This window comes from Pseudomonas sp. HMSC065H01 (assembly GCF_001815235.1).
GTDB classification, from domain to species: domain Bacteria; phylum Pseudomonadota; class Gammaproteobacteria; order Pseudomonadales; family Pseudomonadaceae; genus Pseudomonas; species Pseudomonas aeruginosa.
Map to the genome: position 1 here is coordinate 1 of NZ_KV819906.1, position 92,884 is coordinate 92,884.

Here is a 92,884-nt window from a genome sequence, read left to right on the forward strand (position 1 = left end):
TGCTTTTGCGCGCGGAAAAAGGCGTGCTTCCTGTTCACCTTGCCGAACCCCTCCTGGCATGTCCTCTTTCGCGTCTAGCGTAGCGAGAGTCCGGGCGGATCCGCATGACGCTGGCGCTCTTGCGTTCGCCGTACCGATCCCGATCCGCGAGTTAGAGCCTCGCTTCGAGGAGAAAGACAAAAGATGGCTTCCGGTGAAGGGAATCGCTTGATTTACTGTATGAATAAACAGTGTCTTGAGCGCTCCCCCCTTCGTGGCCATCCCTGTTGGCCATCCCAAGGCAGCTCGTCTCTCGAGCTGCCTTTTTCTTTGGCTCAATGGAAATCCCGGCTGCGGACGTCCAGGCCGGTGAGTAGAGGGGTCAGGTCATGCAGGCGCCCGGCGATGACGTGGCGCACCTCGCCGGAGGACTCCAGGATGCCCTCCACCTGCAGCAGCCGGGACTCGAGGAATGGCCGCCTCTGCCGTTCGGCAAGGTCGTGCCGGACCACCACGTTGAGCATGCCGAACTCGTCCTCCAGGGTGATGAAGGTGATGCCGCTGGCGGTCTGTGGGCGCTGCCGGCCGACCACCAGGCCGGCGACCCGTATCGGTCGTCCATGTCCCAGTTTCGCCAGTTCGCGGGAGTCGCGGCAGCGGCGGGCCTTGAGCTGTCCACGCAAGAGTTTCAGCGGATGCGGGCCGAGGGTGGTGCCGAGGAGAGCGTAATCGCTCAGCAGTTCCTCGCCGCGCGAAGGCAGTGGCAGGCTGACCGTGCTCTCTTCGATGACGGTCCCTTCGGCGAACAGCGGCAATTGCGGCTCGACGCTGGCGACGGCCCAGCGCGCCTTGTGCCGGTGTCCGGCGAGACCGCGCAGGGCGCCGGCATCGGCCAGCAACTCCAGGGCCCGGGCGTCGAGCCTGGCGCGTCGGCCAAGATCGTGCACGTCGAGGAACGGCTGGGCCTCCCGGACCTGCTCGATACGCCTGGCATCCTCCTCGCGAAAGCCTCGGATCATCCGCAGGCCAAGGCGTATGGCCGGTTGCGCCTGGCCGAACGGCTCCAGGCTGCAATCCCAACCGCTGTGGCGGACATCCACCGGGCGTGTCTGCAGGGCGTGGCGGCGGGCGTCCTGGAGCAACTGGTCGGGGCTGTAGAAGCCCATCGGCCAACTGTTTATCAAGGCGCAGGCGAAGGCCGCCGGCTCGTGACGTTTCAGCCAACTGCTGGCGTAGGTGAGCAGGGCGAAGCTGGCGGCGTGGGATTCAGGGAAACCGTAGCTGCCGAAGCCTTTGATCTGCTCGAAGATGCGCGCTGCGAAGTCGGCCTCGTAGCCGTTGGCGAGCATGCCCCGGGTCAGCCGCTCGCGGTGGTGTTCCAGGCCGCCATGACGCTTCCAGGCGGCCATCGAACGACGCAGTTCGTCCGCCTCGCCCGGCGTGTAGTCGGCGGCGACGATCGCCAGTTCCATGACCTGTTCCTGGAACAACGGGACGCCCAGGGTTCGTTCGAAGACTTCCTCCAGTTCGGCGGACGGATAGGCCACCGGCTCTTCACCGTTTCGCCGGCGCAGGTAAGGATGCACCATGTCGCCCTGGATCGGCCCCGGCCGGACGATGGCGACCTGGATCACCAGGTCGTAGAACTTCTGCGGGCGCAGGCGTGGCAGCATGGCCATCTGTGCGCGCGATTCGATCTGGAACACACCGATGGTATCGGCGCGGCTGATCATTTCGTAGGTGGCCGGGTCTTCGCTCGGGATACTGGCGATGCTCAACCGCTTGCCGCCGCGCAGCGCGTGGATCAGGTCGAAGCTGCGGCGCAGGGCGCTGAGCATGCCCAGGGCGAGGACGTCGACCTTGAGCAGGCCGACCGCGTCGAGATCGTCCTTGTCCCACTGGATCACCGTGCGTTCGGCCATGCTGGCATTCTCCACCGGGACCAGGGTGTCCAATGGCTGCTCGGAGATGACGAAGCCGCCGGGGTGCTGCGAGAGGTGGCGCGGAAAACCGATCAACTCGCCGGTCAGGGCCAGCACCCGGCGCAGGATCGGACTCTGCGGATCGAAGCCGGCCTCTTCCAGGCGTTCGGCGCTGGGGGCCTGGTCGCTCCAGCGGCCGCAGCAGTTGGCCAGGACGTCGACCTGCTCGGGCGGCAGACCCAGGGCCTTGGCTACGTCGCGCACCGCGCCGGCGCCGTGGTAGGTGCTGACCACCGCGGTCAGCGCCGCGCGCTGGCGTCCGTAGCGTGTGAAAACGTACTGGATGACCTCCTCGCGGCGCTCGTGTTCGAAATCCACGTCGATGTCCGGTGGTTCGTTGCGCTCGCGGGAAAGGAAGCGCTCGAACAGCAGGTTGGTCCGGTCCGGGTCCAACTCAGTGATGCCGAGGGCGAAGCACACTGCTGAATTGGCCGCCGAGCCGCGGCCCTGGCAAAGGATTTCCCGGCCCCGGGCGAAGGCGACGATGTCCTGCACGGTGAGGAAATAGCTTTCATAGCCCAGTTCGGCGATCAGCTCGAGTTCTCTCTCGATCTGCTTGCGGACCTTGGCGCTCGCGCCGTTCGGCCAGCGCCTGGCGATGCCCTGTTCGGTGAGATGGCGGAGCCATGACGCCGGGTCGTATCCGGCCGGTACCAATTCGCGTGGATACTGGTATTTCAGCTGTTCCAGATCGAACCGGCAGCGTTCGGCGATCTTCAGGGTTTCCGCCAGCAGGGCTTGCGGGTAGATACCCTGCAGGGCCTCCAGGGTACGCAGGTGGCGTTCCCCGTTGGGGAAGAGATAGGCGCCGGCCTCGCTGACCGGCAGATGGTTGCGGATCGCTGTCATGCAGTCCTGCAGGGCTCGCCTGCCGCGGGCGTGCATGTGGACGTCGCCGCAGGCCACGGGCGGTAGCCGGAGATGCGAGGCGAGCGCGAGCAGTTTGTCCAGGCGGGCATCGTCATCGGCGCCGCGATGCAACTCGACGCCCAGCCAAAGGCGCTGGGGGAAGCGTTCGCGGAGCCAGGCAGCCTGCACGTCCTCATGGTCGTTCGGCAACCAGATCGCCAACAGGCCGGCGAGCGGCTGTTGCAGGTCTTCGCGCAGCAGCCGGTAGTGGCCCTTGTCGGCTTGTCGCCGGCCGCGGGTGATGAGGCGACAGAGGTTCTGGTAGCCCTCCAGGTCCTCCGCCAGGAGGACCAGCTTGGGCCCCTGTTCGAGGCGGATTTCGCTGCCGACGATCAGTTGTACCTGATGCTCCCGCGCCGCCTGCCAGGCCCGCACGATACCGGCCAGGCTGCATTCGTCGGTGATCGCCAGGGCCCGATAGCCCAGGCGCGCTGCACGGGCGAAGAGTTCCGCGGCGCTGGAGGCGCCGCGCTGGAAACTGAAGTTGGACAGGCAATGCAGTTCGGCGTAGGCGCTCATGCGAACCAGCCATGCAGCCACAGCGGCCCTTCGCTGCCGACCTCGCGATAGACCCAGGCACGTTGTCCGCTGCGGGTTTCCACCAGGTAATAGTCGCGGCGGATGTCTTCGCCATCCCACCAGCCCGACTCGATCCGCTCCGGGCCGGCCAGCACGGTGGGCAAGGCCTCGCCGAGGGGGCGTGGCTCCGCCAGCAGCCAGCCGGGGCGGAGGCCGCAGGCTGCCGGCGATTGCGCCCTGTCGCAGCTGTGCGGCCGCCAGCTTCGCTCCGGACGGTGTTCGGCGACGGCGCTCAGGCCCTGTACCGCCTCGTCGCCCAGCCGCGCGCGCAGGCGTTCCCGCAACTGTTCCCAGCCGAGATACTGCTGTGGGCGCTCGTCGAACAGTTCGCGGTGCTGCGGCGTGAAAGGAGGCAGCTCGCGGGCCTCCAGGCGCACGGCATGCACGGGGGCGGGCAGTTGCAGCTGTTCGAGACGGCCGCGGGTCAGTTCGAAGAGCATGGCCGCCTCGCGTTCGGCGCTGAGCAGGCCGACCGTGACCTGGCTGTCGGCGCGCCCGTGATGTTCCAGGTGCAGGGTGAAGCGCTGCACGCCGCTGTCGCGTCCGGCGAGAAAGGCGGCGAGATCGGCGCTCAGCCGTCGCAGGGGGAAGAGCAGGGCCTGGTGCGATTCCACGTCGAAATTGAGTTCGATGCGCAGGTCGAAGGTGTCCGGCGGCCGGTAGTGCTCCAGCGCCAGTGGGCTGCGGCCGCAGAGGCGGTCGATGTGCAACAGCAGTTCGGCCGGGAAGCGACGGGCCAGGGCGGCGCGCGGCAACTCGAGGACCTGGCGCAGATAGCGCAGTCCCATGCGTCCGAGGGCGACAGCCAGCTCCCGCGAGAGTCCCAGGCGGTCCAGCGGAAGGGCGGACAACTGGCGTTGCAGCGCTGTCTCGTCCTCGATGGCCAGGCCGTCGTGGCTGTTCGCCAGGACCCTCGCCGCCACCGGGTTCGGCGCCAGGCACAGGCGATGGCGGAAGCCCAGCGCCGTGAGTTCCTTGCGCAAGCGGGCCTCGAAGCGTGGCCAGGGGCCGAACAGGGCAAGGCTGGACTGCACTTCCAGCAGCAGCGCACGCGGATAGTGCAGGCTGACCTGCGAGCTGAAACCGTAGGCCCAGGCGGCGAGGAAGGCCTGCCAGCGCTCCACGGCGGCGAGGTCGTATTCCGCCGTGGCGAAGTCCCGGCTCAGGGCCTGGGCGGCGATCAGCGATTGACCGGGCCTCAGGCCGAGCGCGCGTGCCGCTGGGTTGACCGCCTGCAACTGCCGGCGCTGCGCTGGGCCGCCGAGCAGCGCCAGCGGTGCGTCGGGATTGCTCCGTTGACGCAGCGCGCTGTCCATGGCCAGTTGCGGCAGGAGAATGCAAGCCCAGAGCATGGCCGCCTCATTGCCAGGCGCTGGCTGGCAGGGCGGTCGCCGGCGCGAGGCCGCCCCGGCACTTGAGGATGCGCAGGCGTGGGGGGCGGGTTTCGATGCACAGGCGTAGCGCTGCCGGCGAAGGGTTGACCGCTTCGCGCAGGGGGCGATAGGCGAAACCCAGGGCCTGACCGCTTTCGGCGGCGACCTGGAGGCGGCGCAGGGCGCGGTCGTCGGCCTGCTGCGGCCAGCACAGCACTGCGGCGCAACTGCCCGAGCGCAGGCACTGTTCGGCAGCCCACAAGGCGTCGCGTCCGCTGGCCTGCAACAGGACCAGGTGGCGCAGGTCGACCGCGGCGGCCAGCCAGGCCTGCGGATAAGGTACGTAGGGGGCGCCGACCAGGACGACACGACGTTGCGCCTGGGTCAGGCGAGCGAGGGTCGGCATCAGTAGTTGCAGTTCGCCGACACCGTCGCGGGCATGGAGGATTTCGCTCAGGGCATGCTCCGGCCAACCGCCGCCGGGCAGCAGTGCGTCCAGGCGCGCATGCCCGGTGGGCAGGGAAGCGCCGGCCGGTACGGCGGACTGGCCTTTCCAGATCCTACGCGCGTCGAGCAGCGCACTCAGCGCTATGCCATTGCCTCGTCCGGCGACGGCTGCGGGTGGGGAGATGTCGGCTACGGATGAAAGGGAGGCCAAGGAAATAACTCGAATGCTGTATGTAAATACAGTATTTGCTGTAGTCCTTTTCTGGTCAATGGCAGTCGGTCGGCATCCTTTCATGTGACACTGAGATTCAATAACGAATATAATTGAGAATCGTTATTGATCCTGGGCGCGCTATGTCGGCCCAGTGCGTTCCGTCCCTCGAAAGGAATTCCCCTATGGATACCCTGGCCCCTGAATCCACTCGGCAAAACCTGCGTTCGCAACGCCTCAACCTGCTGACCAACGAGCCGCACCAGCGCCTGGAGAGCCTGGTGAAAAGCAAGGAACCCTTCGCCAGCCGGGACAATTTCGCCCGCTTCGTCGCCGCCCAGTACCTCTTCCAGCATGACCTGGAGCCGCTTTATCGCAACGAAGCGCTGGCCCGCCTGTTCCCCGGCCTGGCTTCCCGCGCCCGCGACGACGCCGCTCGTGCAGACCTGGCGGACCTCGGCCATCCGGTACCGGAGGGCGACCAGAGCGTGCGCGAGGCCGACCTGAGCCTGGCCGAGGCACTGGGCTGGCTGTTCGTTTCCGAAGGTTCGAAGCTGGGCGCTGCGTTCCTGTTCAAGAAAGCCGCCGCGCTCGAACTCGACGAGAACTTCGGCGCCCGCCATCTGGCCGAGCCGGAAGGCGGCCGCGCGCAAGGCTGGAAGAGCTTCGTGGCGATCCTCGACGGCATCGAGCTGAACGAGGAGGAAGAGCGCCTGGCCGCCAAGGGCGCCAGCGATGCCTTCAATCGTTTCGGCGACCTGCTGGAGCGTACCTTCGCCTGAGGGGCGTTCCTTGTCCTTTGATCGGCGGCCAACCTCGCCGACGACGATTGCCCCGGCCTGGTTGCCGGGGTTTTTTGTCTTGCGCCGCCGGCCAGGAACGCGGACCTGCGGAAGCCCTTAGCGAGGCGGCCGCTGCGCTTCCACTGAGTTGCCGAACGAGGTGCCCAGGCGAATGCGCGTCGCCGATTGGTTGTACAGGCCGAGCTGGTTTGGCGGACGCCGGACGATGGCGGCGGAATCCAGCTCCTGTTCGCGGCGGGCCCTGGCCGCGCTGTCAGGATCGGCCATCTGCTGGCTCAGGCATTCATAGGACAAAGCCTGGTAGCCGTTGACCTCGGTGTTGATGCAGTTCGCCGGCGGCGTCGGCTCGTCGGCCAGGGTGGCGTTCATGGCCAGGCCCAGGATCAGGGCCGGCAGAACCTGCGATGAACGGTGCATGGCGATTCTCCCGCGCTGGGATGGTGGTTTCCCGCTTATACGGCAATCGGTGAAAACATGTCACCGCAGGTACCGTCACACCACAGTCACACAGTGCCATCAGGATGTCCCTCCTGGGTGATGGCCATCTGGCCTGAACCGGGTAGTTCGGACTGGAATCCGTTGATGTCGATCCTCGGGGTGGCAAGGTCGTGCGCAGTGTCGTTGCTCGGTCTCGGCATGCTGCTGCCGGCGTCCGGCGCCGTGCCGGGCGATGGCGGCAGGCCGCCGTTGCGCCTGGCGGTGCACGCGTTCGATATTCCTCCGCAGAGCCTGGCATCGGCGCTGGTGACCTACAGCGGGGTGACGGGAATGGCGGTTCTGGTGGATGGCGAACTGGCCCGTGGACGGCGCTCGGCCCGCTTGCAGGGGCGCTTCACCGCCAGCGACGCCCTGACCCGACTGCTCGGCGGAACCGGCCTGATGGCGCGCTACACCAGCCAGGAAGCGTTCACCCTGCTGCCGGCGCAGGCCGTCAGGAACGCTGCGCCGCTGCCGGCAGAGATGCCGAAGGTCGAGCAGCCGCTGGATCGGCGCTACGCGGGAGCGGTCCAGGCGGCGCTGGAAGAACAGTTGTGCCGCTCGCCGCGCACTCGTCCGGGTACCTATCGCGCGGTGCTGCAACTCTGGATCGGTCGCTTCGGCGAGGTTCGCCACAGTCGCCTGCTCGGCTCGACCGGCGACCCGCAGCGGGACAGCGCCCTGGTGGAAAGCCTGCGCGGCGTGCGGGTGATGCAGGCGACGCCCGCTACGCTGGCCCAGCCGCTGACCATCCTGTTGCTGCCGAAGACGACGGGCAAGGCCATGGAATGCAAGCTGACGGAGGGAGTGGGAGGGTCATGAGCGATTCGCGGCAAAGCGCGATGGTGAAGCTGTTCCTCGCCTCCTACGACGACTTCAAGGCGCGCCTGAAACGGCGCCTGGGCTCCGAGGACCTGGCGTGCGACGTGCTGCACGAAACCTACCTGAGAGTCGACCGGCTGGATGATGCCCTGGAGGTCAAGAAGCCCCAGGCCTACCTGTTCCGTATTGCCCTGAACATTGCCGCCGACCGCCGCGAGGGCGACGCCCGCCTGCTCACCGGGGAGGAGGTGGCGGAACTGTTGCAGGTGGCCGACGAAGGCCTCGACCCGGAGCGCATCGTCGGCGGTCACGCCGAGATCCGTCGCCTGCTGGAGGCGCTCTGCGAACTGCCGGCGCGGCGTCGGCAGATTCTCATCGCCTCGCGCCTGGAAGAGACGCCGCATGCGGAAATCTCCCGTCGCTTCGGCATTTCCACCCGCACCGTGGAGAAGGAACTCAAGGCCGCCCTGTGGTTCTGCGCGGAGCGCCTGGAAAGAAAAGTCATCCAGAGGTTCGGTCCCGGGGCCGGAAAACCGTCATAAGCATAAGCAGGTGGAAAACCGCCGCCATATCCCTCCCATGAGCCATTCCGGTGTCCGTACAGCACAGTCATGACAGCCTCAGACTCCGCCGCCGATGAAACCGGCGACCTTCGCCACGAAGCGCACGCCTGGGTGATCAGCCTGACCTCCGGACGCGTCACCCAGGGCGAGGCGCGGGCCTTCCGCCAGTGGTGTGCGCGCAGCCCGCAACACCTGCGAGCGTTCGTCGAGGCGCGCGATCTCTGGCAGGTACTCGGCAGTGCCGCCGCTCTGCCGCTGGAGCTGCCGGCCGTGGCGCAGATCGCGCCGAGGCGTTTCGGTCGTCGCTGGTTCGTCGGCGGTGCGCTGGCCGCCTCGGTGGCGTTGTTCGTCTTGCGCCCGTCGCTGCTCGACCATGGCCTGGGCGGCGCCGACTACGTCACGGCGGTCGGCGAGCAACGCCAGGTGCAGGTGAGCGGCGAGACGCGGATCGAGATGAACACCCGCACCCGCCTGAACGTGCGGCGCAATCAAGAGCAGCAGGAAACCATCGAACTGCTCGGCGGCGAGGCCGAGATCATCGCCAGCCACCCGCCGCAGAGCAGCCTGCGGGTGATGGCCGGGAGCGCTTGGCTGAGCGCCAGCCGGGCCCGCTTCAATGTGCGCAGCAGCGGTGACGTTTGCGTGGTGACCTGCCTGGAGGGCAGCGTGCGGCTCGAACACCTCGGCCAGCGCCTGGACCTCCAGGCCGGCCAGCAGCTGACCTTCGACGAGCGACGCAACGGTCCGCCGGTGCCTTTCGACGTTGCCGAGGTGATGGCCTGGCGCGAGCGCATGCTGGTGTTCAACGACGTACCGTTGGCCACGGTGATCGACGAAATCAACCGCTACCGTCCCGGCATGCTCCTGCTGCTGGACAAGGCCCTTGGCCGACGCCGGGTCCAGGCCCGTTTCAGCCTCGATCAACTGGCCGACGTCGCGACCCTGATCCGCGATGCCTATGGCATCGAGGTCACCCGCCTGCCGGGCGGGGTGGTGCTGCTCGGCTGAGCCACCGCTTCATTGCAGGGCCACCACCCGTCGATAGCGCTCCACGCCGTTGCGGGTGACCCGCGCCAGGCTGATCTCCAGTCCGCTGGCGCGGACTTTGCTGCGTGCTGGCAGGCGCGTCCAGCCCTTTCCCGGCACCCAGGCACGGATCTCGAACCGACTCACGTCGTCCAGCACAGCCACCCGCTCCGCCAGCGGCGGCAACGGCAGGCGGTCGCCGCTGGGCGAGGCGGCGCGGTAGAGGACCTTGCCCTGTCGCCACCAGCGCACGCGCTGCAGCGGCGCGCCTGGCTCGGTACTGGCGCGGACGATGTCCAGGCGCAATGGGATCTCGCTCAGGCGCTTCAGTGCGAGTCCGGGCGGCAGGCTGTCGCCGGCCCGGATCGGCTCGTCGCCGCTGGGCAGGCCGGTCTCCTCCCGGATGGCGCTGTGCAGGGCGATGTCGCGCTCCAGTTGGTTCAGCGCGCGCAGTAGCGCGGCGCCCTGCTCGGTGCTGTCCTCCAGGTGCGCGCTGGCCCGGGCGATGCTGTCCAGGCCGCGCCAGGCCATCAGGCTGACGATGGCCATGAGCATGATCGCGACCATCACCTCGATCAGGGTGAAGCCGGCTTGCCGGCGCCGCGTCGTCGCGCGTTCAGCGTACCCGGACATGGCCGTTCGCCTCGCGCAGCACGGTGACGCTGTGTTGGCCGTCGGAGAGCGTTATCCGCAACGGCGCGCCGATCCATTCGGCGTCCAGCAACACCGGTCGCGGCGGGCGCACGCTGACCCGCAGCGGCGCGGCCTGCCAGTCGCGCGCGCGCAATTCGGTGTCGGCGGCGAAGGCGTCGGTCTTGCCGCGATAGGCCTGCGGGCTGAAGCGATAGCCCTTGGCGCTGGGCTGCCAGAGGATCGGCGTACCGCGTACCCGCGCTTCGCCCTGGGCTATTTCCAGCAACCGCGCCAGGCGCGCGGCATCCTGGCGCAGCAGGCCCGTCGGGTCGGGGCGGGCGCTCAGGCTGATGGCCGCCGTGGCGATGCCGACGATTACCAGCACCACCATCAGTTCGATCAGGGTGAAACCGCCTTGCCGGGGTCGCCTCACCGGATGCCGCTCCGCGAAGAGAGAGGTTTCCAGAGTGCCCGACGAAGATGATCGGCGTGTGAAACATAACGGAGAGAATTCCGCGCTAGGCTGGTGCCGGGGCGCCGTTCGTGGCGCCCGTCGCCCATACGCCAGGAGAGCCCGCCATGCCGGCCATGCCCCGTATCGATCCGCCCCGCCTGGTCCAGTTCGCCGCCGTGCTGGCGATCCTCGCCGGCCTGCTGTTCTGGGGCTATCTGTTGCTGGCGCCGATTCCCGGCGTGGTCCAGGCCGATGTCGCCGACGTTCCGCCGCCCAGCGGCGAGGACGCCGCTCAACGCTGGTTCGCGACGCCTTCCAGTGAGGTCGAGGTGCAACTGGCGGGATTGATCAGCGGTGGTCCCGCGGCGATCGCCATCCTCTCGGTGAACGGCGCGCCGGCCCAGGCCTATCGCGAGGGCGAGGTCCTGGCACGTGCGGCGAAGGTGCGGCGGATCGAGGCCGACGCGGTGCTCATCGAGCAGAACGGCGAGGTTCGCCGGGTGGCCATGCAGCGGCTCGCCGAACCGCCGCCGCTGGCTACCCTCAAGCGCGGTTGAGATCACCGGGAGCGGCTCAGCAGGGTGTTCAGGCGCGCCAGCGGCACCGCCTGTTCGCGCTGCGTGCGCACACGGATTTCCACCCACAGTAGCGCGGGGTCGTCGGTGGCCTCGACGCGTTGTTCGCAGTACAACCGCAGGCGGCCCTGGGAGCATTCGAAATCGCTGTTTCCCGGAGCCGCGCCGACGCCCAGGCGTAGCTCGGCGAGCCGGCTCTCCGCTGCCAGCAGGGCCAGCGACTTGTCGCGCAACAGACCATTGCCGTCGGTCATCAGGCCCACCGCGCGGATCGCCGCGGCCAGGGCGATGGCGACGATGGCCAGCGCGACCAGCACTTCGATCAGGGTGAAACCGCGGGAAGACAGGCGCGTGGACATCGCGGAAAGGTCGGCGAAAGGGGACTTCCAGGCTAGCCGGGAAATCTGACCGATCCCTGACAAAAGCTCGGGAGGGCGCCCCCGCGAGCCATCCCCGGCGCCTGCCGGAAAGCCCGGCTCCAGGGCCTTGCGGGCGCCTCCGGAAGAGCGGCGCACCCGAGGATTTTCAATATCGTTGACATATCTTCCTGAAACAATCCGCGGCGAATCGAACCATGCCGAGGAGTGTCGAGATGGATGTCGTGCAGTTCAGCTCCAGCCCGAAAGGACATCGGGGACAGCGGGGCTTCACCCTGATCGAGATCATGGTGGTGGTGGTGATCCTCGGCATCCTCGCCGCGATGGTGGTGCCCAAGGTGCTCGACCGTCCCGACCAGGCCCGCGCCACCGCGGCGCGCCAGGACATCTCCGGGCTGATGCAGGCGCTCAAGCTCTACCGCCTCGACCAGGGCCGCTATCCGAGCCAGGCGCAGGGCTTGAAGGTGCTCGCGGAGCGCCCTGCCGATGCCTCGGCGAGCAACTGGCGCTCGTACCTGGAGCGCCTGCCCAACGATCCCTGGGGCAAGCCCTACCAGTACCTGAATCCCGGCGTGAACGGCGAGATCGACGTGTTCTCCCTCGGCGCCGACGGGCAGCCGGGCGGCGAGGGCATCAACGCCGACATCGGCTCCTGGCAGCTCTGAGCGCGCCATGAACGGTCATCGCCAGCGCGGCATGGCGATCATCAGCGCGCTGCTGATCGTCACCGTGGTTGCGGTCATAGCCGCCGGCCTGATCGCCCGCCAGAGCGCATTCATCCGCGCCCTGGAAAGCGAGCAGCTACGCATCCAGGCCGGCTGGATGCTGCGCGGCGGCCTGGAATGGAGCCGCCAGTTGCTGCTCGAGGACAGCCGCCGCGACCCGCTGACCCGCCTCGACCAGCGCTGGGCGCAACCGATGCGTGGCTTGCGTCTGAGCAGCGCCGAATTGCCGTTCAACGGCCAACTGGAAGACGAGCAGGGCAAGTTCAACCTGCGCAACCTGTTGGTCGACCAGCGCCCCGATCTCCAGGAGCGAGCGAACTTCGAACGCCTCGCCGGTCTGCTCGGCGTGCGCCCGAAGGAGACGCGGCTGATCGTCGAGCGGGTCCTCGCCTCCTATGCACGGCTGCCCGCCGAAGCGCCGCCGGCCGAGACGCAACCCGCAGGCTTCGACAGCGGCCGCGAGACTTCGCCGGGCGCCGTGTTGCGTGCGCTTCCGGCGCGCATGCCGGCGCTCAGGCGTCTCGACGACCTGGCCCGGCTGGGCATTCCGCCGGCGACCCTGGAACGCCTGCGACCCTACGTCACCATCCTGCCCGAAACCACCTGGATCAACGGCAACACCGCGCGCGCCGAAGTGCTCGCCGCCTGTGTCCCCGGCCTCGGGCTGGACCAGGCGCGGCGGGTGCTCGGCGAGCGCGACCGGGGCCGCTGGTTCCTCAATCGCGGCGACTTCGTCAACCGCCTGAACATGCCGCAATTGCAGGCGCAGTCGGTGAAGGTCGGGATCACCAGCGACTGGTTCCTGCTCACCGCCTATGCTCGGCGCGACCGGCAAGAGGTGCGCCTGCAAGCCCTGGTGCAGCGCAAGGCCGGTGAAAGCACGGCGGTCAACTGGATGAGGGTGGGCTCATGAAGGCCGCCTGGCGTTGCCTGCTGCCGCCGCTGAGCGAGTTCGCCGAGGCGGCGCCGCTGCATTGTTTGCGCCTGGATGCGCGCGGCGCGGTGCAGGAACGAATCGAGGTCTCGCTCGCGGAACTGGCGCGGCGGCGCCAGGGGTTGCCGGTGGCGCTGTTCCTGCATCCGCGCGATTGCCGCCTGGTCAGTCTCGAACTGCCGGCGCTGCCTGCGGCGAAGCTTGCCGCCGCGGTGAACTGCGCGGCCGAGGCGCTGGTCCTCGGCGATCCGGCGCAGCTACGCCTGGCCCACGGCCCGCGCGGCGCCGACGGGCGCCTGACCTTGGAGTGGCTGGAGGCGTCGGCGCTGGCCTCGCTGGAGCAGGCCGTACAGCGGCTGCGGCTCGACGTGCGGGAGGTGCAGGCCGCGCCGTTCCTCCTGCCGTTGCGCGATGACGCTTGGGTGGCCGGCGAGTGGGACGGTCATCTGCTGTTGCGCCGCTCGCTGAGCGACGCTGTGGTCCATCCCTTGCCGGAGCAGGGCCTCGCTGAGGTCCCGCAGGAGTTGCGGCTGTTCTGGCTGGGCGAGCGACCGGCGTGGCGCTCCGCAGCCCTGGAGCGGGCCGAGGCGCTGGACGAAGCGCTGCGCTGGAGCGGGCCCGCCAGTCCGTGGGGATTGGCGCTGAAAGCGCCGGCGACGAGCGCCGGCAACGGCACCTGGAAGATGCCCCTGTTCTGCGCTGCCCTGGCCTTGCTGGTGTGGGTCGCCGGTCTGAACCTGTACGCCGGGCAACTGGCCGGGCAGGGCCAGTCCTTGCAACGGCAGAGCAGTCAACGCGTGCAGCAGGCCTTCCCGGAACTGCCGGTGGTGCTCGATCCGCTGCGCCAGGCTCGCGAGCGACGCGACGCCTATCTGGCCGGCAAGGCCGATGGCGATGCCGTACCGGGGCTGGCCGCGCTGCTGCATGGCGCCGGCGAGGCGATGCCGTTCCTCGCCGGACGCCTGCAACGACTGGACTACCACGCCGGCGAACTGGACCTGGAGCTGCTGCCGGGACCGCCAGGCGGCGATGCCGCTGCCTGGCAGGGCGAGTTGGGCAAGCACGGGTTGCAGGCCGATGCCTCCGACAAGGGCTGGCAGGTGCGCGCCATGGAAGCGCCGCCAGCGCCGGCCGCTGGCGCGGCAGACAGTGGCACTGCCGAGGCGGCTGCCGATGAAGATGAATAAGCGCCTGGCGGGCCTGCTGAATACCCCGGCGCAGCGCTGGAGTCCCCTGCTGCTGCGGTTGCAGGCCTACTGGCGGCAACTGGCGCCGCGCGAGCGCAAGATTCTCGCCGGCGGTGGCCTGGCGCTATGCCTGGCGCTGACCTGGCAAGTGTTCGTCGATCCGCCGCTGGCGCGGATCGAGCATTGGCAAGCCGAGCTGCCGCGCCTGCGTGCGCAGGCCGCGGCGGTGGACGGCGTGTTGCGTGAGGTCGAGGCGTTGCGCGGTCCGACCCTGAGCGGTACGGCGGACGCCGAGGCGATCCGTCGCAGCCTGCGCGATCAGGGACTCGACGGTTTCCAACTGGACGCCCCGCAACCGGGCCAATGGCAACTGGACTTCGCCAGCGTGTCCGGCGAGGCCTTGCTGCGCTGGCTGGCGCGCAGCCCGGCAGCGTTGCGCCTGAGCGTCAGCGAGGCGCAGGTGACGCGTCTCGACGCTCCTTCCGAGGAGCGCTCCGGCTCTTCGAACGAGCCGTCCGGCGGGCTGGTGTCCGCCTCGATCCATTTGCAGTCGACTTCCGCTCCCAAGGATTCCCCATGAGGCAATCAGCTTTCCACCATGCCCGGCGTCGTTGGCCTGTACTGGGCGTGGCGCTGGGCGCGCTGCTGGTCGCGGCGTGTAGCGAGACGCCGAAGGTCCCCGGCGTGCCCCCGGCCGACGAGGAAGTCGGCCGGCCGCTGAGCAGTGTCCGCTCCGGTGCGCCGTTGCGCAGCGCCGACGTCCGCGAGCGGCCCCAGGCCGAGCAGGCCCGCCGCGCGCTGAGTGCCGGACGCGGCGTGGCGCGCTCCGGTGGCGTGGCTCCGGTCTCAGCGACAGCGGCCGAACTCGGCGAGCAGCCGGTCAGCCTGAATTTCGTCGATACCGAGGTGGAAGCGGTGGTGCGCGCGCTGTCGCGCGCCACCGGCCGGCAGTTCCTGGTCGACCCGCGGGTGAAGGGCAAGCTGACCCTGGTTTCCGAAGGCCAGGTGCCGGCGCGCACCGCCTACCGCATGCTCACCAGCGCCCTGCGCATGCAGGGCTTCAGCGTGGTCGACGTCGACGGGGTCAGCCAGGTGGTGCCGGAGGCCGACGCCAAGCTGCTCGGCGGGCCGGTCTACGGCGCCGACCGGCCGGCGGCCAACGGCATGGTCACGCGGACCTTCCGCCTGCGCTACGAGAACGCGGTGAACCTGATCCCGGTGCTGCGCCCGATCGTCGCGCAGAACAACCCGATCAATGCCTATCCGGGGAACAACACCGTGGTGGTCACCGACTACGCGGAAAACCTCGACCGGGTCGCCGGGATCATCGCCAGCATCGACATCCCCAGCGCCAGCGACACCGACGTGGTGCCGATCCAGAACGGTATCGCGGTGGACATCGCCAGCACCGTCTCCGAACTGCTCGACAGCCAGGGCAGCGGCGGCGCCGAGCAGGGCCAGAAGACCGTGGTGCTCGCCGACCCACGCTCCAACAGCATCGTGATCCGCTCGCCGAGCCCCGAGCGCACGCAATTGGCGCGCGACCTGATCGGCAAGCTGGACAGCGTGCAAAGCAATCCCGGCAACCTCCATGTGGTCTACTTGCGCAACGCCCAGGCGACCCGCCTGGCCCAGGCCCTGCGCGGGCTGATCACCGGCGACAGCGGCGGCGAGGGAAGCGAGGGCGACCAGCAGCGCGCGCGCCTGAGCGGCGGCGGCATGCTCGGTGGCGGCAACAGCGGTACTGGTAGCCAGGGCCTGGGAACCAGCGGCAATACCACGGGCAGCGGTTCCAGCGGGTTGGGCGGCAGCAACCGCAGCGGCGGCGCCTATGGTGCGATGGGCAGCGGCCAGGGCGGCGCCGGACCCGGTGCGATGGGCGAGGAGAACTCGGCGTTCTCCGCCGGCGGGGTCACCGTACAGGCCGACGCCACCACCAACACCCTGCTGATTTCCGCACCCGAGCCGTTGTACCGCAACCTCCGCGAAGTCATCGACCTGCTCGACCAGCGCCGCGCCCAGGTGGTGATCGAAAGCCTGATCGTCGAGGTCAGCGAAGACGACTCCAGCGAGTTCGGCATCCAGTGGCAGGCCGGCAACCTCGGCGGCAACGGCGTGTTCGGCGGGGTCAACTTCGGCCAGTCGGCGCTGAACACGGCCGGCAAGAACACCATCGACGTGTTGCCCAAGGGGCTCAACATCGGCCTGGTGGATGGCACCGTGGACATCCCCGGGATCGGCAAGATCCTCGACCTCAAGGTGCTCGCCCGGGCGCTGAAGAGCCGCGGCGGCACCAACGTCCTGTCGACCCCGAACCTGCTGACCCTGGACAACGAGTCGGCGAGCATCATGGTCGGCCAGACCATACCCTTCGTCAGCGGCCAGTACGTCACCGACGGCGGCGGTACCAGCAACAACCCGTTCCAGACCATCCAGCGCGAGGACGTCGGCCTGAAGCTGAACATCCGTCCGCAGATCTCCGAGGGCGGCACGGTCAAGCTCGACGTCTACCAGGAGGTCAGCAGCGTCGACGAGCGCGCCAGCACCGCCGCCGGGGTGGTCACCAACAAGCGCGCGATCGATACCAGCATCCTCCTCGACGACGGCCAGATCATGGTCCTCGGCGGCCTGTTGCAAGACAACGTGCAGGACAACACCGACGGTGTTCCCGGACTCTCCAGCCTCCCCGGCGTCGGTTCGCTGTTCCGCTACCAGAAGCGCTCGCGGACCAAGACCAACCTGATGGTCTTCCTGCGTCCCTACATCGTCCGCGACGCCGCCGCCGGCCGCAGCATCACCCTCAACCGCTACGACTTCATCCGCCGCGCCCAGCAGCGCGTGCAGCCGCGCCACGACTGGAGCGTCGGCGACATGCAGGCTCCGGTGCTGCCGCCGACGCAGCAGGGCATCCCGCAGGCCGCCTACGACTTGCGCCCGAGCCCGCGGCCGCTGCGCGCGGTACCGCTGGGCGAGGCGGCGCCGCTATGAGCCTGCTGCCCTACGCCTGGGCCAAGGCGCAGCGCGCCTTGCTGCGGCCGGGCGAGCATGGCGCGACCCTGCTGGTCAGCCCGCGCACGCCCGGCTGGGCGATCAGCGAGGTGCGCCAGCGGCATGCGCCGGCCAGCCTGGAGAGCGTCCGCGACGACGAGCTCGACACCCTGCTGGCCAGCGCCTACTCCGATACCGGCAGCGCCGCGGCGGTGGTCGGCGCGGCGGAGAGCGAGGTCGACCTCGACCGCCTGATGGACGATATCCCCGAGGTTACCGACCTGCTCGACACCCAGGATGGCGCGCCAGTGATCCGCATGATCAACGCGCTGCTGACCCAGGCCGCGCGCGATGAGGCCAGCGACATCCACATCGAGCCCTTCGAGACCCATTCGGTGGTGCGCTACCGCGTCGACGGCGCCCTGCGCGACGTGGTCGCGCCGCGCAAGGCGCTGCACGCGGCGCTGGTGTCGCGGATCAAGATCATGGCGCAGCTGGATATCGCCGAGAAACGCCTGCCCCAGGATGGCCGCATCGCCTTGCGGGTAGCCGGGCGGCCGATCGACATTCGCGTCTCCACCGTGCCCACCGGCCACGGCGAACGGGTGGTGATGCGCCTGCTGGACAAGCAGGCCGGACGCCTGAGGCTGGAGACTCTGGGCATGGCCCCGGGCGTGCTGGCGCCGCTGGACAACCTGATCCGCCAGCCGCACGGCATCGTGCTGGTCACCGGGCCCACCGGCAGCGGCAAGACCACCACCCTCTACGCCGCCCTGGCGCGGCTCGACGCCAGCACCAGCAACATCCTCACCGTCGAGGACCCGGTGGAGTACGACCTGCCGGGGATCAGCCAGATCCAGGTCAACGCGCGCATCGACATGACCTTCGCCGTAGCCCTGCGGGCGATCCTCCGGCAGGACCCGGACATCATCATGATCGGCGAGATCCGCGACCTGGAAACCGCGCAGATCGCCGTGCAGGCCTCGCTCACCGGGCACCTGGTGCTGGCCACGCTGCACACCAACGACGCGGTGTCGGCGGTGACCCGGCTGGTGGACATGGGTGTCGAGCCGTTCCTGCTCGCCTCGTCGATGCTTGGCGTACTCGCCCAGCGCCTGGTGCGGCGCCTGTGCACGCATTGCCGGGTCGAAGAGGACGGCGGCTGGCGCGCGGTTGGCTGCCCTGCCTGCAACCAGACCGGTTACAGCGGGCGCACCGGCATCCACGAGCTGTTCGTGATCGACGACGAGATCCGCCGCCTGGTCCACCAGGGCCGCGCCGAGCAGGATCTCCGCGAAGCCGCCCGCGCCGCCGGCATGCGCAGCATGCGCGAGGACGGCGAGCGCTGGATCGCCAGCGGCTCCACCACCCTGGAGGAAATCCTCCGCGTGACCCGGGACGCCTGATGCAGACCTTCCGCTACGAAGCCGCCGACGCCCAGGGCCGGATCGAGACCGGCACCCTGGAGGCGGACAGCCAGCGTGGCGCCCTCGGCCAACTGCGCGCCCGCGGCCTGACTCCGCTGGAGGTCCGCGAGCAGGCCGGCGGCGGGGCCGGGCAAGGGGCGGGCGCGCTGTTCGCCCCGCGCCTGTCCGACGGCGACCTGGCCTGGGCCACCCGCCAGCTGGCCAGCCTGCTGGCCGCCAGCCTGCCGCTGGAGGCGGCGCTGAGCGCCACCCTCGACCAGGCCGAGCGCAAGCACATCGCCCAGACCCTGAGCGCCGTGCGCAGCGACGTGCGCGGCGGCATGCGCCTGGCCGACGCCCTTGCCGCACGGCCGCGGGACTTCCCGGAAATCTACCGGGCGCTGGTGGCGGCGGGCGAGGAGTCCGGCGACCTGGCCCAGGTGATGGAGCGCCTGGCCGACTACATCGAGGAACGCAACGCCCTGCGCGGCAAGATCCTCACCGCGTTCATCTACCCGGCGGTGGTCGGCGTGGTCTCCATCGGCATCGTCATCTTCCTCCTCGGCTACGTGGTGCCGCAGGTGGTCAGCGCCTTCTCCCAGGCGCGCCAGGACCTGCCGGCGCTGACCCGGGCGATGCTCCAGGCCAGCGACTTCGTGCGCGCCTGGGGCTGGCTCTGCGCCGGCGCCATCGGTGGCGCTTACTGGGGCTGGCGCTTGTACCTGCGCGACCCGCAGGCGCGGCTCGGCTGGCACCGGCGAGTGCTGCGCCTGCCTCTGCTCGGACGCTTCGTGCTCGGGGTGAATACCGCGCGCTTCGCCTCCACCCTGGCGATCCTCGGCAGCGCCGGCGTACCGCTGCTGCGCGCGCTCGATGCGGCGCGCCAGACGCTGGCCAACGACTGCCTCGCGCAGGCGGTGGAGGAGGCCACCGCGCAGGTTCGCGAAGGTGTCTCGCTGGCCTCGGCGCTGCGCACGCGGCAGGTGTTCCCGCCGATCCTCACCCACCTGATCGCCAGCGGCGAGAAGACCGGTGCGCTGCCGCCGATGCTCGACCGCGCGGCGCAGACCTTGTCGCGCGACATCGAGCGCCGCGCCATGGGCATGACCGCGTTGCTCGAGCCGCTGATGATCGTGGTCATGGGCGGGGTGGTGCTGACCATCGTGATGGCGGTGCTGATGCCGATCATCGAGATGAACCAACTGGTCCAGTAGTTCGTACCTGAACAAGCCCTTCCCGTGCTGGGCGGTTAACCGCTCGCGGCTATCCGCCGTGGGGATGGGGCGTCTCAGCAGTCTTCCGAAGAGAGGTATCGGCGGATAACGCCGCTGGCGTAATCCGCCCTACGGGAGGGGCCTGTGCAAGCAGGCCTTCCTCTCGCTGTCATCAACCCGTGTGGCCTCTCGCCAGGGCTCGGGTGCATGTTTCAGCGAGGTTGCCCCGAGGGCGCGCCATGGCCGTCGCGGGCCGGCCGCCGGGAGGCGCTCGCGGAACCTCGCAGGTCCCGCGAAAAGGCCCGGCGCAGAGCCTGCGAACACCCGAGGAAAGGCTGCGAAAACAATTCGATGCTCCCGAGATTTTTTCCCCGATCTGTCACCGGAACTTGCGAGTTTTATCCCCAGCGGCCCCTTCGACCGGCTAGGGATGCAAAGCCCGGCAAGCACGGCGCCGCCTCATGCAAGACGACTTCCTCAACGTACCAACACCACGATGAAAGGAGATTCTTCATGTTCAAGCGCTCTCTGATCGCTGCCTCGCTGAGCGTGGCCGCCCTCGTATCCGCCCAAGCCATGGCCGTCACCGGCGGTGGCGCTTCCCTGCCGGCCGAGCTGTACAAAGGCTCCGCCGACAGCATCCTGCCGGCCAACTTCAGCTATGCCGTGACCGGCAGCGGCACCGGCAAGAACGCTTTCCTGACCAACAACTCCTCGCTGTTCGGCACCACCGGTACCGTTCACTATGCCGGTAGCGACTCGGTCCTCAGCGGTAGCGAACTGACCACCTACAACAGCAACTACAACGGCACCTACGGTCCGCTGATCCAGATCCCGTCGGTAGCCACCTCGGTCACCGTGCCCTATCGCAAGGACGGCAACACCACGCTCAACCTGACCAGCGCCCAACTCTGCGACGCCTTCTCCGGCGCCAAGACCACCTGGGGTCAACTGCTGGGCACCACCGACAGCACGCCGATCCGCATCGTCTATCGCACCGGTAGCAGCGGCACCACCGAACTGTTCACCCGCCACCTGAACTCGATCTGCCCGACTCGCTTCGCCACCAACTCGACCTTTACCAACGCCCGTCTGCCGGCCGGCGGTACGTTGCCGAGCAACTGGGTTGGCGTCGCCGCCACTTCCACCGTGGTGTCGACCGTCAAGGCAACCAACGGCTCCCTCGGCTATGTCAGCCCGGATGCGGTGAACATCAACAGCAACGCCGAGGTTTCCCGTGTGAACGGCAACCTGCCGACCCAGGCTAACGTTTCCACTGCCCTGGGCAGCGTGGCTCCGCCGGCCAACGCCGCCGACCGTGCGGACCCCAGCAAGTGGGTTCCGGTGTTCACCAATCCGAGCGCCGGCTACTCCATCGTCGGTTACACCAACTTCGTCTTCGGCCAGTGCTACAAGGACGCCAGCGTTTCCACCGACGTCCGCGCCTTCATCAACAAGCACTACGGTGGCACTACCACCAACGCCGCAGTTGCCGCCCATGGCTTCATCCCGCTGACTCCGGCCTGGAAGAGCGCCATCGTGAGCGCCTTCTACACCGGCACCAGCGAAAACCTGGCCATCGGCAACACCAACGTCTGCAACACCAAAGGCCGCCCGTAAGCGCTTCGCCTAGGCGAGTCGATACGAGGACCGGCAGCCCTATGGCTGCCGGTCTTTTTTCTTGTGGGGAACCCAGGAGGTTTTCATGCTCAAGCCAATGTTTGGCGTCGTTGCTCTGACGCTCTTGACCAGTCATACAACGCTGGGCGCTACGGTGACCGGCGGTGGTGCTTCCATGCCGGCCAAGTTGTACAAAGGTTCTGCCGACAGCATCCTGCCAATCAACTTCAGCTATGCCGCAAGCGGCAGCGGCATTGGCAAGACCGCTTTCCTGATGAATAACCCCATGCTGCTTGGCGCTACTACCGGCACCGTCCACTACATTGGTAGTGACTCGATCTTGAGTAGCAGCGAACTGAGCGCCTATTCAACCAACTATAGAGGCGCATATGGTCCACTGATCCAGATTCCATTGGCGGGTACCGCAGTAACCATTCCTTACAAGAAGCCCGATATTACCGACCTGAACCTGACCAGTGCCCAGCTCTGCGATGCCTTTTCCGGCGCCAAGGTCACTTGGGGGCAACTATTGGGGAACCCCGCCGACCGTACGCCGATTCGTATCGTCTACCAGCGGGGCGGCAGTGGAGCCACCGAGTTGCTGACCCGCCACCTGAACTCGGTCTGCCCGACTCGCTTCGCCACCAACTCGATCTTCACGAACGCCCGTCTGCCGGCCGGCGGTGCGCTGCCGAGCAACTGGGTGGCAGTACAGCCTTATGAAAGTGTCAGGAATGCCGTCGACAATGTGTCAGGCTCGATCGGCTATGAGGGGCCTGATGGTGTGGACCTGAGCGACAATTCAAAGATCGCGCGAGTGAATGGCTTGCTCCCTACTCTAGCCAATCGCGTGATCGCTGTTCGTAGCGTGGCTCCGCCGGGTGTCGCTGCAGATCGCGCCGATCCGAGCAAGTGGATACCGGTCTTCGTCAACCCGAACGCAGGCTACTCCATCGTCGGCTATACCAACTTTGTCTTTGGCCAGTGCTACAAGGATGCCACTGTTGCCGCCGACCTGCGTGCCTTCCTTACCCAGCATTATGGCGGCACCACTACAAATAGAGCGGTAGCTGACCACCGTTTCGTACCCCTGGTCGCTTCCTGGAAGAGCGCCATCATGAGCGCCTTCATCACTGGTACCAGCGAAAACCTCGCGATCAACAATCCCTCCGTCTGCAACGGCAAAGGGCGTCCATGAGTGACCTGTCATGACGGTGGCTGAAATCCGGCTGCCGTCGTGTTTCCGTTCGCCCAGGCTCCTCGCTCCGCTCCATGAACTTTCCATGACAAGTCTTCGGCCCACCCTCCGCCAGGCCGTCTACCTGTAACGGGCGTCGTTGCGGGCGCCCGACCGACTTCATGCTCAAGGACCCCTTCGCCATGCCGTCCCGTTCGCCGTCGTCCGCCCGTTCCTCCCGCGCGCTTTACGCGCCGCGCCTGAAGCCGCTGGCCCAGGCCATCGCCCTGCTGCTGGTCGCAGGGGGCGCCCAGGCCGCCGGGCAGCCGTTCAGCGCCGCCTGGTTCGCCGCCAAGGGCGCGGCTCAGGGCGGCGCTGCCGGGGCGCCGCGACCGGGAGCGCAGTTGCCGGGGGCGCCGCCGCCGCTGGCGCAGCAGCAGCGGGTCAACCAGCAGTTGCAGCGTTCGATGGCCAACCTGAACAACACCGTCGCCGCCATTGCCGCCCAGCAGGCCGCCCAGGCCGCCGGACGCCAGGCGGCGCTGAACCTCCCGCAGGATGTTCCGGACGGGCTCGGCGAGGGCGGCCTCAAGGTCGACGCCTCGCTGCCGTTCGAGCAGGCCTGGCAGAACGCCAAGGGACCGGTGCAGACCCAGGCCGCCGGCAAGACCACGGTGAGCATCGAGCAGACCGCCGACAAGGCGGTGCTCAACTGGGAAACCTTCAACGTCGGCCGCAACACCACCGTGGACTTCCAGCAGAACGCCGACTGGGCGCTGCTCAACCGGGTCAACGACCCCAGCGCGCGGCCCAGCCAGATCCAGGGGCAGATCAAGGCCGACGGCACGGTGATGCTGGTCAACCGCAACGGCGTGGTGTTTTCCGGCAGCAGCCAGGTGGACGTGCGCAACCTGACGGTGGCGGCGGCGAACATCTCGGACGAACAGTTCCGTCAGCGCGGCCTCTACTACGACAACGCCGGCAGCCGTCCGACCTTCACCGACGCGGCCGGCGCCGTGCGCGTGGAGCAGGGGGCACAGTTGCGTACGGCAGCGCCGTCCGGCTCGACCAGGGGCGGCGGCTACGTCCTGCTGCTCGGCAGCGAGGTGGACAACGCCGGCAGCATCGTCACACCGAAGGGGCAGACGGTCCTGTCCGCCGGCGACAGCTTCGTCATCCGCCGTGGCCAGGGCACCGACGGCAACCTGACCTCCACCACCCGCGGCAACGAGGTGCTGCCGGGCTTCGCCGCCGACAGCAGTGCCGGCCGGGTACGCAACAGCGGCCTGGTGCAGGCCGCCACCGGCGATATCAGCCTCACCGGCCGCGAGGTGGAGCAGGCCGGTGTATTGCTTTCCAGCAGTTCGGTGGACAGCCGCGGCACCCTGCACCTGAAGGCCAGCGAGCGGATCACCCTGGCCGAAGGCGCCACCAGCGCGATCCTGGTGGATAGCAGCGGCAGCGCCGCCCTCGACAGCCAGCGCGAGGCCTTGCTCAAGCCGTTGAACGGCTCCAGTGCCGCTGTCAGTCGGGGCGACGACGACCGCCGCGACCTGTCGCGGGTGGAGATCGACTCCGCCGGCAGCGTCGATTTCCGCGACGGCTCCATCACCCTCGCCAGCGGCGGCCAGGTGGCGGTCAACGCTGGCCAGCGCGCCCTGCTGCGCGACGGCGCGGTGATCGATGTCTCCGGCGCGCAAGGTGTGCAAGTGGCGATGGAGACCAACAGCATCAAGGTCAACGTGCGCGGCAACGAGCAGCGCGACGCCTCGGTCAACCGCGAGGGCGGCGGTCTGAACAGCCAGGATGTGTGGGTCGACGTGCGCGACCTGGTACGGGTGCCTGCCGGCACCAACGGCTATGCCAGCGACCGCTGGTACACCGCCGGCGGCCTGCTGGAGGTCGGTGGCTACCTGGGCACCCAGGGCCACTCGGCGGGCGAGTGGATGGCCCAGGGCGGCATCGTCAGTTTCACCGGCAACGACGTGGTGACCCAGGCCGGTTCGCAGATCAACCTGTCCGGCGGAACCCTCGATGTGCAGGGCGGCTACATCCGCCAGACCTGGCTGAAGGGCTCGGACGGACGCCTCTACGAACTCGGGTCGGCGCCGGGCGACCTGCTCTACGACGGCATCTACCGCGGCTACGAGGCACACAGCGAGCGCTGGGACCAGACCCGTTATTTCTACAATCCGCTGATCGCGCCGACCCAGCGCTACGAGAACGGCTACATCGTCGGCCGCGACGCCGGCAGTCTGGTGATCGGCAGCGCCAATGCGCGGCTCGACGGCCAGGTGGTCGGCGATACCTATCGCGGCGAGCGGCAGACCGAAGCGCCACAGGCCGGCCTGGACGGCTACAACCAGTCGCAGAATGCCGTGGCGCGCGGCGCGCAGCTGGTCGTCGGGCGCTACACCCCCTACTACGTGAAGAGCAGCGGCCTGCTGGAGTACGCTCTCGGCGCCGATGCCGGCAGCCTCAAGCAGGTGGTCATCGGTACCGGCGAGGTGGCGGCCGAGGAGCCGACCCTGGACGCTCCGGTGGCCGCCGAGCGCCAGGGCCGCCTGAGCCTGGACAGCGAACTGCTCAACGGCTTCCAGCTGGGCGGCCTGAAGGTGGCGGCCGGCGAGAGCATCCGCGTCGACAGCGCGCTGACCCTGGCCAATGGCGGCGAGGCGATCCTGTTCGCCAACGACGTGGCGATCGACGCCGACATCACCGCCCATGGCGGCAGCCTGCAGGCCGGCAACGTGTTGGCGCAGATTTCTCCGAACGGGACGATCGATGGTTTCGTCGATGCCGGCCGCGAAGACGGCATCTTGCGCGTGGGCGACGGCGTACGGCTGGATGCCAGCGGCTTGTGGAGCAACCTGCTGCTGGCGCCGGAGGACAACGATACGTTGGCCTACCGCGACGGCGGACGGATTTCCCTGCGCAGCGGCGGCGACCTGAGCCTGGGACAGCGCAGTCTGCTCGACGTGTCGTCCGGGGCGGCGCTGCTGGCCGACGGCAAGCGACTGGGCGGTCGCGGCGGCGACATCGCCTTGCACGCCAGTGCCGGGCTGGCGCAGGCCAGCGATGGCCAATTGCAGTTGGGCGGCACATTGAATGGTCTCGGCACGAGCGGCGCCGGCACGCTGTCGCTGCAGAGCGGCAAGGTGCGGATCGGCGGCGACGACCTCGGGGATGGCAGCCTGCAACTGGCCGAAGATTTCTTCCAGCAGGGCTTCGCCAGCTACCGGGTGGTCGGTCGCTCCGGATTGACGGTAGCCGAGGATGCCCAGGTGCGGGTCGCGCGGCCGGTCTACCGTTTCGCCAGCGGGGCCGGCGAGGTCGCGGCTGGCGAGGCGCCGCGAGAGGCGCTGGAGGCCTGGACACCGCCGCTGTACCTGGAGGATGCCTTGGCCGGACGCTTGATCCAACGCGAAGGGGCGGACCTGTACCTGCAGGCAGGCGGCGACGGCAATATCCTCGGGCAGCTCGATCCCGCCAGCCAGACGCTGGAGCTGGGGCGCGGTTCGCTGGTCGAGGTCGATCCGGGGCGCGCCATCGTCCTGCGCGGTCCCGGACAGATCACCTTGGATGGCACTCTGAACGCTTGGGGCGGACGCATCGACGTGCGCCAGCAGCAGTTCGGCGCGCTCGACGTTACCCAGGACAATCAGCCCAAGGCCCAAGGCCAGCCCCATGCACGCTCCATCTGGATTGGAGAGCAGGCATTGCTGGATGTTGCCGGCCGCGCTGTCACTGCCGTGGATGGGCGCGGTCGCCGCTATGGAGAAGTACAGTCCGGCGGCAGCATCGTCATCGGCGGCGAGATCGATCCGGGCAAGGCGATCGCGACCTCGGCGGATGCGTTCGTCATCGTACGCCCCGGTGCACGACTGGAGGCCTCCGGCAGCCAGGCACAGCTGGATGTACCGGGACTGGGAAGGGTTTTGCTGACCGGCGACGGCGGGCGCATCGCTCTCAGTTCCTACAATGGGCTGTATCTTGACGGTTCGTTGCGCGCCGCAGCCGGCGGCTCGGGAGCGGCGGGCGGCAGCCTGGAGATCATTGCGGACGCTCCCCTGTACCAAGGTTTTACTGTCGTGGATGACCGGGTATTGGCCATGCGCGAGCTGATCCTGACGGCAGGGCATGCCGATTCGGGATTACCGACCTTGCTGCAACCGGGAATGGACGATTCGGCTCTGCGCTATGGCCAGAGCCGAGTTGGGACGCAGTCGCTGACGGGCGGCGGATTCGACCAACTTTCGTTGTTCAGCAACGGTCCGCTGTCGTTCGAGGGGAACATCGATCTTGCGATGGGGCGCAGCCTGAATCTGTACGCGGGGACGATAGCCGCCACAGGTGGCGGGCCGAGCGAGGTGAAGTTGCAGGCGCCCTATGTCCGCCTTTCCGGCATCGGGATGTATGGGCAGCAGGCCTCTGGCGAGTTTCGTCCGCGTCTCACGTACGGGCCGACCGCGACAGCGGAGCAGGTTCGCTTGCAGGTTTCTGCCGGGCGCCTGCTGGATATCGCCGGGCGCTTGTCATTCGGTAGCGACGGGGTGATCAATGGGGTCAACGCAGAGGCTGTCCGCTATCAGCGACCAGGTTTCGAGAAGGTAACGCTGCGCAGCGAGGGCGACCTGCGTTTCGCTGGCGACTATCCAGAGAATGGCGATCCGTCGGGGCGCTTGATAACCCACGGCGATCTGCAACTGACTGCGGCCCAACTCTATCCGGTGACGGGAGCGAGTTCGACCCTCTATGCCGGGTATGGACTGGATGAGAGGGGGCAGGCCGTCTTCGATGCCGAACGGCATTTGGCTATCGAACGTAGCGGCGAGTCCTTGCCGGACACTCCGCTGTCGGTATTCGGCAGTCTGGCGTTCATGGCATCGAATATCGAGCAGGGTGGCGTGGTGCGTGCGCCGCTGGGGCTCATCCAGTTCGGCAGCAATCTGGATCGTGCCCCGGGCACGGTAAGGTTGTTGCCGGGTAGCCTGACCTCGGTCAGCGGCGCTGAGCTGGTCATGCCCTATGGAGGCACGACCGATGGGATCAACTATCTGGTCAACCAGGTCCCCATTCAACTGACCGGTGCCGGGGGCGCTCTCGCTGCTGGGACACTGGTTGCGGGAGTCGGCCTTTATGCCAGCGAGGTCGATGTGCAACAGGGGGCGCGGCTGGACCTGTCCGGCGGCGGCGAACTCGCGGGGGCTGGATTCATCTCCGGCAGAGGGGGTTCGACCGATGCGCGTTTTCATCCCCTGGTGCAGCAGGACAATGATGGGTTCCGTCTGCCGGAGCTGTCCAGCAACCCGGTGTATGCCATCGTACCTGGACACCAAGCCGTTAGTGCGCCATTGGGCGGCGAGGCGGGCGCCATCCAGCCGTTGGTCGGGCAACAGGTCACCATCGGGGATGGCGTTCCCGGCCTGGCCGCCGGTACCTACACCTTGCTGCCTTCGACCTATGCCCTGTTGCCGGGCGCTTTCCGCGTCGAGATCAACGGTCTGGCGGGGCAAGGCGCGCCCATGGCGACGCAGGGGTTGCGCAATGGCTCCTGGGCGACGTCCGGGCAGTTGTCGATTGCCGGCACGTCCATCCGCGACAGTCTGAGCCGTCAGGTCATCCTGTCTTCCGCCGATACGCTGCGCCGCTACTCGCAGTACAACGAAATGAGCTATGCGGATTTCATTCGCGCCGATGCCGCGCGCAAGAACATCCCCAGAGCGATGTTGCCAGTGGATGCCAGATCCCTCTACCTGGGATTGCGCGCGGATGAGGAGCTTCGGGAAAACGCCCTGAGCTTCGAGGGGAAGGTCGACTTCACGCCGGAAGAAAGCGGATATGGCGGCAGCCTCATCGTGGATGCCGAGGCGGGCATCGAGATTCTGCCTGAAGGTGGGCTGCCCGACTCCGATTTCGCTGGCGTGTCGTTGGTTGCGGACGATCTGAATGCAATAGGTGCCAGCCGTATCGCCATTGGCACGCTGCCCTACGTCGAATACGGCGAGCAAGGAAACTTCGTCCAGTTCGGCGGGAGCAACCGGCTCTTTCCCGTTGTGCTGCGAAAGGGCGCGCACCTTTCCGCACCGGAGGTGATCATTGGCAGGGATATCACCCTTGAAGGCGGGAGTGGCATCAGCACTCTGGGGAAAGGCAAGACTGCATACGATTCGTCCGATGGTTTCATCTATCAACCCGGCGGCCGTAACCTGCTGCTCTTGTCCAACGGATGGCTGAACCTGCTGGCACCCGCAGCGGATAGCTCGTTACCGGTTCGGCTCGGAGGTTGTGCGGAAGGGGCGGGCTGCGCCGACACCGAACTCTATTCGGAGGGCACTCTGGGTATCGCCACCAATGGTACGGTGACGTTTGGCGACAACGTTCGTTACGGGACACGCAATCTCAGCCTGGCGCTGAGTACGATCAATATCGGCTCCAGCCAGTCGCTGGCCGACGCGGCCGCTCGCGGCGTGTTGCCGAACGGCCTGGCGCTGGACCAGACGGTGCTCCAGCGCCTGCTGCGCGGCGAGCGCGGGGCGGGTATTCCGGCCTTGGAAAACCTGATCCTCAGCGCCCGCGATGCGGTCAACATGTACGGTAGCGTCAGCCTCGACACCTACGACCCGGCCACCGGCAAATCCAGCCTGGCCAACCTGGTGCTGGGCACCCCGGCCATCTACGGCCATGGCACCGGCGAGGATGTCGCCAGCATTCGCACCGCCAGCCTGGTCTGGAGCGGCTCCAGCCAGCCGGCCGCAGCACCGGTCGCCGGCGGCGCCGGTAGCGGTAGCGGAACCCTGCGGGTGGATGCCGAGCGCATCACCCTGGGCTACGGCGCGAATACCCAGCCGGCCGGCGAGACCGACGAGGCGCGCCTGGCGCTGGGCTTCGCCGAGGTGCAACTGAACGCCAGCGAGCGGATCAGCGCCAACCACAAGGGCAGCTTGCGGGTCTACCAGCGCCTGGACGGCTACGTCGCCGGCGAAGGCCTGCGCTACAGTGGCGGCGACCTGCGTCTGAGCACGCCGTTGCTGACCGGCGAGGCCGGCTCGCTGAGTCGGATCAGCAGCGGCGGTAGCCTCAGCCTGGCGGCGCCGGCGGGCGCTGCCGCGGTGACCTTCGACAGCGGCACCGCCGGGCTTGGTGCCGAGTTGTCCCTCAGCGCCCGCGAGATCCGCCTGGATAGCGCGGTCTCGCTACCCAGCGGCAAGCTGAGCCTGAGCGCCGAAGACGACCTGGAGCTGGGCGATGGCGCGCGCATCGACCTGGCCGGACGCAAGGCCAGCTTCAACGATGTGGATAAATACAGTTGGGGTGGCGACCTGCTGCTGAGCAGTCGCGCCGGCGACATCCGCCAGGCCGCCGGTTCGCTGATCGACCTGTCGGCGCGCAACAACCGCGGCGGTACCCTGAGCGCCGTGGCGTTGGCCGAGGACGCCGGGGTGGTGGACCTGCAGGGCCGCATACTGGGTGGCGCCAGCGGCGACTACGATGCCGGCGGCACCCGCGTGCCGTTCCTCGGTGGCGAGCTGGAGATCCGCGCCCAGCGCCTGGGCGACGGCGGCAGCCTGAGCGAGCAGTTCACCGCCTTGAACCAGCGCCTGAACCAGGGCGAGGTCTTCGGCGCGCGGCGCTTCCAGCTCAAGCAAGGCGACCTGCAGATCGGCGACGGCCTGAAGGCGCATCGCATCGAGGTGTCCCTCGACAATGGCCAGCTCGGCGTGAGCGGAACGGTGGACGCCAGCGGCGCGCAGGTCGGCGAGATCCGCCTGGCCGGTGGCCGCGGCCTGAGCCTGGGCGGCAACGCGCTGCTGGATGCGCATGGGAGCCTGCTGCGGCGCGACAGCTACGGGCAGATCATCGACAGCCCGAACCGGGCGATGGTCGAGCTGAGTTCCGGCAGCGGCACCTTGGTCCTGGCCGGCGGCGCGCGCATCGACCTGCGCCATGGCACCGCGGCGCCAGCGGAACAGGTTGATGGCGTCGCCCGTGGCACGTTGGAGTTGAACGCGCCACGCCTGGGCGGGGTCAGCGCCGGTGACATCGCCATCGATGCCAGCGGCGCGCTGGACATCCGCGGCGCCGGCAGCATCGCCCTGAACGCGGTGCAGCGTTACGACGATGCGCCCTGGGGCAACGATCCGGCGGCCGGCGGGCGGCCCTACCAGGTGATCGACCAGGCTTACCTCGATGCGCGGCATGCCGAGAGCAGCGCGTTCATCGCCGCGGCGCTGGCCAACCGCGAGTTGCTCGACGGCAAGCTGGCCGGACTGACCAATGCCACCTACGCGGATGCTTTCCACCTGCGTCCAGGGGTGGAGATCGTCAGCGCAACGGCGGACGGCGACCTGGTGGTGCAGGGCGATCTCGATCTGTCCGGCTACCGCTACGCCAGCCTCAATCCGAACACGCCGCTGACCGAGGTCTACGGTTCCGGCGAGGTCGGCGCGCTGGTGCTGCGCGCCGGCGGTGACCTGAACCTCTACGGCAGTATCAACGACGGCTTCGCGCCGCCGCCGGACTCGCCGGACGACAAGGGCTGGATCCTCACCCCGGGGGTGCAGCCGTTCGGCGGCGACCTGGTGGTTCCCGGCCCGGGCGTGGTGCTCGGCGACGGTACCGCGTTCCTCGGCGGCCGCACCCTCAACTACGACCTGCCGATCAAGGGCACCACCCTGGCCGCCGGCACCCGTCTGGCCACCGAGGCAGTACTCGAACAGCCCTATACCCTGGCCGCCGGCAGCGTGCTGGTAGCGGACATCCACGATGCCGCCGGCAACCTGCTGTACGCCGCGGGCAGCCTGCTGCGCGACGGGGTGACGCTGGAGGTCGGCAGCCGGCTGGGTGCCGGTACCCTGCTGGCTGCACCGGCCAGCGTGCAGGCGATGACCTGGCCTGCGGGCGTGCCCTTGCCGAGCATCCTGCGCGAGGGGCCAAGCAGACCCAATGTCCTGCTGCTCAATGGAGAGCTGGCCTTGGCACGTGGTTCTCTGATCCCTTCGCAGACCGAAGTGGTACTGGCTGGCGATGCGCCTTTCATCGAATTGCGGCCCAGCGACGGTGTCCGCCAGGGACGCAACTGGGCATTGGCCGAGATGCTGCCGGCCGGTAGCCAGTCCTGGTCCATGCGCCTGGTCGCCGGTGCCGATCTCGCGGCTGCCGACAACCGTCTGGTGCGTCCGGACTCCTCGGCCAGCCTGAACCTGGCCGATACGCACTATCAGGCGAAGATCGAACAGAGCTCGGGAGGGCTGGTGTTCACCGATCAGGCTACCGACTGGGGGATGACCCCGGGAACTCCGGTCGACGAGAGCAATGAATGGATCTGCGGGCTGGGGCCGTATTGTGCCGAGCCTCCCCGCTGGACCTGGGCGCCCGGCAATTACCTGGGCATGCCTGCTGGTACGGCGATCGGCGAGGGCGATCTGTGGTGGTGCAGTGTCGATCCGTCCCTGTGTATCGAGAATCTCGGCAAAACCGTGGTCACACCGCAGAACCAGTTGTTCAGTGTGCTGCGCACCGGCACTGGCGATCTTGACCTGGCCAGTGCCGGTAACCTTACGCAATGGTCGCCGTACGGCGTCTATACCGCCGGAACGCAGGCCGCCGATGTCGCGACGGGATTCAATCAGCCTCGCGGTCTGTTCAATGGGTCGGTACTGGGCGCCGGTGGCGCGGATTACGAAGTGCTCTCAACCAGCCAGTACCAGGCCTGGTATCCGGAACATGGCGGCAACCTCGATATCGCCGTTGGCGGTGATGTGGTTGGTGATCAATGGGCCGAGAAACTGACAAGTAGCGATCCCATTCGCCCCTTGCCCCCCAGCGCTGCAGTCGGCAACTGGCTCTGGCGCCAGGGCAGCGCCGACAGGGAAGGAGTGCCGACGGCCTGGTGGGTCAATTTCGGCAGCTATGTGCGTGGCGCGGAGGGAGATGCTCCCTATCTGGTCGGCTTCACCGGTTTCGGCACTCTGGGAGGCGGCAATCTCAGCATGCGAACCGGAGGTGATGCCGGCAATATCGCGCCACGCGGAGATGGTTCGATACCTTCATCCGGTAACCTTAATCCGCGCAGCCAGGGACTGGTCTTGGCGGTTGCCGGCACTGGCCGGCTCACCTCCGACGGCGCGCTGCAACTTGGCGGCGGCGGTGACCTGAATGTGAGAATTGGCGGGGAGGTGAACCCGAGCCGGGAGGCGCGGGCTACCCAGACCTACTCGAGTTCGGGGTTTGACGGTCTTTACAGCGGCGGCACCATTCACGATCTGCAGGGGGCCCTCATCAATCTGCGCGGTTCCGCGAGCTTGTACAGTGGTGCGCTGGGAGGCATCGATCCTCGCTACGACACTCTACTGCGGGACCCCGCCGAAGTGCGCAGCAGGGATGCGTTCAGCCCGACGCTGGCTAGCTCCACGGGTGGCCTCACCCTGGTGGCCGGAGATACTGGCATGCGTCTGGAAACCCGTGGCGACCTGGTCCTGGGTGGGGTGACTGACCCCGGTAGGGTGGGGGTGCCGAATACCGTTGGCTTCACGGCTCCCGATGGCAGCGTCTACCAAGGGGGTGGGATCGGTTGGTTCAGTCTCTGGACTGCACACACCTCGATCGATCTGTTTGCGGCGGGCGGCAACCTGACGCCCAGCACCCAATTGGTCGAGGCAACCAACGCTATTCCCATGGCAGGCCGAAACCTGTCGCCTAGCGATGGGCGATTCATCTATCCATCGATAGTACGTGCGGCTGCCCCGGAAGGAAGTATCTATCTCGGTCCTTCCAGCGGTTACATGGGAGGCGTGAGCCTGAATGTCTCGACCACTCCCTACTCCTTGTTACTGGCACCGTCGCTCAACGGTGAACTGGAGTTGCTGGCTGGAGACTCCATTTATGCCGGTGGCTATTCGGTGCAACGCTCAGGTGCCGATCCTGCGAACCTGCCATCGATCTGGACGCCGGCATTTGCCGGCTACTCCGATGCCGCGCTGCTCAACCCGATAGCGGGCAACGGCAGTCCGGACGGGAATCCGGCCGTCATTGGCGGATTGCCTCTGTTCTACTTCGGCCCCGATAGCGCTGCGAGCCTGGCGCGCGATCTGCAACCGGCGCGTTTCTATGCGTTGACAGGAGATATCGTCGGGCTCAATAGCGGTGCGCAGATTCGTTTCGGCGAGCAGGCGGGGAACCGCGCCGGGCAAACCTGGTATGAAGGCGCCGGTCCCGTCTGGATGCGCGCCGGGCGCGACATCGTAGCCTCCGGAACCCCATTGGGACAGCGTATCAGCGCTCCCAGTCAGATCAGTACGGATGCCTCGTTCACCGGCAACCTCTTCGTCCACGACGACCCCAACGACCTCTCGCTGGTCCAGGCCGGCCGCGACATCCTCTACGGCAACTTCAACGTCGCCGGCCCCGGTACCCTGGAGATCAGCGCCGGGCGCAACATTCTCATGGAAGATCGCGCGGCGATCACCAGTCTCGGCGCGGTGGTGCCGGGCGACAGCCGGCCGGGTGCCGATATCGTGCTCCAGGCCGGCGCGGCGGGGGCCGACTATCAGGCCTTCCTCGAGCGCTACCTGGATCCGGCCAACCTGGCGCAGGGCGGCACCCCGCTGGCCGAGCAGCCGGGCAAGGTGGTCAGGACCTACGAAAGCGAGTTGGCCAAGTGGTTGAACGAGCGCTTCGGCTTCGCCGGCGACGCGGAACAGGCCCAGGCGTTCTTCGCCGGCCTGCCCGCCGAGCAGCAGCGGATCTTCGCCCGCCAGGTGTACTTCGCCGAACTCAGGGCCGGCGGCCGCGAGTACAACGAAGTCGGCGGGGTACGCCAGGGTAGCTACCTGCGCGGGCGCAACGCGATCGCCGCGCTGTTCCCCGAGCGCGATCCGGCGGGCAATCCGATCAGCTACGAAGGCGATATCGTCATGTATGGCGGTGCCGGCGTGCACACCGACTTCGGCGGCGACATCCAGTTGCTCAGCCCCGGCGGGCGCCAGGTGTTCGGTATCGAGGGCGAGGCGCCGCCGTCCACCGCAGGCATCGTCACCCAGGGCCAGGGCAATATCCAGGCCTATTCGCGGGACAGCATCCTGCTCGGCCAGAGCCGCATCATGACCACCTTCGGCGGCAGCATATTGGCCTGGTCGGCGGAAGGCGACATCAACGCCGGTCGCGGTTCCCAGACCACCGTGGTGTACACCCCGCCGCGGCGCATCTACGACGCCTGGGGCAACGTCAGCCTGTCGCCGCAGGTGCCCAGCACCGGCGCCGGTATCGCCACCCTCAACCCGATTCCCGAAGTGGCACCGGGCGACATCGACCTGATCGCCCCGCTCGGCACCATCGATGCCGGCGAGGCGGGCATCCGGGTTTCCGGCAACGTCAACGTGGCGGCGCTGCAGGTGGTCAACGCGGCGAACATCCAGACCCAGGGCCAGTCCAGCGGCATTCCGCTGGTGGCTTCGGTGAATACCGGGGCGTTGACCTCCGCCAGCGCCGCTGCGAGTTCCGCGACCCAGGCGGCGGAGGACGTCAGTCGCCAGCAGCAGGCCGCCGCGCGGCAGCGCATGCCGTCGGTGATCACGGTGCAGGTGCTCGGGTTCGGCAACGAGCGCCTGGAGCCTTCGCGCGACGGCGCCAGTCGTTCGCCGGGCTACAACCCGGACAGCGCCGTGCAGGTGCTCGGCGCCGGAGCCCTCGGCGAACAGGCGCGCAGTCAATTGACCGATGAAGAGCGCGGCAACCTGATCCTGTAAGGCACCGCCGCGGAGGCACGATACCCGCCAGGCCCTCCCCACGGAGGGCCTTTTTTTCGGCGAACTTCCGAGGCGCTGGTCGATTCTCGGGTGAATGCCCGTTCGTCCCCGCCGGCGGCGCGCGAATGGCCGGCCGCATGAAGTTTTCATGACAAAAGTTCGGTGGTGCGGCGGGGTTGCCGTCAAACAGGTGTGAATGAGGAAAACGGAATTCAGCGGTGAAAGGCAGGGACGGGAACGAAAGGAATCGGCCATTTCCCGGTTGCGCTGACCGGTTGCTGGAAATGAGCGTGTCGTTCGAGCAAGACGCGTTCCGCTCTGAAACAAGAGAACAGTATCCGCTAACGGCCGTGGTCACTCCGGTGAATACGGCGAAGGACGGTGAGTATTGATGGAAAGTTACTCGAAAGTCGGTATGCAGGAACTTGACCAGCGCCTATCGAAGATCGTCGAAGCCGCACGCAAGAAACCGGTATCGGTTTATCGATATGGGGCGCCATGGGTCTGGATAGTGTCCCAGGAAGATTGGCAGGGTGCGCTCAAGGAAGTGTCCAGTTATATACCGCCGGGACATTCCCTGGCGTTGCTGAAACCGCAAATAGAAAGTCTCCTTGGCGAAGAAGCGAAAGTCCTCTCGGCGCTCGCCCGCGAACATGGCATGCAGTTGGCCCCGGAGCCGCTGATCCACGCGCTGCTGCTGCAACTGCTGTACGCGATTCCCAGCGAGCAGCAGTTGTACGAGCAATTGAACTACAACCTGCTGTATCGCTGGTTCGTCGGCCTGGAAATGAAGCAGAAGATCTGGAATTTTCCGGTTTTCGTCAGCGATATAACCGTCCTGCTGAACAGCGCGGAGGCGGTAAGGATAATAGGCAGGATTATCGGGGAAGTGATTTCCGGGGATCTCATGCAGATGCCGGAGTTCTCCCTGAACTTCGCCTTGTTGCATACATGGCAAGCGCGCCATGGCGGAGCGCGACGGCTGAATATCTAGCACGAAAGTGAAAATAGAAAAGAACGAGATTTCATAAGGGCGGGCGCCGTTTTTAACAGGTTGTTCATGCGTCGCCGCTAGTTTGTTGTCTTTCACAGAACTGTTCGATGAACGGACTTGTTGCATTAGAACAATAAGTCCCGATGGAACTTCGGGGGACCGTGTGAAGCGTTCGCTGTTCAATTGTGCGCACCCGTTTCGCCAGCGCTGGTCGATCGGTTGCCTGGCTGTCGCATTGTCGTGCGCTTCGCTGGCCGACGAGGCCCCTCCCGCCGCGGCGGGAGCCGAGACCCAGCGTCTGGTGGACATCAACGAGTACGTGGTACGCGGCAACACCGTGCTGGACAACCGCGCCATCGAGGCGGCGGTGTATCCCTTCCTCGGACCGCAGCGCAGCCTGGGCGACATCGAGGGGGCGCGCGATGCGCTGCAGGCCGCCTACCAGGAGAAGGGCTACCAGTCGGTCTACGTCGAGCTGCCGGAGCAGCAGGTGAGCGGCGGGGTGGTCTACCTGCAGGTCACCGAGACCACTGTCGGTCGCGTCCGGGTGGTCGGCGCCAAGCACTATTCGCCGGTGGAGTTGCGCGAGGAAGTGCCGGCCCTGGAGGAGGGCAAGGTGCCCGACTTCGCCCAGGTCCAGCGCGAGCTGGCGCAGGTCAACCGCACCCCCGGCCGCCAGGTGCTGCCGATGGTGCGCGAGGGCCAGCGGCCCGGCACCATGGACGTCGACCTGCAGGTGGAAGACAAGAATCCCTGGCACGCCAGCATCGGCCTGAACAACGACTACAGCGCCGACACCCGTCACTTGCGCTCGGTGGTTTCGCTGGGCTACGACAACCTCTGGCAACTCGGCCACGCCATCTCGCTGACCTATTTCACCGCGCCGCAGGACCAGGACAACGCCAAGGTCTGGTCCGGCTCCTATACCGCGCCGCTGAGCCAGCGCTGGAGCGTGCAGTTGTCCGGCTACCAGTCCGACAGCGACGTGGCCACGGTGGGCAGCATGAATGTGGTCGGCCAGGGCCACTCCTACGGCGTGGCGGCGATCTACAGCCTGCCGGTCACCGGCCTCTGGTCGCACTCGTTCTCCTTCGGCGTCGACTTCAAGGACTTCGAGGAACAGACCCGGATCGGCGGCAACAACGACAGGGTGCCGATCAAGTACGCCCCGCTGACCCTCGGCTACAACGGTTTCCGCTACACCGAACGTTCCCAGTTGGCCCTTGGCCTGAGCCTGGTGGCCGGTACCGGCAGTCTCCTCGGCTACGGCGACGACGACGAGGAATTCGACCGCAAGCGTTATCGCGCCAAGTCCGGCTTCGGCGTGCTCAAGGGCGATCTCAACCACACCCTGACCTTCGGCGGCGACTGGCAGGTGGCGACCAAGGCGGCCTTCCAGCTCGCCTCCGGGCCGCTGATTTCCAACGAACAGTTCGCCGCCGGCGGTGCCACCAGCGTGCGTGGCTACCTGGCGGCGGAGAACACCGCCGACGACGGCTACCTGCTCTCCCAGGAATGGCGTACGCCGTCCCTCGGACGCTTCCTCGGCAAGCGCGCCGACGGCTACGTCAACGACTGGCGCTTCTACGTGTTCGCCGAGGGCGCGCAACTGCGCCTGCAGGATGCGCTGCCCGAGCAGGACGACGACTTCAGCCTGGCCAGCGTCGGCATCGGCACCCGCGCGCAACTCGCCGACTGGCTGTCCGGCAGCCTCGACTGGGCCTTCCCGCTGCTGGAAGGGTCGAACACCGACAAACACGACTCGCGCCTGCATTTCAGCGTGCAGGCGAGCTTCTGACGCTGACCCCGGAGTACCCCACATGTATCGCTTATTGCTGACATCGCTGATCTGCCTGGGCCTGCTGGCCCCGGCCAGCGCCAGTGCCTGGTGGCAGGACGACTGGCAGTACCGCAAGCAGGTCTCGGTCGATGCCACCCCGCAAGGCGCGGCGATCAACGAGAGTCTCGGTCGCCTCCCGTTGCTGGTGCGCCTGCATACCGGCAACTTCACCTTCGACGGGGTCAACGAGAACGGCTCGGACATTCGCTTCGTCGCCGCCGACGACAAGACCGTGTTGCGCCACCAGGTCGAGAGCTTCGACCCACTGATGGGCATGGCCCTGATCTGGGTCGACGTGCCGCGGGTGGAGGGTGGCCAGCGCCAGGACATCTGGATGTACTACGGCAACGCCAAGGCGCCGGAGAGCGGCAACGGCCAGTCGGTGTTCGACCCGGACTACACCCTGGTCTATCACTTCGACGGTGCGCCGGGCACTCCGCCGCGGGACTCCACCGCCTACGCCAACAATGCGCAGACCGCCGCCGGCAGTCCGGTGGAGGGCGTCATCGGTCGCTCCGCGCAACTGCTGGGCCAGCCGCTGCTGCTGCCGGCCAGCCCATCGCTGGCGGTGAGCGCCGGTGGCACCTTCAGCTTCAGCGGCTGGGTGCGTCCCGACCAACTGGCCGGCGAACAGGTCCTGCTGTCGCGCCGCGAAGGCGGCAACGCCCTGTTGGTCGGCCTGGCCCAGGGCGCGCCCTTCGTCGAGCTGAACGGTCAGCGCGCTGCCGCCAGCCAGGCCCTGGCGCAGGGGCAATGGCAGCACCTGGCGCTGGTCGCCGACGGTACCCGGCTGGCGCTGTATCTCGGCGGTCGCGAAGTCGCCAGCCTGGCGGCGGCGCTGCCGGCGTTCAGCGGCGCGATCGCCATCGGCGCGGAAGGCCAGGCCGCGCCTGCGGTCGCCACCGAAGCGGCAAGCGGGGAAGGTGAGGCGAGCGCCGCGGCGCCGACCCTGCAACCCTTCCAGGGCGCCATCGACGAGTTGCGCCTGTCGAAGATCGCCCGCCCGGCGGCGCTGCTCCTCGCCGACGCCACCGCCCAGGGCGCCGAGTCGCGCCTGGTGGCCTACGGGGTCGACGAGAAGCAGTCCGGCTTCGGCTTCGGCAAGCTCGGCTTCCTGCTCAACGCAGTGCCGCTGGATGCCTGGGTGATCATCGCGATCCTGGCGCTGATGATGGTCCAGTCGTGGGTCATCATGTACCGCAAGAACCAGAACGTCGGCCGTGTCAGTCGCGCCAACGGGCTGTTCCGCGAGCGCTTCGCCGAGGTCGGCACGCGCCTGGAACTGCTCGCCGACGACCGCGAGCTGGCCGCCCGCCTGCAACACTCCTCGCTGTGGCGCCTGTACCAGGTGGCGGTGAAGGAGATCCGCACCCGCCGCGAGCAGGGCGCCGACACCTCTTCCGTCTCCGCGGCCACCATCGAGGCGATCCGCGCCTCCATGGACGGCGTGCGCACCAAGGAGAACCAGCAGCTCGGCTCGCGCCTGTCGAGCCTGTCCAACGCCATCGCCGGCGGCCCCTACATCGGCCTGCTCGGCACCGTGCTGGGGATCATGGTGGTGTTCCTCGGCACCGCCATGGCCGGCGACGTCAACATCAATGCCATCGCCCCGGGCATGGCCGCCGCCCTGCTGGCCACGGCCATGGGCCTGTTCGTCGCGATCCCCGCGTTGTTCGGCTACAACCGCCTGGTCACGCGGAACAAGGAAGTCAGCGCGGACATGCGGGTGTTCGTCGACGAGTTCGTCACCCGCCTCGCCGAGGTGCATGGCGAAAGCCAGCTCAGCGAAGTGGCCCATCGTCGCAACGGCCAGCCGTTGCCGGCCTGAGGAGAACGCCATGGCTTCCGTGAACAGCAGCCACGACGATGACGACGACGGCGCCGTCGACAGCATCAACATCACCCCGCTGGTGGACGTGCTGATGGTGGTGCTGGTGATGTTCATCCTCACCGCCACCGCCCAGGTCGCCGGGATCCAGATCAACCTGCCGAAGGCCAGTGCCACCGTGGCGCTGTCGCAGCCCAAGACCAAGGCGATCTCGGTGAACGACGCCGGCCAGGTGTTCCTCGACGCCTACCCGGTGACCCTGCCCGAGCTGGAGGACCGCCTGCGTACGGAGAAGGCCCTCAACCCCGACTTCCCGGTAGTGGTCCGCGGCGACGCCACGGTGCAGTACCAGAAGGTCATCGAGGTCCTCGACCTGCTGCGCCGCCTGGAGCTGTCCCAGGTCGGCCTGGTCACCGGCAAACCGACCTGAGGCCCGGGATGAACATGTCCGCCGATCCCAAGCACACCCCCGAGCCGAAAAATGCCGCGCCGCTGTCCATCGACGGCCGCCCGGCGAACCCGACCCTGCGCTACCTCAAGTGGGGCCTCGGCGCGCTGCTGCTCGCCGGCCTCGCCTGGCTGGTCTGGGAGTGGGCCAACGACATGAGCGGCGTGCGCCGCGAGGCGCCCAAGGTGCCGGCGATCATCCCGCTGCCGCCACCGCCTCCGCCGCCGCCGGAAAAACCGCCGGAACCGGAGCAGCCGGTGGAAGAGGAAAAGATCGTCGAGCCGGAACCGCAACCCGAACTGGAGGAGGTCAAGCCGCAGGAGGAAGCGCCGCCGTCGCCGGCCGACGACCTGGCCGACCCGATGCAGATGGATGGCGACGCCCAGTCCGGCTCCGACGCTTTCAACATCGGCGCCGGCAAGGGCGGCGGGATGGCCGGTTCCGGCAGCGGTCGCGCCGGCAACGCCAGCTATAGCCAGTACCTGGCCTACGCCTTCCAGCGCCTGCTGCGGGACAACCCGGAGCTGCGCAACCTGGCGTTCCGCCTGCAGGCGGAGATCTGGCTGAGTTCCTCGGGGGATATCACCCGGGCCGAACTGACCCGCTCCAGCGGCGACCCCGAGACCGACCAGAAGGTGCTGGCCGCGCTGCGCGCCGTCGGCCGCCTGGAAGAACGCCCGCCGGCTTCGCTGACCCTGCCGGTGCGCATCGCCCTGCAGGGCAAGCGGCCGGGATGAGAAGACGCCAACCCAGAACGATTTCCGGCAGGCGACTGCCTTGAAGGACCTTAGGAGCCGTACACAGATGAACGCGAAAGTGAACCGACTGGCGCTGGGGATGGGCGTCATGCTCGCCGCGCTGGCCGGCCAGGCGCAGGCCCAGCCGCCGGCGCCCTCGGAGAACGCCACGATCAACCTGATCCGCCTGCTGGTACAGCAGGGCGTGTTGAAGAAGGAACAGGCCGATGCGCTGGTCAGGCAGGCCGAGGCCGAGGCGCAGCAGGCCCAGCAGGCGCGCCAGGCCGTGGCGCCCGCGGCGGCCGTCGCCGCGGTCCCCGGGGAGGTCCGCGTACCCTATATCCCGCAGGTGGTGCGCGACCAGATCCGCGACGAAGTGAAGGCCGAGGTAATGACCCAGGCCAAGGCGGAGAACTGGGCGCAGCCCAACGCCTTCCCGGACTGGGCCTCGCGCATCAGTTTCGACGGCGACGTGCGCCTGCGCTACGAGTCGCGCTCCTTCGGCAACGGCAACAGCAACCAGATCACCGACTTCGCCGAACTCAACGACGACGGTCCCTATGACGTCAACCCGAATACCAGCTCGGGCCTGCCGCCGCTGCTCAATACCCGCGAGGACCGCGACAGCCTGCTGCGCCTGCGCGCGCGCTTCGGCCTCAAGGCGGCGCTGTCGGAAAGCTGGAGCGCCGGCATCCGCATCGGCACCGGTTCGGACAACAACCCGGTGTCGACCACCCAGACCCTCGGCGGCGGCTTCGGCAAGAAGGACCTCTGGCTCGACCAGGGCTACCTGACCTGGAAGCCCAGCGAGCGCCTGAGCCTGACCGGCGGGCGGATCGCCAATCCGTTCCTGTCCACCGACCTGTTGTATTCCAACGACCTCAACTTCGACGGCGTGGCGGCGATCTTCAACCAGCCGCTGAGCCGCGATGTCTCGCTGTTCGGCACGGTCGGCGCGTTCCCCGTGGAGTACAGCTCGGACACCGCCTCGTCGAACGGTTTCGACAAGGAAGACAGCGACAACAAGTGGATGTACGGCGCGCAATTGGGCGCCACCTGGAAGATCAACCCGCAGCACAGCCTTACCGGCGCGCTGGCCTACTACCGCTTCGACGATATCGAAGGGCGGCGTTCCAGCCCCTGCCGGCCCTGGGCCGGGGATCCGGAGTGCGACACCGACGGCAGCCGTCCGACCTTCATGCAGAAGGGCAACACGGTGTTCCTCCTGCGCGACATCGTGCCCAACCCGGCCGACCCGGCGAACACGCCGAACCCGCAGTACGTCGGCCTGGCCTCGGAGTTCAACCTGCTCGACCTGAACCTCGGCTGGGATGCCGAGCTGCCCAACGACTTCAAGCTGCGGGTGGCCGGCAACTACGTGCACAACCTGGGCTACGACGAGGGCGATATGCGCAAGCGCGCCGGCGGTGTGGCGCAGATCGCCAACAACCTCGGCTCCGATGGCGACATCAAGAGCGGGGCGAACGCCTGGATGCTCCAGTTCACCCTGGGCAACGCCCTGGACATGCGCGACGCCGGCGACTGGCAGGTCTTCGCCGCCTACAAGTACATCCAGCCGGATGCCCTGCCGGACGGTTTCAACGATTCCACCTTCCACCTTGGCGGGACCAACGCCAAGGGCTACATCCTCGGCGCCAGCTATGGCTTCGACAAGCGCGTCTACGGTACCGCGCGCTGGCTCAGCTCCGACGAGGTCTACGGCGCACCGTTCTCCATCGACGTCCTGCAACTCGAGGTCAACACGCGCTTCTGAGCGCTCCTCGAGGCAGACCATGAAGAGGCAGACCATGAACACGCGACCTTTCTCATTACCGATCTGGGCCCAGGCGCTGCTCGCCGGGGCCGCCTTCGCCGCCTACGCCAGCCAGGCGGCCTACGCCGACAGCCTGGAGGAACGCCTGCGCGCCCAGTTGCGCAGCACCACCCAGCAACTCCAGGCGCTGCAGACCGAACAGGCCCAGGCCACCGCGGCGAAAGCCGCGCTGGAAAGCCAGCGCGATGCGGCGCTGGCCCAGGTCAAGCAACTGAGCGCCGAGCTGGCCCGGGCCAAGGGCCAGGCCGAGCAGCTCTCGGCCCAGCAACAGGGCTTGCACGACCGGGCGCGGCAGATGGTCGAGGCGAGCAACGAGCAACTGGGCAAGTACAAGCAGGCCTACGACGAGTTGCTGGTCATGGCGCGAGCCAAGGAGGCCGAGCGGCAGAAGCTCGACCTGGCGTTCCGCGAGCACGACCAGCAGTTGCAGCAGTGCACCGCGAAGAATCGGGAGATGTATGGCGTGGCCAAGGAGATCCTCGGCGCCTACGAGAACGTCAGCGTCGCCGAGGTGATGAAGATCCGCCAACCGTTCGCCAGCGGTGCGCGGGTGAAATTCGAAGAGATGGCGCAGAAGCTCGGCGACGACCTCTACAAGACCCAGGTCGAGAACCGCCAGGCGGCGCTCGCCCAGTGAAATCCGACAGCAAACCAGGAACCCGGATATGAACGAGATCACCCTGATCGAACACCTTTCCGTCGACAGCCTGACCGAGGCCTTGCAGGACGCCGGCTACCGGGTCAACCGCAGCGAGCAGAACGGCGTCGTGCAACTGCTCAGTGCCAGCCAGGGAATCGGCTACGCGGTGCGCTTCGGCAATCCGGCGGCGACGCCGGCGAGCTACCTCGACTTCACCTTCAGCTGCGCCCTGCGCGTGCAGGGCGAATTGCCCGCCGGGCTGACCGAGCGCTGGAATCTCAGCCGGCGCTTCGGCCGCCTGTCGCAGCAGGGCGAGTTCCTGGTGATGGAAATGGACGTGATCGTCGCCGGCGGCGTCAGCCCGGCCAACCTGCGTAGCCATATCGAACTGTGGGATCGCCTGCTGCAGGAGTTCATCGCCTATCTGCGCGACTACAGCCGCCTGGCCGCGGAGCAGCAGGGCATGGCGCAGGATGCCGGTCAACCCGTCGATGGCGAGGCCTGAGCCGATGCGGCCGGCATTTCGTTGCGGCGTCCTGGCGTTCGCGCTTGCCGTTCTCGCCGGCTGTGGCCAGCGCGAGGACGGCGGCGCGGGCCAGGCCCAGGCCGCGCTTGCCAAGCCATCTGCCAGCGTCGCCGCGGAACCCGCGGTGGCCCGCCTCGGCGCCTTGCAGGTGGCGCCGGACGAACTGAAGGCGCTGCTGGCCGAGGTGCCGGCGGAAACCCGCGCGCAGTTGAGCGAGAACCGCGACGCACTGGAACGCTGGATGCGTGCGCGGCTCGCCGAGAAGGCGCTCTACGAACAGGCCAGCGCCCAGGACTGGCAACAGCGTCCGCAGGTGAAGACGTTGATCGATGCGGCGGCGCGGCAGATCGTCCTGCGTACCTACCTGGAGTCGGTGAGCACGGTGCCCGAGGACTACCCCAGCGATGCCGAACTGCAGGCCGCCTACCAGGCGAACAAGGCGCAACTGGCTGTACCGGCGCTGTACCGGGTCAGCCAGATCTTCATCGCCGCCTCTGCGGCCGGCGGGCTTGCCGAAGCGCGCAAGCGCGCCCAGGAACTCTACCGGCAGGCCGCGGACGGCGACTTCGCCGAACTGGCGCGCAAGCATTCCGACGACCCGCAGACCGCCCGCAACGGCGGCGACATCGGTGGGTTACTGGCGCAGGCGCAACTGCTGCCGGCGATCCGTCCGGCGCTGGAACGGCTAAAGGTCGGCGCGGTGTCCGAGCCGATCCAGGGCGCCAACGGTTTCCACCTGGTCAAGCTGACCGAGCGTCGCGACGCCCGCCTCGCCACCCTCGACGAGGTCCGTGGACGCCTGCGCGAAAGCCTGCGCGCGCAACGCCAGGAGCAGATAGCCAAGGCCTACCTGGATGGCCTGGTGAACAACGCTACCCTGAGCATCGACGGCGCGTTGCTCGGCAAGACCCTGGCGGAACTGCACTGATGGACGGCATCCCGGAGGCCAGGCGTGGGCCGCGCGCGAGCCGCTGGCGGCACCTGCGCAGCTGGCTGTTCGGCGAGCCAGAGCGGTTCCGCGACGAACGCCAGCGGCTCTGGGGCGCCTATGCCGCATGGCTCGGTGAGCAGGTCCAGCAGCGCCTGGGCGAAGACGCCGAAACCGCGCCGCGGCTGCTGGCCTTCCTGGAGTCGCGGCGCGCGGCGGGGCAGTTGCCGAATACCGACATCGACCTGCGGGTCTGGCTCGACGAACGCGGCTGGATCGTCCGTCTCGCCTGCCTGCGCAGCGACGCCGAGCCGATCGAGAATGAACTGCGGCGCGCGCTGATGGACCGTTCGTTGCGCCTGCCGCCGCCGGAACACATGCCGCAGCCGATCGAACTGCGGATTCGCCTCATGCCTGGACGCTAGCGAGGAAGCATGGCCCTATCGGAGTCCGCCGGGCAGCGCCCGGCACTGCTCAGGCCCGCGCAGGGACGCGACGACCGTGCCTATTGGCACGAGCTGTTCGGTTCTCTGGAGGTGGTGCATTTCTTCCTGGTCACCGCCCGTTGCGGCTGTTTCATGCAGGCTGCGCGCAGCCTGGACGTCAAGCCGACGCTGCTGCGCAAGACCCTGGCCCGGCTCGAGGAGCGCCTCGGCCTGCATCTGTTCGTGCATGAGGGCAACGCCCTCTCGCTGACCCGCGAGGGCCGCATCGTCCAGGCCGCCGGGCAGCGCCTGGTCGAGGACAGCCAGAGCCACGCCGATCTTCACCGGCAACAGCCGCTGGTGCGACTGGCGGTGGCCGAAAGCGTCCTGCACGATGTGCTCAGTCGCGAGCTGTGGGGCTACCTGCGCAAGAACGCCAACCTGCGCGTAGCCCTCGCCGAGTTGCGCGAGGGCTGGCCGGAAAGCGCAGGGCCGGCGGAGATCGCCATCTGGATCGCCGATCCGGGGCAGCCGCATCCGGCGATGGAAGGCCACTTCGCCGCACCGGCGCGCATCGCCGAGCTGGAGTACCAGCCGCACATCGGCAAGCGCTATTCGCGCGAGCGCACGCGGCCGGCCAGCGAGGACGAGCTGGACGACTACCTGCTGGCGCAGCTCCACGGTCACGCCGCCAGCGCCGCCCTGGCGCCCTGGAACCGGCGAGTGGCGGCTCGCCAGTCGGGAGTGATCGAGGTGCAGAGCCACGACCTGCTGCTACAGGCGATCCTCTGGGGCGCCTGCATCGGCCTGCTGCCGCATTACGCCGGACGCCTGGAGCGCAACCTGGCGGCGTTGCCGCAGGTCTTCGACGAGCCGATGCGGCGGGAAGTCTGGATGAGCGTGCAGCCGGAAGCGGAGAACCGCGTGGAGGTGCGTGCCTTGCTCGATCTGATCGAGCACGCCTTCGACGACCGGCGCGACTGGTTCGGACGCTGACCTTGCGGGCTTGACGGCGGTCGCCATAGCCGACACCGTTTCGCCACGGAACGGTTGACGGAAGGTACGCGATGACGGAGCGGCATTGGCAGGGCGAGGTCTGGCTGGCGCGGGACCACGCGCTGTTCGCCGGGGTCAACGGCGATACCCGCGAGCACGCTCACTATGCCCACCAGTTGCTGCTGGCGGAGACGCCGCTGCGGGTGCGCGTCGCTGGCCAGGTACTGGAGGCCCGGCGCTTGCTGGTGCCCTCGCTGCAAGCCCATCGCGTCGACGCGTCGCAGCCGTTGCTGGCGCTGTACGCCGAGCCGCTGGCGTTCGACAGCGACGACCTGCGTCAGCTTCTCGAGGACGCTCCCGGCGAGCCCGAGGCGTTGCTGGGGCGGCTTGCGCGGCTGCCTCGTCGACGGCTCGACCGCCGCGTCGAAAAGGCCCTGGCGGCGCTCGACGAGCAACTCGCGGCGCGGGTCGAGGCGGAAAGACTGGCGCGCAGCGCCAGTCTTTCGCTGAGCCAACTAGAGCGGCTGTTCGCCGTCCAGGTCGGCCTGTCGGTGCGCCGCCTGGTGCTCTGGCGCCGCCTGTACCTGGCCTTCGCCCTGGCCTTGCAGGGGCGCAGCCTGACCGAGGCGGCCCATCACGCCGGCTTCGCCGACGCCGCGCACCTGTCGCGCAGCGTACGCAGCCTGCTCGGTATCCGCGCCGGCCTGTCGCTGCCGCACCTACGCCTGGCCGGCTGAACGCCCCAATCCTTCCGGCGGCTGTGGGACGTGCCTGCTGCGTGGCAGGTCGCGGAATGGCGCGAGCAACTGGCCGGCATAGTCGCGGGGATAGTCAGGCTGGTCGCCGATGCCCATGTCGTTGCTGTCCAGGCGGTAGTCGGGACGATGGAGGGCGGTGCCGAGCAGGCGGTCCCAGACGCTGAAGAACAGCGCGAAGTTGACGTCGCCGGCGCGCCCGTAGCGGATGTGGTGCAGGCGATGCAGCGGTGCCCAGGCGAACACATGGCGTAACCCGCCGATGCGCATGTCGACGTTGCTGTGTTGCAGCAGCAACTGGATGCCGATGGCGAAGGCGAGCAGCGCGGCGACCGTCTGCGGCACGCCGAGCAGCAACAGCGGCAGGGTGCCGCCGAGCGCTTCCAGGCCCAGGTGCAGGGGATGCTTCATCAGCCCGTTGAAACCGTACAGGCGCTGCACGCTATGGTGCACCGCGTGCAGCCGCCAAAGCAGCGCCGAACGGTGGCTGGCGTAGTGCACCAGGGTGATGCCGAGATCGGCCAGGACGATCGCCAGCAGCAGTTGCAGCCACAGCGGCCAGGCCTGCGGCCATACCGGCCAGAAGCCCAGGACTCCGGCCAGCAGTGGCAGGGCGAGGATGCCAAGTGCGTTCAGGCTTTCGTTGACCGACGCGTGCAGGACATCGCGCAGGCGGTCGGCGTGCGGCCGGTTCCAGCGTGGCTGGTAGGGCAGTCGTCGTTCGGCGAGAAAGGACAGGCCGAGCGCCCCGAGGAACAGGGCGACCAGCCAGGCGTGGGAAGCCTGGCGATAGCCGACCTGCCAGGTCGCCAGGCCGATGAAGCCGGACCAGAAGAGGGGCGCGTAGGCGTAGCGCAGGAAGAACTGCATGGTGGGACCTCCGGATGAATGAGGTCCCCAGCGTCGCCCGCGACAGGCCGGCGGCGCTTGAACGAACCGCGCAAGTTCTCAGTCGCGCAGCACCAGCGGCGCGCCTCCCATGTCCCCGCGACCCGGCCAGGTCTCGCGGGCCAGCCAGGCCCCAACCAGGCAGACCAGGTTGGCCAGCAGCAGGTAGCCCAGCGGCGACAGCGGATTGCCGGTGACGCCGATCAGCCAGGTCACCACGATCTGCGCGGTGCCGCCGAACGCGGCGACGCCGGTCGCATAGACCAGGGAAAAACCGGTGGAGCGCAGCGCCCGGGGGAAGCTTTCTACCAGCAGCACGATCAGCGCCGCGCCGCTCATGCCATGCAGGGCCGAGAGCAGGGCGAGGACGGCGAGGAAGACTGCCGGCTCGGGGTGACGGGTCATTGCCTGCAGTGCCGGGAACAGCACCGCGAGCAGCGCCAGGCGCGGCAGGATCAGCACGGCGCGGCGCCCGTAGCGGTCGCAGAGCACGCCGCCGAGCAACGCCGAGAGCGCCAGTGCGGCGCCGGCGACCAGCGTCGAGAGCATCGCGATGCCCGCCGGCAGGTGTAGCTCGGTAAGGGCGAAGGTGGTCATGTAGTTGAGGAAGTACTGGGTGATGGTGCTTCCGGAGAGGATCAGCAGGCCGAGCAGCAGGGCCCGCCGATGATTGCCGAACAACTCGCCGAGCAGGCTCCGGGTGCTGGCCTGGCGGCCGCGTCCGGAAAAGGTTTCGGCCAGGTTGAGGCGGATGTACAGGCCGATCGGCAGGACCAGCAGGCCGGCCGCGAAGGGAATCCGCCAGCCCCATTCCTGCAGTTGGCGCTCGTCGAGCCAGAGGGTGAGCAGGTAGCCCATCAGCCCGGCGGCGACCGCCGCGATGCCTTGCGCCACGACCTGCCAGCAGGCGTAGGTGCCGCGCTTGTGCGGCGGTGCCGCCTCGAGGATGTAGGTGGTCGCCGGCCCGGCCTCGCCGCCCCAGGCCAGGCCTTGCAGCAGGCGGGTCAACACCAGCAGCAGCGGCGCGGCCGGGCCGATGCTGTCGTAGCCGGGGAGCACCGCGATGCCGCCGGTGCCCAGCGCCATCAGGAACAGGGTAAGGAGCATCGCCGGCTTGCGCCCGACGCGGTCGGCGTAGGCGCCGATAAGGATCGCGCCGAGGGGACGGATGACGAAGCCGACGCCGAACGCGGTGACCGACAGGAGCAGGCTGACGAAGGCGCTGTCGGAGGGGAAGAAAGTCCGTCCGATCATCACCGCGAAGGTGGCATAGACCCCGAAGTCGAAGAATTCCACGGCGTTGCCGAGGACCACGGCAAAGACGCTGCGGCGGCTGGCCGGATCGGCGGCCGCCGGGGGACGGGTGGGGGAGCGCATGGCGAAGGCCCTCTCGGAGTGACGACTGAAACACTCAGGCCTGGAGCCGAGCGACGAGCGGCTGCCGGCTTCAGTCAGCCGGCGGCCGTGGCCAGCCGTGGATCGGACCGCGCCAGCCTTCGTAGGTCTTGCCGATGCGCAACAGCCAGGTATCGGCGAAGCGCGGCGCGACCAGTTGCAGGCCGATCGGCATGCCGGCGGCCGTGAAGCCGCAGTTTATCGAGAGCGCGGGCTGTTCGCCCATATTCCACGGCACGGTGAAGACGATGTGCTCGAACGGCCGCTGCGGATCGTTCAGCGGCGAGGCCCAGTCGGCGGGGAAGGCCTCGACCTGGTTGGTCGGCGTCAGCAGCAGGTCGATCTCGCCGAACAGCCGGGCGGCGCGCCGGCGCATCTCGAAGGTCTGGTTGAAACCGCGCACCGCATCGACCCCGCTGACCCGTGCGCCGCCCTCGGCCCAGGCGTGGACATAGGGCAGCACCCTGGCCCGCCGCGTCTCGTCGAGGAGCAGCAGTTCGCTCCACAGGCGGGCGCGCCAGAAGTCGTTCAGGCCGTCGAGCAGGCTCCGGTCCATCAGCGGTTCGACGATCCTGAGCTGGGCGCCGTGCTCCTCGAACAGCCGCGCCGCGGCCTCGATCGCGGCGCGGATTTCCGCGTCGGGCTGCAGGCCGCAGCCGGGGTCGAGTTGCAGGCCGACCCTCAGGCCGCGCACCGACAGCGGCTCGGCGCTCCAGTCCAGCACTTCCGGCGGCAGGCTGGTGGCGTCGCGGGCGTCGGGCTGCGCGAGGTAGCGCATCAGCAGCAGGCAGTCGTCCATGCAGCGGGTCATCGGACCGGCGCAGCGACCGGTGTAGTAAGGGTCGATGGGGATCCGCCCGAGGCTTGGCTTGAAGCCCACCAGGCCGCACCAGCCCGCCGGCAGACGCACCGAGCCGCCGATGTCGGTGCCCAGGTGCAGCGGTCCGTAGCCGGCGGCGGCCGCCGCTGCCGCGCCCGAACTGGAGCCGCCGGTATTGTTGGCCAGGTTCCAGGGATTGCGGGTGACTCCGTGGAAGCTGGAGAGGCCGGATGAGAGCATGCCGAAGTCCGGAACCGTAGTCTTGGCCAGGACGATCGCGCCGGCTTCGCGCAGCCGAGCGGCCGGCGGCGCGTCGCAGGGCGCGGGTTGCAGGGCGGTGGCGGCGCTGCCCAATGGGATAGGTTCGCCAGCGGTGGCGATCAGCTCCTTGATGGTTACCGGCAGCCCGTCCAGCGGGCCTTTGGGCTGTCCCTTGCGCCAGCGCTCGGTGGCCGCCGCGGCCTGTTCGCGAACCCGTTGCGGGTCGAAGCGATACAGCGCGTTGAGATGCGGTTCCCAGCGCTGGATGTGGGCCAGCAGATGCTCGTAGTACTCGCCAGGCGAGAGTTCCCGGCGGGCGAACAGTGCCAGCAGGCGGGTTCCCGGGAGGTCGTGCAGCGCGGTCATTCAAGCTCCCTCGAAGAACGGCCGCGGGCGTCAAGCGGCCGGCCTACCCGTTGTCGGGCGGCAATTCGAAACCAAGGTGTATCGGGGAGGTATAGCCCATGACCGGCGATCATTCCCGCCGGGGAATCAGCCCTTGCGTTGCTCGATGTAGCGCAGGAAGGCTGTCATGTCGGTACTGCACAGGGTCCGGGCGACCTGCTTCACCTCGTCCACCGGCCAGTCCCACCAGGCCGAAGCCAGCAGGGCTTCGCGGATGTCTTCCTCGAAGCGCCAGCGGATCTGCCGGGCCGGGTTGCCGCCGACGATGGCGAACGGTGGCACGTCGCGGGTCACCACCGCGCCGGCGGCGACTACCGCACCATGCCCGATGGTGACCCCGGAGAGGATCAGCGCGTTCGTGCAGATCCAACAGTCGCTACCGATGACCACGTCGCCGCGGGTCGTGGTGCTGTCAGGGATGTCGGCGACCTCATCGATCATCTTCGGGAAGGGGTAGGTGGTGAGCCAGTCGGTATGGTGCTCGCCGCCGAGGAGGATCTTCACGCCGGCAGCGATCGAGGTGTAGGCGCCGATCCTTAGGGTGGCCTTGTCGCCGAACTCGGTGACCTCCGGGATCCCGTAGGTGCCCACGCCGACCTCGTAATGTGGGTAGGCAAGACGGATCTTCTCCGGGGCCTTGAAGATCTTTTCCCAGCCACGGAAGTACTTCCGCTCTTTGCGTTTTTTCAGTTTTTCCAGGAATTTCATCGAATTACCTTGCCACCTTGGAGTCCACGGGGCTCAGGTGGTCTCGTGATGGAGAAGGAAGCGCTTCAACCGGCGGAAGGTGGTGCGGTTCCACTGCCGCAGCGGCAGCGAGCGGAGCAGTTGCCAGGCATGCCGCTTGTCCGCGACCACGGCGTACTTCAGGGCCTTGTTGACCAGCTCCGTGCGGCCGCGCTCGTAGGCGGGATGCGACTGGTAGGGCGCGATGGTGCGCAGGTCGGCATCGAGCAGCACCTTGTAGCGCCGCGACAGGTTGTCGGGGTGGCGCCGGTAGCGGGTGACCAGCACCGGCAGCTTGTGGATCTGGTAGCCCTGGCTGGCGATGCGCAGGGTCATCTGGAAGTCCTGCACCTTGATCTCGGGATCGTAGAAGCCGGCGGCGCGCAGGGCCTCCATGCGGTACAGGGACACCGGGGCGCCGCAGACATAGGCGTTGCCGAGCAGGTAGTCGAAGTCCAGCTGGCGGATGCGGTTGCCGTTCTGCCGCTTGGTTTCCTGGCCTTCGCTGTCGATGTAGATCACCAGGGCGCCGACGCAGCCGACTTCCGGGTGCTGGTCGAGGTACGCGGCGCGCACGCTCAACGAGTGCGGCAGCATGATGTCGTCCAGGTCCGGCGTGGCTACGTAGTCGCCGCGGGCGTGTTGCAGACCGAAGTTCAGCGCTGCGCTGACGCCCTGGTTCTGCTGGCGGTAGAGCTGGAAACCGTGGACTTTCTGCAACTGCTCCAGCATGGCGTAGCTGTTGTCGGTGGAACCGTCGTCGACGATGATCACTTCGAAATTCGGGTAGTCCTGCTCGTAGATGCTGCGCAGGGCTTCTTCCAGGTACTTTTCCGCGTTGAAGCAGGGCGCTACGACGGATACCAGCGGGGCGTCCGTCGTGCCTGAGTGCTTGCTGGAAGTGGCTTCTTCAATCATGTGTCGTTCTTGTCACTCGTCTTGCCCGGTAGCCGTTCCAGGGGGCCGTCGGTCATGAAGTCCTGCGATCGTTCCGGCGATCGGTGCTCGGCGCGGGCTGTCGGAAACACAGCGTTTCGCTCCGCCGCTACGGTCGCTGGAGTGGCTCTGGCACGCATGCCTGGATGGCCAGGCATCGCGACAGTATACCGTCGGAAGCATAGAGGGTAGGCCATCGGGCCCGAGAAAAATCCTCGACCATCTTCGTCCAACCGTCAGGCCGTGGCCTGGCGCTGTTTCCAGTGCCGGTACAAGGCGGGGATATCCCCAGTACACAGCAGTGGCATGGCTGCCTCGATATCGGCCAGTGGCCAGTCCCACCAGGCCATTTCCAGCAGGTTCTGGATATCGCCATCGGAAAAGCGCTTACGAATGGTCCGGGCCGGGTTACCGCCGACGATGGCATAGGGCTCGACATCGCCGGTCACCAGCGCGCGGCTGCCGATGATGGCTCCGTGGCCGACCCGTACGCCTGGCATGAACATCGCCTCGGTACCGATCCAGACGTCATGGCCGATCAGCGTGTCGCCGGCTGGCTGATAGCCGTTCACGGCGCCGGCGAAGACAGGCTCTTCGTGCATGAAGTGGAAGGGGAAGGTCGACGCCCATTCGGCGCGGTGTCCCTGGTTGCCGGCCATGATGAAGGCGGCGCCACTGCCGATCGAGCAGAAACTGCCGATGACCAGCTTGTCCACGTCGTCGCGGTCCGGCATCAGGTAGCGGGCGCAGTCGTCGAAGGAATGCCCGTGATAGTAGCCGGAGTAGTAGCTGTAGCGCCCCACCCGTATGTTCGGGTTGCTGACCTGTTCCGAGAGCAGCTTGCCCCTGAAGGGGCTCTCGAAATAGTTGCCCATGACCGTCGTCCCTGTCCGTCGAAACCGCCAAGGGTAGCGCCTGGTGGGATAGCGGGCCAGCCTGGCGTGACGGCTGGCAGCCGCGTCGGCGTTCAGCAGGCCGGACTGCTGAACGGCCAGGCCTGGAAAGGCTCCGAATAGTGCCTGCCGTGACGGAAGGCGAAGGGGAGTGCGTTGGCTTGTTGGTGCAGTTCCTCATTGTCGACGTTGAGGCAAAGCATCTGGATGTCCTGTGCCACCAACAGCCGGTTCAGGTACTCGATGCTCTTGCGCTGGCGCAGGTTACGCGTCAGCGGGCCGGGGGCAAGCAGGCGCGCGTCCAGGCCCAGGTAATCGCAGAGGCCGGCGTCGACTTCGGCGAAGCACTGGCGAGCGTCGGTATCGATGCGTTGCGGGTGCAGCGCGATGCGCACGCCGCTGTCGCGTAGCCGGGCGAGGGACGCCAGGTACTCCGCCGAGGCGGGTTCCTGCTCGTCGATGGCCAGCAGCAGGCAGAGTTCGACCTGGTGCTGCTGCAATTGCCTGGCCGAGGCCAGGATCCGCTCGCAGACCCCGGCGTTGCCCAGGCTGCTGGCATGCAGGGGAATGAAGTTCTTGCCGAGCAGTTCGAGGTCGGTGTTGTGCCGGTGCACGCACAGGAGGCGTGCCAGCAGGTGCTTGACCGCCGCCTCGGCAAGCAGCGGCGGTGCGCCGGAAAGGAAGGCCGACAGGTCGACGCGCTGGCGCCGTTCGCGCAGGGAGAGCTTGCTGCCGACCAACGCGCCGTTCCTCGCATAGATGCCATGGGCGAAGAGCTCGAATCCGTCGTTCGCATCACGGTTGCCGAGGCAGAGCCATTTCAATGGCGGGGGCGTTCTGTCTGTCGCAGTCATAAGTGATGGCTCTATGGGCAAATCTCGCCAAGGCGCTCGGGCATGGAGCCCGCACGCAGGGTTGAGGGGTATCTAGCGGAGACGACCCTACCTCCCACGAATCAAGGTCTTTCGTCGGAAAACCCAGGGGGCAGGTAGGGGATCGGCTCGGTAATCGGCCGCCGAGGGTACTTCCGGTGTCGCCGCCAGGCCTGGTTGGTGGCGGCTTTTTCTCTGGTCTGTGCAGTGGTTCCGCTGTTACCGATTTTTCCGAGTGCGTTTGTGTTGCGGCATCGATCATTGGCGTCAGTCGGCGCCGATGCTGTCGATGAAGCCCTGGATCAGCGGCGAGGCTTGCTGTTTGCGCCAGACGAAATGGATATCGCTGGAGTCCAGGCCGGCTACCGGTTCGGCATGGAAACCCCGTCGCGCGGAGGGCATGCGTGCAACGAAGCTCTCCGGCACGCAGGCGAAGCCGAGACCGGCCTCGATGCAGGCGAAGAGGCTCGGGTAGGACTCGATTTCCAGGGTTGCACGCGGCTGGATACCGCTTTCCGCCAGCCAGCGGTCGACCTGGCGGCGGTAGTGGCAAGTGTGGCCGAACACATAGAGTTCGAGGCTGGCGAGGTCCTCGGGAGTGGGTGCCGGCAGGTCGGCGGGAGTGACCCGCAACAGGCGCTCGCGGAAGGCCAGGCGGCTGGCCAGCAACGGGTGTTCGATGGGGCCGTCGGTGACGATCAGGTCCAGCTCTCCCTCCATCAGCAGGCGCTCGAGCAGCAGCGAATGCTCCGGGCGGATGTGCAGTTCAACGCCCGGCGACTCGCGGCGGTAGCGGGCCAGGCGCTGGGGCAGATGATTGGCCAGGGCCACGTCCAGTGCGCCGACCCGTAGCGCGCCGTGCGCCTGGTCGCCGGCGAACAGCGCAGCGGTCTCGTCGGCCAGCGCCAGCAGGCGCGTGGCGTGGCGGTACAGCAGGCGGCCCTCGGGGGTGACCAGCAGGCGATTCCTTTCGCGATTGAACAGGGCTACGCCGAGTTGTCCTTCGAGTTCGCGCAAGCGGGTAGTGATGTTCGACGGCACGCAATGCAACTGTTCGGCCGCGGCTGCGATGGTGCCGCGTTCGACCACCGCGCAGAAGAATCCGAGTTGGGAGAGTTTCACATCATTCTCTTTAAGTGAGTACTTTGCTGATTATTGATTACTTTTAATGAGTGAAAGGCCACCCTAGCATGGACCTCGCGATCGCTTCCAACCCCATTTCACGAGGAAAGATTCCATGACCTACCACGTACTGGTTCAGTTCGACGTTCCCTCCGACAAGCGCGAAGCGTTCGCCGCGGCAGGCCTGTTCGATGCCAATGGCTCGTTGCAGAATGAACCGGGCACCCTGCGCTTCGAGGTGATCCGCGACGAGAACAACCGCAACCGCTTCTACCTCGACGAGGTGTACGAAGACGAGGCGGCGTTCCTCCAGCATTGCCGCAACGAAACCATCGCGCGCTTCTATGAACTGATCGACAGCTATGCCTTCGGTCCGCTTTTCCTGTTCAAGGGCTACCGCGTCGAGGGTTGATTCCCGCTCCGGCGGCTCGCCGCCGGATTCCACGGAGAATTTCCATGCGAATCCTGCACAGCATGCTCCGCGTGGCCGATCTCGAGGCCGCGCTGGAGTTCTACACCCGCGCCCTGGACATGCGCCTGCTGCGGCGCCGGGACTATCCCGAAGGCCGCTTCACCCTGGCCTTCGTCGGCTACCAGGACGAGTGCGCGGCCGCTGCCCTGGAGTTGACCCACAACTGGGACCGGGACGGCTACACCCAGGGCGACGGCTACGGCCACCTGGCCATCGAAGTCGGGGATGCCGCCGTCACCTGCGCCCGGGCCAGGGCGCTGGGCTATCGGGTCACCCGCGAGGCCGGGCCGATGCAGCACGGACGCAGCGTGATCGCCTTCCTCGAAGACCCGGACGGCTACAAGGTGGAACTGATCCAGAAGGGTACCCAGTTCGATTGAGCCCGCGACCAGGGGGCGACATAGCGGCTGCTGTCGTTCCGGCTCAGTCGCTGGCGTCGAATGCGGCGTGGAAGGCCACTATTCCTCGCGCCACGCGCCCACTGAAGGTCTGTGCCTGGAAGTATTCGGCGGGAACGCCGGGCAACGCCAGGCCGCTTTCCACCCGAAAGCCGAAGCGCGAGTAGTAGGTCGGTTCGCCCAGTACCACGCAGCCACCCGCGGGCAGCAGTCGCAACTCGGTGAGCAGGCGCCGGACCAACTGCGAACCGAGACCCTGGCGCTGTCGCCCGGGCGCCACCGATAGCGGCGCGAGGCCGTACCAGCCGCCCGCTTCGCCATCGATGGTCACTGGTGAGGCAGCGATATGGCCGATCACCTGGCCGTTCGCTTCGGCCACCAGCGAAAACGTCAGCGCGCCGGCACGGCGCAGGGCGTCGATGATGTACTGCTCGGTATGGCTGCTGTGCGTTTCGTTGCGGAACGCGGCTTCGGTCAGGCGAGCGATGGCGTCGATGTCGCCGGGCGTTTCCGCACGGATGGAAATATTCATGCAAGCACTCCTCGGAACCCCCGCCTTGTCCCGGCGGGGGCAATGGAAAAGGAAGAGGGTCAGCGATTGTCCGCCTGCGGGCGCACGGCTTTCAGCCCGGCCATGGATATCCGGTAGGGCCTGCCCTGGCGGGAGTGGACCAGGCCCTTGTTCTTCAGCCTGGAGAACACCGCCAGGGTGCAGTCGAGCAGCAGGTGGCCGTCGCGGTTGTAGCACTCGACGCGGGTGATCTTGCCCGAAGCGTCGCGAAGGAAGGCGATATGGCCGCCCTGGGCCAAGGCGTGAAGCGTCCGTTGTTCCGGCTTGGAAACGTTCATGTCGGTAGAACCTGTAATCATCGGTGTGACAACGCGGCCGCACGGCGCGAAAAGGCGCGTGCGAGCCATGGCGAAGGCAGATAACCGGCGACACCTCGTGCGGGATGACGAAGTGGCGGTTATCGGATGACTACTATCTCCAACATGCAAGCCTCGGATCGGGGAGGGCGCAGCCACGAAAGCGTGCTGCGATGCGGCAGTCTAACGAAGCTGGCGAAGCGACGGCAAGGAACTGCCTGCGTCGCCATGCCGCTGTGCGACGCTTGCGGCTTTGTGAGGGAGTTCGCCTCGCCCCGCGGCGGTCCGCGCTTTCATTATCGGGGGAAGCGGGAGGTATCCATGTTTCGCACGGCGCTGACGCTGTTCATGTCTTCGTTGGCAATTCCTGCCGTCGCCTCGATGAGATGCGGCACGCACCTGGTGGACGAGGGCGACAGCGTCGAGCAAGTCCTGGAAAGGTGCGGGCAACCGCTGAGCAGGATCGTCAACGAGCCTGCCCTGCGCAACAACGGCGTGCCCAAGTTGAATGCCGCACGCACCGAATTCTGGGTGTATGGCCCCAGTGGAGGCGTCTACCGACACTTGCGCTTCATCGATGGCAAGCTGGTCGAGATTCGGCTCGAGCGGAAGTGATACGAGGCTGTTGAGGAGTTATTCCTACAGATAATTACTAATTTGCTGCGGAACACCGTGAAAGAGCGCTGAGAGAGAAGACGAGCCGGGTGCGGGCCCAGGTGGATGCGTCTTCCGTCGTGTAGGAATTGCCCGATATCGGGCGGCGGGGCGGAAGGTTGCGGGCCACCCTGATCGCATACCTGAAAAGTTGGCGGCGTAATCTCCGCGATTTTCAGGCGAGGACGCGTCGTGTTGAAGTTATTGGTCGTGGTTGCTTCCCTTTTCATCTGTGGAGGCATGGCCATGGGAGAGCCAGGGGGGGCGGATGGGTTTTCCGCTGTCGCAGCGGTCGATCCGGGAGCGAACCCCGAAGCGCAACTGGACGAGGAGCCTCAGGAGGTCAGCGAAGCGCCGGTCTATCGCGTGGATGACCTCACCTTCCTGTACCTCACCCATGAGGTCTATCTGGAACCCTACGTTTCCTGCCGTCCGAAAGTCCTGGGCGAACGTTCGTACGTCGCCTGCTGGAACGAAACCTATTCCGGCCGCTCCCCGCTGAATTTCTGGGAATACGACGGGGGCGACTTCCTCGCCCTCAACGACCCGGCACGTGTGTTGGCCGAGGGAAAGTTCGCCAGCGAGCAGCGCATCGGCGAAGCGCCCCTGCCGCTGCCCCTGGATATCGATCTGGACCAGTTGGAGCGGGCCTACTCGCTGATGATGTAAAGGAGAGGAACCTTCCGGCTGCGTCTCCGCCGAAATCCATGGGGGCGCTTCCGATCTTTCCCGGGCTTTACGCGGTAAAGCCTGAAAACAGAAAGCCCCTGGCACTGGTTGGTGTCAGGGGCTTTTGCATTGGGATCTGGAGCGGGCGAAGGGAATCGAACCCTTGAGCAGAGCGTCACAATGTGTTGCTATGCGGCTAAATCTGCGGACTGCTAGTTCGGATTCGTGCCTTTGTGTTGCATTGATTTCGACACTTTTTCGACACCTATTTTAAGAGCAGATTAGCTTAGTATTTTTCTCAGCTCTGAAATGCAAATATCAGTTGTGCCGTTGGTGACTAGTTTTTCGCCTTCAAAGATGTGCTTGCTAGCATCGGAATTTAGCCGTAGGCGCTGTGAAATCTCATCAAGAAGAGGCGCGGCTCTGCTTTTTTCTAGTTGAGAGAATGCAGTATGTTTGCCAACCATCCATTGCGATAACGCCTTTCCAGAAAGTCCATTGAGATGCGGGGATCCAGCTTTGTCGTTTACGATCTTGAGGACACTTCTTTCTATTCTGGAACGCTCTAGGAATCCAATGCTCATAAGCTCACCTTGATCTCTTCAAGAACCTCTTTAGCCCACCTTATTACAATTTCGCATATTGCAATGCATTGTTCTCGGGTGATGCTTGGTGGGTATACTCCCCGTGTGGATGCATGTCTTGACTCGCACAGCATAGCATATTCTGATTTTTTCAGCGGCAAGCCTTTATCTTGTCCATTAAGAATAAGGCTGTAGGGAGCATGCCTTGAGAAATCTAATCCGTTGCTTGACTTCCATGAAGCGGAAATTCCAATATTTCTACTTGCTACATATAATAGCCCTGCCTCGTATACCGGCGAGCAAGAGTCATCCATTAGTGATAAGTGAGAGTCCTGTACAATTTTTATGAGGTTCTCTATATCTATTTTTGCTTTGGTGTATTCTCCAGGAACTCCTAGGTTCTCTAGAAAGTTTAGGTGGCCAGTAATTGGTTTCGACTGTAGGTATATATGCCATGCAAACAAGTGGCCCTCTTTGTACATTTCTGAAATTCTGTCGGCGCCATAAACGGAAAGATCAATCTCCCGGTCTGTTACTAGAGCGCTGTCGAGTAATTTAGAAATTCCGTTGAGGTCGGCTGCAGCCTTGTCTGTGACGATGCACAATATGTCAGCGTCGCTCGCGTAATCAAAGTCTTCTCTGATAATCGATCCAAAGTACCGCAAATCTAATATTCCGGATTCTTTCGTCTTCATCGTCTTGAGAAAACTCTAAAGAATACTGAAACCAAAAGACCAATAATCACATATCTTAGTGATATCGCAGCTACAGAGAATAAGAAAGGTATCTTTAAGGTGTAATCTGTTGCCTCGTAAGGTATACCGAGAAATTCGCTAGTTGAAAGCTTTAATGCTTGAAGTAATACGGGGGTGGCATTGCCGGATGTGAGAAGCTCGGTAGAGTTTCCGTTGTAAAGAAATATAAAGGCGGACATTGCAATAATTAAAAGCAAGCAGAATGCTGCAATCCTACCAGGGCGCTCACCGTTCCCCCATACGAGGCCGGATATTTTTGATATGCACCACTGTAAGAAGAAGCCCAGTCTCTCAATGTGGCCGTATTTCTCTCGATAGAATCTATCTTTTCCCAAGAATGCAGATAAGTGAAATTTTTCGCTTGCTGCAATTTCTTTTCTTATATAGAAGCTCTCGTCTTCTGCATTGCCAAGCTCGCGGGCGTCAACTCGTAGATTTCTCAACAGGTCTCGTTGGATGTTTGGCTCTCTTGGGAGGTTTGGTATTATCTCCTTGGCGTCAATTATTGTTCGTCTGAACATTGAGTAATTGAACACGCAGCCGATAAATTTTGATTCTTTAAAGTTGCAGTCTATAAATTTTGCTGCCGTGAAGTTACAGCCTACGAACGTTACGTTTCTAAAGTAGCAGCGAACAAATACTGTTGATCTAAAAGAGCAGGTCTCGACCCTTGGGTTTTTTCCAGTCGAGCCCAGGGTCTCTATGTAGTCATTATCAAAAACTTCATTGCTTAAGGAGGTGAAGCTTTTTGAAAAGTGCTCGCGAGAAGTTTTTTCAATTAGGTTCATGAACAAGCCTCATGGCACTGCGCTCCTTGACGAAAATCTTCCTTTCGTTGATCCGCAATTTTATCGGTAAGTGCTAACTCGCTTCGTCGTATTCCGGGCTGGTCTGCCCGATCTCTGGGGCGATCTCGCCGCTGATCAGCCATAAGCGATAGCGGGGGAACAGCGCTTGAAGCACTTCTAGTTCCTCAGTGCTCATCCGAACGCTCTTGAAGCGAACGCTATGCCACCGCTGGAAGCCGATCTCGCTTTCCTTCACCAGCCGATCCATTCCGGCTTTAGATATAAGCGTTCTAGCTCTGCTCTGTATTGATTCCATAAAGGTCTAACAAGGCTCTTGTGGAATAGTTTCACTGGAAAATATAGTGGACAAATTGCAGTGAAATTATTTCACTGGGTTTTCGACCATTGGAACGAATAGTGACGGAACAAGCATGGAACTGGAAGAGCTGAACCCCAGCGCCCTGATAGGGCCGCAGCAGGACATAGAACCGATTGAGCATTGGGCGGAGCGCAACGGCATGAGTTTCGGCATCGCCCGCGCCTGGGTGTACCGCGGCATCTTGCCCTCGGTGAAGTTCGGCAAGTTGCGGATGGTCAACAGCGCGCTGCTGCGTAGCTGGCTGCTGCAACAGGAGTGGGTGGCATGAGCAACGGCAAGGAGAACTGGAACCTCGACCTGTGCGGCATCGCCACCTTCGCGCAGATGTGCGGCGTGACGTATGACGAAGCGGCTCAGTGGGCAGAAGACGGCACCGTCCCGAGCATACAGATGGGCTGCTTCCGCATGATCAACCTGATCCGCTTCCGCGCCGATCTGGAGCGCGGCAAAGCCACCTTCGACGCAGGGGACTACAGCCATGAGTAACTCACCGATCTCCCTGGATGCTCAGAGCGCGCTGCCTTATCTGGGCAAGACCGTCCTCGTCGAACTGGGCTGGGAGGACGACCCCGAAACGGTCTGGCGCGTGCTGCGCATCATCGGCGTCGTACTGCCGGCCGAGGGCGTGCGTGACGAACCGCACTTCATGACGGTGCCGGTGGGCGTAACCGACGAATTCGCGAATGAGACCTTCTGGGACACCATTCGCACGATCAGGGTGATGCGGTACCGCGACCGGCAGGGTTCCGGCAACGTACTGGGCCGCATCGCCCGCCCTGAAACATCCCGGTCAGGGGCCGCGCTCCCGGCTCGTCGGAACAGCTCCACCGTTCCGGCGAACGGAAGCACGGGCGGAGCGAACCCTTGACCGCGCGCCGCCAGAAACAGCCTCGGCTTGGGAGGGCGGTGCAGCTCTTCCGCACCGCGCTCCCGAGCCCTCGGCGGCGAGAGCGGGATGACAAGGGCGGAGCCCTTGGTGTTGGAATGGCGTCAGCCATTGACGGAATTCATCGATCAGAGCGTCCGTTATTGGCGTCGAGTGTCGTTCCGTCACTATTCGTTCCATTGCGTATACATCAAGTTTTCAGCCATCAAATCAAACAATTAGCCGCGCCCTCGGCTGTTTGATTCAATACCGATATCCCACTGCAAATCCTTGATTGCGCAGATGAACTGGCGAGCGCGCCTGTTTATCCGTGCCGGGTCAACTCATGCCTGCGAAAAGGCAACGGAGGCAGCGCAATGCAACTACCCGACTGGACCCTGGAGTTCGTGCTGATGGTGCTGGCCTATCTGCTGGGCGCGCTCTCGGCCCTGGGTTCTTCCACGCCTGCCGTGGCGTTTCCTTACTGATGTGCCTGAACCGGGACGTACGCCGCGCCCCCGGCCGAGAGCGCAAGGCACCAGCGGTAGGCCGGGGGCGCGGCGACGTCCCTGTAACACGTCGGAAAGCCCAACTACCAACGTTTCAATTCGTAGCTATTTGGAGTGTTTAACATGGCAAAGCCCTATCACATGCTGCGCATTACCCTGAAGCCCAATGGCGAGTTCGTGGAGTCGGAGAGCGGTCGCCTGTTCTTCGATGACCAGCGCAAGCGATTCATTGACCTGTCCAACGTCCGGTTGCTGCGCTGCGGCGTCGACACCGTTCGCCAGTTGTACAACGGCATGATTCGCCCTGAAGTCATGGCGCTGTTCGAGCAGCCGGAAGAGTTCGTCAAATTTGCTGGCCACCAGTGGGCCAAGGGCAGGGTAGGGCGCGACTCGGGCTATCAGTACCGTCTGCAGAACGCCGACATGGGCGTGATCCTGCTGATCAAGAACCACAACGTGAAGCTCGAGAACATCGGGGCTCACCTCAAGTTCGAGATTTCCCCTCACGCCCTGGATGGGGCGGATCCGCAATCACTCCAACGCCTGATGGATGACCTGGCGCGGGCTCTGCTGACGCACTGCGAAACCAATCAGTGTGCCGTGCACCTCGCCCTGGATGTGCAGGGGTGGGAGCCTCCGCGCGACATCGTGGAGCACATGCATTGCCGGTCGCATCGGGTGCGCCAGATTACCGGGATTGAGCGCATTGAGTTCGACAGCAGCGCCTCTGTTTACGGTCGCGGTGAGACGTACATGTTCGGCTCTGCCAGTGGCCTGCAACTGTGCATCTACAACAAAACCCTCCAGGCACGCGCCACCGACAAACTCGATTACTGGAGCAAGGTATGGGCGTCGCTGAATGGTGATCCGTTCGGTGATGGTGACCCGGCGTACAAGCCTGAAGAGGATGTTTGGCGTCTTGAGTTCCGCTTCCACCATTCGGTCATTCAGCAGTTCTCCGAAGGCTCCACGCTGTCCTCTGGTGAGGTGATCGGTTGCCGCACCTATGCCGGCCTATGTCCGCACCTGCAAGGCCTCTGGCGCTACGCCTGCGACAACTTCCGTCTCTTCAAATCGAAGTCCCGCCTCGATCCGTTCTGGACCCTGATCTTCCAGGATGCAAAGGTCCAGGTGGAAGCCGATCCGCTGATTGATCGCACCGAGTACCGCCGCTACTACAAGACCGCACAGGGCTTCTCCGGCAAGAACTGCGAGATGTTCCTGGGCCAGTTCGTGAGCCTCATCGCACGGGAGCGCGTGAACATAAAAAAGGCTATTGAGGTCGGCAAGACGCTGCCGTTCTGGCACGTGATCGAGGATCACTACAAGGCCAAGGGCTTCACGACTGTCGACCTCGAAAAGCACATGCGCAAGCTGCTGAATGACCGGTATTTGCGACGGGGGTACTCCATCTAGTGACCATCACCAAGCTCCCGGATGGTCGCTGGTTTGTCGATGTAGAGCCGATCAAGGGCAAGCGTTTCCGCAAGCGGTTCAAGACCAAGATGGAAGCGCAGCAGATCGAGGCCAATGCTCGCCAGAAGTGCTCTGAGAATCCGAACTGGACGATCAAGCCCAAGGACCGCCGCAGGCTCTCCGAATTGGTCGAGCTCTGGTACGAGCTGCATGGCCAGACTCTGGCAAACGGTAAGCGCTGCGTGGCGATTCTGCGGCTGATAGCGAAGGATTTGGGTGACCCGGTGGCGGTGTCCCTGGAGCCGGCGAAAGTGGCCTGTGTGCGCTCCTTGCAGGTCGCTAAAGGCATGTCGGGCAAGTACGCTAACAATCGCCTGGGCTACCTCAAGTCGATGTACAACGAACTCCGGCAGCTGGGCACCATCGACTACGAGAATCCTGTTGGGCGAATGCGCCCGTTGAAGCTTCAGGAGAAGCCGCTGTCGTACCTGACCAAGCATCAGGTATCCGAGCTGCTGGCTGCGCTCGATGCTCGTACTACGTCGCCGCATCCGAAGATGGTCGCTCGCATTTGCCTCGCGACAGGTGCTCGATGGGGCGAAGCGCAGGCACTGACCCTGGATCGGTTGAAGGGCAACACGGTGATCTTCGCCAACACCAAGTCGAAGCGCGTTCGCTCGGTTCCGATTTCGGAAGGGTTGGCCAAAGAGATTCGCCAGCACTGGCAAACCCACGGGCCGTTCACCAACTGCCTCGGCGTATTCCGCATCGTGCTGCTGTCTACATCGATCAAGCTTCCGAGAGGCCAAGCCAGCCATGTGCTACGCCATACGTTCGCAAGTCACTTCATCATGAACGGCGGGCACATCGTGACGTTGCAGCACATCCTGGGGCACGCCTCGCTATCGATGACGATGCGGTATGCTCATTTATCTCACGATCATCTGTCCGAAGCGCTCAGATTGAATCCTCTCAGTTTTTGTTAGAGTCTTCGTCGAAGATTTTGATGGTGTGAGCTTTCTTGGCTTTCTGGTGAGGTTAAGACTTGTGGATATTCTGCAAAAGGCACTGGACAAAATAGTCTGTGAGTATGCGCAAGAAGCCGATGGAGATGAGGCGCTAGAAGCGCTAGAGGAAGCTCTGAAAAATAGCTACATCGAGATTCTTGCATCCACTCCGATAAAAGTTCTTGATTCAATAAAGAAGGCGGCTGCGGACGGTGGGCTTGAAGAGAGAAGAAATCTGCACAAGGGATTTGTTGAGCGAAATTATACTCGATGGAAAGAGGGATTTGACTCGTTAGAAGTTTTAATAGAAATCTGCTCGGAAGCCGGGGAATCTAACGCTCAACGGCTTGGGTCAAACGAGCTAATTCATGACAATCGCTATGGCGCCTTGATGAGGCTGCATGCTAAGGGTTGCTTGGTGGCCCGCGAGATATTCTGTCTGCTTTTAAACGGTTTCGCAGATGGAGCTCATGCACGATGGCGCGCTTTGCATGAACTGTCGGTTACTGCAATGTTCCTGGGACGGTGTGATGAAGGTACTGTCGAGAAGTACTTCTTGCATGAGTGTGTTGAGTCCTATAAAGGTGCGCTGATGCACCGAAAGTATGAAGACCGGCTTCAAGCCAAGGGTGTTAATGACGAAGAGCTGGCTGAATTAAAGGCACTTCATGATTCAGTGGTCGAGAAATATGGGCAGGATTTTAAAAATTCATATGGATGGGCTGAGGCTTTTTTAAACAAGAAGCGTGTGAATTTTCTTGATATTGAAGAGTATGTAGGGCTTGATCATTGGCGCCCATACTATAAATGGGCTAGCCAAAATATACATGCAACGGCAAAGACGCTGACTTGCTCGCTTGGAATGGTTGAAGCGAAAGAGGAGGGGTTGCTGGCGGGGCCGAGCAACTCGGGTCTGACAGACCCAGCTCATTCAATGGCAATTTCCCTGGTTCAGCTGACTACGGTTCTGTTGAGCGTTGACCCCAACCTAGATGATTTGGTGAGCATGAATATGATCAAGACACTGATCGATGAGATTGGCGACGCTTTTCTCCGGGGTGCTGGCCTTGCATGAGTAGTAGGCCCCCTTCATCGTCACTTTTTCGACACCTTTGCGGCCCCGAAAAAGCAAAGCCCCCGAAACGCTAGGCATTTCAGGGGCTTGGCAAGGGATTCTGGAGCGGGCGAAGGGAACATCATCGTGTCCCTAACTCGTTGATTGATAACGAGTTTTCCGCACTCGGCGAACCGAGATGGACATAATTATGGACTGAAAAACCACGCTTGGTCAACGCGCGCTCCGAGCAAGTCCAGTGCGAGCCATGGACAGCCAGCAGTAGCCAATGTACCCGAGCGCTCAACGTCACGAGGCCGGTTCATCTCCCTTTGGCAGGAACTCCTCGCGTGCGCGCTGCAGAAACCGCTTCATGGGCTCAGAGGGTTCGGCGCCGCGGCGCAGCAGGTAGGTGGACAGCATGGGCGGCGTGCCGGCCAGGGGACGGACGGCTATGTCGGGGCGGTTCAGGGTCTGCACCTGCGAGGCAATGGCGAAACCTAGGCCATAACCGGCACCGACCAGAGTCAGCATCACGCCTAGGCTCGTCACCTGATCTACCAGCTTGAGCGGCTTGGACGCACCTTGAAGCACCGCCTGGATCTGGTGGTGGCAGCCCGATCCCGCGTCCGGATGGCACAGTACCAACGGAAACTTCAAGGCTTCATCCAATGGCACTTCCGCGTGCGCCAACAAGGGGTGGCGCACGGGCACGATCACCGACAGAGGATCGGTCCACACGGGCTCGGCGACAAGGCCTTCGCTCACCGCGTCCGACAGCGCAAAGCCGATGTCCAGCAGATCGTTGTGCAGGCCCTTGAGCTGCTGCGCGAAAGGCAGCTCGAAGACGCGAATCTCCAGTTCGGGCTCTTCCTCGCGGCTGCGCGCCAGTAAGGTGGCAATGTGGGGCTGCGCCAAGCTGTCGCAGATGGCGATGCGCAGATAACCCTGATAGCCCTGCGCCGCCGCCTTTGCGGCACTCACCGCCTGCTCCACGGTGGCCAGCACACGCCGGCACTCACCGAGGAACACTTGACCGGCCCAGGTTAGTCGCGTCTGGTGCGCGCTGCGGTCGAACAACTGCACGCCGAGCGTGGCTTCGAGATTGCGCATTGCGCGCGACACAGGCGATTGTTCTACGCCAAGGCGCTCGGCCGCTCGCGCGAAATGCAGTTCTTCCGCGACCGCAACGAAATAGCGCAGTACTCTGAGTTCCAATGCGGCCTCCTGTTTGCCTCGTTCCTGGCCTGCGTCCACCTCATGCGGATTGCGCCTCGCTTTCTCCTTCGATGATTGGCAAGAGGTTCCGGCGTTGCATGCTTGCCTATTCGGATAGGCAGATCGCATCCGAAAATTACGGAGGTTGAGGCGGAACGCTACCTGGCCGAAGACCTGAGAACCTCAATCGCCGCGACGCTGCACTACCGCCTGATCCACAGGTTCAATTCAATCAATTCCCGGGTTGCAGCTCCACACGCACCTCGCGCGATTTGCCGGCCCGTTCCACTGACAAGACCACCACATCGCCGACCTTCCTGTCGTCTAGCCGCGCGAGCAGCTTAGCCACATCGTCCGTCGCCTTACCATCAACACCGATGATGCGGTCGCCCGGCACGATGCCTTGCGGCGTGACTTCGACACCCGCGAGGCCGGCCTTGTGCGCTGCCGAACCCGGGGTAACACGCAGCACGAACACGCCCTTGCTTCCAGTCAGCGCCAGCAGGCGCTGATTGAGCTGTTCGTCCACCTCGATGCCGAGCGCCGGACGGATGTACTTACCGGTCTTGATGAGTTGCGGCACCACGCGCATGACGGTGTCCACCGGCACGGCGAAACCGATCCCGGCCGAGGCGCCGGAAGGGCTGTAGATCGCCGTGTTGATGCCGATGAGCCGCCCCGCCGAATCGAGCAAGGGGCCACCGGAGTTGCCAGGGTTGATGGCGGCGTCGGTCTGGATCAGGTGATCGATGGCCGCTCCGCCCGCTTCTCCGGGTAACGAGCGGTCGAGCGCGGAGACGATACCAGTGGTGAGCGTCCAGTCCAGGCCGAAGGGGTTGCCGATAGCGAACACCTTCTGACCTACCTTGAGGTCGGCGCTGGTGCCGACCGGCACGGCCGGTGGGCGCTTGAAACCGACGCCGATCTTGAGCACGGCGATGTCATGCGCGGGGCTCGTCCCCACCAGCGCGGCCTGGTAGTCGCGGCCGTCGGCGAGTTTGACGGTGGCTTCGGACGCGCCCTGGATGACATGGAAGTTGGTGACAACGTGGCCGGCGTCGTCCCAGATGAAGCCCGAGCCTGTACCGCGCGGCACGGAGAACACGTTGCGCGTCCAGACATCGCGTACTAATTGCGCGGTGGTGATGTAGACCACCGAGGCGCGCGATTTTTCGAACAGTTCGATGGTGGCTTTCTCGTCCGCCGCCAGATCGCCACGCGCCGTCACGGTGCGTTCTGCCGCCTCGCGCGGACTGAACCAGGCCTCGATGGCGGGCAGGAACTGCCACAGCAGCATGAGCGCGGCAATACAGACGGTGATGAAGAGCCAGCGCCGAACGAAGTGGTCCGGCGCGGGGCGTTGGTACGGGTCGGGGTAGGCCATGAGAAGTCTCCTGTTGAGGGCAATCAGCGCCACAGCCCGCTCGGGCGCCAGCGCGGCGTCGCAGCGGATTCCGGCAAGAAATGGGTCTCGTGAAACGGCAACGCTGATGCTGGCCTGGGCGCCAACGTCAGCAGGCGTGAGATGCACTCTTGTGTTGCCGGATGCGTGCGCAACCAGGAGGGCTCGGGATTGCCCCATCCCGGCCACAGCCAGGCACGCCAGGAGCGGCTGACCCGCTCGATTTTCGCCAGCGCAGACGCAAGCCCGTGCGGGTCGCCCGTCAGTTCCGCCGCGAGGCGGTCAGCGTCGAACTCACGCACGCGAGACAAGCCGAGCTGTGCGAGCAGGGCCAGCTGGGGCGATGCGGCCAATAACAATAGACCAGGCCAATAGACCTCCGCCGCCCCAACCAGCAGCGCGGGCAGGCTGAGCAGGATCGCGATCTGTCCCATGAGGGCCAGCAGGCTCGTGAGGCGACTGACGGAATCCGCCAGCCCCATGACGCGCAAATCCTCATTGGCGATGTGCGCGACTTCATGCGCGAGCACACCCGCCAGCTCGCGTGGGCTCAGGCTGCGCAGCAGGCCATCGGTGAGGGCGATCGATGCCTCCTGCTTCGATCCGGTGGCGAAGGCGTTGACGACGGCACTGGGCACATAGTGCGGCACCGGCGTGGCGGGCAAACCGGCACGGGCGGACAGCTCGCGCAACAGGGCCCAAATCTCGGGGGCTTCGTGCGGGTGCAAAGCCCGTGCGCGGTACAGGCGCAAGGTCAAGGCGGATGCGGCTGCCGGTTCCAGCAGCAGCGTGCCTGCAACTGCAAACAGCGCGAGCCACAGGCCGCCTTCCCCAAACGGCAGTCTCCCTGCTGCGGCTGCGATCCCGACCAGGGTCAGAACCAACAGCCCGGTCTGCAGGCGGTTGAGCCAGCGGTGTTGCAACAGCGCCGCGCGCGGATCACTGGGATGATGACGGGTCATGCTCAGAGGTCTCGGCGGCGCGGTCGCCGCGCTCGCGCAGCAGCTAGTAGGTCGCACCCAGAGCCAGCGTGGCGCCTGCCAGCGCGGCAATCTTTGCGGGGCTCGCCTCGGGGTCAAGGATCACGAACTTGCGCGCCAGCGCGATCAGACCGATGAGGATCACGGTCTTGACCTGGATGATGCTGTCCCGACGCAGCGCCACGCGCACGATGGAATGCTTGAACTCCATCGCGATCAAGAGCGTCATGATCATGCCGAACACACTCTGGAATACCTTGTGATCCAGGGGATTGAAGGCATCGAGGACCAGCAGCGTGAAGACGATGGCGATGAGCTGGAACAGCGACACCACGATGATGACGGCAATTACCGCCGACAGCACGAGCGCGACGACCTGCTCGAAGCGCTCGTAAAAACTCATGATGGCCCATTGGTCACGGAAGACCTGAAATGGATTGCGGCCTGTTGACTTCATGCAGATGGACTCCCTGCGACATTGCCGCTGTCGAGACGGCGGCGCATCGCACTGATGTTTCGTTCGACGAGCTCGGCCGACATGCCAAGCGACGACATCACTTGTTCCGCCAGCCCAAGGCCTGCGGCAAAGGATTGCTGGTACACACGCACGTTGGGCATGGCGCGAAATGCATCGGCCGCGGTCGTACTTCTGCATGACACCCACAAGGTCAGCGCCGGACGGCGCTCGGCAATCGCCTGGGCGATGCGCAACGCTTGCTGGGCATGGGCGAACGTCAGCACCACCAAGTGCGCATGCGTCAAGCCGGCAGCCAGCAAGGTATCGGGCCGACTGGCATCGCCATGGAACACCGGCGCGCCGGCGGCACGCGCGGCCTCGACCTTCTGCGCGTCCGCCTCCAGCAGCAGATGCGCTACGCCGGCGTGGCGAAGAATCTCGCTGACTGTCAGGCCAAGCTCGCCCGCGCCGCAAACGATGACATGGTCTCGATATCGCGCCGTCTGCGCGGCGATCTCGACTTCTTCAGCCTGGGGTGGCTGAATGACGCCGCCGGTGCGGCTCAAGAACCGGGCAAGTACATCGTGATGGCGGATCAGTAGCGGTGCCAGGGCCATGCTGAGCACCAGCGCGACCAGCATGGGTTGGACGACGGTCGCGGGGATCAGATGCTGCTGCAAGACCGTGCCCAACAACAGCAGGGCGAACTCGCCGCCGTGCCCCAACGCTATGCCCGTGCGCCAGGCATCGAGGGCGGACAGGCGCGTCGCCCGCAAGGCCAGCGTATTGAGCAGGATCTTGACCGGTACCAGCACCACCAGCCACGCCAGCACCGCCAGCGGTGCCGAAAGAATCTGTGCTGCGTCCAATTGCAGGCCGATGGTCACGAAGAACACGCCCGACAACACATCGCGAAACGGCCTGAGGTGGCTTTCCATGTGGTGCCGGAAGTCGCTCTCGCCCAGCACCATCCCGGCGAGGAAGGCCCCCAGGGCGGCGGATACGCCGACCGCGTGCGCAGCGGCGGCGGCAGCCACCACCACGCACAAGGAGACGAGCACGAACGATTCCTCGTGGCCCCGCCGCGCCACCCAGCCCAGCAGGCCATGCAACAGACGGCGCGAGGCGAGGGCCGCTGCCGCGAACAGCAGCAGCACACCGAACACTTCGAGCAGCACATGCTCGATCTTCGGCGACTCGCCGCGCGCCCAGATCGCCAGCAAGGCCAGCAGGGGCACGCTGGCCAGGTCCTGAAAGACCAGCACGGCGATGGCACTGCGGCCGTGGCGGGTGGTGAGCTCGCCTTGGTCGGCCAGTTGTCGGCTGACCAGCGCCGTGGACGACATGGCCGCCGCAGTGCCGAGCAGCGCGGCGCTCTGGCCGGGCTGCCCCAGCCACATCAATAGCAGGATCAGCGGCGGGGCCACGGCGATCATCTGCAGAGCGCCCGCCATCAGCACCGTCCTGCGGGCGAGCCAGAAGTGTCCGAGGGAGAATTCCAGTCCGACCATGAACAACAGCAGCGCCACGCCCAGCTCGGACAGAAAGGTCAGCGTCTCCCCCGGCGCGATCACGCCGATGACTGAGGGGCCCAGTACAACGCCGACAGAGAGATACCCCAGCAAGGCGGGCACTCTGAACGCCGCCGTCGCCATCGCCGCCAGGCTGCAAGCCGCCAGCAGGATTAGCGTAGCGCCGAGCAAGCCCTGCATCGGTCAGCGCCCCACTTGCGTCGACGTCCAGCGCACGATGTCCTGCGCGCCCATCGCGCCGGCCTGACGGGCGATCTCCCGCCCACCTTGGAACAGGGCGAGCGTCGGGATGCTGCGGATACCGAACTGCGCGGCCAGGTGGGGCTCAGCCTCGGTATTCACCTTCGCCAGCCGGATCCTCGGTTCGAGCTGGTGCGCCGCTTGCTGGAACTGTGGCGCCATCATCTTGCACGGCCCGCACCATGGCGCCCAGAAATCGACCAGCAGCGGCAAATCGCTGCGCTCCACGTGGCGCGAGAATGTTGCCGTGGTCAACTCGATGGGCTCGCCCGTGAACAAAGGCTGCTGGCAGCGGCCGCAGTTGGGATGTTCCGATACCTTCGCAGTCGGTACGCGGTTGATGGACTGGCAATGCGGGCAGACGAGGTGAAGATCATTCTTCATGGTTCGCCTCCTTGGACCACAGTGAGGCTGCCGCGCTTCGGGTCACAGACAATGCCGACCAATCAACGCCTTGGAGCCAATCGTTCCCGTCTTTGCTTACTCCGGCCTCTTCCAAATGAGCAGCGATGAACGCTTCGGCCTGCATGAGCCACCTTTGGACAGTATCTTCCTGACTAGGAATCAGCAGGATTTCAGAGACGCTGCTGGCATCGAGCCCGTCCACACGGATAAGCAGAAAAATGCGCCGCCACAAACGCGGCATGTCCTTCAGCAGGTCGAATGCAAAAGCGAACTCGCTCGACCGATCAACTAGCTCCTCCTGTTCTGCGATCGTTGCGGCATCGGGATGCTGACTGTCAGCGATGATATCGGCCAGCCTGAGTGTGTCATCGGGCTGATAAAATTCGAAGACTTCCTCTTCCACCATGGCCTCGGCGACGTCCTGGGCATCCGCTTCGACCGGCGCGTCCAGAGAAACGAATTCGCCAAATTGCCGGCTGTTTGCCACTTCGTGATCCAGGACGGCGAACAGATGCTTCAGAAGACCGAAGTAAGCCGCTTTTTCTTCCGGCACGGATTGCCATTCCACCTCAGCTTGGACAATCGCTTCATCCACCACGTCGCGCAGCGTCGGATAATCGCGTGGTAAATCGCCGACGGCCCGCAGATAAGCCAGCTCACGCCTTGCGACAGCCTCAAGTTTCGACAGTAGAGGCATTCGGGTCACTTTGGCCTCATGGGCGGCTGACGCGGGGTTTGCGGCAATTCGCACCTTGAGCTCGCGCAAGCGCTCGCGTCGTGCTTTGCGCTTGATTTGATCCTGAGCATGCAGTCGGTCAAAATGCTTCTTGGCCTGACGGAACAACGACTGTGCGAGCATCTGCGCGAGGGGCGTCAGCTCGTCATGTGATGCAGTAACGCTGACAATCTTTTTGCCGGGCAGGTGCATATAGCCACTGGCCAGAAATTGCCGCTTGGTCTTGTCGCGATCAAGGACGATTTGAAGTCGCGCTGAATCTTTAGTGTGTTTGTCGAGCAATGGCTTGAGGTCGCGCTCGATCACATTTCCCAAAGCTCTCTGCCAAGGTTCATGAAACTCTTTGTCGATAGCTCGATAGCTATATTGCATCTGCATGTATGACTCCTTCGATGTCATTTCTATGGAGGCATGAATCGAGGATGCTCATATCCATAGATTTTGGTTTGGCACGCTCTTACCCCAGGCGCGATTTGCGAAGACTCCAACTCAAGAACAAAAGCGTGACGCCATAGACTGCCGCATGGAAACCCAACAACCAGCCTGCGGCCACGAATGACTCGACCGGACGGGTAAAAACTATCCACAAGACGATAGCGCCAAGGATAATCGAGAGCAGTCCACTGAGGGCAAGCCAGATTTCGCCCTTGATTTCCCGACGCAGCCGAACGGCGGCGGATATCTCCAGCACACCGGTGAAAATCGCCCAGAAGCCCACGCTAGCCCATAAAAAAGAAGCCAAGACTATCGTGGCGACCCAAGGAGCAACCAGGACGACGACGCCCGTAAGTATGCCGACAATGCCGCTGAACAGCAGCCAGCCCCAGCGCTCTTTTTTCTGGATATGGCGCACCGCTGCAAACAAGTTGAACGCGCCATTGACCAAGGAAAATGCGCCGAACACGATGGTCATGGCCAACAGAGCCGATTGTGGCATCCAGAACGCGAGGGCTGCAAAAATCAATGCCAAGACACCGCGCAGCGCAAAAAGCCACCAATTTTGGCTCAGCGAACACAGTGCTTTGGTGGGCTCATCCTCATTGGAATTGGCGATGGTGTCTGTGTTCATGCAATATCTCCTAAAGATCTAATGGGGTGAAAAATCAAACACTCCTGAGCCAAGAGAGGGGCGCGACGCGCCCCTCTTACGCCCTATGCAGCGGTTTCAGAACAACTTGGACAGTTTTGCCTTGATTTCATCGAGCCAGCCTTTTCCGCCGCCTCCCCCAGCCGTCTTTTCCTTGACTTTCTTGAGTTCAGCGAACAGGGGCTCAAAGTCCTTCTTTTTTCCATAGCCCAGCAGTTCTGCCATTTCCAACTGCTGCCGCGCTTCGTTCAATAATGTCTCCAGGCGCTCATTGGACGCTTCGCCCCGCTGACCATCTTCCACCAAGGTCTCGGCGCGCTTCAGGAGCAGCCTGGCACGCAGGGTGGGCAGCGGAAGCACGCTGCGCGTCTCGACCAGCGTGCTGAGCGCTGCCTGCAGCGCGGCTTTGGCTTCTTCAATCTTGCCCTGATCGATCAGCGGCACGACTGACTTCACGGCTGCGGGATAGGACGCCAGAGGGATGTTGGTGACCGCGATCACGATTTCACTGGCCAGCAAAGCCAGCACGAGACGTGCCTGTTGCACCTCGCCATGTTTGAGGGCATCCAGCGCCTCGTCAGTCATCGCCTCAATGGTTTCCGTGTTGGCGAACACGTCGTGCACGATGGTGCGCACATCAACGGGGGCCAGGGCGAGCGTTGGTTCGCGCGCAACGATCAGCTCCAGCTTTCCCGTCACTTCGGCCAGCGTTGCCAGTGCGCGTGCAGCGTCCTTGCCGTCAAGTGCGGCCAGCGCTGATTTGGTCAGCGCCAAGGCCGAGACGGCCTCATCGAGGACTTGTTTACGTTTGTCTGCCGCCTGCGAGTCCGTTTCCTTCTGAACCTCTGGCTGTACCTCCGTGACAACTTCAGGCTTGGCCTCTGGACTGACAGGAAGGCTGCTTACCGCGGCCTGTTCGTTAATTCCTTTGTTCGTCGCATTGGGATTCGGTGTTTGCTCATTCATGGTGACATGCCTCGTATGAGTTAGTGAAAATAGGCGAATCTATTGGGGCTGACTGCGAACATCGCGAGACTGACCGACCGAACAGTCGGCCCTTTCATCACCTCAAAACAGCTTTTGGATCCGCGTCTTCAACTCGTCGAACCATCCCTTGCCGCTTTTGCCTCCAGCCGACTTTTGCTCAATCGACTTCACCTGATCGAAGATGGGTTTGAAATCCGCCTTCTTGCCATAACCGAGGATCTGCGCCAGCTCGATCTCCGTGCGTACGGACGACAGCAAGGTGCTGAGCTCCTCGTTCTGCTTGGCATCGCGCTTGTCGGTCTCGGCCAGCTTTTCAGCTTTTGCCATCGCGGCTTCGGCCCGGAGCACGGGCAGAGGAAAGGCGACCGAGGTCACCACCAGCGTGTTCAGTGCTCGGGCGAGTTCCGCCTTGGCGTCGTCGATCTTGCCGCTGTCGATGAGCCGTGCGGCCGACTTGATCGCTGCCGGGTACGTTGCCATCGGCAGGTTGTCGGTTTCGATCACGATTTCGCTGGCCAGATTGGCAACGATGGGCCGGGCCTTTTGCACCTCGCCATCACCCAACAACTCCCGAGACAACTTGACCGCTTTCTTTACCGATTCCACGTTGGCGTGGATATCGTGGGTGATGACGCGTACATCGACCGGCGCCAAGGCAAGTTTGGCGTCGCGTGCCAATACCAGTTCCAGCTTTCCGCTGGCCAGTTCCAGCGCAGCGAGCGCCTCCTTGGTCTTCTTTGCATCAAGGAGGGTCAAAGCCTCCTGGGTCTTGGTGAGCGCCGTGATGGCGTCTTGAGTGAGCTCGGCACGCTTTTTATCGGCTTCCCGGGCGGCCTTGTCATCTACCTGTGGCTGTGCCGCCTTGGATGCGGCAGAGGGTGCTGCAGCACCTGGGCTAGAACCTGCCGCCGATTGGGCCAGAGCCGGTCCGCTCAGTCCGACGACGACCGCCAGGGCAAGTGCGGAGAAGGTGTATTGTGGCTGTTTGATATTCATGATCTTGGGCTCCTGATTGAAGTTAGTTGACTGAGATTTCAATCTGTTTCGGTTTGGCTTGCTCGGCCTTGACAAGCCGCACTTCCAGCACGCCGTCTTTCATCGAAGCCGTCACCTTGGTCGGATCAACGTTGTCAGGCAAGACAAAGCTGCGCACAAAGCGGCCATACGCACGTTCGATGCGGTGGAACTTCTTGCCCTGCTCCTCTTTTTCCAGTTTGCGCTCGCCGCTGATGGTGAGCACACCGTTTTCCGCGCTGACGCGCACGGCATCCTTGGGGACCTCCGGCAGATCCAGCTTGAGGAGGAATGCGTTCTCATCCTCGCTGATGTCCGCCATTGGTGCCCAGTCCGCCGTGGTCATGGCTTCGTTGCCGGTACGGGCGCCCTGTCGCTGGGGTATCCGTCCGAACATCGTCGCCAGGCGGTTTTGCAATTCATCCAGTTCCCGGAAGGGGTCCCACGGAGTCAATGCAGACATATCGGTTCTCCTTGAACAATGCCGGCGAATTGGATGACGCACTGAACAGAGCCGTCGGCTTACTCTGAATGGCACCTACTACTGTTTTCAGTTCCGAACAAGTCCTTGAGTCAATTGACGGATATCGCTTTCGTCGAGCGTTTCCCGCGCCAGCAGCTCGCGCGCACAGCGCTCCAGCACCGCGCGGTTGATGTCGAGAATCCGGTAGGCGCGCTCGAACACGCCCATCACGATGTCGCGGATAGCCTGATCGATGCGCGCCTGGGTCGATTCGGCCACCCGGCAACCGCCGTGGGCCAGTTCTGGTGTATCGAGAAAGCGGGGCCGCTGCGCCTCGAAGGCGATGTAGCCCAGGCCCTCGTCCATGCCAAAGCGGGTGATCATGTCGCGGGCGATGTCGGTGGCCCGCGCCAGATCGTCCGCCGCCCCGGTAGACAACTCGCCGAACACCAGCTTTTCGGCGGCACGCCCGCCCAGCAGTACGGCGATCTTGTGCTCGAGATCGGTACGCGTCATCAGGAAGCGGTCTTCGGTGGGGCGCTGCAAGGTGTAGCCCAGCGCGCCGATGCCGCGCGGGATGATCGAGATCTTGTGTACGGGGTCGGTGCCGGGCAGCGCCAGCGCCACCAGCGCATGGCCCATCTCGTGATGGGCCACGGTTTCCCGCTCCTTGGGATTGAGCACGCGGCTCTTCTTTTCCAGGCCCGCCACGATGCGCTCGATGGCCGCGGTGAAGTCCTGCAATTCCACGGCGGACGCACGGCGTCTCGTCGCCGCCAGCGCCGCCTCGTTGACCAGATTGGCGAGGTCCGCGCCGGAAAAGCCCGTGGTCAGTGCGGCTACCTGTTCGAGGTCTACATCCTGGGCCAGCGTCACCTTCTTGACATGAACCTTCAGGATGTCCAGCCGCCCCTTCTTGTCGGGCCGGTCCACCAGCACCTGGCGGTCGAAGCGGCCGGCACGCAGCAGCGCCTGGTCGAGGATTTCGGGGCGGTTGGTGGCGGCGAGGATGATCAGCCCCACCGAGCTGTCGAAGCCGTCCATCTCGGTGAGCAGCTGGTTGAGCGTTTGCTCACGCTCGTCGTGGCCGCCGATGGGGCCGCCGACGCCGCGCGCGCGGCCCAGGGCATCCAACTCGTCGATGAAGATTATCGACGGCGCCTGGGCACGGGCCTGCTCGAACAGGTCGCGCACCCGCGCCGCGCCCACGCCGACAAACATCTCGACGAACTCCGAGCCGGAGATAGAGAAGAACGGTACCCCGGCCTCGCCCGCCACGGCCTTGGCCAGCAGGGTCTTGCCCGTGCCGGGCGGGCCAACCAGCAACACACCTTTCGGGATGCGCGCGCCGAGGCGGCCGTAATCCTGCGGGTTCTTCAGGAAGTCGACGATCTCGACTAGCTCGGCCTTGGCCTCATCGACGCCCGCGACATCGGCAAACGTGACGCCCGTGTTCTTCTCCATGAACACCTTGGCGCGGCTCTTGCCGATGCTCAGAAAGCCGCCCATGCCCTGCTTCTCGGCAAAGCGGCGGAACAGGAAAAACCAGACGCCGAAGAAGGCCACCGCCGGCAGAATCCAGGAGAGCACATCACGCAGCCAGGTGCTTTCCACCACCCGCGCGTAGGGCACGTCGTATTTCGACAGCCGCTCGGCCAGGTCGGGTTCGACACGGGTGGCCACGATCGTGGTCTTGCCCCGGCTGTCCGGCGATTTCAGGCGTCCGGTGACCGTGCGGTCTGCCACCAGCACTTCGGCGACGCGCCCCTCGGCCAACGCTTTCTCGAATTCGCTGTAGGGTACGGGCTCGACGGTCTTCGCCGCCTGCCAGTAGTTCTGCAGCGTCAGCAGCAACAGACCGGCGACGATCCAGTAGCCAATGTTCCATTGATCTTTCTTTTCCATGGGCAATGTTCCTCGCAAGTCGTGCCGCTAGAGAATGGGGGTGAACAGACGGGCCACCCCGTCGCGCAAGCGGATGGCCAGCGGGCGGGCGCGCAACGCCATGACCGATATCTCGTTCGATGCATCACGGGCGGCATCAAAAAGGGATTCCAGCCGCGTAGACAGCGCGGTGTCGTACACCTCCACATTGAACTCGAAGTTGAGGCGCAGGCTGCGCGCATCCCAATTGGCCGAACCCAGGCAGCACCACTGGCCGTCTATCAGCATCAGCTTGCTGTGGTCGAACGGGCCAGGCCGTTCGAAGATGCGTACACCGTGCTCCAGCACCTGCCAGTAGTGGGCGCGCGCGGCCCATTGCACCGTGGGATGGTCGCCGTTTGCGGGCGTCAGCACCTCGACGCGCACGCCGTGCAACGCGGCCGTGCTCAGCGCCGCGATCATCGGCTGATCGGGCACGAAGTAAGGTGTCCAGATGCGCACCGAATGCTTCGCCGCGCTCAAAGCGCCCATGAAGGTCCAGCGCAGCCGGTCCAGGGCCTCATCGGGACCGGCCTCGATGCCGCGCGCCCAAGAGGTTCCTTGCTCATCAGCCATTGCGGGCGATTCGCGCCAGAAACCCTCGCTGAGCCGCTCGCCCGTGGTATCGCACCAATCATCTGTGAAGCACTGCATCAGATGCGCAACCACCGGCCCGCGCAGACGAAAGTGCAAATCGTGACAGGCCTGCTCCGGCGCATCGGGCCGCCAATACGGGCTGAAGATGTTCATGCCGCCGGTGAAACCCGTCTCGCCATCGATCACCAGCAGCTTGCGGTGATTGCGCAGATGCGCGGCATGCAGGCGCGCGGGAATCAACGTCGGGTTGAACGTCGCCGCCGGAACGCCGGCGCGTTGCAAGGCGCGGTAGGCGCTGCGGGGCCTCCAGCGGGCATAGACGTCGTCGATCAGCACCCGCACTTGCACGCCGCGCTCATGAGCCCGGCGCAGCGCATCGACGAACTGCGCCCCGATGCCTTGGCTGTCGAAGATGTACGAAGCCAGCGCGACGCTGTGCCGCGCTGACTCGATGGCAGCGAGCATGGCCGGGTAGGCCTGCTCGCCATCGACGAGCGGCTCGATGCGGTTGCCGCTGGTCAGCGACTGGCCGGTGGCGCGTCCCACCAGGTGCGCCAGGCCGGCAAACGGCGCCGATACGGCCTGGGGCATCGTAGACGCGAGGTCCTGCCGAACAGCAGGATCTGCCCCCGGAAACAGCCGCCGCGCCCGCCGCTGGTAACGGTTGATGCCGAACAGCCCATACAGCAGCGAACCGCCCAGCGGCAACAGCGCGATCAGCAGCACCCACAGCGTGGCCGATCGAGGGTCACGCTTGTAGATGACCGCGTGCCCCGCTATGGGGATAGCGACCGCCAGCGACACGAGGGTGGCTGCCCATGTCAGCCCGTTGGGGTCGGACACGACAGCCTCCCATCGCTCAAGATTCGCCGCCCGCCGGCTTCTTCTTGCGCGTAGCCTTGCTCTCGCCGTTCGGCGGTGCCTCGGCCACGTTCGCGGCATCGGGCTTTTCAGGCTCGGCCGGCTGCGCGGGTGGCTCCTTGCGCTCGAAGACGACGCGTTCGGCCTTGTCGTCCCAGCGTGCGCTGGCGTGATCGGCCTTGCCGATACCGCCACCCAGCATCTCGCGCGCCAGAGCGGTTTCCAGCTCGCTGCGGATCAGCCGCTTGAGCTCGCGCGCGCCGAACTCGGGTTTGTAGCCTTCCTCCGCGAAGTGATCGATCAAGGTCTGATCGAAGGCCAGCGTCACGCCCTGGCTGGCGGCGTTGCGCGCCACGCGATCGAGCTGCAGGCCGACGATATGGCGGATCTCCTCCTTGCCCAGCGCATGGAAGACGATGATTTCATCGATGCGGTTGAGGAACTCGGGGCGGAAATGCCCGCGCAGCACGTCCATCACCTCCGTCTTGGTCTTTTCATACTCCTCGCCGGCGGCACCACGCGCCTTGAGCCGACGCTGGATGATGTCCGAGCCCAGATTCGAGGTGGCGATGATGATGGTGTTGGTGAAATCCACCACCCGGCCCTTGCCGTCGGTGAGGCGGCCGTCGTCGAACACCTGCAGCAGGATGTTGTAGACGTCGGGGTGCGCCTTTTCGATCTCGTCGAGCAGCAACACGCTGTAGGGCTTGCGGCGCACCTTCTCGGTGAGCTGGCCGCCCTCGTCGTAGCCCACATAACCCGGAGGCGCGCCCACCAGGCGTGCCACGGTATGGCGTTCACCGTACTCGGACATGTCGATGCGCAGCAGCGCGCCCTCATCGCCATAGATGGACTCGGCCAGTGCCTTGGCGAGTTCGGTCTTGCCCACACCCGTCGGCCCGAGGAACAGGAAGGTGGCCACTGGCTTGCTGCCTTCGCGCAGGCCTGCGCGCGACAGCCGCACGGCATCGGCCACGGCACGTACTGCTTCGTCCTGTCCCACCAGGCGCTCATGCAGCCGCTGTTCCAGATGCAGCAGCTTCTCGCGTTCTTCCACCGTCAGCTCGTTGACCGGGATGCCGGTCAGCCGCGAGACGATCTGCGCCACGTGCTCTGCCTTGACCTCGGCGCTGCCCGAGGCGCGCTCGCGCTCCCAATCCTCGACGAGCTTCTTGAGTTCGGCCTCTTTGGCCTCGATGCGCTTGCCGAGCTCGGCAGCCTTGTCGTACTGCTTGCGCGAAGCCACATAGTCCTGCTCACGCCGCAACTGATGCAGTTCGGACTCCAGCTCTTGCACCGCCACCGGGCGCGCCGTGGCCGACAGCTTCACGCGTGCGGCCGCCTGGTCGAGCAGGTCGATGGCCTTGTCGGGCAAAAAGCGCGCGGTGATGTAACGGTCGGACAACTCGGCGGCGGCGATGATCGCATCCTCGGTGATGCTGACCTTGTGGTGCGCCTCGAAGGTGTCGCGCAGGCCGCGCAAAATCATCATGGTCTGCGCTACCGTCGGCTCGGGCACCATCACCGGCTGGAAGCGACGCTCCAGCGCGGCATCCTTTTCGATGTACTTCTGATACTCGTTGAGCGTGGTGGCGCCGATCAGGTTCAGCTCGCCGCGCGCCATCATCGGCTTGAAGACGTTGGCCACGTCCAGCCCGCCTTCGCCGCCACCTTGGCCGGCACCGACGATGGTGTGCACTTCGTCGATGAAGAGAATCAGCTCCCCCTGGTGCTCGGTCACTTCCTTGAGCACCTTCTGCACGCGCTCCTCGAACTCGCCGCGGTACTTGGCGCCGGCCACCATGGCATTGATGTTGAGTTCGACCAGGCGCTTGTCACGCAGCGTTTCGGGCACTTCGCCTGCGACCATGCGCTGCGCCAGCCCTTCGACGATGGCGGTCTTGCCGACGCCGGGTTCGCCGATCAGCACCGGGTTGTTCTTCTTGCGCCGGGCCAGCACTTCGATGGTCGTCTCGATCTCCTGCGCGCGGCCGATGACCGGATCGAGCTTGCCCTCGCGCGCCATCTTGGTGAGGTCGCGCGAATACTTGTCGAGTTCCGGCGTATTGGTCGGCGTCTCGGCACGGCCGTCCTCGGCCCCCTTGCCGACCACCTTGCTCACCTGCTGGCGCAGCGCCTGCGGCGTGAGCCCGTAGCGGCGCAGCAGGTTGGCTGCCAAGCCTTCGCCTTCTTCGGCCAGGCCGATCAGAAAGTGCTCTGGCCCCACATAGGAATGACTCAACTCGTTGGAGGCCACGAAGGCACGGCTGAGCGCATCCTTGACACGTGGCGACACGCCGATCTCGCCTTCGAACGGCTTGTCGCCACGCTTGGCTTCGGATTCAATCTGCCGCTTGAGGTCATCGACCTTGATCTTGAACTGCCCTAAGATGGTCTTGACCACGTCGCTGCCGGTCAGCGCCAGCAGCAGGTGTTCGGTATCGACTTCGGGCCGGCCGAACTCGGCAGCATGTTTGGCGGCTTCCTGCAACAGGGCCTCAGACTGTTCGCTGATACGGCTGGCCAGCCCACTGCCGCGGCGGCGCGCCGTGCCCGCCGTTGCGGGAGCGGATTCGCCGAAAGACGCATCGACCACTTCGTCGGCATCAGCCGCCACGGACGGTGCATCGTCACCGATGCGGAAGAAGTCGCTGCCGAGGAAGTCTTCGAACAAACCGCTGCGCGAGCCAAACAGAGCCTCCAGCGGCGAGACGGTGCGCTTTTGCTGGCGCGCCAGTTGGCGATAGTGATCGTCACACAACAGCATGGTGCTGTGGCGACCATTGAGATTGGCTTCCACCCGCACCGTGGCGGGTTGGCCGCAGACTTGGCATTGTTTTCTGGCCATGCTGATACTCCGGGAGGGTTAACTGGGCGAGGCACCGCAGATCAAGGCGCCTCGCCCTTCACTTGGTTTTTTGCAAAGGACTAGCAGGTGGGCGTCAGCCATTGATCGGGATCGAGCGCCCCTGCTTGGGCGTACTGGCCTCGCGCTTGTCCATCGTGATCGTGAGCACGCCGTTCTTGAAAGCGGCCTTGATCGTGTCCTGGTTGGCATCGGCCGGCAGGTTCAGAGCGCGCTGAAAGCTGCCGTAGGAGCGCTCCACCCGGTGGAAACCACCGTCTTTGGTTTCCTGCTCCTGACGCTTTTCACCGCGCACCAGCAACACATCGTTATCGAGCGTGATCTGAATGTCCTTTTCCTCGACGCCGGGTACTTCCAGGGCGATCGTGTACTGCTTGTCTGTTTCCTGGATGTCCAGCGCCGGCTTCAGCATGCCCGGCCAGTCCGCCGGCCAGCGCGGCAAGGCCAGCGCCGGGAAACCGAAGCCTCGAAACGCTTCGTCGAACAGGCGATCGATCTCGCGATGCAATTGCAGGATGGGGCTGACCGGCCCGCCTGCCGCCGGCAGGTCATTGCGCTGCACCGGCAGCGAGGCGGTGCTCTGTTGTTCTTCCTGCTCCTTTTTGAACCAGTTCCAGGGAGCCAATTTCTTGAAGTCAATGTCCATGTCACACCTCCAGAAGAAAAATTGAAGACTCTCGCTCACTCCGTTTGCCTGCGGCGACGGACAGCGCGCCCAGACGACACGGAGTGTTCCGCTGACCTTGGCTGCTCATCTGTGCGTATCACCTCCTTCTTTCTGCCTGCTTGGATCTGATCATTGATCCATCGATCGATTTCACTTTGACGAAACCGCCACGTCCCGCCGACCTTGAAGGCCGGAATCTCCCCGTGCGAGGCGAGCCGGTAAAGCGTCCGCTTGCCGACTTTCAAGTAGGCAGCCAACTCGTCGAGTGTGAAGATCGCCAGCTGGCGCGCTGTCATACCACCCCCACAAGTTCCGTCGTCACGCGGCCTCGCCTGAGGAAATTCTTGCAAGACTTTGCAAGATATTGCGCCTAACATGCCGAAAGTCAAGAGTCAACATCCAGCGATCTGCTGGCCGATTGATGTGACTCAATCGTAAGCAGCCAGGAAACAAATGTTGGCTGCCACCGCGATGGTGCTCCCCAAGTCATCAATCTGCAGCCATGTGAAAGGGGAAGTCCATGAACGAGATTGCCCGAGTCGGGGTGGATCTGGCCAAGCGGGTTATCTAGGTGCATGCGGTGGATGCGCGCGTGGTGGTTGCCAAGGCGCTGGCCGCTGACAAGTTTGCGGCCTGGTGCGCGCAGCTGCCTCCCGGCTGCCTGGTGGCCCTGGAGGCCTGCGGCGGTGCGCATCACTGGGCACGCAAGTTGCGCGGCTATGGGCTGGATGCGCGGCTGATTGCAGGCCACTTCGTCACGCCCTACCGCATGGCCGGCAAGGGACGCAAGAACGGTGCGGCCGATGCCGCAGCGATCTGCGAGGCGGCGACCCGCCCGCACATGCGCTTCGTGCCGGTGAAGCCGCCGGCGCAGACGCTGCTGACCAGCCATCAGCTACGCAAACCTCCCGATTCACTCACGCAGCTGATTCCTGCTTGCCTAGGGACGACCATGTAAGCGGCAGATGGTCGGAGTCCTTTGCGACCAGCACCTACGCGAGCAGCCCGGAGGTGGGGATGCCCTTGGCGATGATCTCCGCCGGGACCGGCGCCTGGGTCAGCGTTCGGCACCTGTGCGCAGGTCCACTTGCCGCGGATGTGGCACTCGACCGTGAACACGCCCGGCGTGTAGTCCAGCTTCTCGCTGATGCGCTTGAGCGCACAGCCGCACGCGCAGCGGGTGTTCTCGGGCTCGTGGTGGCGGTCCACGCGCGGTAGTCCGCCGGCAAGGCGGTGCGCTTCGGCACCGCGCCATGCGTAGCCGGCGGCTTCGTCTTGCTCAGCAGTTCTTGATGCTGCGCCTCGGCCGAGGCAATGTAGGCGTCCAGAGCCTTGTCGAACAGCGCGCGTTGTTCGGCATCGACCTTAACAAGGTGTCCATGAAACCGGCAGCAGCCCACTGCTCGCTCTTCTTGCCGAACTTCAGGCGTCGCAGCTGGGCGATCTCGAACGAGAGCTTCGCCGTAGGCGCTGACATGGGCGAAAAGCATCCGAGCATCCCCCCCAGGATGGCTCTCATCTCGATACAGAGGTGAATCCTCCGCACTATTCGGCTCCCTACGATGATATGGACTGATCACATCGGTAGGGAGAAAGCATGAACTTACGCCATCTTCGCTGCTTCATCGCCGTAGCCGAGGAACTGCACTTCGGCCGGGCTGCTCGACGGCTGCACATCGAACAGTCTCCACTGTCGCGCACGATCCGCCAGATGGAGGCGGATTTAGGGGTGCCGCTGCTCAACCGCTTGCCACGCAGTGTTCGTCTCACACCGGCGGGACAGGTCTTCCTCGAAGAAGCCCGGCGCGTACTGCTGGCCTTCGAGCAAGCGCAGACCAAGGCACGCGCCGCAGCGAACCAGCGGAACACGCTGCGCATTGCACTATCGGGTGACATGGGGCAGGCCCGCTTGTCGGCGTTGCTTGCGCTTTGCCGCGAGGAGGCACCACAGGTCGGCATTCGGATATTTGAAGCGCCACTGGCGCAGTTGGTGACTGGACTGCGCAACGACTTGTATGACGCAGGTTTTGCATTGGCTGGTGAAATGGACGCCGGCGTCGTCGCCATGCCGGTGTGGCGAGACCCGCTGGTGCTGGCTTTGCCCGCCAGGCATCCGCTGCTGGCTTTCAAGGAAGTGCCGCTGGAGGAAGTGGCGAGCTATCCGCTGGTGCTGTGCGATCCCCAGGTCTGCGAAGGTTGCAGCCGGCAGCGCGAACGGCTGCTCCGCACGGTGGATGCGCAGCCGACGGTAGCCGAGTACGTCAAGACCCATTCCCTGATGCTGGCCCTCGTGGCCGCCGGCTACGGCGTGGGCTTTTCGAGCGCGGCGCATCTGGCGGGTTGCCATCAGGCCGATGTCGTCGTGCGGCCGCTGGCCGACGAGACCGCTTCGCTGACGACCTATCTACTGCGACCCGAAGGCGAAATCATGGAGCCGCTGCGGCAGTTCATCGACCGCGTGGATCGTGTCGGACGCCCGCAAGGCACCGATCAACGCCCGATGTGACGCGGGGATTTTGGACGGTACGATTCCTTTTCGGTCTGGACCTTGACCCGAATTGCATCGGCGGCCGACCTTTTGCGTCACGGGCATGGATGGCGAATCGGGCCTATCCACCCGGCATCACGCAAGGCACCTTCAAGCTGTCGAGGTCACTGCAGTGACGCAGAACGCATGAGCCTTTGCTGGATGCAAACCGGCTCAGCCGGAAGACGCATTGGCGCTTTACCCCGCCCGTTTTCCTACGAAAACTTTGCCCTGGTTTTCCGGTAAAGCGCGGCATCCCTTCCTGATCGAACTTGGATGCGCGGCTTTTCAAACCGTTGCGCCGGTAACAAGATTTTTCGCAGGTGCATTATGGTGGAGGTGTAGCGGGCACCGCAAGGAGGTTTGCCCCCTGCGCAACGCTCGGCGACATCGCCGCACCCAACGTCCACCACGATGCCGACCGGCTCGCGCTTCATCGGGTTCTTTGGGCAATCGCTGCGCCCATGTGGGCCGCGCGCGCTTGCCATGTGTCGATCCGACGATGGGAAGAGCGCGATATGCCGAAATCGAGCAGCCACGCCTTTGGCGCAAAGACGTACTACCGACCGATCGAGGCGGCCGTCCGCTGGTGCGGTCTCCTGCGCTTCGAGCAGCGTATTCTGGAAGCGCTGGCGCAGCGTGCCATGCCGGAGCCCGGCGAATTCCCGCGCTGGCCGCTGCTGCGCCTGTATGCCGAGCGCATCTTCGACGCGCTGACGCATGGCGAATTGCCCGGTGGCAAGGCCGGCATCGTGCTGGACTCGCAGCGGCCGGCGCTCGACGACCCCGAGTTGACCGTGCGCCACGTGGACTTGAAAGCGTGGATGTCGCAGTTCTACCCCGGCGATCGGCCGGGGTTTTTGTTTGACGGCATCGAACGCGCGGTGCATCCGGCGGTGAGTGTGGACACGCTCAACATCCTGCTGGCCGATCGCGAAGCAGCGAAGTCGCAACTTGCCGAACTTGCCCTGGTGCATGAAACGCTGCGCACCGCGCACGAAGCACTGGCGAAGGAACATGCCACGCGCGCGGCCAACGACGAACAGGCGCGCGAGCCTGGCCTGCGCAGCGAGACGACTTACCTCAACATCATAGGCGGACTGCTGACGCTGCTGCTGGGCAATTCGCCGTCAGGCGCGGCCTATTCGTCGTTCCGCAGCATGGATGCCGTGGTCAGCGCGCTGATCGCACACCATGAGGGGCGGCCAGGTCTCAGCGAGCGGACGCTGTGGAGCAAGCTCGCGCAGGCGCGGCGCCACCTGGAGGAGTCGCGCTGACGACGCGGCCAGCATGATGCCGATGCGGCGCACTGCAATTGCAGTCGCTGCTTCTGCAATTGCAGTGATTTCGGCGACTGTGGTGTATTGAATACGAGGCACTTTCCGAACAGCGCTAGTGAGCGTCAAGGAGTGTCTCTCATGTCTTCGCAGACCACCGCGCCGGCAGTGCCGGCCGAGCACCGCATCCTGCGTCGCGCCGAAGTCGAGGCCAAAACCGGCTTCAAGCGCGCGCACATCTACAGCCTGATGAAAGAAGGCAAGTTCCCCAAGGCGCTGCGCCTGGGCGTGCGCGCCGTGGGCTGGGACTCGGCGGAGGTCGAGCAATGGATCGCCGATCGCCTCAATGAGCGCGCCTGACGCTTTTCCTCGGTACATGCCATTCAACCGGGAGAAGCCCATGCAGGTGGTGTCCATCATTTCGACCAAGGGCGGCGTCGGCAAGACCACGACGGCGGCCAACCTGGGCGGCTTCGCAGCCGACGCCGGGCTGCGCGTGCTGCTGCTGGACCTGGACGTGCAGCCCACGCTGTCGAGCTACTTCACGCTGGCCGAGCGCGCGCCGGCCGGCATCTACGAGATGCTGGCCTACAACGAGCAGCGCGCCGAGCAACTGGTGTCGCGCACCGCGTTCGAGCGGCTTGACCTGGTGCTCTCGAACGACGACCGCGGCGAGCTGAACACGCTGCTGCTGCACGCGCCCGATGGCAGATTGCGGCTGCGCCACCTGCTGCCCACGCTGGCGCCGAGCTACGACCTGCTGCTCATCGACACCCAGGGCGCGCGCAGCGTGCTGCTGGAGATGGCGGTGCTGGCCTCGAACTTGGCGCTGTCGCCGGTGACGCCGGAAATCCTCGCGGCGCGCGAGCTGCGGCGCGGCACGCTGCAACTCATCGAGGACATCGCGCCGTACCGCCACCTCGGCATCGAGCCGCCGCCGCTGCACCTGCTCATCAACCGCGTGCATCCGGTGTCGTCCAATGCGCGGCTGATCCAGCAGGCGCTGCGTCAGGTATTCCAGGAGCAGCCTGGCGTGCGCGTGCTGGACACCGACGTGCCGGCGATCGAAGCCTATCCGCGCGCCGCGACGCGCGGCCTGCCGGTGCATCGGGTGGAATACCGCCAGCCGGCGGGCCGCACGGCACCCGCCGCATTGGAGACCATGCGCGCGCTGGCCGGCGAGCTGTTCCCGGCGTGGCAGGAGCGCTTTGCGCTCGTCACCGGCCGAGGCGACGCGGGAGGGGCCGGCCATGGCCAGCGCACATGACCTGGCCCGCGGCCACAAGCGGCTGCGAGGGCTGATCGAGTTCGCCCTGGGAGAAGGTTGGAAGGTGGTGCGCACCCGCGGCGGGCACCTGCTGTTCACGAAGCAAGGCTGCGCGCCGATCTACACCAGCTCGACGGCGAGCGACCACCGCGCCGAGCGGAACGCCCGTGCGCAGCTTCGCCGCGCCGACCGGCAGGCGGCCCAGGGTGTTGCAGCATCTCAGGAGAACGGCCGTGGCTGACCTGACGCCGCAGGACATGGCCGCCAAGCTGCTGGCCTCGGGCTTCGAGCGCAACGGCCCTTCGGTCGCGGCCCTGAGCGACCCCATCGCCGACACGCCGATGGTGGTAACGCTGGACCAGTTGCGCCCCTACGACCACGACCCGCGCGTGACGCGCAACCCGGCCTACGAGGACATCAAGGCCTCGATCCGCGAACGCGGGCTCGATGCGCCGCCCGCGATCACGCGCCGGCCCGGCGAATCGCACTACATCATCCGCAACGGCGGCAACACGCGCCTGGCGATCCTGCGCGAGCTGTGGAGCGAGACGAAAGACGAACGGTTCTTCCGCATCCCCTGCCTGTTCCGCCCGTGGCCGCAGCGCGGCGAAGTGGTGATGCTGACCGGGCACCTGGCCGAGAACGAGTTGCGCGGCGGGCTCAGCTTCATCGAGCGGGCCTTGGGCGTGGAGAAGGCGCGCGAGTTCTACGAGCAGGAAATGGGGCGGGACAGCGGCCAGCCGCTGTCGCAGAGCGAGCTGGCGCGGCGGCTTACGGCCGATGGCTTCCCGCTGCCGCAGTCGCACATCAGCCGCATGCAGGACGCCGTGCACTACCTGCTGCCGGCGATCCCCACGCTGCTGTACGGCGGGCTTGGCCGGCATCAGGTTGAACGGCTCGCAGTGCTGCGCAAGGCCTGCGAACGCACCTGGGAGCGGCGTGCCCTGGGACGCAACCTGTCGATGGACTTCGCTACGCTGTTCCAGGACGTGCTCGCGCAGTTCGACACGCAGCCCGACAACTTCTCACCGCAGCGGGTGCAGGACGAGCTGGTCGGCCAGATGGCCGAGCTGCTGGAGGCGGACTACGACACGCTGGCCTTAGAGATCGACGACACGGAGAGCCGCCAGCGTGCGTTGACCAGCGATCCCGCGCCGTCGCAGGCGGCAAGACCTGTGGCACCGACCGCACCCGAGCCGCCGCGGCCACCGTCACCGCCTTCGTCGCCGGCAGGCCCTACGGTGCAGTCGTCGGAGCCTCGTACTTCCGCGCCGGCGGGCGCCGGCCTGGCTGCACCGGCCGTCGGCGCCGAGGGCTTGCAGCAGGACGGCGGGCTGCGCGACGAGCGCCTGCAGGGTCATATCGTGTCGCCCGCGCCGACCACCGAACGCCTGCAATCCATCCAGCGCATGGTGGCCGATCAGATGGGCGACAAGCTGCCCGACTTCGAGGCCGACGCGCTGCGCGCGATCCCCGTGCAGGCGGGCGGGCTCTACCCCATCTCGGACGTCTGGTACATCGAGCCCGGCCTGGACGTGCCGGATCGGCTGCGGATGCACATCGCGCAGTTCGCGCGCGAGATCGCCGAGGAAGCCGACGTGGCCGGGCAGGTCGAGCCCAGCGAAGGCGGCATCGGCTTCGTCTGCGTGGCGCCCCCGGCGGTGCGCGCATTGCCACCGTTCGCGCGTGCGGTGCTGACCTTGCTGCATGCGCTATGCGCCGCGCCCCGACCCGCAGCCGGCCTCGATGGCGCCCGGCTGGCCGACGACCTGGCGGCCTTGCTGCATGGCGGCGGCGCATATCCGCGCCTGAGCGATGCCGGGCTGGTAAAGCTGTTCCGGCTGCTGCGCCTGGCGCGCCGGTTGCTGGATCTGGAGACCGGCGCGGCCTCCAGCAACCTCGGCCACGGCGCCTGAGCGGAGGCCATCATGTCGGCACCGCATCCGCTCAACCAGGCCGTCATCGCACAGGCGCTGCACGACCTGCGCAATGGGCAACTGCGGCGCTGCAAGGCGATGGGCTTCGGCGAGGAGGAACTGGACGCGCTCAAGCACCCCGAACTCGTGAGCATGCTGGTCAACGCCACGGTGTCTTGGTGCTCGGTGTCGGTGAACCGAGATGTGCTGAAGCGGCTGCTAAGCCAGGTGCATGACGTGGAGCGCGAGATCGCCACGGTGGACCGGATGCTGCGCCTGGGCGCCAGCACGGAGATGGTGAGCCGGTTCTACGGCCTGACACACCAGGAGGTCGCCCTGCGCCGCGACATTCTCGGACTGCCCAAGCGCAAGGGGCGCCATCCGGTGCTGGACGAAGCGCAGGACACGGCGCTGTGGAAGCACTGGCAGGCCGGCATCGCCGAACGCGGCATCGCGCTGGATGACGAAGTGGCGATGCTGTCGCTGACCATGGACCTGGCCGAGACCTTGAGCCTGCCGATGTCGGTGATCTGGGCGGCGATACGCAACTGGATCGACCAGGGGCTGGTGTAGGTCATGGCGACGGGCGGCGCACCACGGCGCGATGGCCCCGTTGCGCTGTCCGCGTTATTCGACGACGCGCTGCGGCAACTGTTGCCCCCCGCGCAGCCGGCCGGGCACGGCACGACCACGGCGCAAGCTGCTGCGCCGGCCAGCGAGGGCTTCCTCTACAGCGGCAACCGCCATGAGAGCGTGCCGCTTGCGCTGTTCCTCGATCGGCGCCTGACGCCGCTGGAGCGCAATGCCTGGCAGGTGTTCCGCCTGCAGCTCAACGACGACGGCGTGACGACCTTCCCGACCTACGACCAGCTTCGCCCCTACCTCGCCTCGATGCCCTGCGCGGCGCAGGCCTCGCACGAGACCGTGGCGCGCGCCTTGACGCTGCTGCGGCTGACGCGCTGGCTGAGCCTGGTGCGGCGGCGCCGCGATCCGAAGACCGGCCGCATCCTCGGCAACCTTTATGTCCTGCACGACGAGCCGCTGACGCCCTTCGAGGCGATGCAGCTCGACCCCGACTACCTGGGCCTGGTCAGCCAGGCGCTGACCCATGCCGCGAAGGCGGTGCAGATCGTCGGCATGAACACGCTGCGGGAGATCGCCGAAGACCCGATGCTCAACGGCCGCACGCTGCCCACGCGCCTGCAGGTGCTGGCACAGCGCATGACACGCAGCGAATGGGCTGATGCGAGTTATCCACAAGACCCTGTGGATCACGAATCCGAAGAAGGCCAGGACGGCCTGCTTCGGAATCTCGAAGCCACGTCTTCGGAATCCGAAGCTGGGCCGAAACCCGCGCCAGACGGCTCACTTCGGAATCCGAAGGAGGACCGTACTGTACGTATGGATCGTATAAATCAAGTACGTACAGTACCGCGCGCGAAGGCGCTGCAACACCTGCGCCTGCCCGAGCGTCTGTTGCGCCTGAAGGACGAGCAACAAAGCGGCGCGCTGGTGGCCTTGCAGCAGGTGGACGAGTCACTGCGGCAGGCGGTGCTGGACGAATGGGATGCACGCTGCCGCAACAGCGCGGTGCGCAACCCGGCCGGCTACCTGTTCGGCATCATCCAGAAAGCCATCCGCGGCGAGTTCAAGGCCTGGGCCGGCGAAGGCGGCTCGCCATCGACGCCGCCACGTCCAGCCGCACCCGCACCCTCTGCACCGCCACCGCCTGCGCCGAACGGCCCTGGCCGCGAGGCGGCGCGGGCCTACCTGGCGAAACTGCGTTCGACGCTCGGCGATTCCTGAGCAGCTATCCCCAGGGGATAGCTGGGACACGAAGCCTTCCAGCCATCGGCTTCGGTGCTGTCATGCGTCACATCGTCGCAGCCCGGTGCGGACCTATTCCCAGGGGATAGATGGAACACGCCGCCTTCCGCGCCGTCCGGCTCAGTCGCGTCTTCATCGCCCGTGACGGCAGCTATCCCCTGGGGATAGACGGAACACACGGCCTTCCGGGACGACAACGGGGGACGCACCCGCTGCGGTTTGTTGACTGACGCCCTTCCGGGCGATGCCGATGCTGGCGGCTCGTTCCCTTACCGCGAGTCGTCATCATGGCCAACGAATCCCAGCCGCCCCTGCAGTTGAATCTCGGATCGCTGCGCAGCGCGATGTCGCTGACGCTGCACACCCACCACGCTTCACGCATCTGGCATGGCCGAGCGCCCGCCGAGGGCCGGACCGGGATCATCGGCCTGAACGGCTACATCAGCGTGATGAACAAGATGAAGCGCGGCGCCGAGCAGGACGACCCCTACTCGGACTTCTGGATGCTGCGCATCGAGGACAAGCTGACGCAGACCAAGGCCAGCTTGCAGGCGCTGCGTGAGCAGGTGGACCAGGCGCTGGCCGACGTGCCGCCCGCGCTGTCGCTGGGCGAGAACATGAACGTGCAGCCTGTGAAGCTGCCGCTGTTCGTCAATGCGCAACTCGGCTTCATGGCGGTGTACCTGCTGGCCGACTACGACGACCTGGCCCGCAAGCTGATCCTCGCCCACCACACCGCGCT

General features: G+C 65.4%; 82 protein-coding genes and 3 pseudogenes. 47 read left to right on the forward strand and 38 right to left on the reverse strand.

Annotated features, from left to right (window positions below; translation table 11 throughout):
* Positions 1–314: 314 nt before the first annotated feature.
* The 3 genes from dnaE2 to imuA are packed head-to-tail and all read right to left on the reverse strand — an operon-like array spanning position 315 to position 5,414.
* Positions 315–3,410 carry an error-prone DNA polymerase gene (gene dnaE2 / locus HMPREF3014_RS20130; RefSeq protein ID WP_073647890.1) on the reverse strand — a complete coding sequence of 1,032 codons (3,096 nt, stop codon included), beginning with the start codon at positions 3,408–3,410 and terminating at the stop codon, positions 315–317.
* Positions 3,386–4,801 (reverse strand): Y-family DNA polymerase, encoded by a 1,416-nt coding sequence (locus tag HMPREF3014_RS20135; RefSeq protein WP_023087780.1) that lies wholly within the window; start codon positions 4,799–4,801, stop codon positions 3,386–3,388. Before HMPREF3014_RS20135 ends, dnaE2 begins: the two co-directional genes overlap by 25 nt.
* 7 nt (positions 4,802–4,808) lie before the next feature.
* Positions 4,809–5,414, reverse strand: coding sequence for a translesion DNA synthesis-associated protein ImuA (gene imuA, locus HMPREF3014_RS20140; RefSeq protein WP_031627677.1), 606 nt, complete (start codon positions 5,412–5,414; stop codon positions 4,809–4,811).
* A 251-nt stretch (positions 5,415–5,665) separates the two neighbouring features.
* Between imuA and pigA the strand changes: the two genes are divergently transcribed.
* Positions 5,666–6,262 (forward strand): biliverdin-producing heme oxygenase PigA, encoded by a 597-nt coding sequence (pigA, locus tag HMPREF3014_RS20145; protein ID WP_003085321.1) that lies wholly within the window; start codon positions 5,666–5,668, stop codon positions 6,260–6,262.
* A 117-nt stretch (positions 6,263–6,379) separates the two neighbouring features.
* Here the strand turns inward: pigA and HMPREF3014_RS20150 are convergent, their stop codons facing one another.
* On the reverse strand, positions 6,380–6,700 hold the full coding sequence (locus tag HMPREF3014_RS20150) for a hypothetical protein (RefSeq protein WP_003116538.1): 321 nt from the start codon (positions 6,698–6,700) through the stop codon (positions 6,380–6,382).
* A gap of 165 nt (positions 6,701–6,865) precedes the next feature.
* Here HMPREF3014_RS20150 and vreA point away from each other — a divergent pair, with 165 nt between their 5' ends.
* The 3 genes from vreA (at position 6,866) to vreR (ending at position 9,153) form a co-directional block, all read left to right on the forward strand.
* Positions 6,866–7,582, forward strand: coding sequence for a TonB-dependent outer membrane receptor VreA (gene vreA, locus HMPREF3014_RS20155; protein ID WP_003120815.1), 717 nt, complete (start codon positions 6,866–6,868; stop codon positions 7,580–7,582).
* Positions 7,579–8,124, forward strand: a complete 546-nt coding sequence (gene vreI / locus HMPREF3014_RS20160) for an RNA polymerase sigma factor VreI (protein WP_003085329.1) — start codon at positions 7,579–7,581, stop codon at positions 8,122–8,124. The genes vreA and vreI overlap by 4 nt, the downstream gene beginning before the upstream one ends.
* A 69-nt stretch (positions 8,125–8,193) precedes the next feature.
* Positions 8,194–9,153: an anti-sigma factor VreR gene (gene vreR / locus HMPREF3014_RS20165; protein WP_023087779.1), complete on the forward strand. Its 960-nt coding sequence runs from the start codon at positions 8,194–8,196 to the stop codon at positions 9,151–9,153.
* A 9-nt stretch (positions 9,154–9,162) separates the two neighbouring features.
* On the opposite strand, the gene HMPREF3014_RS20170 is transcribed toward vreR, so the two are convergent.
* Both HMPREF3014_RS20170 and gspH read right to left on the reverse strand, forming a co-directional pair.
* Positions 9,163–9,804 carry a PulJ/GspJ family protein gene (locus tag HMPREF3014_RS20170; protein WP_003120814.1) on the reverse strand — a complete coding sequence of 214 codons (642 nt, stop codon included), beginning with the start codon at positions 9,802–9,804 and terminating at the stop codon, positions 9,163–9,165.
* Positions 9,788–10,237 (reverse strand): type II secretion system minor pseudopilin GspH, encoded by a 450-nt coding sequence (gene gspH / locus HMPREF3014_RS20175; protein ID WP_003106853.1) that lies wholly within the window; start codon positions 10,235–10,237, stop codon positions 9,788–9,790. The genes HMPREF3014_RS20170 and gspH overlap by 17 nt, the downstream gene beginning before the upstream one ends.
* A gap of 146 nt (positions 10,238–10,383) precedes the next feature.
* Between gspH and HMPREF3014_RS20180 the strand changes: the two genes are divergently transcribed.
* Positions 10,384–10,815, forward strand: a complete 432-nt coding sequence (locus HMPREF3014_RS20180; RefSeq protein ID WP_003120813.1) for a type II secretion system protein N — start codon at positions 10,384–10,386, stop codon at positions 10,813–10,815.
* 2 nt (positions 10,816–10,817) lie between these two features.
* Here HMPREF3014_RS20180 and gspI read toward each other — a convergent pair whose 3' ends face one another.
* The gene (gspI, locus tag HMPREF3014_RS20185; protein WP_003085347.1) at positions 10,818–11,192 is read right to left on the reverse strand and encodes a type II secretion system minor pseudopilin GspI; all 375 of its coding nucleotides are present in this window, start codon (positions 11,190–11,192) and stop codon (positions 10,818–10,820) included.
* Positions 11,193–11,425: 233 nt separating this feature from the next.
* Here gspI and gspG point away from each other — a divergent pair, with 233 nt between their 5' ends.
* The 22 genes from gspG (at position 11,426) to HMPREF3014_RS20295 (ending at position 47,140) form a co-directional block, all read left to right on the forward strand.
* Complete coding sequence (gspG, locus tag HMPREF3014_RS20190; protein WP_003085349.1) at positions 11,426–11,875, forward strand: type II secretion system major pseudopilin GspG; 450 nt, start codon at positions 11,426–11,428, stop codon at positions 11,873–11,875.
* A 7-nt stretch (positions 11,876–11,882) separates the two neighbouring features.
* Entirely contained in the window at positions 11,883–12,848 is a 966-nt protein-coding gene (gspK, locus tag HMPREF3014_RS20195) for a type II secretion system minor pseudopilin GspK (RefSeq protein ID WP_019725817.1), read from the forward strand.
* Entirely contained in the window at positions 12,845–14,056 is a 1,212-nt protein-coding gene (gene gspL, locus HMPREF3014_RS20200) for a type II secretion system protein GspL (RefSeq protein ID WP_023087778.1), read from the forward strand. The genes gspK and gspL overlap by 4 nt, the downstream gene beginning before the upstream one ends.
* On the forward strand, positions 14,043–14,636 hold the full coding sequence (locus HMPREF3014_RS20205; protein WP_003123065.1) for a type II secretion system protein M: 594 nt from the start codon (positions 14,043–14,045) through the stop codon (positions 14,634–14,636). The genes gspL and HMPREF3014_RS20205 overlap by 14 nt, the downstream gene beginning before the upstream one ends.
* Positions 14,633–17,044: a type II secretion system secretin GspD gene (gene gspD, locus HMPREF3014_RS20210; protein ID WP_023087777.1), complete on the forward strand. Its 2,412-nt coding sequence runs from the start codon at positions 14,633–14,635 to the stop codon at positions 17,042–17,044. The genes HMPREF3014_RS20205 and gspD overlap by 4 nt, the downstream gene beginning before the upstream one ends.
* Positions 17,041–18,450, forward strand: coding sequence for a type II secretion system ATPase GspE (gene gspE / locus HMPREF3014_RS20215; RefSeq protein WP_003112722.1), 1,410 nt, complete (start codon positions 17,041–17,043; stop codon positions 18,448–18,450). Before gspD ends, gspE begins: the two co-directional genes overlap by 4 nt.
* Positions 18,450–19,664, forward strand: coding sequence for a type II secretion system inner membrane protein GspF (gene gspF, locus HMPREF3014_RS20220; RefSeq protein WP_022579875.1), 1,215 nt, complete (start codon positions 18,450–18,452; stop codon positions 19,662–19,664). Before gspE ends, gspF begins: the two co-directional genes overlap by 1 nt.
* A 513-nt stretch (positions 19,665–20,177) precedes the next feature.
* Positions 20,178–21,284: an alkaline phosphatase LapA gene (gene lapA / locus HMPREF3014_RS20225; protein WP_003112123.1), complete on the forward strand. Its 1,107-nt coding sequence runs from the start codon at positions 20,178–20,180 to the stop codon at positions 21,282–21,284.
* An 85-nt stretch (positions 21,285–21,369) separates the two neighbouring features.
* Positions 21,370–22,482 (forward strand): substrate-binding domain-containing protein, encoded by a 1,113-nt coding sequence (locus HMPREF3014_RS20230; RefSeq protein ID WP_003112720.1) that lies wholly within the window; start codon positions 21,370–21,372, stop codon positions 22,480–22,482.
* 182 nt (positions 22,483–22,664) lie between these two features.
* On the forward strand, positions 22,665–35,207 hold the full coding sequence (locus HMPREF3014_RS20235; RefSeq protein WP_023087776.1) for a filamentous hemagglutinin family protein: 12,543 nt from the start codon (positions 22,665–22,667) through the stop codon (positions 35,205–35,207).
* Between the two features lie 391 nt (positions 35,208–35,598).
* Positions 35,599–36,201, forward strand: a complete 603-nt coding sequence (locus HMPREF3014_RS35430) for a transposase (RefSeq protein ID WP_003098455.1) — start codon at positions 35,599–35,601, stop codon at positions 36,199–36,201.
* 163 nt (positions 36,202–36,364) lie between these two features.
* Positions 36,365–37,999 (forward strand): ShlB/FhaC/HecB family hemolysin secretion/activation protein, encoded by a 1,635-nt coding sequence (locus HMPREF3014_RS20245; RefSeq protein ID WP_023087775.1) that lies wholly within the window; start codon positions 36,365–36,367, stop codon positions 37,997–37,999.
* A 22-nt stretch (positions 38,000–38,021) separates the two neighbouring features.
* Complete coding sequence (locus HMPREF3014_RS20250) at positions 38,022–39,869, forward strand: DUF2341 domain-containing protein (protein WP_023087774.1); 1,848 nt, start codon at positions 38,022–38,024, stop codon at positions 39,867–39,869.
* 10 nt (positions 39,870–39,879) lie between these two features.
* Positions 39,880–40,299, forward strand: coding sequence for an ExbD/TolR family protein (locus HMPREF3014_RS20255; RefSeq protein ID WP_003085366.1), 420 nt, complete (start codon positions 39,880–39,882; stop codon positions 40,297–40,299).
* Positions 40,300–40,307: 8 nt separating this feature from the next.
* Positions 40,308–41,054, forward strand: coding sequence for an energy transducer TonB family protein (locus HMPREF3014_RS20260; RefSeq protein WP_003116529.1), 747 nt, complete (start codon positions 40,308–40,310; stop codon positions 41,052–41,054).
* A gap of 67 nt (positions 41,055–41,121) precedes the next feature.
* A complete protein-coding gene (locus HMPREF3014_RS20265) occupies positions 41,122–42,828 on the forward strand; it encodes a putative porin (RefSeq protein ID WP_009315218.1) in 1,707 nt (568 codons plus the stop codon).
* Between the two features lie 34 nt (positions 42,829–42,862).
* Positions 42,863–43,525: a hypothetical protein gene (locus HMPREF3014_RS20270; RefSeq protein ID WP_003085372.1), complete on the forward strand. Its 663-nt coding sequence runs from the start codon at positions 42,863–42,865 to the stop codon at positions 43,523–43,525.
* Between the two features lie 28 nt (positions 43,526–43,553).
* On the forward strand, positions 43,554–44,033 hold the full coding sequence (locus HMPREF3014_RS20275; protein ID WP_003120807.1) for a YbjN domain-containing protein: 480 nt from the start codon (positions 43,554–43,556) through the stop codon (positions 44,031–44,033).
* Between the two features lie 4 nt (positions 44,034–44,037).
* Complete coding sequence (locus tag HMPREF3014_RS20280) at positions 44,038–44,982, forward strand: peptidylprolyl isomerase (RefSeq protein ID WP_023087773.1); 945 nt, start codon at positions 44,038–44,040, stop codon at positions 44,980–44,982.
* Entirely contained in the window at positions 44,982–45,407 is a 426-nt protein-coding gene (locus tag HMPREF3014_RS20285) for a hypothetical protein (protein ID WP_003110838.1), read from the forward strand. The genes HMPREF3014_RS20280 and HMPREF3014_RS20285 overlap by 1 nt, the downstream gene beginning before the upstream one ends.
* A gap of 9 nt (positions 45,408–45,416) precedes the next feature.
* A complete protein-coding gene (locus tag HMPREF3014_RS20290) occupies positions 45,417–46,403 on the forward strand; it encodes a LysR family transcriptional regulator (protein WP_003098443.1) in 987 nt (328 codons plus the stop codon).
* Positions 46,404–46,474: 71 nt separating this feature from the next.
* Complete coding sequence (locus tag HMPREF3014_RS20295) at positions 46,475–47,140, forward strand: helix-turn-helix transcriptional regulator (protein WP_003085387.1); 666 nt, start codon at positions 46,475–46,477, stop codon at positions 47,138–47,140.
* On the opposite strand, the gene HMPREF3014_RS20300 is transcribed toward HMPREF3014_RS20295, so the two are convergent.
* The 8 genes from HMPREF3014_RS20300 to HMPREF3014_RS20335 all read right to left on the reverse strand — a co-directional run bounded on the left by HMPREF3014_RS20300 (position 47,123) and on the right by HMPREF3014_RS20335 (position 55,476).
* Positions 47,123–48,028 carry a sterol desaturase family protein gene (locus HMPREF3014_RS20300; protein WP_023087772.1) on the reverse strand — a complete coding sequence of 302 codons (906 nt, stop codon included), beginning with the start codon at positions 48,026–48,028 and terminating at the stop codon, positions 47,123–47,125. The genes HMPREF3014_RS20295 and HMPREF3014_RS20300 overlap by 18 nt on opposite strands.
* Positions 48,029–48,106: 78 nt before the next feature.
* Positions 48,107–49,423 (reverse strand): MFS transporter, encoded by a 1,317-nt coding sequence (locus HMPREF3014_RS20305; protein WP_023087771.1) that lies wholly within the window; start codon positions 49,421–49,423, stop codon positions 48,107–48,109.
* Positions 49,424–49,493: 70 nt separating this feature from the next.
* A complete protein-coding gene (locus tag HMPREF3014_RS20310; RefSeq protein WP_003116523.1) occupies positions 49,494–50,888 on the reverse strand; it encodes an amidase in 1,395 nt (464 codons plus the stop codon).
* Positions 50,889–51,014: 126 nt separating this feature from the next.
* The gene (locus tag HMPREF3014_RS20315) at positions 51,015–51,635 is read right to left on the reverse strand and encodes a CatB-related O-acetyltransferase (protein WP_003116522.1); all 621 of its coding nucleotides are present in this window, start codon (positions 51,633–51,635) and stop codon (positions 51,015–51,017) included.
* Between the two features lie 33 nt (positions 51,636–51,668).
* Entirely contained in the window at positions 51,669–52,571 is a 903-nt protein-coding gene (gene migA / locus HMPREF3014_RS20320) for an alpha-1,6-rhamnosyltransferase (RefSeq protein WP_003098436.1), read from the reverse strand.
* Positions 52,572–52,825: 254 nt separating this feature from the next.
* Positions 52,826–53,464 (reverse strand): type B-4 chloramphenicol O-acetyltransferase CatB7, encoded by a 639-nt coding sequence (locus HMPREF3014_RS20325; RefSeq protein ID WP_003112709.1) that lies wholly within the window; start codon positions 53,462–53,464, stop codon positions 52,826–52,828.
* A gap of 92 nt (positions 53,465–53,556) precedes the next feature.
* A complete protein-coding gene (toxR, locus tag HMPREF3014_RS20330) occupies positions 53,557–54,336 on the reverse strand; it encodes a toxA transcriptional regulator ToxR (RefSeq protein WP_003120800.1) in 780 nt (259 codons plus the stop codon).
* A 285-nt stretch (positions 54,337–54,621) separates the two neighbouring features.
* A complete protein-coding gene (locus HMPREF3014_RS20335; RefSeq protein WP_003098432.1) occupies positions 54,622–55,476 on the reverse strand; it encodes a LysR family transcriptional regulator in 855 nt (284 codons plus the stop codon).
* A 115-nt stretch (positions 55,477–55,591) separates the two neighbouring features.
* Between HMPREF3014_RS20335 and HMPREF3014_RS20340 the strand changes: the two genes are divergently transcribed.
* Together HMPREF3014_RS20340 and gloA are read left to right on the forward strand one after the other, a co-directional pair.
* Positions 55,592–55,888: a heme-binding protein gene (locus HMPREF3014_RS20340; protein ID WP_003085421.1), complete on the forward strand. Its 297-nt coding sequence runs from the start codon at positions 55,592–55,594 to the stop codon at positions 55,886–55,888.
* 44 nt (positions 55,889–55,932) lie between these two features.
* The gene (gloA, locus tag HMPREF3014_RS20345; protein WP_023087770.1) at positions 55,933–56,328 is read left to right on the forward strand and encodes a lactoylglutathione lyase; all 396 of its coding nucleotides are present in this window, start codon (positions 55,933–55,935) and stop codon (positions 56,326–56,328) included.
* A 43-nt stretch (positions 56,329–56,371) separates the two neighbouring features.
* Here the strand turns inward: gloA and HMPREF3014_RS20350 are convergent, their stop codons facing one another.
* Both HMPREF3014_RS20350 and HMPREF3014_RS20355 read right to left on the reverse strand, forming a co-directional pair.
* A complete protein-coding gene (locus tag HMPREF3014_RS20350; protein WP_009315226.1) occupies positions 56,372–56,878 on the reverse strand; it encodes a GNAT family N-acetyltransferase in 507 nt (168 codons plus the stop codon).
* 59 nt (positions 56,879–56,937) lie between these two features.
* Entirely contained in the window at positions 56,938–57,195 is a 258-nt protein-coding gene (locus HMPREF3014_RS20355; protein WP_003085431.1) for a YjhX family toxin, read from the reverse strand.
* Between the two features lie 339 nt (positions 57,196–57,534).
* On the opposite strand from HMPREF3014_RS20355, the gene HMPREF3014_RS20360 reads away from it, so the two are divergent.
* Positions 57,535–57,828 (forward strand): DUF2845 domain-containing protein, encoded by a 294-nt coding sequence (locus HMPREF3014_RS20360; RefSeq protein ID WP_003141121.1) that lies wholly within the window; start codon positions 57,535–57,537, stop codon positions 57,826–57,828.
* Between the two features lie 231 nt (positions 57,829–58,059).
* Positions 58,060–58,536, forward strand: a complete 477-nt coding sequence (locus tag HMPREF3014_RS20365) for a hypothetical protein (RefSeq protein WP_012614484.1) — start codon at positions 58,060–58,062, stop codon at positions 58,534–58,536.
* A gap of 281 nt (positions 58,537–58,817) precedes the next feature.
* Here HMPREF3014_RS20365 and HMPREF3014_RS34425 read toward each other — a convergent pair whose 3' ends face one another.
* From HMPREF3014_RS34425 to HMPREF3014_RS20370, 4 genes are all read right to left on the reverse strand, one after another.
* Positions 58,818–59,120, reverse strand: coding sequence for a hypothetical protein (locus tag HMPREF3014_RS34425; RefSeq protein WP_124014406.1), 303 nt, complete (start codon positions 59,118–59,120; stop codon positions 58,818–58,820).
* Entirely contained in the window at positions 59,117–59,815 is a 699-nt protein-coding gene (locus tag HMPREF3014_RS34430) for a nucleotidyltransferase domain-containing protein (protein ID WP_023087769.1), read from the reverse strand. Before HMPREF3014_RS34430 ends, HMPREF3014_RS34425 begins: the two co-directional genes overlap by 4 nt.
* Positions 59,812–60,663 carry a pentapeptide repeat-containing protein gene (locus HMPREF3014_RS33755; protein ID WP_023087768.1) on the reverse strand — a complete coding sequence of 284 codons (852 nt, stop codon included), beginning with the start codon at positions 60,661–60,663 and terminating at the stop codon, positions 59,812–59,814. Before HMPREF3014_RS33755 ends, HMPREF3014_RS34430 begins: the two co-directional genes overlap by 4 nt.
* Positions 60,664–60,736: 73 nt before the next feature.
* Complete coding sequence (locus HMPREF3014_RS20370; protein ID WP_308457958.1) at positions 60,737–60,919, reverse strand: hypothetical protein; 183 nt, start codon at positions 60,917–60,919, stop codon at positions 60,737–60,739.
* 175 nt (positions 60,920–61,094) lie between these two features.
* Between HMPREF3014_RS20370 and HMPREF3014_RS20375 the strand changes: the two genes are divergently transcribed.
* From HMPREF3014_RS20375 to HMPREF3014_RS34435, 6 genes are all read left to right on the forward strand, one after another.
* Entirely contained in the window at positions 61,095–61,310 is a 216-nt protein-coding gene (locus tag HMPREF3014_RS20375) for a hypothetical protein (protein WP_009875962.1), read from the forward strand.
* Positions 61,307–61,528: a hypothetical protein gene (locus tag HMPREF3014_RS20380; RefSeq protein ID WP_009875963.1), complete on the forward strand. Its 222-nt coding sequence runs from the start codon at positions 61,307–61,309 to the stop codon at positions 61,526–61,528. Before HMPREF3014_RS20375 ends, HMPREF3014_RS20380 begins: the two co-directional genes overlap by 4 nt.
* Positions 61,521–61,910 carry a hypothetical protein gene (locus HMPREF3014_RS34830; RefSeq protein ID WP_009875964.1) on the forward strand — a complete coding sequence of 130 codons (390 nt, stop codon included), beginning with the start codon at positions 61,521–61,523 and terminating at the stop codon, positions 61,908–61,910. Before HMPREF3014_RS20380 ends, HMPREF3014_RS34830 begins: the two co-directional genes overlap by 8 nt.
* Before the next feature lie 629 nt (positions 61,911–62,539).
* Complete coding sequence (locus tag HMPREF3014_RS20390; protein ID WP_023087766.1) at positions 62,540–63,832, forward strand: hypothetical protein; 1,293 nt, start codon at positions 62,540–62,542, stop codon at positions 63,830–63,832.
* A complete protein-coding gene (locus HMPREF3014_RS20395; RefSeq protein ID WP_009875966.1) occupies positions 63,832–64,818 on the forward strand; it encodes a phage integrase in 987 nt (328 codons plus the stop codon). The genes HMPREF3014_RS20390 and HMPREF3014_RS20395 overlap by 1 nt, the downstream gene beginning before the upstream one ends.
* Before the next feature lie 61 nt (positions 64,819–64,879).
* The gene (locus tag HMPREF3014_RS34435) at positions 64,880–65,914 is read left to right on the forward strand and encodes a DUF5677 domain-containing protein (RefSeq protein ID WP_023087765.1); all 1,035 of its coding nucleotides are present in this window, start codon (positions 64,880–64,882) and stop codon (positions 65,912–65,914) included.
* Positions 65,915–66,202: 288 nt separating this feature from the next.
* On the opposite strand, the gene HMPREF3014_RS20405 is transcribed toward HMPREF3014_RS34435, so the two are convergent.
* The 16 genes and pseudogenes from HMPREF3014_RS20405 to HMPREF3014_RS20480 form a co-directional block, all read right to left on the reverse strand.
* Entirely contained in the window at positions 66,203–67,111 is a 909-nt protein-coding gene (locus HMPREF3014_RS20405) for a LysR family transcriptional regulator (protein ID WP_006412088.1), read from the reverse strand.
* 232 nt (positions 67,112–67,343) lie between these two features.
* Entirely contained in the window at positions 67,344–68,495 is a 1,152-nt protein-coding gene (locus HMPREF3014_RS20410; protein ID WP_006412086.1) for a S1C family serine protease, read from the reverse strand.
* A gap of 23 nt (positions 68,496–68,518) precedes the next feature.
* Positions 68,519–69,475: a zinc metalloprotease HtpX gene (locus tag HMPREF3014_RS20415; RefSeq protein ID WP_023115015.1), complete on the reverse strand. Its 957-nt coding sequence runs from the start codon at positions 69,473–69,475 to the stop codon at positions 68,519–68,521.
* A pseudogene (gene psiE-GI, locus HMPREF3014_RS20420) lies at positions 69,453–69,950 on the reverse strand (heat resistance protein PsiE-GI). Before psiE-GI ends, HMPREF3014_RS20415 begins: the two are co-directional and overlap by 23 nt.
* Positions 69,947–71,662, reverse strand: a complete 1,716-nt coding sequence (kefB-GI, locus tag HMPREF3014_RS20425; RefSeq protein ID WP_006412077.1) for a heat resistance system K+/H+ antiporter KefB-GI — start codon at positions 71,660–71,662, stop codon at positions 69,947–69,949. Before kefB-GI ends, psiE-GI begins: the two are co-directional and overlap by 4 nt.
* A gap of 3 nt (positions 71,663–71,665) precedes the next feature.
* Positions 71,666–72,106, reverse strand: a complete 441-nt coding sequence (gene trx-GI, locus HMPREF3014_RS20430; protein WP_006412084.1) for a heat resistance system thioredoxin Trx-GI — start codon at positions 72,104–72,106, stop codon at positions 71,666–71,668.
* Positions 72,096–73,241, reverse strand: coding sequence for a hypothetical protein (locus HMPREF3014_RS20435; protein ID WP_006412090.1), 1,146 nt, complete (start codon positions 73,239–73,241; stop codon positions 72,096–72,098). Before HMPREF3014_RS20435 ends, trx-GI begins: the two co-directional genes overlap by 11 nt.
* Before the next feature lie 79 nt (positions 73,242–73,320).
* The gene (gene hdeD-GI / locus HMPREF3014_RS20440; protein ID WP_034016810.1) at positions 73,321–73,932 is read right to left on the reverse strand and encodes a heat resistance membrane protein HdeD-GI; all 612 of its coding nucleotides are present in this window, start codon (positions 73,930–73,932) and stop codon (positions 73,321–73,323) included.
* Between the two features lie 96 nt (positions 73,933–74,028).
* Positions 74,029–74,916 carry a heat resistance protein YfdX2 gene (yfdX2, locus tag HMPREF3014_RS20445; protein WP_006412094.1) on the reverse strand — a complete coding sequence of 296 codons (888 nt, stop codon included), beginning with the start codon at positions 74,914–74,916 and terminating at the stop codon, positions 74,029–74,031.
* Between the two features lie 102 nt (positions 74,917–75,018).
* On the reverse strand, positions 75,019–75,933 hold the full coding sequence (gene yfdX1, locus HMPREF3014_RS20450; RefSeq protein WP_034016806.1) for a heat resistance protein YfdX1: 915 nt from the start codon (positions 75,931–75,933) through the stop codon (positions 75,019–75,021).
* Between the two features lie 22 nt (positions 75,934–75,955).
* Positions 75,956–76,414 carry a small heat shock protein sHSP20-GI gene (gene hsp20-GI / locus HMPREF3014_RS20455; protein WP_001275372.1) on the reverse strand — a complete coding sequence of 153 codons (459 nt, stop codon included), beginning with the start codon at positions 76,412–76,414 and terminating at the stop codon, positions 75,956–75,958.
* Between the two features lie 87 nt (positions 76,415–76,501).
* A complete protein-coding gene (ftsH, locus tag HMPREF3014_RS20460; protein WP_006410670.1) occupies positions 76,502–78,319 on the reverse strand; it encodes an ATP-dependent zinc metalloprotease FtsH in 1,818 nt (605 codons plus the stop codon).
* A 27-nt stretch (positions 78,320–78,346) separates the two neighbouring features.
* Positions 78,347–79,777 carry a cardiolipin synthase gene (gene cls, locus HMPREF3014_RS20465; protein ID WP_006410658.1) on the reverse strand — a complete coding sequence of 477 codons (1,431 nt, stop codon included), beginning with the start codon at positions 79,775–79,777 and terminating at the stop codon, positions 78,347–78,349.
* A 16-nt stretch (positions 79,778–79,793) separates the two neighbouring features.
* Positions 79,794–82,643, reverse strand: coding sequence for a heat shock survival AAA family ATPase ClpK (gene clpK, locus HMPREF3014_RS20470; protein WP_006410678.1), 2,850 nt, complete (start codon positions 82,641–82,643; stop codon positions 79,794–79,796).
* A 94-nt stretch (positions 82,644–82,737) separates the two neighbouring features.
* A complete protein-coding gene (locus HMPREF3014_RS20475; protein WP_006410662.1) occupies positions 82,738–83,307 on the reverse strand; it encodes an Hsp20/alpha crystallin family protein in 570 nt (189 codons plus the stop codon).
* Between the two features lie 35 nt (positions 83,308–83,342).
* Positions 83,343–83,624 carry a helix-turn-helix domain-containing protein gene (locus HMPREF3014_RS20480; protein ID WP_034016802.1) on the reverse strand — a complete coding sequence of 94 codons (282 nt, stop codon included), beginning with the start codon at positions 83,622–83,624 and terminating at the stop codon, positions 83,343–83,345.
* 344 nt (positions 83,625–83,968) lie between these two features.
* Between HMPREF3014_RS20480 and HMPREF3014_RS35435 the strand changes: the two are divergent.
* A pseudogene (locus HMPREF3014_RS35435) lies at positions 83,969–84,202 on the forward strand (IS110 family transposase); the annotation flags it as partial.
* Positions 84,203–84,323: 121 nt separating this feature from the next.
* Here HMPREF3014_RS35435 and HMPREF3014_RS35440 read toward each other — a convergent pair.
* Positions 84,324–84,787, reverse strand: a pseudogene (locus HMPREF3014_RS35440) (IS66 family transposase zinc-finger binding domain-containing protein); the annotation flags it as partial.
* A 138-nt stretch (positions 84,788–84,925) separates the two neighbouring features.
* On the opposite strand from HMPREF3014_RS35440, the gene HMPREF3014_RS20500 reads away from it, so the two are divergent.
* From HMPREF3014_RS20500 to HMPREF3014_RS20540, 9 genes are all read left to right on the forward strand, one after another.
* Positions 84,926–85,834 (forward strand): LysR family transcriptional regulator, encoded by a 909-nt coding sequence (locus HMPREF3014_RS20500; RefSeq protein ID WP_006410652.1) that lies wholly within the window; start codon positions 84,926–84,928, stop codon positions 85,832–85,834.
* 539 nt (positions 85,835–86,373) lie between these two features.
* Positions 86,374–87,132, forward strand: a complete 759-nt coding sequence (locus HMPREF3014_RS20505) for a hypothetical protein (protein ID WP_034016796.1) — start codon at positions 86,374–86,376, stop codon at positions 87,130–87,132.
* A gap of 141 nt (positions 87,133–87,273) precedes the next feature.
* Positions 87,274–87,492 carry an AlpA family transcriptional regulator gene (locus HMPREF3014_RS20510; RefSeq protein ID WP_006410661.1) on the forward strand — a complete coding sequence of 73 codons (219 nt, stop codon included), beginning with the start codon at positions 87,274–87,276 and terminating at the stop codon, positions 87,490–87,492.
* Between the two features lie 40 nt (positions 87,493–87,532).
* Positions 87,533–88,399: a ParA family protein gene (locus tag HMPREF3014_RS20515; RefSeq protein WP_006410655.1), complete on the forward strand. Its 867-nt coding sequence runs from the start codon at positions 87,533–87,535 to the stop codon at positions 88,397–88,399.
* Positions 88,383–88,640, forward strand: coding sequence for a hypothetical protein (locus tag HMPREF3014_RS20520; RefSeq protein ID WP_003454921.1), 258 nt, complete (start codon positions 88,383–88,385; stop codon positions 88,638–88,640). Before HMPREF3014_RS20515 ends, HMPREF3014_RS20520 begins: the two co-directional genes overlap by 17 nt.
* Positions 88,633–90,315: a ParB family protein gene (locus tag HMPREF3014_RS20525; RefSeq protein WP_006410657.1), complete on the forward strand. Its 1,683-nt coding sequence runs from the start codon at positions 88,633–88,635 to the stop codon at positions 90,313–90,315. Before HMPREF3014_RS20520 ends, HMPREF3014_RS20525 begins: the two co-directional genes overlap by 8 nt.
* A 12-nt stretch (positions 90,316–90,327) precedes the next feature.
* Entirely contained in the window at positions 90,328–90,888 is a 561-nt protein-coding gene (locus HMPREF3014_RS20530) for a DUF2857 domain-containing protein (protein WP_006410671.1), read from the forward strand.
* 3 nt (positions 90,889–90,891) lie between these two features.
* Entirely contained in the window at positions 90,892–92,121 is a 1,230-nt protein-coding gene (locus tag HMPREF3014_RS20535) for an STY4528 family pathogenicity island replication protein (RefSeq protein ID WP_006410660.1), read from the forward strand.
* Between the two features lie 308 nt (positions 92,122–92,429).
* Positions 92,430–92,884: PFL_4669 family integrating conjugative element protein (locus tag HMPREF3014_RS20540; protein ID WP_070734498.1), on the forward strand; the 455-nt coding region annotated here is incomplete at its 3' end.

Coding starts and splice junctions, on each gene's coding strand:
- HMPREF3014_RS20135 (WP_023087780.1), bottom strand. CDS start 4,801: ATGCTCTGGGCTTGCATTCTCCTGCCGCAACTGGCCATGGACAGCGCG.
- pigA (WP_003085321.1), top strand. CDS start 5,666: ATGGATACCCTGGCCCCTGAATCCACTCGGCAAAACCTGCGTTCGCAA.
- HMPREF3014_RS20150 (WP_003116538.1), bottom strand. CDS start 6,700: ATGCACCGTTCATCGCAGGTTCTGCCGGCCCTGATCCTGGGCCTGGCC.
- vreA (WP_003120815.1), top strand. CDS start 6,866: ATGTCGATCCTCGGGGTGGCAAGGTCGTGCGCAGTGTCGTTGCTCGGT.
- vreI (WP_003085329.1), top strand. CDS start 7,579: ATGAGCGATTCGCGGCAAAGCGCGATGGTGAAGCTGTTCCTCGCCTCC.
- vreR (WP_023087779.1), top strand. CDS start 8,194: ATGACAGCCTCAGACTCCGCCGCCGATGAAACCGGCGACCTTCGCCAC.
- HMPREF3014_RS20170 (WP_003120814.1), bottom strand. CDS start 9,804: ATGTCCGGGTACGCTGAACGCGCGACGACGCGGCGCCGGCAAGCCGGC.
- HMPREF3014_RS20180 (WP_003120813.1), top strand. CDS start 10,384: ATGCCGGCCATGCCCCGTATCGATCCGCCCCGCCTGGTCCAGTTCGCC.
- gspI (WP_003085347.1), bottom strand. CDS start 11,192: ATGTCCACGCGCCTGTCTTCCCGCGGTTTCACCCTGATCGAAGTGCTG.
- gspG (WP_003085349.1), top strand. CDS start 11,426: ATGGATGTCGTGCAGTTCAGCTCCAGCCCGAAAGGACATCGGGGACAG.
- gspK (WP_019725817.1), top strand. CDS start 11,883: ATGAACGGTCATCGCCAGCGCGGCATGGCGATCATCAGCGCGCTGCTG.
- gspL (WP_023087778.1), top strand. CDS start 12,845: ATGAAGGCCGCCTGGCGTTGCCTGCTGCCGCCGCTGAGCGAGTTCGCC.
- HMPREF3014_RS20205 (WP_003123065.1), top strand. CDS start 14,043: ATGAAGATGAATAAGCGCCTGGCGGGCCTGCTGAATACCCCGGCGCAG.
- gspD (WP_023087777.1), top strand. CDS start 14,633: ATGAGGCAATCAGCTTTCCACCATGCCCGGCGTCGTTGGCCTGTACTG.
- gspE (WP_003112722.1), top strand. CDS start 17,041: ATGAGCCTGCTGCCCTACGCCTGGGCCAAGGCGCAGCGCGCCTTGCTG.
- gspF (WP_022579875.1), top strand. CDS start 18,450: ATGCAGACCTTCCGCTACGAAGCCGCCGACGCCCAGGGCCGGATCGAG.
- lapA (WP_003112123.1), top strand. CDS start 20,178: ATGTTCAAGCGCTCTCTGATCGCTGCCTCGCTGAGCGTGGCCGCCCTC.
- HMPREF3014_RS20230 (WP_003112720.1), top strand. CDS start 21,370: ATGCTCAAGCCAATGTTTGGCGTCGTTGCTCTGACGCTCTTGACCAGT.
- HMPREF3014_RS20235 (WP_023087776.1), top strand. CDS start 22,665: ATGCCGTCCCGTTCGCCGTCGTCCGCCCGTTCCTCCCGCGCGCTTTAC.
- HMPREF3014_RS35430 (WP_003098455.1), top strand. CDS start 35,599: ATGGAAAGTTACTCGAAAGTCGGTATGCAGGAACTTGACCAGCGCCTA.
- HMPREF3014_RS20250 (WP_023087774.1), top strand. CDS start 38,022: ATGTATCGCTTATTGCTGACATCGCTGATCTGCCTGGGCCTGCTGGCC.
- HMPREF3014_RS20255 (WP_003085366.1), top strand. CDS start 39,880: ATGGCTTCCGTGAACAGCAGCCACGACGATGACGACGACGGCGCCGTC.
- HMPREF3014_RS20260 (WP_003116529.1), top strand. CDS start 40,308: ATGAACATGTCCGCCGATCCCAAGCACACCCCCGAGCCGAAAAATGCC.
- HMPREF3014_RS20265 (WP_009315218.1), top strand. CDS start 41,122: ATGAACGCGAAAGTGAACCGACTGGCGCTGGGGATGGGCGTCATGCTC.
- HMPREF3014_RS20270 (WP_003085372.1), top strand. CDS start 42,863: ATGAACACGCGACCTTTCTCATTACCGATCTGGGCCCAGGCGCTGCTC.
- HMPREF3014_RS20275 (WP_003120807.1), top strand. CDS start 43,554: ATGAACGAGATCACCCTGATCGAACACCTTTCCGTCGACAGCCTGACC.
- HMPREF3014_RS20280 (WP_023087773.1), top strand. CDS start 44,038: ATGCGGCCGGCATTTCGTTGCGGCGTCCTGGCGTTCGCGCTTGCCGTT.
- HMPREF3014_RS20285 (WP_003110838.1), top strand. CDS start 44,982: ATGGACGGCATCCCGGAGGCCAGGCGTGGGCCGCGCGCGAGCCGCTGG.
- HMPREF3014_RS20290 (WP_003098443.1), top strand. CDS start 45,417: ATGGCCCTATCGGAGTCCGCCGGGCAGCGCCCGGCACTGCTCAGGCCC.
- HMPREF3014_RS20295 (WP_003085387.1), top strand. CDS start 46,475: ATGACGGAGCGGCATTGGCAGGGCGAGGTCTGGCTGGCGCGGGACCAC.
- HMPREF3014_RS20300 (WP_023087772.1), bottom strand. CDS start 48,028: ATGCAGTTCTTCCTGCGCTACGCCTACGCGCCCCTCTTCTGGTCCGGC.
- HMPREF3014_RS20305 (WP_023087771.1), bottom strand. CDS start 49,423: ATGCGCTCCCCCACCCGTCCCCCGGCGGCCGCCGATCCGGCCAGCCGC.
- HMPREF3014_RS20310 (WP_003116523.1), bottom strand. CDS start 50,888: ATGACCGCGCTGCACGACCTCCCGGGAACCCGCCTGCTGGCACTGTTC.
- HMPREF3014_RS20315 (WP_003116522.1), bottom strand. CDS start 51,635: ATGAAATTCCTGGAAAAACTGAAAAAACGCAAAGAGCGGAAGTACTTC.
- migA (WP_003098436.1), bottom strand. CDS start 52,571: ATGATTGAAGAAGCCACTTCCAGCAAGCACTCAGGCACGACGGACGCC.
- HMPREF3014_RS20325 (WP_003112709.1), bottom strand. CDS start 53,464: ATGGGCAACTATTTCGAGAGCCCCTTCAGGGGCAAGCTGCTCTCGGAA.
- toxR (WP_003120800.1), bottom strand. CDS start 54,336: ATGACTGCGACAGACAGAACGCCCCCGCCATTGAAATGGCTCTGCCTC.
- HMPREF3014_RS20340 (WP_003085421.1), top strand. CDS start 55,592: ATGACCTACCACGTACTGGTTCAGTTCGACGTTCCCTCCGACAAGCGC.
- gloA (WP_023087770.1), top strand. CDS start 55,933: ATGCGAATCCTGCACAGCATGCTCCGCGTGGCCGATCTCGAGGCCGCG.
- HMPREF3014_RS20350 (WP_009315226.1), bottom strand. CDS start 56,878: ATGAATATTTCCATCCGTGCGGAAACGCCCGGCGACATCGACGCCATC.
- HMPREF3014_RS20355 (WP_003085431.1), bottom strand. CDS start 57,195: ATGAACGTTTCCAAGCCGGAACAACGGACGCTTCACGCCTTGGCCCAG.
- HMPREF3014_RS20360 (WP_003141121.1), top strand. CDS start 57,535: ATGTTTCGCACGGCGCTGACGCTGTTCATGTCTTCGTTGGCAATTCCT.
- HMPREF3014_RS34425 (WP_124014406.1), bottom strand. CDS start 59,120: ATGAGCATTGGATTCCTAGAGCGTTCCAGAATAGAAAGAAGTGTCCTC.
- HMPREF3014_RS34430 (WP_023087769.1), bottom strand. CDS start 59,815: ATGAAGACGAAAGAATCCGGAATATTAGATTTGCGGTACTTTGGATCG.
- HMPREF3014_RS33755 (WP_023087768.1), bottom strand. CDS start 60,663: ATGAACCTAATTGAAAAAACTTCTCGCGAGCACTTTTCAAAAAGCTTC.
- HMPREF3014_RS20375 (WP_009875962.1), top strand. CDS start 61,095: ATGGAACTGGAAGAGCTGAACCCCAGCGCCCTGATAGGGCCGCAGCAG.
- HMPREF3014_RS20380 (WP_009875963.1), top strand. CDS start 61,307: ATGAGCAACGGCAAGGAGAACTGGAACCTCGACCTGTGCGGCATCGCC.
- HMPREF3014_RS34830 (WP_009875964.1), top strand. CDS start 61,521: ATGAGTAACTCACCGATCTCCCTGGATGCTCAGAGCGCGCTGCCTTAT.
- HMPREF3014_RS20390 (WP_023087766.1), top strand. CDS start 62,540: ATGGCAAAGCCCTATCACATGCTGCGCATTACCCTGAAGCCCAATGGC.
- HMPREF3014_RS20410 (WP_006412086.1), bottom strand. CDS start 68,495: ATGGCCTACCCCGACCCGTACCAACGCCCCGCGCCGGACCACTTCGTT.
- HMPREF3014_RS20415 (WP_023115015.1), bottom strand. CDS start 69,475: ATGACCCGTCATCATCCCAGTGATCCGCGCGCGGCGCTGTTGCAACAC.
- kefB-GI (WP_006412077.1), bottom strand. CDS start 71,662: ATGCAGGGCTTGCTCGGCGCTACGCTAATCCTGCTGGCGGCTTGCAGC.
- trx-GI (WP_006412084.1), bottom strand. CDS start 72,106: ATGAAGAATGATCTTCACCTCGTCTGCCCGCATTGCCAGTCCATCAAC.
- HMPREF3014_RS20435 (WP_006412090.1), bottom strand. CDS start 73,241: ATGCAGATGCAATATAGCTATCGAGCTATCGACAAAGAGTTTCATGAA.
- hdeD-GI (WP_034016810.1), bottom strand. CDS start 73,932: ATGAACACAGACACCATCGCCAATTCCAATGAGGATGAGCCCACCAAA.
- yfdX2 (WP_006412094.1), bottom strand. CDS start 74,916: ATGAATGAGCAAACACCGAATCCCAATGCGACGAACAAAGGAATTAAC.
- yfdX1 (WP_034016806.1), bottom strand. CDS start 75,933: ATGAATATCAAACAGCCACAATACACCTTCTCCGCACTTGCCCTGGCG.
- hsp20-GI (WP_001275372.1), bottom strand. CDS start 76,414: ATGTCTGCATTGACTCCGTGGGACCCCTTCCGGGAACTGGATGAATTG.
- ftsH (WP_006410670.1), bottom strand. CDS start 78,319: ATGGAAAAGAAAGATCAATGGAACATTGGCTACTGGATCGTCGCCGGT.
- clpK (WP_006410678.1), bottom strand. CDS start 82,643: ATGGCCAGAAAACAATGCCAAGTCTGCGGCCAACCCGCCACGGTGCGG.
- HMPREF3014_RS20475 (WP_006410662.1), bottom strand. CDS start 83,307: ATGGACATTGACTTCAAGAAATTGGCTCCCTGGAACTGGTTCAAAAAG.
- HMPREF3014_RS20480 (WP_034016802.1), bottom strand. CDS start 83,624: ATGACAGCGCGCCAGCTGGCGATCTTCACACTCGACGAGTTGGCTGCC.
- HMPREF3014_RS20500 (WP_006410652.1), top strand. CDS start 84,926: ATGAACTTACGCCATCTTCGCTGCTTCATCGCCGTAGCCGAGGAACTG.
- HMPREF3014_RS20505 (WP_034016796.1), top strand. CDS start 86,374: ATGCCGAAATCGAGCAGCCACGCCTTTGGCGCAAAGACGTACTACCGA.
- HMPREF3014_RS20510 (WP_006410661.1), top strand. CDS start 87,274: ATGTCTTCGCAGACCACCGCGCCGGCAGTGCCGGCCGAGCACCGCATC.
- HMPREF3014_RS20515 (WP_006410655.1), top strand. CDS start 87,533: ATGCAGGTGGTGTCCATCATTTCGACCAAGGGCGGCGTCGGCAAGACC.
- HMPREF3014_RS20520 (WP_003454921.1), top strand. CDS start 88,383: ATGGCCAGCGCACATGACCTGGCCCGCGGCCACAAGCGGCTGCGAGGG.
- HMPREF3014_RS20530 (WP_006410671.1), top strand. CDS start 90,328: ATGTCGGCACCGCATCCGCTCAACCAGGCCGTCATCGCACAGGCGCTG.
- HMPREF3014_RS20535 (WP_006410660.1), top strand. CDS start 90,892: ATGGCGACGGGCGGCGCACCACGGCGCGATGGCCCCGTTGCGCTGTCC.